This is a genomic window from Agrobacterium cavarae (assembly GCF_004310285.1).
GTDB classification, from domain to species: Bacteria; Pseudomonadota; Alphaproteobacteria; order Rhizobiales; family Rhizobiaceae; genus Agrobacterium; species Agrobacterium cavarae.
This window is the reverse complement of sequence record NZ_SISF01000029.1, coordinates 39,412-154,754: the sequence shown is the minus strand read 5'-3', so window position 1 is coordinate 154,754 and position 115,343 is coordinate 39,412. Positions and strand designations below refer to the sequence as shown.

At 58.3% G+C, this 115,343-nt stretch carries 105 protein-coding genes (1 of these 105 running past the window's edge); 62 read left to right on the top strand and 43 right to left on the bottom strand.

Features of this window, described 5'->3' with window-relative positions:
• The 6 genes from EYC79_RS10820 to EYC79_RS10795 all read left to right on the top strand — a co-directional run.
• Positions 1-413, top strand: the 3' portion of a protein-coding gene (locus tag EYC79_RS10820; RefSeq protein WP_062442305.1) for a response regulator transcription factor. 250 nt of this gene lie to the left of the window's left edge; only the last 413 of its 663 coding nucleotides appear in the window; the start codon falls outside the window, past its left edge; it ends in the stop codon at positions 411-413.
• Entirely contained in the window at positions 410-1,780 is a 1,371-nt protein-coding gene (locus tag EYC79_RS10815) for a sensor histidine kinase (RefSeq protein WP_130977976.1), read from the top strand. The genes EYC79_RS10820 and EYC79_RS10815 overlap by 4 nt, the downstream gene beginning before the upstream one ends.
• Positions 1,781-2,112: 332 nt before the next feature.
• Positions 2,113-4,542 carry a glucan 1,4-alpha-glucosidase gene (locus EYC79_RS10810; RefSeq protein ID WP_130978089.1) on the top strand — a complete coding sequence of 810 codons (2,430 nt, stop codon included), beginning with the start codon at positions 2,113-2,115 and terminating at the stop codon, positions 4,540-4,542.
• A 1-nt stretch (position 4,543) separates the two neighbouring features.
• Positions 4,544-5,548 carry a phosphogluconate dehydrogenase (NAD(+)-dependent, decarboxylating) gene (gene gnd / locus EYC79_RS10805; protein ID WP_112359790.1) on the top strand — a complete coding sequence of 335 codons (1,005 nt, stop codon included), beginning with the start codon at positions 4,544-4,546 and terminating at the stop codon, positions 5,546-5,548.
• A gap of 17 nt (positions 5,549-5,565) precedes the next feature.
• Positions 5,566-6,936, top strand: a complete 1,371-nt coding sequence (gene zwf, locus EYC79_RS10800; RefSeq protein WP_130977975.1) for a glucose-6-phosphate dehydrogenase — start codon at positions 5,566-5,568, stop codon at positions 6,934-6,936.
• A gap of 18 nt (positions 6,937-6,954) precedes the next feature.
• Positions 6,955-7,650 (top strand): ROK family protein, encoded by a 696-nt coding sequence (locus EYC79_RS10795; RefSeq protein ID WP_130977974.1) that lies wholly within the window; start codon positions 6,955-6,957, stop codon positions 7,648-7,650.
• A 227-nt stretch (positions 7,651-7,877) separates the two neighbouring features.
• On the opposite strand, the gene rhaI is transcribed toward EYC79_RS10795, so the two are convergent.
• Together rhaI and EYC79_RS10785 are read right to left on the bottom strand one after the other, a co-directional pair.
• A complete protein-coding gene (gene rhaI, locus EYC79_RS10790; RefSeq protein ID WP_130977973.1) occupies positions 7,878-9,170 on the bottom strand; it encodes an L-rhamnose catabolism isomerase in 1,293 nt (430 codons plus the stop codon).
• 157 nt (positions 9,171-9,327) lie between these two features.
• Positions 9,328-11,421: a bifunctional rhamnulose-1-phosphate aldolase/short-chain dehydrogenase gene (locus tag EYC79_RS10785; protein WP_130977972.1), complete on the bottom strand. Its 2,094-nt coding sequence runs from the start codon at positions 11,419-11,421 to the stop codon at positions 9,328-9,330.
• 199 nt (positions 11,422-11,620) lie between these two features.
• Here EYC79_RS10785 and EYC79_RS10780 point away from each other — a divergent pair, with 199 nt between their 5' ends.
• The 7 genes from EYC79_RS10780 (at position 11,621) to EYC79_RS10750 (ending at position 18,953) form a co-directional block, all read left to right on the top strand.
• On the top strand, positions 11,621-12,451 hold the full coding sequence (locus EYC79_RS10780) for a DeoR/GlpR family DNA-binding transcription regulator (RefSeq protein ID WP_062426724.1): 831 nt from the start codon (positions 11,621-11,623) through the stop codon (positions 12,449-12,451).
• 39 nt (positions 12,452-12,490) lie between these two features.
• Positions 12,491-13,501, top strand: a complete 1,011-nt coding sequence (rhaS, locus tag EYC79_RS10775) for a rhamnose ABC transporter substrate-binding protein (RefSeq protein ID WP_062442274.1) — start codon at positions 12,491-12,493, stop codon at positions 13,499-13,501.
• A gap of 210 nt (positions 13,502-13,711) precedes the next feature.
• On the top strand, positions 13,712-15,241 hold the full coding sequence (locus tag EYC79_RS10770; RefSeq protein WP_130978088.1) for a sugar ABC transporter ATP-binding protein: 1,530 nt from the start codon (positions 13,712-13,714) through the stop codon (positions 15,239-15,241).
• Between the two features lie 12 nt (positions 15,242-15,253).
• A complete protein-coding gene (locus tag EYC79_RS10765) occupies positions 15,254-16,255 on the top strand; it encodes an ABC transporter permease (RefSeq protein ID WP_112956894.1) in 1,002 nt (333 codons plus the stop codon).
• A complete protein-coding gene (locus tag EYC79_RS10760) occupies positions 16,252-17,262 on the top strand; it encodes an ABC transporter permease (RefSeq protein WP_112956834.1) in 1,011 nt (336 codons plus the stop codon). Before EYC79_RS10765 ends, EYC79_RS10760 begins: the two co-directional genes overlap by 4 nt.
• Before the next feature lie 3 nt (positions 17,263-17,265).
• The gene (rhaM, locus tag EYC79_RS10755; protein WP_112956835.1) at positions 17,266-17,589 is read left to right on the top strand and encodes an L-rhamnose mutarotase; all 324 of its coding nucleotides are present in this window, start codon (positions 17,266-17,268) and stop codon (positions 17,587-17,589) included.
• The gene (locus EYC79_RS10750; protein WP_112956836.1) at positions 17,586-18,953 is read left to right on the top strand and encodes an FGGY-family carbohydrate kinase; all 1,368 of its coding nucleotides are present in this window, start codon (positions 17,586-17,588) and stop codon (positions 18,951-18,953) included. The genes rhaM and EYC79_RS10750 overlap by 4 nt, the downstream gene beginning before the upstream one ends.
• 30 nt (positions 18,954-18,983) lie before the next feature.
• Here the strand turns inward: EYC79_RS10750 and EYC79_RS10745 are convergent, their stop codons facing one another.
• The 3 genes from EYC79_RS10745 to EYC79_RS10735 are packed head-to-tail and all read right to left on the bottom strand — an operon-like array spanning position 18,984 to position 22,156.
• Positions 18,984-20,210 (bottom strand): metal-dependent hydrolase family protein, encoded by a 1,227-nt coding sequence (locus tag EYC79_RS10745; RefSeq protein ID WP_112956837.1) that lies wholly within the window; start codon positions 20,208-20,210, stop codon positions 18,984-18,986.
• A 44-nt stretch (positions 20,211-20,254) separates the two neighbouring features.
• Positions 20,255-20,731: a GAF domain-containing protein gene (locus EYC79_RS10740; protein ID WP_112956838.1), complete on the bottom strand. Its 477-nt coding sequence runs from the start codon at positions 20,729-20,731 to the stop codon at positions 20,255-20,257.
• 60 nt (positions 20,732-20,791) lie between these two features.
• A complete protein-coding gene (locus tag EYC79_RS10735) occupies positions 20,792-22,156 on the bottom strand; it encodes an MFS transporter (RefSeq protein ID WP_112520389.1) in 1,365 nt (454 codons plus the stop codon).
• Positions 22,157-22,255: 99 nt separating this feature from the next.
• On the opposite strand from EYC79_RS10735, the gene EYC79_RS10730 reads away from it, so the two are divergent.
• Positions 22,256-23,179, top strand: coding sequence for a MurR/RpiR family transcriptional regulator (locus tag EYC79_RS10730; RefSeq protein ID WP_062597977.1), 924 nt, complete (start codon positions 22,256-22,258; stop codon positions 23,177-23,179).
• A gap of 20 nt (positions 23,180-23,199) precedes the next feature.
• On the opposite strand, the gene EYC79_RS10725 is transcribed toward EYC79_RS10730, so the two are convergent.
• Together EYC79_RS10725 and EYC79_RS10720 are read right to left on the bottom strand one after the other, a co-directional pair.
• On the bottom strand, positions 23,200-23,970 hold the full coding sequence (locus EYC79_RS10725; RefSeq protein ID WP_130977971.1) for an SDR family oxidoreductase: 771 nt from the start codon (positions 23,968-23,970) through the stop codon (positions 23,200-23,202).
• A 10-nt stretch (positions 23,971-23,980) separates the two neighbouring features.
• Positions 23,981-25,183, bottom strand: coding sequence for a mandelate racemase/muconate lactonizing enzyme family protein (locus EYC79_RS10720; protein ID WP_130977970.1), 1,203 nt, complete (start codon positions 25,181-25,183; stop codon positions 23,981-23,983).
• Between the two features lie 162 nt (positions 25,184-25,345).
• Here EYC79_RS10720 and EYC79_RS10715 point away from each other — a divergent pair, with 162 nt between their 5' ends.
• Positions 25,346-26,098 carry a GntR family transcriptional regulator gene (locus EYC79_RS10715; RefSeq protein WP_130977969.1) on the top strand — a complete coding sequence of 251 codons (753 nt, stop codon included), beginning with the start codon at positions 25,346-25,348 and terminating at the stop codon, positions 26,096-26,098.
• 254 nt (positions 26,099-26,352) lie between these two features.
• Here EYC79_RS10715 and EYC79_RS10710 read toward each other — a convergent pair whose 3' ends face one another.
• The 5 genes from EYC79_RS10710 to EYC79_RS10690 form a co-directional block, all read right to left on the bottom strand.
• Positions 26,353-27,435 carry an ABC transporter ATP-binding protein gene (locus tag EYC79_RS10710; protein ID WP_130977968.1) on the bottom strand — a complete coding sequence of 361 codons (1,083 nt, stop codon included), beginning with the start codon at positions 27,433-27,435 and terminating at the stop codon, positions 26,353-26,355.
• Between the two features lie 12 nt (positions 27,436-27,447).
• Positions 27,448-28,293 (bottom strand): carbohydrate ABC transporter permease, encoded by an 846-nt coding sequence (locus EYC79_RS10705; protein ID WP_130977967.1) that lies wholly within the window; start codon positions 28,291-28,293, stop codon positions 27,448-27,450.
• A 3-nt stretch (positions 28,294-28,296) separates the two neighbouring features.
• Positions 28,297-29,214, bottom strand: a complete 918-nt coding sequence (locus tag EYC79_RS10700; protein WP_130977966.1) for a carbohydrate ABC transporter permease — start codon at positions 29,212-29,214, stop codon at positions 28,297-28,299.
• A gap of 69 nt (positions 29,215-29,283) precedes the next feature.
• A complete protein-coding gene (locus EYC79_RS10695; protein ID WP_130977965.1) occupies positions 29,284-30,522 on the bottom strand; it encodes an ABC transporter substrate-binding protein in 1,239 nt (412 codons plus the stop codon).
• 114 nt (positions 30,523-30,636) lie between these two features.
• Positions 30,637-31,302, bottom strand: coding sequence for a GntR family transcriptional regulator (locus EYC79_RS10690; protein ID WP_245495257.1), 666 nt, complete (start codon positions 31,300-31,302; stop codon positions 30,637-30,639).
• Between the two features lie 95 nt (positions 31,303-31,397).
• Between EYC79_RS10690 and EYC79_RS10685 the strand changes: the two genes are divergently transcribed.
• Complete coding sequence (locus EYC79_RS10685; RefSeq protein ID WP_130977964.1) at positions 31,398-32,549, top strand: mandelate racemase/muconate lactonizing enzyme family protein; 1,152 nt, start codon at positions 31,398-31,400, stop codon at positions 32,547-32,549.
• A gap of 193 nt (positions 32,550-32,742) precedes the next feature.
• On the top strand, positions 32,743-32,937 hold the full coding sequence (locus EYC79_RS10680) for a hypothetical protein (RefSeq protein WP_130977963.1): 195 nt from the start codon (positions 32,743-32,745) through the stop codon (positions 32,935-32,937).
• A gap of 9 nt (positions 32,938-32,946) precedes the next feature.
• On the opposite strand, the gene EYC79_RS10675 is transcribed toward EYC79_RS10680, so the two are convergent.
• From EYC79_RS10675 to EYC79_RS10665, 3 genes are read right to left on the bottom strand one after another with little or no spacing between them, the layout of a single operon-like run.
• Positions 32,947-33,477 (bottom strand): flavin reductase family protein, encoded by a 531-nt coding sequence (locus EYC79_RS10675; protein WP_130977962.1) that lies wholly within the window; start codon positions 33,475-33,477, stop codon positions 32,947-32,949.
• Complete coding sequence (locus tag EYC79_RS10670) at positions 33,477-34,367, bottom strand: aldo/keto reductase (RefSeq protein WP_130977961.1); 891 nt, start codon at positions 34,365-34,367, stop codon at positions 33,477-33,479. Before EYC79_RS10670 ends, EYC79_RS10675 begins: the two co-directional genes overlap by 1 nt.
• Positions 34,367-35,524, bottom strand: a complete 1,158-nt coding sequence (locus EYC79_RS10665) for an LLM class flavin-dependent oxidoreductase (protein ID WP_130977960.1) — start codon at positions 35,522-35,524, stop codon at positions 34,367-34,369. The genes EYC79_RS10670 and EYC79_RS10665 overlap by 1 nt, the downstream gene beginning before the upstream one ends.
• 102 nt (positions 35,525-35,626) lie before the next feature.
• Here EYC79_RS10665 and EYC79_RS10660 point away from each other — a divergent pair, with 102 nt between their 5' ends.
• From EYC79_RS10660 to EYC79_RS10625, 8 genes are all read left to right on the top strand, one after another.
• Positions 35,627-36,331, top strand: coding sequence for a GntR family transcriptional regulator (locus EYC79_RS10660; protein WP_130978086.1), 705 nt, complete (start codon positions 35,627-35,629; stop codon positions 36,329-36,331).
• Positions 36,332-36,496: 165 nt separating this feature from the next.
• The gene (locus tag EYC79_RS10655) at positions 36,497-38,503 is read left to right on the top strand and encodes an alpha-glucosidase (protein ID WP_280956460.1); all 2,007 of its coding nucleotides are present in this window, start codon (positions 36,497-36,499) and stop codon (positions 38,501-38,503) included.
• Between the two features lie 477 nt (positions 38,504-38,980).
• On the top strand, positions 38,981-39,268 hold the full coding sequence (locus tag EYC79_RS10650; RefSeq protein ID WP_130977958.1) for a DUF2218 domain-containing protein: 288 nt from the start codon (positions 38,981-38,983) through the stop codon (positions 39,266-39,268).
• Between the two features lie 60 nt (positions 39,269-39,328).
• Entirely contained in the window at positions 39,329-41,596 is a 2,268-nt protein-coding gene (locus EYC79_RS10645) for a TonB-dependent receptor (RefSeq protein WP_245495256.1), read from the top strand.
• Between the two features lie 57 nt (positions 41,597-41,653).
• Positions 41,654-42,553: a siderophore ABC transporter substrate-binding protein gene (locus EYC79_RS10640; RefSeq protein WP_130977957.1), complete on the top strand. Its 900-nt coding sequence runs from the start codon at positions 41,654-41,656 to the stop codon at positions 42,551-42,553.
• The gene (locus EYC79_RS10635; RefSeq protein WP_130977956.1) at positions 42,550-43,500 is read left to right on the top strand and encodes an ABC transporter permease; all 951 of its coding nucleotides are present in this window, start codon (positions 42,550-42,552) and stop codon (positions 43,498-43,500) included. The genes EYC79_RS10640 and EYC79_RS10635 overlap by 4 nt, the downstream gene beginning before the upstream one ends.
• On the top strand, positions 43,493-44,434 hold the full coding sequence (locus EYC79_RS10630) for an iron chelate uptake ABC transporter family permease subunit (RefSeq protein ID WP_130977955.1): 942 nt from the start codon (positions 43,493-43,495) through the stop codon (positions 44,432-44,434). Before EYC79_RS10635 ends, EYC79_RS10630 begins: the two co-directional genes overlap by 8 nt.
• Positions 44,431-45,189, top strand: coding sequence for an iron ABC transporter ATP-binding protein (locus tag EYC79_RS10625; protein ID WP_130977954.1), 759 nt, complete (start codon positions 44,431-44,433; stop codon positions 45,187-45,189). The genes EYC79_RS10630 and EYC79_RS10625 overlap by 4 nt, the downstream gene beginning before the upstream one ends.
• A 120-nt stretch (positions 45,190-45,309) precedes the next feature.
• On the opposite strand, the gene EYC79_RS10620 is transcribed toward EYC79_RS10625, so the two are convergent.
• The 4 genes from EYC79_RS10620 to EYC79_RS10605 form a co-directional block, all read right to left on the bottom strand.
• Positions 45,310-46,440 (bottom strand): NAD(P)/FAD-dependent oxidoreductase, encoded by a 1,131-nt coding sequence (locus tag EYC79_RS10620; protein WP_130977953.1) that lies wholly within the window; start codon positions 46,438-46,440, stop codon positions 45,310-45,312.
• A gap of 45 nt (positions 46,441-46,485) precedes the next feature.
• Entirely contained in the window at positions 46,486-47,493 is a 1,008-nt protein-coding gene (locus tag EYC79_RS10615; RefSeq protein WP_130977952.1) for a Gfo/Idh/MocA family protein, read from the bottom strand.
• A 19-nt stretch (positions 47,494-47,512) separates the two neighbouring features.
• Entirely contained in the window at positions 47,513-49,021 is a 1,509-nt protein-coding gene (locus EYC79_RS23915) for an amino acid ABC transporter permease/ATP-binding protein (RefSeq protein ID WP_130977951.1), read from the bottom strand.
• Between the two features lie 163 nt (positions 49,022-49,184).
• A complete protein-coding gene (locus EYC79_RS10605) occupies positions 49,185-50,012 on the bottom strand; it encodes an ABC transporter substrate-binding protein (RefSeq protein WP_113261301.1) in 828 nt (275 codons plus the stop codon).
• Positions 50,013-50,241: 229 nt separating this feature from the next.
• On the opposite strand from EYC79_RS10605, the gene EYC79_RS10600 reads away from it, so the two are divergent.
• Positions 50,242-51,309, top strand: coding sequence for a LacI family DNA-binding transcriptional regulator (locus tag EYC79_RS10600; protein WP_130977950.1), 1,068 nt, complete (start codon positions 50,242-50,244; stop codon positions 51,307-51,309).
• Positions 51,310-51,404: 95 nt separating this feature from the next.
• On the opposite strand, the gene EYC79_RS10595 is transcribed toward EYC79_RS10600, so the two are convergent.
• Complete coding sequence (locus EYC79_RS10595; RefSeq protein WP_130977949.1) at positions 51,405-53,558, bottom strand: catalase; 2,154 nt, start codon at positions 53,556-53,558, stop codon at positions 51,405-51,407.
• A gap of 794 nt (positions 53,559-54,352) precedes the next feature.
• Between EYC79_RS10595 and EYC79_RS10590 the strand changes: the two genes are divergently transcribed.
• The 9 genes from EYC79_RS10590 to EYC79_RS10550 all read left to right on the top strand — a co-directional run bounded on the left by EYC79_RS10590 (position 54,353) and on the right by EYC79_RS10550 (position 63,893).
• Complete coding sequence (locus EYC79_RS10590; protein WP_130977948.1) at positions 54,353-54,799, top strand: DUF805 domain-containing protein; 447 nt, start codon at positions 54,353-54,355, stop codon at positions 54,797-54,799.
• A gap of 68 nt (positions 54,800-54,867) precedes the next feature.
• Complete coding sequence (locus EYC79_RS10585; RefSeq protein ID WP_130977947.1) at positions 54,868-55,509, top strand: hypothetical protein; 642 nt, start codon at positions 54,868-54,870, stop codon at positions 55,507-55,509.
• Between the two features lie 25 nt (positions 55,510-55,534).
• Positions 55,535-56,722, top strand: a complete 1,188-nt coding sequence (locus tag EYC79_RS10580; RefSeq protein WP_418122547.1) for a hypothetical protein — start codon at positions 55,535-55,537, stop codon at positions 56,720-56,722.
• Entirely contained in the window at positions 56,709-57,665 is a 957-nt protein-coding gene (locus EYC79_RS10575; RefSeq protein ID WP_130977945.1) for an AAA family ATPase, read from the top strand. Before EYC79_RS10580 ends, EYC79_RS10575 begins: the two co-directional genes overlap by 14 nt.
• Entirely contained in the window at positions 57,666-58,982 is a 1,317-nt protein-coding gene (locus EYC79_RS10570) for a DUF58 domain-containing protein (RefSeq protein WP_130977944.1), read from the top strand.
• A gap of 29 nt (positions 58,983-59,011) precedes the next feature.
• Positions 59,012-60,058 (top strand): stage II sporulation protein M, encoded by a 1,047-nt coding sequence (locus tag EYC79_RS10565; RefSeq protein ID WP_130978084.1) that lies wholly within the window; start codon positions 59,012-59,014, stop codon positions 60,056-60,058.
• Positions 60,055-60,942 carry an RDD family protein gene (locus EYC79_RS10560; protein ID WP_130977943.1) on the top strand — a complete coding sequence of 296 codons (888 nt, stop codon included), beginning with the start codon at positions 60,055-60,057 and terminating at the stop codon, positions 60,940-60,942. The genes EYC79_RS10565 and EYC79_RS10560 overlap by 4 nt, the downstream gene beginning before the upstream one ends.
• A 161-nt stretch (positions 60,943-61,103) precedes the next feature.
• The gene (locus EYC79_RS10555; RefSeq protein WP_245495255.1) at positions 61,104-62,258 is read left to right on the top strand and encodes an HlyD family secretion protein; all 1,155 of its coding nucleotides are present in this window, start codon (positions 61,104-61,106) and stop codon (positions 62,256-62,258) included.
• Positions 62,259-62,285: 27 nt separating this feature from the next.
• Entirely contained in the window at positions 62,286-63,893 is a 1,608-nt protein-coding gene (locus tag EYC79_RS10550) for a DHA2 family efflux MFS transporter permease subunit (protein WP_130977942.1), read from the top strand.
• 30 nt (positions 63,894-63,923) lie between these two features.
• On the opposite strand, the gene EYC79_RS10545 is transcribed toward EYC79_RS10550, so the two are convergent.
• Positions 63,924-64,817 (bottom strand): choline sulfate utilization transcriptional regulator, encoded by an 894-nt coding sequence (locus EYC79_RS10545; RefSeq protein WP_130977941.1) that lies wholly within the window; start codon positions 64,815-64,817, stop codon positions 63,924-63,926.
• 93 nt (positions 64,818-64,910) lie between these two features.
• Between EYC79_RS10545 and EYC79_RS10540 the strand changes: the two genes are divergently transcribed.
• Both EYC79_RS10540 and betC read left to right on the top strand, forming a co-directional pair.
• Positions 64,911-65,864, top strand: a complete 954-nt coding sequence (locus EYC79_RS10540) for a choline ABC transporter substrate-binding protein (protein WP_130977940.1) — start codon at positions 64,911-64,913, stop codon at positions 65,862-65,864.
• 16 nt (positions 65,865-65,880) lie between these two features.
• A complete protein-coding gene (gene betC, locus EYC79_RS10535; protein ID WP_130977939.1) occupies positions 65,881-67,395 on the top strand; it encodes a choline-sulfatase in 1,515 nt (504 codons plus the stop codon).
• A 51-nt stretch (positions 67,396-67,446) separates the two neighbouring features.
• On the opposite strand, the gene mmsB is transcribed toward betC, so the two are convergent.
• From mmsB to EYC79_RS10500, 7 genes are read right to left on the bottom strand one after another with little or no spacing between them, the layout of a single operon-like run.
• Positions 67,447-68,349, bottom strand: coding sequence for a 3-hydroxyisobutyrate dehydrogenase (gene mmsB / locus EYC79_RS10530; RefSeq protein WP_130977938.1), 903 nt, complete (start codon positions 68,347-68,349; stop codon positions 67,447-67,449).
• 16 nt (positions 68,350-68,365) lie between these two features.
• Entirely contained in the window at positions 68,366-69,442 is a 1,077-nt protein-coding gene (locus EYC79_RS10525; RefSeq protein WP_335625465.1) for an enoyl-CoA hydratase/isomerase family protein, read from the bottom strand.
• A gap of 1 nt (position 69,443) precedes the next feature.
• Positions 69,444-70,217, bottom strand: coding sequence for an enoyl-CoA hydratase-related protein (locus tag EYC79_RS10520; protein ID WP_130977937.1), 774 nt, complete (start codon positions 70,215-70,217; stop codon positions 69,444-69,446).
• Positions 70,218-70,260: 43 nt separating this feature from the next.
• Positions 70,261-71,388 carry an acyl-CoA dehydrogenase family protein gene (locus tag EYC79_RS10515; protein WP_130977936.1) on the bottom strand — a complete coding sequence of 376 codons (1,128 nt, stop codon included), beginning with the start codon at positions 71,386-71,388 and terminating at the stop codon, positions 70,261-70,263.
• A complete protein-coding gene (locus EYC79_RS10510) occupies positions 71,388-72,578 on the bottom strand; it encodes an acetyl-CoA C-acyltransferase (RefSeq protein ID WP_130977935.1) in 1,191 nt (396 codons plus the stop codon). The genes EYC79_RS10515 and EYC79_RS10510 overlap by 1 nt, the downstream gene beginning before the upstream one ends.
• A gap of 24 nt (positions 72,579-72,602) precedes the next feature.
• Complete coding sequence (locus EYC79_RS10505) at positions 72,603-73,370, bottom strand: SDR family NAD(P)-dependent oxidoreductase (protein ID WP_130977934.1); 768 nt, start codon at positions 73,368-73,370, stop codon at positions 72,603-72,605.
• Positions 73,367-75,055: an acyl-CoA synthetase gene (locus tag EYC79_RS10500; RefSeq protein WP_130977933.1), complete on the bottom strand. Its 1,689-nt coding sequence runs from the start codon at positions 75,053-75,055 to the stop codon at positions 73,367-73,369. Before EYC79_RS10500 ends, EYC79_RS10505 begins: the two co-directional genes overlap by 4 nt.
• Positions 75,056-75,148: 93 nt before the next feature.
• Here EYC79_RS10500 and EYC79_RS10495 point away from each other — a divergent pair, with 93 nt between their 5' ends.
• The gene (locus EYC79_RS10495; protein WP_245495264.1) at positions 75,149-76,216 is read left to right on the top strand and encodes an AraC family transcriptional regulator; all 1,068 of its coding nucleotides are present in this window, start codon (positions 75,149-75,151) and stop codon (positions 76,214-76,216) included.
• An 11-nt stretch (positions 76,217-76,227) separates the two neighbouring features.
• Here the strand turns inward: EYC79_RS10495 and EYC79_RS10490 are convergent, their stop codons facing one another.
• Positions 76,228-76,689: an Lrp/AsnC family transcriptional regulator gene (locus EYC79_RS10490; RefSeq protein ID WP_130977932.1), complete on the bottom strand. Its 462-nt coding sequence runs from the start codon at positions 76,687-76,689 to the stop codon at positions 76,228-76,230.
• A gap of 128 nt (positions 76,690-76,817) precedes the next feature.
• On the opposite strand from EYC79_RS10490, the gene EYC79_RS10485 reads away from it, so the two are divergent.
• Genes EYC79_RS10485 through lpdA form a run of 4 tightly spaced genes read left to right on the top strand, consistent with a single transcriptional unit; the run spans position 76,818 to position 81,794 of the window.
• Positions 76,818-78,110 carry a thiamine pyrophosphate-dependent dehydrogenase E1 component subunit alpha gene (locus tag EYC79_RS10485; RefSeq protein ID WP_130977931.1) on the top strand — a complete coding sequence of 431 codons (1,293 nt, stop codon included), beginning with the start codon at positions 76,818-76,820 and terminating at the stop codon, positions 78,108-78,110.
• Position 78,111: 1 nt separating this feature from the next.
• Complete coding sequence (locus EYC79_RS10480) at positions 78,112-79,125, top strand: alpha-ketoacid dehydrogenase subunit beta (protein WP_130977930.1); 1,014 nt, start codon at positions 78,112-78,114, stop codon at positions 79,123-79,125.
• Positions 79,126-80,421 (top strand): dihydrolipoamide acetyltransferase family protein, encoded by a 1,296-nt coding sequence (locus tag EYC79_RS10475; RefSeq protein WP_130977929.1) that lies wholly within the window; start codon positions 79,126-79,128, stop codon positions 80,419-80,421. It abuts the gene before it with no gap.
• Positions 80,418-81,794, top strand: coding sequence for a dihydrolipoyl dehydrogenase (gene lpdA, locus EYC79_RS10470; protein ID WP_130977928.1), 1,377 nt, complete (start codon positions 80,418-80,420; stop codon positions 81,792-81,794). Before EYC79_RS10475 ends, lpdA begins: the two co-directional genes overlap by 4 nt.
• 104 nt (positions 81,795-81,898) lie before the next feature.
• On the opposite strand, the gene EYC79_RS10465 is transcribed toward lpdA, so the two are convergent.
• Together EYC79_RS10465 and EYC79_RS10460 are read right to left on the bottom strand one after the other, a co-directional pair.
• Positions 81,899-82,735 carry an alpha/beta fold hydrolase gene (locus EYC79_RS10465; protein ID WP_165457010.1) on the bottom strand — a complete coding sequence of 279 codons (837 nt, stop codon included), beginning with the start codon at positions 82,733-82,735 and terminating at the stop codon, positions 81,899-81,901.
• 67 nt (positions 82,736-82,802) lie between these two features.
• Positions 82,803-83,558, bottom strand: coding sequence for an SDR family NAD(P)-dependent oxidoreductase (locus EYC79_RS10460; RefSeq protein WP_165457009.1), 756 nt, complete (start codon positions 83,556-83,558; stop codon positions 82,803-82,805).
• Between the two features lie 117 nt (positions 83,559-83,675).
• Here EYC79_RS10460 and EYC79_RS10455 point away from each other — a divergent pair, with 117 nt between their 5' ends.
• Positions 83,676-84,584 carry a LysR family transcriptional regulator gene (locus EYC79_RS10455; RefSeq protein ID WP_130977925.1) on the top strand — a complete coding sequence of 303 codons (909 nt, stop codon included), beginning with the start codon at positions 83,676-83,678 and terminating at the stop codon, positions 84,582-84,584.
• A gap of 569 nt (positions 84,585-85,153) precedes the next feature.
• The gene (locus tag EYC79_RS10450) at positions 85,154-86,944 is read left to right on the top strand and encodes an ABC transporter ATP-binding protein (RefSeq protein ID WP_130977924.1); all 1,791 of its coding nucleotides are present in this window, start codon (positions 85,154-85,156) and stop codon (positions 86,942-86,944) included.
• A 135-nt stretch (positions 86,945-87,079) separates the two neighbouring features.
• Here EYC79_RS10450 and EYC79_RS10445 read toward each other — a convergent pair whose 3' ends face one another.
• From EYC79_RS10445 to EYC79_RS10430, 4 genes are read right to left on the bottom strand one after another with little or no spacing between them, the layout of a single operon-like run.
• A complete protein-coding gene (locus EYC79_RS10445) occupies positions 87,080-88,003 on the bottom strand; it encodes an ABC transporter substrate-binding protein (protein WP_130977923.1) in 924 nt (307 codons plus the stop codon).
• The gene (locus EYC79_RS10440) at positions 88,000-88,848 is read right to left on the bottom strand and encodes an ABC transporter ATP-binding protein (RefSeq protein ID WP_130977922.1); all 849 of its coding nucleotides are present in this window, start codon (positions 88,846-88,848) and stop codon (positions 88,000-88,002) included. Before EYC79_RS10440 ends, EYC79_RS10445 begins: the two co-directional genes overlap by 4 nt.
• Positions 88,845-89,891 (bottom strand): FecCD family ABC transporter permease, encoded by a 1,047-nt coding sequence (locus tag EYC79_RS10435; protein WP_205654363.1) that lies wholly within the window; start codon positions 89,889-89,891, stop codon positions 88,845-88,847. Before EYC79_RS10435 ends, EYC79_RS10440 begins: the two co-directional genes overlap by 4 nt.
• The gene (locus tag EYC79_RS10430) at positions 89,888-90,922 is read right to left on the bottom strand and encodes a FecCD family ABC transporter permease (RefSeq protein ID WP_165457008.1); all 1,035 of its coding nucleotides are present in this window, start codon (positions 90,920-90,922) and stop codon (positions 89,888-89,890) included. Before EYC79_RS10430 ends, EYC79_RS10435 begins: the two co-directional genes overlap by 4 nt.
• A gap of 221 nt (positions 90,923-91,143) precedes the next feature.
• Here EYC79_RS10430 and EYC79_RS10425 point away from each other — a divergent pair, with 221 nt between their 5' ends.
• The 5 genes from EYC79_RS10425 (at position 91,144) to EYC79_RS10405 (ending at position 96,948) form a co-directional block, all read left to right on the top strand.
• Positions 91,144-92,811, top strand: coding sequence for a sensor histidine kinase (locus tag EYC79_RS10425; RefSeq protein WP_130977920.1), 1,668 nt, complete (start codon positions 91,144-91,146; stop codon positions 92,809-92,811).
• On the top strand, positions 92,808-94,151 hold the full coding sequence (locus tag EYC79_RS10420; protein WP_130977919.1) for a sigma-54-dependent transcriptional regulator: 1,344 nt from the start codon (positions 92,808-92,810) through the stop codon (positions 94,149-94,151). The genes EYC79_RS10425 and EYC79_RS10420 overlap by 4 nt, the downstream gene beginning before the upstream one ends.
• 159 nt (positions 94,152-94,310) lie before the next feature.
• Entirely contained in the window at positions 94,311-95,099 is a 789-nt protein-coding gene (locus tag EYC79_RS10415; protein ID WP_113261323.1) for an alpha/beta fold hydrolase, read from the top strand.
• Positions 95,099-96,316, top strand: coding sequence for a PAS domain-containing sensor histidine kinase (locus EYC79_RS10410; protein WP_280956470.1), 1,218 nt, complete (start codon positions 95,099-95,101; stop codon positions 96,314-96,316). Before EYC79_RS10415 ends, EYC79_RS10410 begins: the two co-directional genes overlap by 1 nt.
• A 215-nt stretch (positions 96,317-96,531) precedes the next feature.
• Complete coding sequence (locus tag EYC79_RS10405; RefSeq protein ID WP_112956883.1) at positions 96,532-96,948, top strand: DUF4174 domain-containing protein; 417 nt, start codon at positions 96,532-96,534, stop codon at positions 96,946-96,948.
• 323 nt (positions 96,949-97,271) lie between these two features.
• On the opposite strand, the gene EYC79_RS10400 is transcribed toward EYC79_RS10405, so the two are convergent.
• Positions 97,272-97,649: a hypothetical protein gene (locus EYC79_RS10400; RefSeq protein ID WP_113227403.1), complete on the bottom strand. Its 378-nt coding sequence runs from the start codon at positions 97,647-97,649 to the stop codon at positions 97,272-97,274.
• 270 nt (positions 97,650-97,919) lie between these two features.
• Between EYC79_RS10400 and EYC79_RS23790 the strand changes: the two genes are divergently transcribed.
• Positions 97,920-98,720 (top strand): MFS transporter, encoded by an 801-nt coding sequence (locus tag EYC79_RS23790; RefSeq protein WP_245495253.1) that lies wholly within the window; start codon positions 97,920-97,922, stop codon positions 98,718-98,720.
• Positions 98,656-99,123, top strand: a complete 468-nt coding sequence (locus EYC79_RS23785; protein ID WP_335625468.1) for an MFS transporter — start codon at positions 98,656-98,658, stop codon at positions 99,121-99,123. The genes EYC79_RS23790 and EYC79_RS23785 overlap by 65 nt, the downstream gene beginning before the upstream one ends.
• A 149-nt stretch (positions 99,124-99,272) precedes the next feature.
• Here the strand turns inward: EYC79_RS23785 and EYC79_RS10390 are convergent, their stop codons facing one another.
• Both EYC79_RS10390 and EYC79_RS10385 read right to left on the bottom strand, forming a co-directional pair.
• A complete protein-coding gene (locus tag EYC79_RS10390; RefSeq protein WP_245495251.1) occupies positions 99,273-99,827 on the bottom strand; it encodes an NUDIX domain-containing protein in 555 nt (184 codons plus the stop codon).
• A 155-nt stretch (positions 99,828-99,982) separates the two neighbouring features.
• Entirely contained in the window at positions 99,983-100,885 is a 903-nt protein-coding gene (locus tag EYC79_RS10385; protein ID WP_130977918.1) for a LysR family transcriptional regulator, read from the bottom strand.
• Between the two features lie 107 nt (positions 100,886-100,992).
• Here EYC79_RS10385 and EYC79_RS10380 point away from each other — a divergent pair, with 107 nt between their 5' ends.
• From EYC79_RS10380 to EYC79_RS10365, 4 genes are all read left to right on the top strand, one after another.
• Positions 100,993-101,715: an SDR family oxidoreductase gene (locus tag EYC79_RS10380; RefSeq protein WP_130977917.1), complete on the top strand. Its 723-nt coding sequence runs from the start codon at positions 100,993-100,995 to the stop codon at positions 101,713-101,715.
• 47 nt (positions 101,716-101,762) lie between these two features.
• Positions 101,763-102,110: an Atu4866 domain-containing protein gene (locus tag EYC79_RS10375; RefSeq protein WP_130978078.1), complete on the top strand. Its 348-nt coding sequence runs from the start codon at positions 101,763-101,765 to the stop codon at positions 102,108-102,110.
• A 285-nt stretch (positions 102,111-102,395) separates the two neighbouring features.
• Positions 102,396-102,827, top strand: coding sequence for a DUF4112 domain-containing protein (locus EYC79_RS10370; RefSeq protein WP_113261329.1), 432 nt, complete (start codon positions 102,396-102,398; stop codon positions 102,825-102,827).
• Positions 102,828-102,932: 105 nt separating this feature from the next.
• Positions 102,933-103,361 (top strand): DUF1810 domain-containing protein, encoded by a 429-nt coding sequence (locus EYC79_RS10365; protein WP_130977916.1) that lies wholly within the window; start codon positions 102,933-102,935, stop codon positions 103,359-103,361.
• A gap of 7 nt (positions 103,362-103,368) precedes the next feature.
• On the opposite strand, the gene EYC79_RS10360 is transcribed toward EYC79_RS10365, so the two are convergent.
• Both EYC79_RS10360 and EYC79_RS10355 read right to left on the bottom strand, forming a co-directional pair.
• Positions 103,369-105,318, bottom strand: coding sequence for an ABC transporter ATP-binding protein/permease (locus EYC79_RS10360; RefSeq protein ID WP_130977915.1), 1,950 nt, complete (start codon positions 105,316-105,318; stop codon positions 103,369-103,371).
• A gap of 365 nt (positions 105,319-105,683) precedes the next feature.
• Positions 105,684-107,063 (bottom strand): enoyl ACP reductase FabMG family protein, encoded by a 1,380-nt coding sequence (locus EYC79_RS10355; RefSeq protein WP_130977914.1) that lies wholly within the window; start codon positions 107,061-107,063, stop codon positions 105,684-105,686.
• A gap of 411 nt (positions 107,064-107,474) precedes the next feature.
• On the opposite strand from EYC79_RS10355, the gene EYC79_RS10350 reads away from it, so the two are divergent.
• Positions 107,475-107,660 (top strand): hypothetical protein, encoded by a 186-nt coding sequence (locus tag EYC79_RS10350; RefSeq protein WP_130977913.1) that lies wholly within the window; start codon positions 107,475-107,477, stop codon positions 107,658-107,660.
• Between the two features lie 274 nt (positions 107,661-107,934).
• Here the strand turns inward: EYC79_RS10350 and EYC79_RS10345 are convergent, their stop codons facing one another.
• Positions 107,935-108,915, bottom strand: coding sequence for a 3'-5' exonuclease (locus tag EYC79_RS10345; protein WP_130977912.1), 981 nt, complete (start codon positions 108,913-108,915; stop codon positions 107,935-107,937).
• 215 nt (positions 108,916-109,130) lie between these two features.
• Between EYC79_RS10345 and EYC79_RS10340 the strand changes: the two genes are divergently transcribed.
• Positions 109,131-109,736 carry a J domain-containing protein gene (locus tag EYC79_RS10340; protein WP_113179109.1) on the top strand — a complete coding sequence of 202 codons (606 nt, stop codon included), beginning with the start codon at positions 109,131-109,133 and terminating at the stop codon, positions 109,734-109,736.
• Positions 109,737-109,895: 159 nt separating this feature from the next.
• Here the strand turns inward: EYC79_RS10340 and EYC79_RS10335 are convergent, their stop codons facing one another.
• Complete coding sequence (locus EYC79_RS10335; protein ID WP_130977911.1) at positions 109,896-110,825, bottom strand: LysR family transcriptional regulator; 930 nt, start codon at positions 110,823-110,825, stop codon at positions 109,896-109,898.
• Positions 110,826-110,931: 106 nt separating this feature from the next.
• Here EYC79_RS10335 and EYC79_RS10330 point away from each other — a divergent pair, with 106 nt between their 5' ends.
• Genes EYC79_RS10330 through speB form a run of 5 tightly spaced genes read left to right on the top strand, consistent with a single transcriptional unit; the run spans position 110,932 to position 114,854 of the window.
• The gene (locus tag EYC79_RS10330; protein WP_205654361.1) at positions 110,932-111,774 is read left to right on the top strand and encodes a transporter substrate-binding domain-containing protein; all 843 of its coding nucleotides are present in this window, start codon (positions 110,932-110,934) and stop codon (positions 111,772-111,774) included.
• 17 nt (positions 111,775-111,791) lie between these two features.
• Complete coding sequence (locus EYC79_RS10325) at positions 111,792-112,442, top strand: amino acid ABC transporter permease (RefSeq protein WP_130977910.1); 651 nt, start codon at positions 111,792-111,794, stop codon at positions 112,440-112,442.
• Positions 112,442-113,089 carry an amino acid ABC transporter permease gene (locus EYC79_RS10320; protein ID WP_245495250.1) on the top strand — a complete coding sequence of 216 codons (648 nt, stop codon included), beginning with the start codon at positions 112,442-112,444 and terminating at the stop codon, positions 113,087-113,089. The genes EYC79_RS10325 and EYC79_RS10320 overlap by 1 nt, the downstream gene beginning before the upstream one ends.
• Position 113,090: 1 nt before the next feature.
• A complete protein-coding gene (locus EYC79_RS10315; protein ID WP_130977908.1) occupies positions 113,091-113,870 on the top strand; it encodes an amino acid ABC transporter ATP-binding protein in 780 nt (259 codons plus the stop codon).
• An 18-nt stretch (positions 113,871-113,888) separates the two neighbouring features.
• Positions 113,889-114,854, top strand: coding sequence for an agmatinase (gene speB / locus EYC79_RS10310; protein ID WP_130977907.1), 966 nt, complete (start codon positions 113,889-113,891; stop codon positions 114,852-114,854).
• A gap of 151 nt (positions 114,855-115,005) precedes the next feature.
• Here speB and EYC79_RS10305 read toward each other — a convergent pair whose 3' ends face one another.
• Positions 115,006-115,191 (bottom strand): hypothetical protein, encoded by a 186-nt coding sequence (locus EYC79_RS10305; RefSeq protein ID WP_130977906.1) that lies wholly within the window; start codon positions 115,189-115,191, stop codon positions 115,006-115,008.
• Positions 115,192-115,343: the final 152 nt, after the last annotated feature.

Here is a 115,343-nt window from a genome sequence, read left to right as displayed (position 1 = left end):
GGCCAGACAAGGTGGCGAGCTTCAAGGCGGGAGCCGATGACTTTCTCACCAAACCCTTCAAGGTCGAGGAACTGGTGTTGCGACTGCGCGCGCTAGTTCGGCGCGCCAACAACCATGCCAGCGCGACTGTGACCTGTGGATCGATTACCTTCAACGCCCAGCTTGGAACATTCGAGAAGGACGGCGTTCCCTTGAAGCTCACCGCACTGGAGTGGCGTGTGCTCTCCTGCCTGATCTTGCGCAAGGAGATCATCGTGGACCGGAGCGAGTTGATGGAGCGCGTCTATGATGGCGACGCCGAAGTGGATTCCAACTCCATCGAAGTCATCGTCGCTAGGCTGCGCCGGAAGATCGGCGCCGAATATATCGAGACCGTGCGTGGCAGGGGTTACATGATGACGGCTGCATCATGAGATGGCCGCGCCTTTCCCGCCCCACCTCGATTGCCGGACGCCTGACAGCGTTCTCCGCCGCCTTCGTGGCGGGTGCTATTCTCGTCGCATCCGTTATTCTCTGGTTCATCGTTGCCGGGGTCGTCCGCGAGCAGATTGACCAGCGGCTGGATACCCAGATCGAAGGTGCGCGCAGCAGCTTGACCGTTAGCGAAAACGGCCAGTTGATGATGGCTTCTCAACTGGACGGACCGCCCTTTGATCGACCGAATTCCGGATGGTACTGGCAGGTGAGATCAGAGACATCGACGCTCTCGTCCCGTTCTCTGGAGCGTCGCGCCCTCAAACCCGGCGGTCGCCAGGCGGACTGGCGCGATCTTACGTCGGCCCGACCACGGCCAGGTGAGACGGAAGACGGCAATGGACGCGGGCTTTACACGCGCACCCTGTCGACACGCATCGACGGCCAGCTGGTGCAGATCACGGCGTCTGCGCCTGAGGCTGCGTTGACCGATCCGGCGTTCCGGTCCCTCATGTGGCTCGTGCCGGCCATGGCGCTGCTCGGTATAACTCTCCTCATCGGAACGTATCTACAGGTGCGGTTCGGCCTCAAGCCGCTCAAGCGCTTGACGACCGATATCGCAGAGGTATCAGCCGGCAATCGCTCAACTCTCCCCGAGGGAGAAGTCGAAGAGTTGAAGCCCGTCGCGACGGAGATCAACCGGCTGATCGCGTTGAACGAAAGGCGACTTGAGGAGGCGCGGATCCATTTTGCCAATATGGCCCACGGGCTGAAAACACCCGTCGCCAGCCTGACGCTTGGATTGAACGACGACAACGATGCGAGTGGCGGATTGAGAGATCTCGTCCTGCGTATCGATCGTCGAATCCGGCATCATCTTGCCGACGCGCGAAAGTCCACGGCAGGGCAGCCTTCCGATCGGCACGTCTTGCTTCGCCCCCGTCTCGACGACCTCATCCTCGTTCTCTCGAACATTTATCGCGACAAGGCTTTGTCGGTTCGTTGCGAAGTCGAGGACCGCGCCGGCATTCGCTGCGATCCGGAGGACGTGGACGAAATTCTTGGCAACCTGCTGGACAATGCGTTCAAATGGGCTTCTACCGCAGTGACAGTCACTTCCACGCGAACAGGCGGCCTTGTCGCGATCACGATTACCGACGACGGCCCGGGCATTGCCGAAGACAGGATCAACGAGGCTTTCCAGCCGGGTATGCGGCTGGATGAGAGTGTACAGGGCAGTGGCTTCGGTTTGGGGATATCGAAGGAAATTGTCGAACTCTATGGCGGTACCGTTACGCTCCAGAACAGCAAAAACGGTTTTCAGGCCATTGTAACGCTTCCGGTCTCCCGAACTGGATCGTCATAAGAAATTTTTCACTGGTGCAACCGAAAGCCGGTCAATCTCGTTGTTCGCATGGATTTGAAAGGCTTCGACGACAACGGCGCTGGGTAAGGCGATAGAAGCATCGAAGTTTGTTTAAGAATTACGAAAATGTAAGTTGCCAAGTACCATTGTGGTATCTGAGTATGAACTGAAATATTCCGGGTGGGGTGACAGCCGATCCTCTCTTGTTTTGAACTTAAGCTATTCATTTTGCAGCGCATCAAGGCATTCTTGAAATGACGAGTTCCCTTCCTGAACCTTCCATCCCGACAACGAAAAGCGAGTCAGATACCGGCACACCTCATTTGAGCAAAATGGTGGACGCTGCTCCTGGAGCGCCCGGCATCGACGCGCGCTGGACATCGAGTGCTAAAAACGGCATTGGCACCGCACTCTCCAAACATTCGCGTGTCTGGTTCACCTTGAGCCACGGCGTTCTCAACGAAATTTACTATCCCCGCGTCGACAGCGCCTGCACACGCGATTTCGGTTTCGTCGTCACCGGCAATGACGGTTACTTTTCCGAGGAAAAGCGCGATTGCGAAACGGAAACCAGGACAATCGCCCCTGGGATTCCTGCCTTCTCCATCATCAACACCGCGCGAGATGGGCGCTATAGGATCGAGAAGCAGGTGGTGACAGATCCGTCTCGCGCCTGCGTGATGCAGCGTGTCCGCTTCACGGCACTCAAGGGTGAGGTGAATGACTACAGGGTCACCGCCCTGCTCGCTCCCCATCTGGTCAATGCCGGACAACTGAACTCGGCCTGGATTAGTGAGTTCGAGGACAAGACCGTGCTGTTCGCAACCGGCCGCTCACGTTATCTGGCGCTCATCTCCGACACGCCATGGCGCGCTGTCAGCGCGGGTTTTGTCGGCGTTTCGGATGGCTGGCGGCAGTTGAAACAACATGGGCGCATTGCCGAACAATACCAGCGAGCCGATGACGGCAACGTGGCCCTGGCAGGTGAGTTCGATTTCACCGGTGCGTGCCAGGAAGCGACAATGGCCATCGGTTTCGGTCAAACGGAATTCGAGGCAGCCGCCGCAGCAGCGGGCAGCCTCAAGGACGGGTTTGAAAAGGCACAACAACACTATGTCGCCAACTGGCAGGCCTGGCAGCAAAAGCTCGTCCCGCTGGATCGCCAGGAGCAGGCCGGCGTGAATGCCTACCGGGTATCAACCGCCGTTCTCGCCTCGCACAGGGCAGCCGATCGGGCGGGCGCCGTGGTTGCCAGCCTCTCCATTCCCTGGGGCTTCTCCAAAGGCGATGACGACCTTGGCGGCTATCACCTCGTCTGGCCCCGCGACCTGGTGGAGACGGCTGGCGGATTTTTGGCCGCAGGTGATGCGGAGGAAGCAATCGCCATCCTCGACTATCTGCGCCATGTTCAACAGCCTTCCGGTCGCTGGCCGCAGAATCTCTGGCTTGATGGGAAACCCTATTGGCCAGGCATTCAGATGGATGAGTGCGCCTTTCCTATCCTGCTCACCGACATGCTGCGACGGCTGGGGCATCTTGATGCGAAGGCACAGAAGCGCTTCATGCCAATGGTACGAAGCGCGGCGAACTACATCCTGACAAACGGCCCCACAACCTGCGAGGATCGTTGGGAAGAGGATGCAGGCTATAGTCCCTTCACGCTTGCCGTTGAGATCGCCGCGCTGCTTGCAGCGGCCGATTTGCTCTCGCTTGACGGCGACGATGTGGCTGCCAATCATCTGCGCGAAACCGCGGACTGCTGGAACGAACAGATCGAACAATGGACCTTTGCCGGCGAGAAGAATTTCTGCGAAGCGCTTGGAATCTCAGGTCATTATGTCCGCATCGCGCCGCTTGGCACGACGGATGAGGCAAGAGCCTCAGGCAACACGGAAATCCGCAATCAGACGCCCGACCGGGCACTGTTGCCGACAGCCGACGTGCTCAGTCCGGATGCCTTGGCTCTCGTCCGTTTCGGCCTGCGCGCGCCCGACGATCCGCATATTCTCGACACCATCCAAGCCATCGATCACAGCCTGCGCGCCGATCTGCCACAGGGATCGCTCTGGTATCGCTACACCGGCGATGGCTATGGCGAGCATGAAGATGGCGCCCCCTTCGATGGTACGGGCAAGGGTCGGCCTTGGCCGCTATTGGCTGGCGAACGCGCGCATTACGAACTTGCTGCCGGCCGGAGTGAAGCTGCCGAAGCGCTTCTGGGAACGCTGGAGAAATCGGCGGGCTATGGCGGGCTTTTCCCGGAGCAGGTTTGGGATGGACCGGATCTGCCGGAGAAGGAGCTGTTTCTCGGTCGCCCTTCGGGCAGCGCCATGCCACTCGTCTGGGCCCATTCCGAGCATATCAAGCTTCTGCGATCGCTGAAGGATGGCACCGTGTTCGATATGCCACCGCAGGGCGTCGAGCGCTACATCAAGAACAAGACAGGGTCTCAGTTGCGCATCTGGCGTTTCAACAACCGCCTGTCATCGATCCCCGTTGGCAAGATGCTTCGACTGGAAACCGAGACGAACGCGGTGGTGCATTGGAGCGCGGACGGCTGGGTCAGCACTTCCGATACGCCAATGGTACCATCGGGACTTGGCACCTATTACGCCGACCTGCCTGTCCAGCATGAAGACGCAGGAAAAACGATCGTCTTCACCTTCTATTGGCCAGACAGCGGAACGTGGGAAAACACCAACTTTACCGTTCACGTCGTGGATGAAACAAGTGATTCAGCCCGCATCGAAAATGGAGAATGAGATGCAAATTGCAATGGTAGGCCTCGGCCGTATGGGCGCCAACATGGTTCGCCGCCTCCTCAAACAGGGTCATGACTGCGTCGTCTTCGACGTCAATGCGGACAATGTCGCCGCCTTGGTGAAGGAAGGTGCAAAGGGCGCATCCTCGCCTGCCGACCTCATCTCCAAACTTGAAAAGCCGCGCGCCGTCTGGCTGATGCTGCCCGCTGCGATTACGCCGAAAATCGCGCGGGAGTTTGCCTCTCAGCTCGACAATGGCGACGCCATCATCGATGGCGGCAACTCGCTTTATCATGAGGCGATCAATCTCTCCGCGGAGTTCGCACCGTTGGGCATCGACTTCATCGACGTCGGGACATCGGGTGGCGTCTGGGGCCTGGAGCGTGGTTACTCGCTGATGATCGGGGGCCCGAAGGCCGCCGTACAGCGTCTCGATCCGATCTTTGCTTCTCTCGCACCGGGTGCCGGGCAGAACATTGCGGAGGATCCGGAAACCGGCACAGCTCCAAGAGGCTATCTCCATTGCGGTCCGGCCGGCGCCGGCCACTTCGTCAAGATGGTGCATAACGGCATCGAATATGGAGTCATGGCAGCTTATGCCGAAGGCTTGAACATACTGAAAGCCGCCAACGCCGGGAATAGCGAGCGCGAGGTCGATGCAGAAACGGCGCCGCTCGCCAATCCGCAGTATTATCGTTTCGATGTCGATCTGCCCGCTGTGACAGAAGTTTGGAGACACGGTTCTGTCATTGGTTCATGGCTGCTGGATCTGACCGCAGAGGCGCTGAAGCAGGACCCACACCTCGAACACTACGACGGCCGCGTATCGGATTCCGGCGAAGGCCGTTGGACGTTGCAGGCCGCCGTGGAAACGGGTGTACCCGCCCCGGTTCTCGCCTCGGCGCTCTTCGAACGCTTTTCCTCGCGCGGTGAGGCACAGTTTGCTGGCAAGGTGCTATCGGCCATGCGCCACGCCTTTGGCGGCCATCTGGAAAAAGCCAAGTAAGGCGGGAGAAAAAAGCCATGGCACAGGAACAGTCCGACGTATTGGTGGTGTTCGGTGCCACCGGTGATCTCGCGCACAAGATGATCTTTCCCTCGCTCTATGCGATGGTGAAGCGTGGCGCGCTCAACACGCCCATCATCGGTGTGGCCTTCGACGACTGGACGCGCGATCAGCTAATCGCGCGTGCCAAAGACGCCGTGTCGAAACACGTTGACACCATCGATGAGGCTGCTTTCTCAAAGATGGCGGAGAAGTTGTCCTACGTCTCCGGCGATTACCGCAGCCAGTCGACATTTGACAAACTGAAGCAGGCGCTGGCAGGACATCAAAACCCGCTATACTATCTCGCAATTCCACCGTCCCTGTTCGAGACAGTCGCCGATGGTCTTGATCAGGCCGGCATCGCCAAGAACGCCCGGCTGATGGTGGAAAAGCCGTTTGGGCGCGACCTTGCTTCGGCCAAGAAGCTGAACGACGTGCTGCACAAGGTGTTCGAGGAAGATGCAATCTTTCGCATCGACCACTTCCTTGGCAAGGAAGCCATTCAGAACCTTCTGTATTTTCGCTTTGCCAACAGCTTCCTTGAGCCGGTGTGGAATCGAGATCATGTGGAGAGCGTGCAGATCACCATGGCCGAGGATTTCGGCATCAAAGGGCGAGGCAAATTTTATGACGAAGTGGGCTGCATCCGCGATGTGATCCAGAACCATCTCGTCAACGTCCTCCTGCTCCTCACCATGGAGCCGCCAGCTTCGGGTGCCTCCGACGATCTCGTGGACGAGAAGGTGCAGGTGCTGAAAGCCATGCCGCCGCTGTCCAAAGAAGACGTGGTGCGCGGCCAGTTCGAAGGTTACACTGACGAACCCGGCGTGGCCCCGTCATCGCCGACGGAAACCTTCGCTGCCGTTCGCTTCCGGGTTGCGACGTGGCGTTGGAATGGGGTGCCGTTCTTCATCCGCGCCGGTAAGAACCTGCCCGCCCACGCCACCGAAGTGGTCGTCCGCTTCAAGCGCCCTCCCGTGGCACTCTTCGATGACGTTACTGATACACCGGCCAACTACATCCGCTTCCGCCTTGGTCCGGATATCTCCATCGGCGTCGGCGCGCGCCGCAAGGCGGCCGGCGAAAAAATGAAGGGTGAGGCGGTCGAACTCACGGCGCTTGATGACGGCATCGGCGATATGGCGCCCTATGAGCGGTTGATCGGCGACGCCATGGCCGGTTATCGGCAACTGTTCACCCGGCAGGATGCCGCGGAATTGGCGTGGAAGATTGTCGAGCCGATCCTGGACAACAAGACCATTCCGCCGACCTACAAGCCGGGGACATGGGGACCAACCGAGATGGACAAATCCGCGCCGCCTGGAGGCTGGGTAGACCCCGCCTGACCATTGGAGAAAATATATATGACTCAAGATATTTCAGAGACCAAAGATCGCGTTGTCCTGTCCATCGATATCGGCGGCAGCCACGTCAAAATCCTTTCCAGCGCAGGTGGTGAGGAAAAGAAGGCGGAAAGCGGAAAGACCATGACCGCCTCCGACATGGTCGAGGCCGTGAAGGCCATGGCGAAGGGCATGAAATACGACGTCATCTCGATGGGTTATCCAGGCCCCGTTGTTCATAACAAGCCGCTTCGCGACCCTGCGAACCTTGGCGAGGGCTGGGTTGGGTTCGATTACGAGGCCGCCTTCGGCCATCCCGTTCGCATCGTCAACGACGCCATGATGCAGGCGATCGGCTCCTATAAAGGCGGCCGCATGCTGTTTCTTGGCCTCGGCACCGGGCTTGGAGCGGCGATGATCGTGGAAAACGTCGCGCAGCCGATGGAGATCGCCCACCTTCCCTATCGCAAGCGCAAGAGCTACGAGCATTACGTCAGCGAAGCCTACCGTGAAAAGAAAGGCCACAAGAAGTGGCAGAAGCGGGTCTTCGACGTGGTCGAAGCTCTGACTGACGCCCTTGAGCCGGACTATGTGGTCATCGGTGGCGGCAATGTGGAGAAACTCGATTCACTTCCCCCAAACTGCCGCAAGGGCGACAACACTCTGGCCTTTGAGGGCGGTTTCCGCCTTTGGCGAGACAACAAGCTTATTGCGTGATGGATTGGTGCGCGCACCAGAGAAAGGTGCGCAACACGCCCTCAGCGCAAACTTCCGAGTAGCTGTGGTACGACGGACCGGAAAAGGGCACCGGTTCGCTCAGTAGTGCGTCCTCCCTGAATGGCAGTGGTCGAGCCAAGCTCGCATAGTCCGGTTTCGACAGGAGCGGCGCGGACAGCCAGGCCAAAGTCCGGCTTGCTTGACATCTCACGCTCTCTCGCCGGTTTTCAGACGATCCCGCCCGAGCCGCCACGCTGTGAAGGGCGCTCACCTGCCACCTGCTTGCGATAGCCGCTGGCTCGGTAAGTTGCGATTGGATCTATTGCCGCACCAGCCTTTTTGCGGGCTTGCGCAAGAATGGCCTCGACATCCGTGCGATAGGCGCGCTTCAGCGTGTCGGACGCCATGAGTGCATCGTTTTCCTGCTGGAAATTTTCAAGAGCGGAGCGATCGACAAGCAATGCTTGTGCGTAGGCCCGGCGGATTTCGTTGGCGCTGGAGATGAGGCTTTCGATCGGGTCGGTCACATTGTGAGACTGGTCGATCATATGCGCTGGATGGAACTGCTTCACGCCGCGGTGCTCTGCATCCACCAATTCGTTGAACACGAGGAAAAGGCGATATGGCTCGATAGCGCCGGCATCAAGATCGTCATCGCCATATTTGCTGTCGTTGAAGTGGAAGCCGCCGAGCTTGCCGAACTGGATCAGGCGAGCAACGATCATTTCGATGTTGGTGTTGGGTGCGTGATGACCAAGATCGACGAGGCAGAAAGCCTTCTCACCGAGCGTATTGGCGATCAGGTAATTGGTGCCCCAGTCCTGTACGACGGTGGAGTAGAAAGCCGGCTCGTACATCTTGTGTTCGGAGAACAGCCGCCAATCATCCGGCAGTGCCTTGTAGATGTCCGCCATACCGGCGAGGTAGCGCTCGAAGCTTTTGGTGAAGTTGCTCTGTCCAGGGAAGTTGGAGCCATCGCCGATCCAGACCGTCAAGGCTTTGGAGCCGAGTGCCTTTCCGATCTCGATGCATTCGATGTTGTGCTCGACCGCCTGTTGGCGCGTTGCAGCATCCGTATGGCTCAAGGAGCCGTATTTGTAGGAGTGCTGCTGATCTGCAGCGTCCGAAAAGGTGTTGGAATTCATCGCGTCGAAGCCGAGGTCGAGCGCGTCGGCGTGTGCCTTAAGTCTTGCAGGATCTTCCTTATCCCACGGAATATGAAGAGAGACAGTGGGCGTGGCAGCCGTTAGCTGGTTGATGACAGCGCAGTCATCCAGCTTGTCGAAAATACCGCGTGGCTCGCCGAGGCCCGGAAAGCGGGCAAAGCGTGTGCCGCCGGTTCCAACACCCCAGGATGGGACGGCCACATGGAACGCGGCAACCTTGGCCGTGATCGCATCGATATCGACGTTGCGGCGTGACAGATGTTCACCGAGGGCCGCATAGTCTGCTTCATGCGCCTTCGCGCGCTTCTCGTTCTCGCGATCGACCAGATCCGCCGCAATTCTCAATTCCGTCATGTCATCCTCCCTCTGCACCACGTCCTCTTCAAGCCGTTCTGTAGCCAACTCATCGTGAGCGGAGGAAGGGCTTGATCGTGGCGATCTTTCTCATTTTGCAATCACCAGCACCTGACCTGCAAACCGCCCACGGCTGAACGCACGGGCGGTTCGTGCCTCAGCGCGTGAAGCTCTGCGCGTTGCCGGCGTCGACGTTGATGATATTCCCCGTCGACTTGGCAGATGCGTCTGACGCCAGGAAGAAGATTGCTTCGGCAATATCTTCCGGAAAGACGTTCAGCTTCAGCATGGAACGCTTGCGGTAATGTTCTTCGAGATCGTCCACCTCGATCTTGGAGGATGCCGCGCGCTGTTCGCGCCACTCGCCGTTCCATATCTTGGAGCCGCGCAGAACCGCATCGGGATTGACGGTGTTGACGCGAATACCGGCATCGGCACCTTCAAGGGCCAGGCAACGAGCGAGATGGATTTCAGCAGCCTTCGCAGTGCAATAGGCAGATGCGTTGGGTGAAGACGCCAGGCCGTTTTTGGATGCGACGAAGACGACATTGCCGCCGAGCTTCTGACGTCGGAACAGGCGGAAGGCTTCCCGCGACACGAGGAAATAGCCCGTTGCCAGAATGTCGATATTCTTGTTCCACATGGCAAGCGTGGTGTCTTCGACCGGTGCAGATGACGCAATGCCCGCATTGGAAACGAGGATATCGATACCGCCAAACGCGACGCTCGCCTCGGCGAACGCGGCAAGAACGGCATCTTCCTGGGTGACATCGAGCTTCACAGTACAAACAGCATCAGCGCTGAACCTCTTTTCGAAATCACCCTTTGTGTTTTCGAGTGCGGCCTCATCAATATCGGCAAGCACGACGCAGGCGCCCTCGCTTGCCAGCCGCTCCGCCGTAGACCGTCCAATACCTCCCGCACCACCGGTAATGAATGCAACCCTCCCGGCAAGGCTCTTGGGCTTCGGCATGCGCTGAAGCTTCGCTTCTTCCAGCAGCCAATATTCGATGTCGAAGGCCTCCTGTTCCGGCAGACCTTGATACTCCGACACTGCCGATGCACCGCGCATCACATTGATGGCGTTGACGTAAAACTCACCTGCAATACGCGCGGTTGCCTTGTCCTTGGCGAAGGAGAACATGCCGACGCCGGGAATGAGGAAGATGACCGGATTAGGATCGCGCATCTTCGGCGAATTGGCGTGCTTGCAGCTCTCGTAGTATCGGGTGTAATCGGCGCGGTAGTCTTCAAGCGCCTGGTCGAGGCCCGCAAGCAATGCGTCAACATCCGGTTTCGACGTATCCAAATTTAGGATCAGGGGGCGGATCTTGGTGCGCAGAAAGTGGTCAGGGCAGGATGTGCCAAGCGCGCCGAGCGGCTTCAATTCCTTCGAGTTGACGAACTCCAACACGGCATCCTGATCGTCGAAATGACCAAGCTTGCGCTCGTCTTTCCCGATGCGTCCGCGAATTTCGGGCATCAGCCGGGCAGCGATTGCCCGGCGATCTTCCCTGGGCAGGGTATTGGCGACAGCACCACCGAAAATAGTCTTGCCTTCAGTTTTGGCAGCGAACCACTCGATCGCCTTGTTGATGATCGCAAGCGTCAGCTCGTAACAGGCCTTGGCATCGTTATCCCAGGTGAAGAGACCATGGCTTTCCAACACAACGCCCTTGGCATCGGGGTTTGCCTTGACGAAGGCTTCAAGGTCGAGACCGAGCTGGAAGCCCGGGCGTCGCCAAGGCAGCCAGCCGATCTCACTTCCAAAAACTTCCTTCGTCAGTTCCCGTGAATTCTTCGAAGCGGCAATGGCAATGATTGCGTCCGGATGCATGTGATCGACATGATCGAAGGGCACGAAACCATGCAGTGGCGTGTCGATGGAGGCCGCGCGCGGGTTGAGATTGAACGTGCAATGGGGAAGAAAACCGACCATGCGGTCTTCGTCTTCCACGCCGCGGTAAATGCCCTTGAGCGCTCCAAGCTTTTCCATGTAGAGGGTGGCGAAGCCGTCAAGCTTGATCGTGCCGACATCGCCGCCAGATCCCTTGACCCACATGACGCGAACCTTATTGCCGGTGAGCGGGTCGGTTTCCCAGACTTTGGCAGAGGTATTGCCACCACCGTAATTGGTGATCCGTTTGTCAGCGCCCAGAAGGTTGGAGCGATAGAGCAGCTTTCCCGGCTCATCCAGCGTTGCTGCATAAGCGTCGTCCCAACGATTTTCGAGAAGACGGGATTGTCCCATCGCAGTATCCTCCCACGGCAATTATTGCGAGTCCCAGGTGAACTCGCCTCCCATTGAGAGCAGATATCGCGCATCTAAAAGCACCATGTCAATCACAAACGATCATAAATTTTCATTGTGCGCCGCAACATTGATATTTTTGATCGAACTTGATTGACAACAATCGAAGTTTACGAAAGATTGCGGTCAGGAGGACCCCATGTACGAGAGCGAACGCCATCGCATCATCTTGAGCGCCATTCAGGAAAAGCCTGTGGTGACGGTGCAGGACATTGCCGAACTGACCGATGCGTCCGAGGCAACGATCAGGCGTGATATCGCATCTCTTCACGTCCAGGGAAAACTGCGCCGTGTGCGCGGCGGAGCCGAGGCGGTGCATCCGCCACAGCTCGGCAACCTGGCCGCACGTCCCTTTCGCGTCTCGGAATCTGTCAATATCGATAAGAAACGCGCAATTGCACGCAAGGCCGTCGATTTGTGCGAGGAAGGTGACGCCATCATTATCAATGGCGGTACGACCACCTTCCAGATGGTGCATTTCATGTCGGCCCGGCGTCTGCAGGTAATGACCAACTCTTTCGCCATTGCTGAGCATCTGGTGAAGCACTCGAAATGCAATGTCAGCGTACCCGGTGGCGCGATCTATCGCGACCAGAGCCTCATCCTGTCTCCCTTCGAAAATGACGCGATCCGCAATTTCTATGCGCGGCGCATCTTCATCGGAGCACAGGGAGTGGGCGCGCTTGGCATCATGGAATCCGACGCAATGGTGATCCAGAGCGAACAGAAGCTGATGCGGCAGGCAGAGGAGCTGATCGTCATGGTCGACTCCTCCAAGTTTCGCAAACGCTCCAGCCTTATCCTGACACCCCTGGATACGGTTTCGACGATCATCACCGACGAAGACATTTCAGACGAGGCCGCACGCATGGTGGAGGCCGCGGGAGTGACGCTGGTCATCGCCGGAGCGGCGGCCGCGCAGGCGGAGGACAAACCGCCGACAGAGGAGGATTCCGCTTCGGTTGCTTGAGGAGCGCCGAAGGGAAGGTTTTAACGGGAGGAAAAGGGAATGAAACTTACACGCAGAAAACTCACCCGCGCGCTTGCGCTCGGTGTAGCGCTTGGTGTTGCCGGTATCGGCAGCGTCGCCCAGGCGAAAGACATGAAAATCGCGCTCGTGGTCAAGTCGCTCGGCAATGGCTTCTTCGAGGCTGCCAACAAGGGTGCGCAGGAAGCAGCCAAGGAACTTGGCGGCGTCGAGATCATCTATACCGGCCCGACAACGACAACCGCAGAAGGCCAGATCGAAGTCATCAATTCGCTGATCGCCCAAGGCGTCGATGCGATTGCGATCTCGGCAAACGATCCGGACGCCGTGGTTCCGGCACTCAAGAAGGCCGCGCAGCGCGGCATCAAGGTTATTTCCTGGGATTCGGGTGTCGCACCGGAAGGCCGCATTCTGCAGCTCAACCCCTCCTCCAACGCGCTGATCGGCAAAATGTGCCTGCAGCTTGCCGCTGATCATCTCGAAGGCGGCAAGGGTGACTTCGCCATCCTTTCGGCCACAACCACCTCCACTAACCAGAACATCTGGATCGAGGAGATGAAGAAGCAGCTGAAGGATTTCCCCGGCCTCAATCTGGTCACCACCGTCTACGGCGACGACTTGGCCGACAAGAGCTATCGTGAAGCGCAAGGTCTCCTGACCTCCCAGCCGAACGTCAAGGTGATCGTTGCCCCGACGACAGTTGGCGTCCTGGCGGCGTCTCAGGCTGTCAAGGATGCTGGCAAGATCGGCCAGGTCTATGTCACGGGCCTTGGCCTTCCGTCCGAGATGGCCGGCGCCATCAAGTCGGGTGCGACGAAGGAATTCGCCATCTGGAACCCAATCGACCTAGGCTATTCTGCGACCCAGATCGCCTACCACCTTGTCAAGGGTGATGCCGACGGCAAGCCTGGCTCTGAAATCGAAGCCGGCCGCATGGGCAAGATCAAGGTCGGCGAAAACAGTGAAGCCGCAATGGCCGATCCGTTCGTCTATGACGCGAAGAACATCGATCAGTTCTCCAAGATTTTCTGATCTTTGACTTCATCTCCCGGCGACAACATCCGCCGGGAGATGTTTCCAACATTCCCTCAGTCGACGTCATCCTCGAGCTTGAACCAAGCATCGATCATGCTTGCCGGATGTTTCATCGGCAAATGCATCAGGATGCCGTCGAGTGAAGGCTTTCCTTCTTCTGCTCGATAAAGAGCACGCAGGTTCGTAAGAAAAATGGCGGTAGAGACAATGACCGAAACGGCGGCGCTTTACGCAAGGCAAGAGGACCGCTTGAACCCCGTTCTGGAAATGCGCGGCATCAGTCAGATTTTTCCAGGCGTGAAGGCACTGGATAATGTCGACATCCAGCTCTATTCCGGCCAGGTGACGGCCCTCATCGGGGAAAATGGCGCGGGTAAATCCACGCTGGTAAAAATCCTGACCGGTATCTATCGCCCCAATGAGGGTGAAATCCTGCTGGACGGCACACCGGTTCATTTTCAAAGCGCGCAGGATGCAATCGATGCAGGCGTCACCGCCATTTATCAGGAAACCGTTCTGTTCGATGAGCTTTCGGTTGGCGAGAACATCTTTCTCGGGCATGCGCCGAAGGGTCGCTTCGGGCTGATCGATTGGAAGACGATCAACGAGAAATCCCGCGCCCTGTTGGAGCGGCTGGAAAGCAAGATAGACCCCACAATTCGGCTGAAGGATCTCTCCATTGCACAGCGCCATCTGGTCGCGATTGCCCGTGCACTTTCGGTCGAGGCGCGCATCGTCATCATGGACGAGCCGACGGCAGCCTTATCACGCAAGGAAATCGACGATCTTTTCCGCATCGTCGAAAACCTGAAGCGGCAGGGCAAGGCGATCCTGTTCATCAGCCACAAGTTCGACGAAGTCTATGAAATTGCGGAGAATTATGCCGTCTTTCGCGACGGACGCATGGTCGGCGCGGGCAAGCTGACTGCGACGCCCCAGGACGAGATTGTCCGGTTGATGGTTGGCCGCGATGTGAAGGACGCGTTCCCCAAGCAGGCCGTGAACATTGGCGGCACCGTGCTGTCGGTGCAGGATTACTGCCACGAGACGGAGTTTCGCGGCATCTCCTTCGATTTGCGACAGGGCGAAATTCTTGGGCTCTATGGTCTGATCGGCGCCGGACGGTCGGAGTTTTGCCAGTCCCTCTTCGGCATGACCCGTCCCGCATCCGGAACACTGACGCTGAACGGCAAAGCGGTAACGATCCGTTCACCGGAAGACGCAATTCGGGCCGGGATCGCCTATGTGCCGGAAGAGCGGGGGCGTCATGGTCTGGCGCTGGAAATGCCCATCTACCAGAACATGTCCCTGCCCTCTCTCTCCCACACATCGCGCAAGGGTTTCCTGAAAGCCGCCAACGAATTCGCATTGGCGCGCACATATGCAACGCGCCTTGATCTTCGTGCGGCGGCACTTTCCGTGCCCGTTGGAACGCTGTCTGGCGGCAACCAGCAGAAGGTCGTGATCGGTAAGTGGCTGGCGACAAAGCCGCGGGTTATCATTCTGGACGAGCCGACAAAGGGTATCGATATCGGCTCGAAAGCCGCGGTCCATGGTTTCATCAGTGAACTGGCGGCGGAAGGTCTGTCCATCATCATGATCTCATCCGAACTGCCGGAAATTCTCGGCATGTCCGACCGCGCGATCGTGATGCGCGAAGGGTTGGTGGCAGGCCGGTTCGAGCGGGCGGAGTTCTCGCCGGAAAAGCTGGTGCGCGCCGCCACCGGAAATGCGTGAGAGGAAATGCGCATGAAGACACTTCTGAAAAACCGCGAATGGCTGCTGGCTGGCATCATCATTCTTCTCATCATCGGCTTCTCGTTACGCTCGCCGGGCTTTGAGCGCCCTGCCAATCTCGTGAACATCTTCAATGATACGTCGATCCTGATCATTCTGGCGCTGGGACAGATGACGGTCATCCTCACCAAGTCGATCGACCTCTCGGTCGCAGCCAATCTCGCCTTTACCGGAATGGCAGTAGCAATGACCAATGCCGCGTTCCCCGGCGTGCCGCTTCCCCTCCTCGTCGCAATGGCAGTTGGAATTGGTGCGCTGCTCGGTTCGATCAACGGTATTCTCGTGTGGTGGCTTGGGCTTCCCTCAATCGTGGTGACACTCGGTACGCTCACCATCTATCGCGGCATGGCCTTCGTTCTGTCGGGCGGCGCTTGGGTCAACGCGCACCAGATGTCTCCGACATTTCTCAACGTGCCCCGCACGTCCATCCTCGGCATGCCGGTTCTGTCCTGGGTGGCGGTCCTTGTCATCGTCGCTGCATGGATCATTCTCAAGCGAACCGCCTTTGGTCGTTCGGCCTATGCTTCCGGCGGCAACCCGAGTGCTGCGATCTATGCCGGCATCGATGTCGGCCACACGCGCTTCCTCGCCTTCGTCCTCTCCGGCGCGCTTGCCGGTCTTGCAAGCTATCTATGGGTGTCGCGTTACGCCGTCGCCTATGTGGATATCGCTCAAGGGTTCGAGCTGGATAGTGTCGCGGCAAATGTCATCGGCGGCATCTCGATTGCGGGAGGCATCGGATCGGTGCTCGGCGCCGTCCTTGGCGCGATCTTCCTCGGCGTCATCAAGAACGCGCTTCCGGTGATCGGGATCTCTCCATTCGCGCAGATGGCGATCTCCGGCATCGTCATCGTATTGGCCGTCGTCTTCAACGCGCGAGCAGAAGCGCGCAAAGGGCGCATCATCCTGCGTGACAGAGCCGCCACAGAACAGAGCAAGGAGGCTGCGGCATGAGCATCGATCAAACCCAACCGCTGGCGTCACCTCGCATCATTCCGGACAAGCTCGGCACGCCTTTCCGCCGCGTCATGGCAAGCTGGGAAGTGCTGCTGCTTGGCGTCGCAATCCTGATCTTCATCGCCAACTCGCTGGCCTCACCCTACTTTCTCGACGCCTGGAACCTCTCTGACGCCAGCTTCAACTTCACCGAAAAGGCGATGATCGCCTTTGCCATGGCGCTTCTGATCATCGCCGGTGAAATCGACCTTTCGGTTGCAGCCATCATCGCGCTCGCCTCGACCGCCATGGGTTACGCGGTGCAGATGGGGGTGGGAACGCCCGGACTTGTGGCGATCGGTATTAGCGTCGGTCTTGCCTGCGGCGCTTTCAACGGCTTTCTCGTCGCAGGGCTGAAGCTCCCTTCCATTGTCGTCACGATCGGCACGATGAGCCTGTTTCGCGGTATTTCCTATATGGTGCTGGGCGACCAGGCCTATGGCAAATATCCGGCGGACTTCGCCTATTTCGGCCAGGGCTATGTCTTCTGGGTGATCTCCTTCGAATTCGTTCTCTTCGTGATGATGGCGATCGTCTTCGCGATTCTGCTGCATGCGACGAATTTTGGACGACAGGTCTATGTCATCGGCAACAATCCATTTGCCGCCCGTTTTTCGGGCGTGCCCGTGGAGCGCGTGAAGTTCATCCTGTTCCTCCTCACGGGCCTGATGAGCGGCATCGCCGCCGTATGCCTCACCTCGCGGCTCGGCTCCACGCGCCCGTCGATCGCTCAAGGGTGGGAGCTGGAGGTCGTGACCATGGTCGTTCTCGGCGGTGTGTCGATCCTGGGCGGCTCGGGCACGATCGGCGGCGTGGTGATTGCCGCTTTCGTCATGGGGCTCGTCACTTTCGGTCTTGGTCTTCTCAACGTTCCGGGCATCGTCATGTCGATCTTTGTCGGCCTTCTGCTGATCATCACCATTGCCATTCCAATCGTCGTGCGCCGCCTGAAAGCGATGAGGTAAATCATGCCAGAGCTTGAAAAACACGCTTTCAAAATGAAGCTCTTTGCGGGCAAGCAAGCGGAGTACAAGAAGCGCCACGACGAGATTTGGCCGGAGCTCGTCGACCTGCTGCACGAGGCCGGCGTGACCGACTACTCGATCCACCTCGATCCTGAGACCAACACACTCTTCGGCGTCCTCACGCGTCCGAAAGATCACGGCATGGCGGCGCTGCCCGATCATCCCGTGATGAAGAAATGGTGGACGCATATGGCCGATATCATGGAGAGCAACCCGGATCATTCCCCCGTGGCAACCGATCTCATCACCGTCTTTCATCTCCCATGAGCAAGCCGATCCGGACCGTTGCCGTCATCGATATCGGCAAGACACATGCCAAACTGATCGTTGTCGATGCTGAGAGCGGCAACGAATTGGCCTCACGCAAGATTGCCAACAGGGTCGTAAGCGGCGCACCCTATCCGCATTATGATACGGATGCGCTGTGGCGGTTCATTCAGGAAGGGCTTGCCGGGCTCAACAATGGGCCGGGCTATCAGGCAATCTCGATCACCACACATGGCGCAAGTGCAGCACTCCTGAATGCGTCGGGCGAGTTGGCGATGCCTGTTCTCGATTACGAGTTCACATTCCCGGATCAGATCATCGACGCCTACGAGGCAATGCGCCCGGAGTTTGCAGAGACTTTTTCGCCACGCCTGACGGGTGGACTTAATCTCGGTGCGCAACTCCATTATCAGCGTGCGTGCTTTCCCGAGGCGTTCGCCTCCGTCTCGACCATCCTGACCTACCCGCAATATTGGGCGCACCGCTTAACCGGTATCGCCGCGAATGAGGCCACCTCTCTCGGCTGCCACACGGATCTGTGGCGCCCCTTTGAAGGCGACTATTCAAGCCTGGTTGCGCGTCTCGGTATCGCCGATCTCATGGCGCCCATCCGCTCTGCCTTCGACGTTCTGGGACAAACGACACCGACCATCACGCGGCAACTCGGCCTCGCTGCACCCGTTCCTGTCTATTGCGGGATCCATGATTCCAATGCGTCATTGCTCCCGCACCTCGTCGGCTTTGGCCTTCCTTGCACGGTCGTATCGACCGGCACGTGGGTCGTGTGCTTTGCCGCAGGCGGACAGGCGGACGATCTTGATGAGAACCGCGACACCTTGGTCAATGTCGACGCATTCGGCAAACCCGTGCCTTCCGCCCGTTACATGGGCGGCCGAGAATGGGAAATCATTACCAAGGGTCTGGAGCAGGTAGCGCCGGACCCGGAATGGATCGCGGTAGAAGATGTCATAGCCAAAGGCCAGATGCTGCTGCCAAGCGTCGTCAGCGGCACTGGCCCGTTTCCCGGCGCCACGGGCGGCTGGCGCAACGAGCCGCAAACGGATGAAGGCCGGCGCGCGGCTGCCAGCCTCTACCAGGCCTTGATGACCATGACCTGCCTCGACCTGATCGGATCACGCGGGCCGATCGTGGTGGAAGGCCCGTTTGCCGCCAATAAAGTCTTCCGGGCAGCGCTCTCCACCCTGTCCGGTAGAGACGTGTATGCCTCCGCCTCTCATACAGGCACATCGCTTGGCGCCAGCTTTCTGACCGGCACGAAATCGAATGTTCCTGTCGAGCTGGTGACCGAAAGGATTGCGGATCTGGACACCTACGCCAAAAGGTGGCGGGAAACGGCGGAGTGAAACCTAACACACCCCGCCCCTCTTCCAGCTTCAGCTCTGCTTGACGAATTCACCGCCCTTGATGATGTAAGGCATGTGCTTGCCCTGCCCCGTCAAAACCGAGAGATCCTCGAGAGGATTGCCGTCCACGACGATCAGATCGGCATAAGCCCCCGGGGCCACGGTTCCCAGTTTGCCTTCAAAGCCAAATGCCTTGGCCGCATCCAGCGTTGCGGAACGGATCACATCTGCGGCCGGTAGATGCTGCCCGCGAAGAACGAATTCCTCCGACTGGTGCTCATGCATCTCACCCAGCAAATCCGTACCATAAACCATGGTCACGCCTGCCTTGTGGAGCACTTTCAGCGCCTCGAAACCGGCGCTGCGCACGTCCTCGATCTTGGCGACAGAGACTGGCGGCAGGCCGAGCGAAGCGCCGTCCTTTGCCAGGCGGCCATAGACGATGTTGGTCGGCACGACGAAGGCACCGCGTTCCTTGGCAAGCTGCGCGGTTGCCGGCGTGATCAGGTTGCCATGCTCGATCGACTTGACGCCGCACTCGATCGCGCGGCGGATGGCGGCATCGGTATAAAGATGCGCGGCCACGTAAGTCTGCGCATTTTCCGCTTCTTCGACGGCTGCGAGCACCTCTTCTCTCGAAAAGCCGAGATTGGCAATCGGATCGGTCGGCGACGATACGCCACCATTGGCCATGAGCTTGATGAACTGCGCGCCGCCCTTGACCTCCTCACGACATGCCTGGCGAACGGCGTCGACGCCATCACAAATTCGACCGAGCGCACCCAGTTGATCGGGATAATGCTCGACGGAACGGCGATTGAACCGGCCACGGTAATCGGTATGGCCACCGGTTTGCGACAGCGCCTTGCCACAGATGATCAACCGCGGGCCGATAATCGTCCCTTCCTGAAGCGCTTCGACCAGACCGTGATCGGCACCGCCAAGGTCACGGACCGTGGTGAAGCCGCGCATCAGCATTGCCTTCATGATGTTGGCTGAGCGGAGCGCCACAAGAGAGTTGGGCAGATCGGCATTCGCCCCCAGATCGAGCTTGGTGGCGATGACATGCACATGCCCATCAATCAGTCCTGGCATCAGGATCTTGCCATCCAGATCAACCACCCTGTCGGCAGTCTCCGAGATCGACTTGCCCACGTCAACGATCAGATCGTCACGGATGAGCACATCCGTTGGAGCGGTCGGTTCGCCCTGCGATCCATCAACGATGCGGGCGTTTTTGAGAAGAATTGAACTCATGGCATTCACTTTCAGTCGATGTTTTTAAAGGCGCACGCCAAGATTCAACTTTGTTTGGCGGCAAGCAGGAAGTAAGGCACCAACCACGGTGCCAAAGCCTCGGCGCGGCCGAGATGGCGTTCGTCATAAACACCGGCGCGATGGGTGAGATTGATCGTTCCGATGCAGGCCCCGTCGAAGACGACGGGCACATTGATCTGCGTGCCGCCACCAAGACTTGCGATGAGCTCATGATCGAAGAAGGCCCATTTGATGCCGTCCATATCCTTGGCGAGAAAGCTTTTATGTTGACCAATGACATGGCGGCCCCAGGGCGTGTCGGTCATAGGCTTGCGGCCGGACACCGGATAATGCTCGGGGTCTGAGGAGTAGATGCGAACGACCTCCCCCCCATCGACCGCCAACAGGGTAAAGAGGACGTGCCCGATCTCGCGCTGCAACAGCTGATCGAGAGCCTGGAAGAAGGGTGCCGGCTGATCGGGCTGCTTCATGGCTTCGTAAAGGCTGATCTCATTGTGCATGTGTCGATCCTTTTTGCTGATAAGGGAGCAGCAGTTGCCGCTCCCTGATGGGCCTGGATGTCAGCGCGCGGCAAATTCTTCCGCTTCGATCTCCTCGAGCGACCGGTTCTTTGTCGGAATGCCGAGGAAGAGAACGGACGTGGCGCCGATGAACAGGATGACGGTCGTCATGCCGAACACACCAGCGAAACCGCCGATCGGATAGACAGCACCCACGAGGATCGGTGCGGCAATCCCGCCGATGCGGCCAATTGCCGAGGCCGTACCGACGCCGGTCGCACGAATGCGTGTCGGGAAAACCTCCGGCGTATAGGCGTATTCTCCGGCTGCAACGCCATTGATGAAAAAGGAGAGCGTCATGGCAAGTGCGATAACCTGCGTGTCACCGGTAGCGAAAGCAAGCGAGAGAGCCGAAACAGCTGCGAGCGCCATATAGAGCACGATGGTATAGGGACGGCCAATCTTCTCGCAGAACCAGGCGGCTGTGAAGTAACCTGGGATTTGCGCCGCATAGATCAGGATCGAGAAAGAGAAGCTTTTCGTCATGGTCATGCCGCGCTCGACAAGCAGGCTCGGGATCCATGTCATGAAGGCGTAAATACTGAAGGTCACCGACACCCAGAGGAGCCAGGTCATGATGGTGATGCGCAGAAAGCGCGGCGACAGCAGCGTTTTAAAATTTGCCATCAGCGAGGTATTCGGCGTTGCAGAGACCTGCGCAGTCGGTTCCGGCGCGGGCAGAACGACGCCGCGGGCCTCGTATTGCTTTTCGATGCCGGTGACGATGTCATTTGCTTCCTGATGGCGACCCTGGCTCTCCAGCCAACGCGGAGATTCCGTCAAGCCACGGCGCCACCACAAAACCACCACGACGGGCATGGCGGTGACGATCAACGCATAACGCCATCCGTCGTCGGAGGCAGGCACAAGCAGATATCCGAGAACCGCGGAGATGACGAAACCGAAGGAGAAGAAGGCTGCGAGCGAGGCCGTGAAGCGGCCACGATACTTTGCGCCGACAAATTCCGAAAGGAACGGCGCGATGATCGCTGCTTCGGCCCCCATGCCGATACCACCAACGACACGCAGCGCGAAGAACTGGTGCCAGTCATTGACGGCAGCGCCACCGAGACTCGCCAGGCAGAAGAGCACGAGTGCCCAGAGCATGACGTTCTTGCGGCCATAACGGTCGCCGATCGCCCCGGCAATGAGCGCGCCGATGAGGAAGCCGACATAGGTGCTGCTGGCGAGATAGCCGACCTGAAGGCTGGTCAGTTGCCACTGCGCCCGAAGCGCGGGAAGCAGAAACGCGATGATGCCCGCGTCCCAGGCCTCGAACATGTAGCCCAGCCCGCCCATCATCAGCAGCTTGTATTGAAAGCGCCCGACGGGCAGCCTCTCCAGTCTTGCAGCAGTATTATACATTCGCAGTCCCCATCATTATAGTGTGTCACCTCCGCCGCTTTGCGGATGGTGTGCGCGTCGTTTCGTCGCGCAACATTTTTTGCACAGGAAGATTTGTGAATGCAATATGCAAAAAACGCTGCAGGTGATTTTGCAGGCACGCTTGAAGACTGGCTGCGTCATCTCGATGAGAAATTTTCTCTGACGCCAGCCGCGCATGAAGTCGTGCAAGCCGTCATCAACGATCCACGGCACGCCTCTTTTGCATCCGCTGCCGAACTCGCGCAAAAGGCCGACGTCAACGTCGCGACGATCACCAGAACCGCGCAAAGCCTTGGTTTTTCAGGATGGCCTGAGCTGCGGCAGGAAATCCGTACACGCTTCATGAGCAAGCTTTCGGCACCTGAGGTCAGCGTCGTCCATCAGCAGGAGACCGGCAATGAGCGCCCGTTCGACGCGGCCATGAATCGGCAGATGGAGCAACTGACGGCTCTACGCCGGCGTACCGACCGCAACTCCGTCAAGGAGATTGCAAAACTTATTGCAGGGGCAAAACGCCGAATCGTTCTTGGATCGGGCAGTTTCGCATCGATTGCCAACATCCTCGCACACCACGCCACGCTCTGCGGCTATCGCATGGAACTGGCAACCGACGGGGTGATGATCGCCAATGCTTTGGGCGATGTGAAGGAAAACGATGTCGTCATCATCTTCACCTTTTGGCGCCTCTATAATTCCGCGATCAGGGCTGCCGCTCAGGCCAAGGCCAAGGGCGCAACCACCTGCGTGATCACCGACGCAGCCGTGGACGCACTGGCAAAAAATGCCGATTATCTGCTGCTGGCACCGGCAGAGAGCACGTCTTTCTACGCAACCGTCGTTCCGGGCATCGGGCTTGCGGAGGCCATCTCTGCAGAATTGGGCGCGCTCAACCCGGAGATGAGCGCGCGTTCCATCGCCGATTTCGAGGAGCAATGGCAACACCAGGATCTGCTCTTTACCAAAACAGCACCCATGGCTGGAAAGCCTTTTGATCAGCTATAGACCGTGAGCACTTTCATTCGCTACAGCACAGCCAGCATGCCGCCATCGACATAGATGATCTGACCGTTGACGTAGTCCGAGGCTGCGGAGGACAGGAAGACTGCCGTGCCGATCAGTTCCTCCGGCTTGCCCCAGCGCTTCGATGGCGTGCGACCCTTCACCCAGGCGTCGAATTCGGGATTATCGATCAGCGCCTGATTCATGTCGGTCAGCATGTAGCCGGGACCGATGGCATTGGCCTGAATGCCATGCTGCGCCCACTCCGCTGCCATGGCCCGCGTCAGCATCTTGATGCCACCCTTGGCCACTGTGTAGGGCGCAACAGTCGCACGGGCGAGTTCGCTGGTCAGCGAGCCGATATTGACAATCTTGCCATATCCGCGCCCGATCATACGCTTTGCTGCTTCGCGACCGATGACGAAGGCGCTTGTGAGGTTGGTGTCGATCACCCGCTGCCAATCGGCGGTGTCCAGCTCAACCATTGGCTTGCGATATTGGATGCCGGCATTGTTGATGAGAATATCGACGGCTGTCCCCGCCGCGTCCAGATTTTCGAAGGCCGCTTTCACCTCTTCTTCAGACGTCACGTTGAAGGACACAGCCTCTGCTTCATGGCCTGCGCTCCGCAACTCCGCGACAGTCTCTGCCACGCGAGACGGGTTCGTTCCGTTGATGAGGATGCGGGCGCCGGCAACGGCCAGACCCTCCGCCATGGCGCGACCAAGGCCCCGCGACGAGCCGGTCACGAGAGCGGTGCGACCGGTCAGATCGAACATGGAATGGTTGCTCATCGTTTCCTCCTCAAAGCGTGCTTCGGCGAACCGTAAGGTCCGAGCGTTCGTAAACCTGCGGCAGCAGGTCTGTGCCGAGGCCCGGCCCCTCCATGGGCAGTACAAAGCCGTTTTCGATCACAGGGACGTGGGTGACAAGCTCTTTATACCAACCAGTATAAAATGCGCGGACCGATTCCTGGATCATCGTGTTTGTCTGCGAGAAGGACGAGTGAACGGCGGCCGCATAGGCCACTGGCCCCGTGCAGTCATGCGGAGCGTAAGGGCGGTGGTAGGTATCCGCGAGTGAGGCTATCTTGCGGCCTTCGGTCAGACCGCCGGTCCAGACCAGATCGGTCATGACAATGCCGATGGCGCCTGACTCCAGCATATCCTTGTACGGAAAGCGCGAACCGAGTGTTTCGGAAGCGCAGATCGGAACGCTCGTCGACGCCGCAAGCTCCGAGAGTGCCGAGACCGAATTCATCCGGATCGGATCTTCGTACCACGTCGGGTCGAAGGCTTCCAGTTCACGGGCGATCTTCTTGATGGTCGGCAGGTTCCACAGACTATGAAACTCCACCATGATCTGCATCCGGTCGCCGACCTGCTTGCGGATCTGCTCGAATGGCTTGATGGCGGCGCGTAACTGCTCGGCCGTAATATAGCGTCCGTCATTCTCGATCGCGGCTGGATCGAAAGGCCAGATCTTCATCGCCGAAATACCCTGCTCCAGCAGATTTTCTGCGAGCGCCCCCGCATTCGTCATGAAGCCCTTGAGGTCTTCATACGGACCCTCTGAATTGTCGCGGAAATTCCAGGTATCGACCGGCTTGATCTTGTTGGAACGAACATAGCCGTAACCCGCGCAGGTATTGTAGACAGGGACGCGATCATGGCAGAGGCCACCCAACATCTGGTGGACCGGCTGGTCGCAGAGCTTCCCGAAGATATCCCAAAGCGCAAGGTCGATCGCCGAGGCAGCACGATACTCCGCACCGGTTGACGCCTGCGCCATCGGCAGATTCACGAGCTCGCGCGCGTGGGCCTCGATCCGCAGTGGGTCACGCCCCAACAGCCGGCCTGCAAGCACGTCGTGAATATGCGCCTCGACCGAGCCCGCGCCGTAAAAGGTTTCGCCGAGACCGATCAGTCCGGCATCGGTATGGACGCGGACCCAAAGAACATTGGCAAACTCTTCCGTTCGTAGTGTCTCGATAGACGTAATCTTCATGCATTCCTCCCGACGACATCGTTCCACGATCATCAGCAGGATGCCGTGGCGAACCTCCAAGCCGCCTCTCGCCAACATTTGCAATGCCACTGGTAAAATATCACAACATGTTTAAAGCCAAAGAGTATAAGATATTCATCGCCTCGGCTGGAGGAAACGAAAATGGCACAGAAGAAAACAAAGCCCTCTCTCGTCACGGAAGACACGAAGCCGAAGCGGGCCAACCGGATTAATTTCTTCGAACTGGCCTATGAGAGAATCGAGGCGCTGCTGATCAATTGCGAATTGAGGCCAGGCCAGCAACTCACATTGCAGGAATTGCAGATTTCGACCGGTTTGGGACGAACGCCCGTTCACAACGCTGTCAGTCGATTGGCAACCGATACGCTTCTGACGGTCCTGCCCCGTCACGGTCTCAGGGTAACACCCATCGATCTTGCGCGGGAACGCCTGCTTCTAAAGCTGCGTCGCGACATGGAACGCTTCGTTGTAACGCTGGCTATCGACCGTGCCAGTCTCTCCCACCGTAACCAGATGCTCCATATCGAACATGCTTTGCGCGAACGCCGCGATAAGATCACGCTTACCGATTTCAACATGCTGGACCGCCGGATCGATCAGCTATTACTCGCTGCCGCCAATGAACCGTTTCTTGAGCACACGCTGCGACCGCTTCACACGCTCTATCGCCGCATCGGTTTTATTCATCACACCGTCACGGGCGGAAGGGCCGATCTTTCAACCACCATCGACTGTCATCTATCGGTACTGAATGCAGTCGCCAATCGACATCTTGAGGCGGCTCTTTCTGCCACCGACACGCTGATCGGTTTCGTCGATTCCATGTTCGCCGAGATGGAGACCGGCATCGACCCGCGGCTTCTGGATTGCAGCATCGAACCGATATTTAGGTGAAATAATAGTGCAGAGAGGCGCCCCATTCTCTCAAACGACTATTATTCTTGCCGCCCCAGCGCTCGCAATAGCGTGGCAAATCCTGGCTGTCGGAACGCTGTAGTGCAATGATGGCATACTATCAGAGCCCCGACACAAACAGCGTGACCCACGTTTCATTGAGTTGCTGCTTCAATTCCGAGCAGTTTTTTCAACTCCTCCAACAAGCGGTTCGGCCAGCTACCGAATAGCTGTAAACCGTTGTGACAGTGCCATCATCGCCAATCCAGTCTCAGCTGTGTCTGCGGATCGAAAAGATTGACACTTGCAACGTCAACGGCAAAGCGAATGCCGTCTCCTCGCTTCCCTGAAAAGCGGGGCTCTACACGCGCAACAACCGTCTGATCACCAATCAGGGCGGTCAGCATCGTATCCGGTCCAGTCGGTTCCACCACATCGATCCTGCCGGAAAATGGTGCCGTCTCATCGCCGCGCGCAATCTTGAACTCTTCGGGTCGCACACCGAGAATGACGTCTTTCTCAGACCAATGGCTATCGGTGGGACCCAAATCAAGCGCAACGCCTTGCGCCTCGAACCGCCAGCCTGAGCCATGCTTTACCAGGCGACCATTGATGAAGTTCATGGCTGGCGAGCCAATGAACCCAGCAACGAACATATTGGCAGGCCGCTCATAGATCGCCCGCGGATCTGCCAGTTGCTGGATATGTCCACCTTTCATGACCGCCACTTTTGTCGCGAGCGTCATGGCTTCGATCTGGTCGTGGGTCACGTAGACGATGCTCGTTCCCAATCGCTCATGGAGCCGTTTGATTTCGGTTCTCATCTCGACCCTAAGCTTCGCGTCGAGGTTGGAGAGCGGCTCGTCGAACAGGAACAAATCCGGATCGCGGACGATGGCGCGGCCCATTGCTACACGTTGGCGCTGGCCGCCTGAGAGATTGGCGGGCTTGCGGTCTAGGAGGTGGCTGACCTGCAGCATCTCTGCCGCACGTGTCACCGCTTCACGTCGCTGATCTGCCGGTGTTCCGCGCATCTCCAGACCAAAGCCGATATTCCGCTCCACCGACATGGTGGGATAGAGCGCATAGGACTGAAAGACCATAGCGATGTTACGGTCCTTGGGCGGCAGGTCGGAGACCGATTGCCCGCCTATGGCGATGTCACCGCTGGAGGTTTCGTCAAGTCCGGCAATGATGTTGAGCAAGGTGGATTTGCCGCAGCCGGACGGGCCAAGAAGCACCAGAAATCCACCATCCTCCAGCTCGATATCTATGCCATGCAGAACTTCGAGTGCACCGTAGGATTTGCGGACGTTGTTGAGGGAAAGTGTTGCCATGAAACTGTTCCTTTAGCCCTTGATGGCCCCGGCCGTCAGGCCTTGAACCATTGCGCGCTGAACGATTGCAAAGAGGAGCATGACGGGAAGAATGCTGAGAATGCCGCCCGCGGCCAGAACGCCCCAGGGCAATTGGAATTCCCCAACCATCAATTGAAGGCCGACAGGCCAGGTTCGAGACCCCTGGCCCGTGGTCAGCATCAACGCGAAGATGAATTCATTCCACGCGGCGATGGCGATGAAGACCGAACTTGCGACAAGGCCGTTTCGCGCCAGCGGCAGAACGATGCGGACCATGGCGCCAAGACGGGTCGAACCATCGATACGTGCTGCGCTTTCAAGCTCCTTGGGCGCGGCATCGAAGAAGCCTTTCAGCATCCAGACAAACAGCGGCAGCAGGAAGCTCGTATAGGCCAGCGCCAGGCCAAACCTGCTATCGACCAACCCCACCGTCCTCATCATGACGTAAAGCGGAATAATCATCATGACTGCGGGAAACATGCGGACCAGCAGATATCCCAGCATGATGTTGTTGCGCCCGCGGAAGGTGAGGCGCGCGAAGGCATAGGCCGCGAGCGTTCCCGCCACGACACAGATCGCGACCGTAATGGTGGTGACGATCAAGCTGTTGGTAATCAGCACTGGAAAATTCGACTGGGTCCAGATCGCCACGTAGTTTTCGAATGTGACGTGCCGAGGAATATACTGCATCTCAGAGGTAACGATATCGGCCTCCGGCTTCAAAGACGTCAGGAACATCCAGACCATCGGCCCAAGGCAAAACCCTGCCAGGGTAAACAAAACGACATAGGTCAGAATGTCGCCCGCCACGCGCCGTTGGCGTTTGCTTTTAAACATCGCTCATTCCTTCGTAATGCGCGCCAGGCGGATGTAAATCATTGCGAAGACCATGAGGATGAAGAACATCACCACGGACAGAGCACCCGCATAGCCAAAATTGAAGTCGCGATACGCTGTCTGGAAAGCGTAGAGCGAAAGGACTTGCGTGGAGTTGCCAGGACCTCCTCCGGTCAGAACCAGCAGAAGATCAGGCGAGTTCACGAGGCTGATAACACGCAGGATCACGGCAGCTGTGATGACCGTCTTCAACATCGGCACTGTGATCAATCTGAACTTGGTAAAAGCGCCTGCGCCGTCCACGGCGGCCGCCTTGTACAAGTCTTCCGGAATACCTTTGAGGCCGGCGAGAAAGAGAAGCGCGAAGAACGGGAAACCGTGCCAGGCCTCGACGAGGATCGTTGCGGCCAATGCGGTATTTGGATCTGCAAACCACGCCTTATAGGTGCTCAAAATACCGAGCCGGACCAGAATATCGTTGATGACACCAAGACGCGGGTCGAGAAGCAGCGCCCACATATGTCCGGCAACAACATTGGGAAGAAAATAGGGGAGAAGAATGAGGATGCCGAAAATCTTCGTTCCCGGCAGGTTGCGGTTCAACGCGAGGGCTGCAACGAAGCCCAGAGCCATTTCGATTGTCACCGCTGCGACCACCCAGATCGCCGTATTCTTCAGCGAAATCCAGAAAACGCGGTCCGACATCATCGCAACATAGTGCTTCATCCCCACCCAGCCGTTAAGGCCTGGTCGTGTCAGACGCATCTCGCGCACACTGATGAAGAAGCCATAAATCGTCGGATAGGCGACGACGAGAAAGAGTAACAGAAGGCTCGGGAGCAAAAGAAGATACACCCAGTATCGCGTCTCCGAGATTTCTCCGAGGCCGCTGAGAAACGGGCGTTTGGATTGTGGGGTCATGAACATGCGGCTTGGACGCCGTCCCTGCTTGGCGCGCGGTACGCTTGGACGTCCCGCGCCTGAAGGCGATTAGCGAAGGGCGGCTTCAAGCCCTTCTATCATGCGATCGACAGCCTCACCTGGCTCCAGTTGCCCCGTCAGAACCGCCTGGAAGGTGGGATTGACGACGTTCTCAGACCATCCCGCAGCACCCACGAAACCGTTCGGCAGGCGGCCGAAATCAAGCGTCTGTGTTGCTGCGCCATAGATCGGATTGCCTGTTATTCGCTCATCCTTCAGCGCTGCTGTGGATGCGGGAAAATAGCCGGTGGCTTCAAGAAGGGCGATTGCCGCGTCGGTCTGACCCCAGAAACTGATCCACTTCCACGCGGCCTCGATATTGTCTTCCTTGAAGATGCCGTTGCCCGCATAGGCTACGCGCGCTATGTGCGCCTTCGGCCCCGATGGCATGGGCGCCGTGCTGAACTGAACGCCGGGCTTAAGAGCGGTCGAAATCTCGATCAGCGAGCCCGTATGATGCCAGATCATCGCCGTCTGACCGGTTCTAAAACCTTCCATGATCTGGCGGTAGCTATCGTTCGGCGCACTTGGCGGCGCGACTTTTTCCTTACGGAACAGATCGGCATAGAAGGTGATTGCCTCCACGGCCGCCGGCTTGTCAATGGCCGCCTGACCGTTCTTGACGATAGGCGAGCCGAAGGCCTCCATCACGTCGATGACGTATTTGAAGGCACCCGCACCACCGCGCATACCGAATGCATAGCGGTTCTTGGAAGGGTCCGTCAGCTTGCGGCTAACCGTCAGAAATTCCTCGAAGGTCTTCGGAGGACCGGCAATGCCCGCCTCCTCAAAATAGTCCTTGCGGTAATACATCCAGTCAACAAATGCATAGGCCGGAACCGCGTAAATTGCGCCATCATGCGACATGCCCGCCCAGCGGTTGTCTGGGAGATTGGCTTTACCATCCCACGTATTGACGCGCTCGGAAATATCGACGAGGGCGTCCATCGCCGTCAAATCGGCAATACGTTCGGCGATCACCATGCCGGTGTCCGGTCGGCCGCCGGCAACAACCGCCGAAGACACTTTCGCCATGTATTCGGAATTGGGGATGTTCTCCTGCGTGACCGACACATCCGGATGTGCTGATGCAAAGAGTTGAATGATTTTGGCCAGCCCTGCCATCTCCGACTGACTGGCGAAATGATGCCAGTAGCTGATGGACGTGGCGGCGTTGGCGTTACGCAGGCCTGCGGCCAGAGCCAGCGCCGCGCTCGCGGCCAAGAATTCGCGTTTGCTAAGTTGCATGAAAACCTCCCAAAAGATCAGACTCCCTTTCTGATCTATCAGTCGAACCTAGCACCCTTCTTTGAGGTAAGCAACACGGGACAGTTCCCACCGCCCTTATTTCGCGATGGCAAATCAGACCAAGCCGAGGTTACGCTGCATGGCTGCCTGGAAATGGGCATAAAGAGCCTTCTCCGCAGCGTCGGGATTTCTCGTGCCGCAAGCCTCGAGAATATCGAGATGCTCCTTGAGCGTTCGGGTCATGATGGGTGGCGTGACCTTTCGCTCCAGACGCAGCAATCTGAGATAATTGTGCATGCGTCGATACGCGCTCTCGATCAACGGATTGCGCAACGCCTGGATGATTTGGCCATGCAATTCCATTTCCAGCGCATCCATCTCCTGAATCTGCTCCGGCCCTATTCCGTCGCGTTCGACACGGCGCAAAAGCCTGGAATGCCGGACTTCCAGGGCGTTTGTGACATTTTCATCCCCCTCCTCGGCAAAGACCCGTACGGCGGCGCGCTCTACGATTGATCGGAATTGATAGGTGGAGCGTGTCAATTCAAGTCCAGGCCGGATGAACTGGATGCCAGACCGGGGATGGATTGTCAGAATGCCTTCCGTCTCCAGCACCCGCAGCGCGTCACGCAGCGGGGCGACCGGCACATCAACGATCGCACATAGTTCATTTTGCGAAATGAACGCCCCTACCGGCACCCTTCGTTCGAACAGGCTTTCGAGGATACGCTCATAAGCGACATCGCTCAGGCGCGGAGCACCCGACGCCGCTACGTTCAAACTCGCACTTCTTCGCTCCGGCATGTTTTTCATGATGACAAAAGTTTTCCTTCTGATAGATCAGTGTATGTCATTAAACGATCAAAGAGCGCATCATGTCTATTTCTCAATTCCGTATAACGCGATTTCAGTTTGCCCGCGACAGAGTAATTGGCGATAGTCAGGTTCGCATCGACGATACCAATGTCGCCGCTCTGGAACTGGTCTCCGAAAGCGGTGAGGTCGGACTGGGGTTCATTCAGTCGTTGTTTTATCCCCTGCCCGATCAGGCAGAGATTGAGACGGTTTTCGAAACCGAAGTTTGGCCGATGATTAAGGGGCAAAAGGCCATAGGTCTCGTGCATCGCGTCAATAGACCTCGTGGCGGAAATCAGCGCGCCTTTTCCTTACCATTCCACGAGGCGTTGCAGGTTGCTCTTTGGGACCTTGCAGCAAAAGAAGCGGGCCTACCGCTTCACCAGCTTCTTGGAAGCAGACGAGACCGCGTTCGCGCCTATGCAAGCGGACTTGATTTTCACCTCAGCGACGAAGCCTTCCGCGCTCTATTCTCCTATGCGGCCAGCATTGGATACACAGCCTTCAAGATCAAGGTCGGCCACCCGGACTTTCAGCGGGACTTGAGACGACTGGAGCTTTTGCGGGAATCGGTGCCGGCCGGGTCGCTGGTCATGATCGATCCCAACGAAGCCTGGAATTCAAAAGAGGCGCTGGTCAAATTGACAGCCATTCGAGATGCGGGCCACGATCTTCTTTGGGTCGAAGACCCGATTTTGCGTCATGACTTTGAGGGGCTGCGGACGTTACGCCACGCCGTCAACTGGACTCAAATCAACAGCGGCGAGTATCTCGACATGCCGGGAAAGCGCATCCTTCTGGAGAACCACGGTACCGACCTTCTGAATGTTCATGGCCAGGTCACGGATGTCATGCGTATCGGCTGGCTCGCCGCCGAAATGGGCATACCCGTCAGCCTTGGCAACACGTTCCTGGAAGTCGGCATTCATATGGCGGCAGCTCTGCCTGAAGTGGAATGGCTGGAATACTCCTTCCAGAACTACGACCATCTGGTGGAAACGCCGATCGAAATTCGCGATGGCTATGCTTACGCGCCCAATCGCCCCGGCCACGGCCTCGTTCTCTCGGAAGACGCGCGGCGGGAATGGGCAAGGCCCGTGCGCCTACCAACGTCAAAGCTCGGACCTGCGCCGAAAAACGACCGTCTTCCCATTCCTCAAGACCTGTTCTAGGCCACGAATAGGCAAGGTGAGTGGCGCCGCAAGCGCCGCTTACCATCCGACAAGCGTATGGTTTTCATGCACCAGTTTGTGCATCGACAACAAAGAGGGGCGCGCCTCAGAGATCTTCGATTTGTCGGTCCATCTTGTGATCCAGACCGAGCCTTTGGTAGTATAGATATGAATACGATGCGAGGGAAACGGCATGTATCGTGATGTGGAAGGCTACTATCGACAGCAACCCGAACCGCCTCCGCGGAAACCGGAGTATCGGCAGCTTTCCGAGCGCGAGCAGAAAGTTCTGATTTGGGTATTGGCCTTCAACGCCGTGTTGGCGCTCGTCGCGCCGATTGGCGGCGCGACGGTGATCTCGGCGGTTTTGGCGCTGTTTCAGGGCTGAGCGCGTAAGTTATTGTGCGTTGACGGTGAAACGTCCGAAGGCGCCGCGTGCGAAGCACAAGGGGTCGCCTTCACGGTGGGCGGCACGAAGGACGCGACCGATGATGATGGAGTGGTCGCCCGCATCGTGAACTGACGCCTGGGCACATTCGAAGCGGCTCAATGTCCCCGGAATGATCGGCACGCCTTCTGAATTTCGCTCCCAGTCCAGTTCCTCAAAGCCACGGCCGCCGCGGGTAAAGCGCGAGCAAAGAGCGTCCTGTTCGGCGTCCAAAACATGGATGGCGAAGTTTGTCGCGCCGATGAAAAAGTCGTGGCGGGTTGAGGTCTTTGCTGGAGACCAGAGCACCAGTGGCGGGTCCAGTGACACGGACGAGAAGCTGTTGACCGTCATGCCAAGCGGCCCGTTGGCCGTATCGGCCGTCACCACCGTCACACCCGTTGGAAAGTTTCCAAGCGCATTGCGAAAGCTTCGCGCGGTCGTCGCGTCCGGAACGAAGAGATGCTCGTTCTGCGTGTTCACACTGCTCATCGATGTCATCAGGGCACCTCACGACCGTTTGCCAGCGTATAGAGTTCGAACCATGTCTGGCGGTCCATTTCGACCTTTTCGGCATCCGAAATGGAAGCGATACGGGCCAGATTGTTGGTTCCCATCACCGGCAGGATCTTCGCCGGATGGGCCAGAAGCCAGGCGACGACAACGGCGGCCGCATCGACATTATTCTCCTGGGCGATACGCTCCAGCGCGTCGGACAATGGACCATCCTTGCCCATCAGCGACCCACCGCCCAGAGGAGACCAGGCCATGACAGGAAGGGCGCGCTCCTGCAGATAGGCGAGATCGCCATTGATGAAGGCAGAGGTTTCAGCAAGGCTGATCTCGATCTGGTTGGTGACCAGCTCTTCCGTCATGTTGGATTGCAATAGCGAAAAATCCCAAGGTCGGAAGTTTGATACGCCGACACTCCTGACCTTGCCGGAGGCCACCAGCGAATCCAGCGTCTCACCAGTCTCTTCCGGATCCATCATCGGATCCGGACGGTGGATCAGGAGCAGATCGATACGATCTGTATTCATGTCGCGCAGCGAGGCTTCGACGGACGCATTGATGTGCTTCGCACCCGTATCGTAATGCTTGACGCGGGCAGCCGCATGGCGGCCGGCGGGAGCAACGATGCCGCATTTCGTCACGATTTCGATTTTGTCGCGCAGCGATGGCGCCTCTCTAAGCCCATTGCCCAGAATGGCTTCCGCTGTATAGCCGCCATAAATATCGGCCTGATCCATGGTGGTGATGCCCTGTTCCAGGCAGGCCTCGATCTTCGCCTGCACGTGGCGCGGCGAGGTGTCGGCATCATCGCCGATCCGCCACATGCCGTAAACGATGCGGCTGAAGGAAAGCCCGGATGTGATATCGATGCGTTGCATTAGTGGCGCTCTCCATTGCCAAGAGGTGTTGCAGGGGTTTGTGCCGGAACGCGTCCACGTACATGCGGCAACGAGCAGGTCTTCATTTGCGGTAGAACCTTACGGCCAAAATGCTCGGCCTCGTCAAGATGCGGATAACCGGAGAAGATGAAGGCGCGAATGCCCATCTTCTGATATTCCTCAAGCTTCGTCAGGACCTGATCGGTGGAACCGACAAGTGCCGCACCACATCCCGAACGGGCGCGCCCGACACCGGTCCAAAGATTGGGCTCGGTGTAGCCGAACTGGTCAGCCTGTTCGCGCGCCTTTGCCTGATGGGCAACGCCGAGCGAGATGCTGTCATGCGCGCGGGCACGGATCTGACGTCCATATTCGTCATCGAGCTTCGAGACGAGATGTTCGGCGTATTCCTGTGCTTCGGCTTCCGTGTCGCGGACGATCATATGAACGCGCAGACCGTAATCCAGCGTGCGGCCATGGGCTTCGGCACGTGCATGCACGGCGCGCATGCGCTCGGCCAGTTGTTCCTTCACCTCAGGCCACATCAGGTAAACGTCGCATTGGGCACCGCAGAGTTCCAGTGCATCCGGCGAATAGCCCCCGAAATAGAGCAGCGGTCCACCATTCTGCTGATAAGGGCGCGCGGGCTCGGTCGTGACATTCTTGAACTGGTAGACTTCGCCATCGTGATTGATTTCATCACGCGTCCAAGCCTGACGCAGGATTTCGACCACCTCGTGGCTGCGCTTGTAGCGATAGGCACTGTCGGCGACTTCGCCTGGAAAATCCGAACTGATGACGTTCAGCGTCAAGCGACCTTTCAGCATGTGATCAAGCGTCGCGACGGTGCGCGCCAGCATGATGGGCTGCATCTCGCCACAGCGGATTGCGGCGAGGAAGTTGATCTCCTCAGTGATCGGCGCACAACCGGCAACGAAACTCAGCGTATCCTGGCCTACCTGATAAGAAGACGGGCAAAGAATGTTGCGAAAGCCAAGCTCTTCGGCCTTTTTGACGATGGAAGAGCAATGATCCCAGCTGGAGCGCAGGCGGCCATCTGGCACGCCAAGAAACTCATAGTCATCGGAGCAGAGCGCCGAAAACCAGGAGACCTCGGCAGCATCGAGGTCAGCTGAGGTTATGGGCACAACGGTCATAAAAATCCTCCCAAAACGTCCAATTCCTATTTGAATATCATTCGCCATGATGTAAATCAATGATGTATCAATTTTTATGCCGCGGGAGGAAGGGCATTGAAAATGAAGAGCGCCAAGGGAAGTCTGCCCGTTTATCTCCAGATCGCCGAGACGTTGGTGCGTGATGTCGCGGCGGGCCGATTGATCGATGGCGAGAAACTGCCTCCTGAGAGAGACATGGCAAAAAATCTCGGTATTGCTGTCGGCACGCTGCGCAAAACGCTGGGCGAACTGGAAAGCCGCGGGCTGCTGGAGCGCATTCAGGGCTCGGGAAACTACATCCGGGCTATCAACGATCCTCAGAGCGTCTACGCTCTGTTCCGGTTGGAGCTGATCGAAGGTGGCGGCCTGCCGACGGCGGAGATTCTGAGTGTCAGCCGCGAAACGAAAGATCCGACCCTTCCCTCCTTCGGCACGTCGTTGGAGGGTCACCGCATTCGCCGACTGCGTCGGATCGGGGGCAAGGTTGCTGCCATCGAGGAGATTTGGCTCGATGGCGCCTATGTCGATTCGATCGTGGCCGAGGATTTGTCCGAGTCGCTTTACCTATACTACCGCACAAAACTGAATCTCTGGATCGCCAAGGCAGAGGACTACATCGATCTGGGCCGGGTTCCGGACTGGAAACCCGCCGCCTTCGGTCCCGCCACCGGCGATCTCCTGCCCCACATCCTGCGCATCAGTCACTCCCATGACGGACAGAAGGCCGAGGTATCGCACACCTGGTATGACCATACCGTTGCTCGATATGTCAGCCGATTGCGATAGTGAGCAGAGATGCAGCGCGCTTGGCGATCCCCACACGCAGACACAGGCGGACACAAAGCGCCATCCGCGGTTCTGAACAAACGCCGGGCCTTGGTCACCCATTCAGATCATCCCCAGAAGGCGCCACCTGCGATGGGCGTCGTCAAGCACATCGGCGCGTCACAAATGAGAAAGTTTGCCATGCATTTCCAAAAAACAGCCAATGGCTTCGAACTGGCCATCAACGGAAGCACCGTTCTGCACCATTCGGCCGATGCTCCATGCTTCTTTGTCGGCAAGGGCGAAGAGCGTATGGATATGTATCGCGGCAATTTCGATATCGAAGATTACGTGGTGGAGCGCGTCGCACTGACTCACGCAGAATTGGAAGGCGACCGCATCACGCTGTCCACTGCGAAAGGCCAGCCGCCGAGGCTTCGCTTAAGCGTCGTAGACAACAGCGTCGAGATCGAAGCACTCGATCCATCCATTAACCGCTTCTGGTTGCGAGTCGTCGCCGAAAAGGACGAATGCGTCTGGGGCGGTGGCGAGCAGATGTCCTACTTCAATATGCGTGGACGAAAGTTCCCACTCTGGACGTCAGAACCTGGCGTCGGCCGCGACAAGAGCACAGAACTGACGTTCAAGGCAGACGTCACCAGCAAGGCGGGCGGAGACTACTACCACACCAACTACCCGCAGCCGACTTACGTCTCATCGCGTCGCTACGCGCTGCATGTGGAAACGACCGCCTATTCCGTCTTTGACTTTCGCCGTGACGGCTTCCACGAGATCGAGGCCTGGGCCGTACCGGAACGCCTGGAGTTTTTCGCAGCAGACAGCTTCAAAGCACTGGTTGGAGAGCTTTCGCTACGTTTTGGCCGCCAGCCCGAACTGCCGGAATGGGTCTATAACGGCGCGATCATCGGTCTTAAGGACGGCGAGCAGTCTTTTGCGCGGCTTGAGAAAATCCGCGCGGCGGGTGTGAAAGTCTCCGGGCTGTGGTGCGAAGACTGGGTTGGCCTGCGCCACACCTCTTTCGGCGCGCGGCTTTTTTGGGACTGGAAGGCCAACGAGGAACGCTATCCAGCACTCCGCCAGAAGATCGCCGAGCTTGCCGATAACGACATCCGTTTCCTCGGCTATGTGAACCCCTATCTTTGCGCCGATGGCTCCTTCTTCCCGGAGGCCGAAGCGAAGGGTTACTTTGCCAAGAACGACGACGGTGAAACGGCGCTGGTCGATTTTGGCGAGTTCGATTGCGGCGTGGTGGATTTTACCAACCCGGAAGCGATGGACTGGTTTGCCGAAACGATCATTGGCCAGAACATGCTCGATTATGGCCTCTCCGGTTGGATGGCGGATTTCGGCGAATATCTCCCTATCGACATCCATCTCTCCAACGGCGTGGATGCCAAGCTGATGCACAATGCGTGGCCGACGATCTGGGCAGAGGTAAACGCGAAGGCAGTCGCAAGCCGGGGCAAGACCGGCGAGGCACTATTTTTCATGCGCGCAGGGTTCACCGGGGTCCAGGCGCATTGCCCGTTGCTGTGGGGCGGAGACCAGTCGGTGGATTTCACAAGGCATGACGGCCTTGTCACAGTCATCTCCGGCGCGCTGTCCTCAGGCCTGCTGGGCAACGCCTACCACCACTCCGATATCGGCGGCTATACCAGCCTCTTCGGTAATGTTCGCACAGCAGAACTCCTGATGCGCTGGGCCGAAATGGCCGCCTTCACCCCCGTCATGCGCACCCACGAGGGCAATCGCCCGCGGGACAATCTACAGATCGACCAGGACGAAACTGTGCTCGCGCACTTTGCCCGCATGACAGCGGTCTATGTTCACCTGGCCCCCTACCTGAAGTCTCTCTCCAGACAAGCGGCCGAAACCGGCCTGCCCGTGCAACGCCCGCTTTTCCTGCATCACGAGGACGACCGCAGAACATATGACATTCAGGACGCCTATCTTTACGGAGAAGACCTTCTGATCGCGCCGGTCTGGCAGGCGGGGCAAAGCGAGCGCACCGTCTACCTGCCGCGAGACGCTGAGTGGGTGCATGTGTGGACCGGCTCGACGCATGATGGCGGTCAGGAAGTCACGGTCGCAGCCCCAATCGGGAAACCGCCGGTATTCTATCGCACAGCCTCGAAGAACACTGAACTCTTCGCTGGGCTTCGGGATATCTGAAAGCAGAACGTCGAGACGGCAGGTGCCCGCTTACATGTAAGCTGATCTTCCCTTACGCGACCTATCGAGAGCGACTTTTCACCCAGTGGGCGTCGTGATGGGGTGCTCGTGCCATCTTGCCGCGCGCCAGCAGTCTGGGGAGCACCATAGCGACCGTAACGCCTTTGGTGCCACAACTGGATATCGCCTTCCCTGCGTCGATCCATCGCGCCCCGGGGTCAGGGATCGTTCCGCGGCAACATTCGGCCTACCAGTACCCCACCTGGAGACGCTCTAAGCGAGTATTCGACGAATGCTGCATCCACTGGTTACTACCATAGATTTAAATCGACTGAGAAGATCGTCATACTGTGGGGATATTCGACCTTGAGTATGCATCAAGACTTGACTCTATTACTCATCTTTGAGATTGCGGACATGCGTTGGTAGTTGCTCTCTGGGACGGAGCGGCACGGCGCTCTCAAGGAGTATGCATGTATGTCCAGCAGTAGAGTTGAAGTCGAAACCCAGCACGCGAGCCGCTATCTGCAGCAACTGTCGAAGCATTGGGCACACAAATTCGAGACGGAGTTCACACCGCTTTCATCGAAGATCGCTTTGCCGCTTGGTGAGGCGCGCCTCAGCGCAAACGATACAGAATTGGTCATCGAGCTCACGGCGCACAAAAGCGAAGACCTGACGGTTCTACAAGATGTTGTCCAGCGTCACATCGAACGCTTCGCGTTCAAGGAGTCGCTCGCGTTTGTGTGGCGACCGCTCGCCTGATGTCGGCTGCTCCAACGACGAATAGTTAAAGATTTTTGGATTGAGGGGACTGGGGACAACATGTCTGTTCTTAATTATGGCGTTCGAATGAACAGCTATGGCTTCGCTATACTTGCAAGTGTATCGCTCCTTGCACTGGAGCCGGCATTGGCACAGGGTCAGGATGCAGGGCCTGTTCAAAACAGGTCGACGAGCCCAACGGTGCTGAAGCCGATCGTCATTCGAGGCGCGCGCGACGGCAAGCCGGCCACGGCGACCATCGGACAGCCAGCGGCTGACTTCAGTGGCGGTCAGGTATCGACCGAAGCCCGGCTCGGCGCACTCGGCAACCGCCCGATCAAGGATACGCCTTTCAGCATCACCGCATACACGGCGAAATTGATCCGCGATCAACAAGCACGGACCGTTGCAGACATCACGCTCAATGATCCTTCTGTTCGGGCGGATGCGCCTCCCTTCAGTGAGCGTGACTCGTTCCTGATCCGTGGCTTTCCCGTCGTCAATCTGGACATTTTCTATGACGGGCTTCCCTATATCGCCAACCCGCGCCGACATTTCCTTGAGGGCATCGAACAGGTTCAGGTGCTGAAAGGACCGAGCAATTTCGTCAATGGCGGCATCGGCCGTGTCGGCGGGACCATCAATCTCATTCCAAAGCGCGCGGCAGATGAGCCGTTGACGCGGCTGACGACGGGATATCGCAGCGATTCACAACTCTGGACCCATGCTGATGTCGGCCGCCGCTTTGGAGAAGGCGATGAGTGGGGCATCCGTGCCAATGGCTCTTTCCGGGGCGGTGAGACGACGCTCGATCATAATGATACACGGATCGGTGTGGCGTCTCTCGGGATAGACTATCACGGAGAAGATTTCCGTGCCTCGCTCGATCTCAGTCACTCGACCCAGAAGCTGGATTCGCCGACGTCTCTATTTAATACCGCTGCTGTCGACACGATTTTACCTACAATCCCAAACGCGCCAAGTGGCAGGATCAATACCGGCGCTCCGTTCGAGTACCACGACAGTTCTTACAACATGGCTGCGGGTAGAATTGAATATGACATCTTGGAAAGTACGACACTCTACGCTGCGGCCGGGGCAAGCCTTTATCGAGAGGATTTCCTTACCTCTTCGTATGAAATCACAAATTCAAACGGCGACGCTAAACTTAACTTCGGGTACAACCCACAGGAGATAGTTAGCTACGTCGGCGAAACGGGTATTCGCTCAAAGTTCGAAACCGGCGAGATTGACCATTCCTTAAGTATTTCTGCTCAGACAGCATACACGGAAAATAATCGTGCTCACATAAATCCACGTCCCGCTGCGCTGAGATTTCCGCCAGATATACCTACGAATATTTACAACCCCACATATATTTCCAGTACGTTAGTCAATACGGCGGGACTTCCTCGTTCCGGAGATGTGCATCGTTTCTCGCAGCTAAGCGCAACAAGCTTCTCAATTGCCGACACCTTGTCGTTCTTTGACGAAACACTTGAGGTCACGTTGGGAGGGAGATATCAAAATGTCCGGCAACAGGGCTTTAACCAACGCCCTGGTAATCCCCTAGCGCCGGTCGGAGCACGAAACTATGTGTACGACAAATCGCGCTTTAGTCCTGCAGTCGCGGCGAATTTCAAACTCTCCGGAGATCTTTCGGCATATGCAAATTACGTAGAAGCGTTGACAGAGGGAGCTATCGCCCCCGCCGCCGCGATCAACAACGCTGGCCAAGTATTCCCGCCATTCGTTAATAAACAGAAAGAGATCGGTCTGAAGTATGACGTCGGCTCGATGATATTAACGGCCGCTCTGTTCGAAATCAGGCAAGCGAGCGGCTTCACTAAAGATAACACATTTGACGTAAATGGCCTGCAGATAAACCGTGGTCTCGAGTTAACCGCTTACGGCGAACCTACAGATGGTCTCCGGCTGCTCGGCGGCGTCACATTTATGGATGCGGAACTTGCCAAGACAGCAGGAGGAACATTTGATGGTAAGGACGCGCCTGGCGTTCCGAAAGCCTCAATCAGCCTATACGGCGAATACGATCTCCCCTGGCTTGAAGATGTAACTCTCAATGGCCGTGTCGTTTACAGTGGTAGTACATACTACAATCAGAACAATACCCAAAAGGTTGATGGGTGGACGCGTGTTGATCTTGGCGCGCGGTACAAGTTCGAGCGCGAAAACGGCAAAGCTGTTGAACTGCGGGCCAATGTTGAAAACGTCTTCAACGAAAACTATTGGGCATCGTCCGCTCGCGGCTTCCTCGCAGCGGGTGCTGCTCGCACCTTCATGGTTTCGGCGTCGTTCGATTTTTAATCGCTCGTCTTTGCCCTCCGATCACGGCTACATGCAACTCGTCTTTGAGGTAACCACATGAAATCGCTCTTGCTCTCGGCGCTCTTTGCCATCGCCTCCTCCGTCTCATACGCGCAAGCAACGGAGGTCCAAACCGCAAGAGGGATGGTGTCTATTGCTAAGAAGCCTGAGCGGGTGGCCGTGTTCGACATGGCTGCGCTCGATACGCTTGCGAGTATCGGCGTGAAACCGGCCGGTGTTCCGGAGAAACTTTACCTCGAAATGCTTGAGCCATTGAAGCAGGGTGCCGAGGTCGTCGGAAACATTTTCGAACCTGACCTCGAAGCCTTAAGTTCTCTTGATCCAGACCTCATCATTCTCGGTGGACGGTCATCTACCAAGGTCGATCAGACAGCAGCCATCGCGCCGACAATCGATATGACCATGCTGGGAGACGACCTCGTCGCTCAAGCCAAGGAGCGTCTGGCGACCTATGGCGCTTTGTTTGGCAAAGAGGAGGAGGCGCAGAAGGTTTCAGCAGATCTCGATGAACTTGTCCGTGCTGCCCAACAGGCGGTCAAGGGCAAGGGAAAAGCTCTGATCGTCATGACGAATGGGCCGAAGGTCACGGCCTATGGTCCGGGCTCGCGGTTCGGCTGGGTTCACGCAACATTGAATCTCGAGGCAGCCGTGCCGGACATCAAGGCCGCCAATCACGGCGAGGCGGTCTCCTTTGAGTTCATCAACAAGGCGAATCCGGATTGGCTCCTGGTGCTGGACCGCGGCTCGGCGATCGGATCGGGCGAACAGGGAGCAAAGACAACCCTCGACAATGAGCTTGTCGCTCAGACGACGGCTTGGAAAAAAGGACAGGTGATCTATCTCCCCGCTCCCGAATTCTACATTGCTGCGGGAGGCGTTCAATCGACGGATAAGGTTCTTCAGGTGATCACCGACGCCTTCAACGCCGCGAAATGATCGATACGGGCCATAGGGCGTTGTGGCGGCCGACGCTTATCTGTGGAGGTGTTCTCTGCGCGTTAGCGGTGGCCAGCCTTTTTATAGGCGTCTCAGACAATGGAACCATGGAACTTCTCATGGTCAGCAGGTTGCCAAGAACGCTGGCAGCCATCCTTGTCGGCGCGAGCCTCGCTCTCGCCGGCTTGGTCATGCAGACGCTTGCTCGCAACAATTATGTCGAACCTTCAACGACAGGAACATCGCAAAGTGCCGAGCTTGGCGTGCTTGCCGTGACGCTGTTGTGGCCATCAGCAAGCCTGCTTCTGAAGAGCGTTGTTGCGACCGCTACGGCTCTCGCCGGGACTGCAGTCTTTCTCATGACAGCCCATCGCCTGCCGCCGACGCAGCCCTTCCTCGTGCCGTTGTTCGGCATCGTTTATGGTGGTGTGATTGGCGCAGCGGTGACATTCGTTGCGTGGCAGGCAGACCTTCTTCAGTATCTCGCAATATGGACAAATGGTGAATTCTCCGGCGTGCTGCGTGGCCGGTACGAGCTCTTATGGATCAGTGGCGCAATGCTGGTCATCGCCTGGCTTGTTGCAGATCGCTTGACGATCATGGCTCTCGGTCGGGACACAAGCGTCGGCCTGGGGATCGATTACGCACGGATGCTTCAGCTTGGGCTGGTGATTGTTGCCGTGATTTCGGCGCTCTGTACCGTCATCGTCGGCGGCATCCCCTTCGTCGGCCTCGTTGTGCCGAATATCGTCTCACGCCTGGTTGGGGACAACCTCCGCGGCACCATGCCCGTTGTTGCGATGCTGGGCTCAACCCTGGTTTTGGGCTGCGACATTCTCGGGCGAACCATCAATTTCCCCTATGAAGTTCCCGTTGGAACTGTGCTGGGATGCGTCGGCGCCCTCATCTTCCTCTATCTTCTCATTCATCGGCCGAAACATGCGTGATCGAAAGCTGCTGTTCCTGGCTTTCCTCGCCACGGCCACCATGATTGCCTATCTGACCATTGGCCTCAAAGGAAACATTGGCTTCGTCATCGGGCTGCGCGCTACCAAGCTCATCGCTCTCATCGAGGTGAGCATCGCGATCGCCGTCTCCACCGTGATCTTCCAGACCGTAACCAACAATCGGATCCTGACCCCGTCGATCATGGGGCTCGATGCCCTTTACGGGTTTGGTCAGATGCTGCTCGTCTTCGTCTTCGGCGGTCTCGGCTACGCGTCCCTGTCTCCTCACCTGAAATTTGGTGGAGAGGTCATTCTGTTGATGGCCTTCGCCAGCGCCGTCCTCCTGCCGATGCTCTTGCGACCGATCTATATGAGTTTGATGCTGCTCGTTGGGATCGTCATCGGTATTCTGTTTCGCAGCCTCCAGTCGCTGCTTGCCCGGCTGATAGACCCGAATGAATTCGCCGTCGCTCAGACCGCCGGCTTTGCGAACTTCAACGGTGTGCGCACCGATCTCCTGACTGTTGCAACGATCTTGACCACAATGGCCCTCGTTATCGCATGGCGGTCGAGACATGTGCTCGACATCGTCGCTCTCGGACCGGACAGCGCTACAGGTCTTGGTATTTCGTGGACAAAAACAACAGCAGCTTTGCTGGTTCTGGTCGCAGCGCTCGTGGCAGTGTCCACAGCCCTGGTGGGACCTGTGGCGTTTTTCGGTCTGCTGGTGGTCGCGCTTGCCGAACGCTTCGTCAACACCAGGCGGCACGCGATACTGCTGCCTGCCGCCGCCCTCGTTGCTGTCATCGTTCTTGTTGGCGGCCAGACCTTGCTGCAGCACACCCTCGGGAACAGTTCGACACTAAGCGTGGTGATCGAGTTTGTCGGCGGCATCGTGTTTCTTCTGCTTGTCATCGCAGGAAGTCGCAAATGATCACTATCGAAAACGTGTCGGTCAGCCATTCGGGAGCGACCATTCTTAAGAATGTCTCGCTGACGATCCCCAAACACGGCGTGACGGCGCTGATCGGCCCAAATGGGGCGGGCAAATCGACCCTTCTTTCTCTGATTGCACGCCTGCAACCGCTTCAATCGGGAAAGATCACTATCGATGGCCACCGATTGGGTGGAACCAACGATCGGGAATTGGCAAAAATCATCGCCATCCTCCGACAAGATTCAGTCGTCACGAGCAGGTTACGGGTAAGGGAGCTCGTCAGCTTCGGACGTTTTCCCCATAGTCGCGGTAGGCTGACGGACATGGATCGGGACATTGTCGCGAAGTCCCTTACTCGTTTTGCTCTCAGCGATCTCGCAGACCGTTTCATCGACACGCTGTCGGGCGGACAACGGCAACGCGCGCTGGTAGCCATGACATTCGCGCAGGAGACGGATTACATTCTCCTTGATGAGCCGCTGAACAATCTGGATATGTATTTCGCGCGCGAATTGATGCTGCATTTGCGTGCGCTCGCCGATGAAGAAAACAAGAGCATCATCATCGTTCTGCACGACATCAACCAGGCTGCAGCCCATGCAGACAGGATCATCGCCATGAAGAACGGCGGCGTGGTTGCGGATGGCCCTCCCCGGGAGATTATCAAACCCTCCGCGCTCGGCGAAATATACGGCTTCGACATGCGCGTCGAGGAGATCGACGGCACGCCGGTCGTTTTGCATTTCAAGTAAGACGCCACCAACGTCTTCGCGCGGGTCCGGTTTCCCGAACCAACCCTCGGGATGAAGAAACAAAGGAAAAAGCCCGCCACATCTTGGCAGGCTGATTATCTCAACAGCGCCAATCCATGCTCAGACGAGCTTAAACCTCTCAGGCCGGAAGGTCGCCAGCATTGGATGTTCGGCACCGCTCGCGACCTCATAGGCCAGCAACTCGCCAACGATGAGACCGAGGGTCGCGCCGCTGTGGCTGAAGGCGACATAGTAGCCGGGTATGTCTTTCATCGCCCCGATTACCGGCTCGCCATCGCCAGGGATCGGCTTTCCGCCGACGCCGACGGAAGCGACCTCGAGTTGAGGGTTACCCTCCATCACTTTGGCAGCTTCGGCAAGCAACTCGGCAATCACACTCTCGTGGATCTGGTAGCTACCGTCTGGGCTAACGCTCACACCCTCATCGGCCGCCCAGTCTGCATCGAGCGAGAATGTGCCGCCAGGCGCTGGACGAACAGCAACACGCGGTGTGTTCAGCACGGCACGCAAGGGATGAGCCAGCGGCTTGGTCTGAACGAGAAGGGCGATAGGTGTGTCGTCGCCGATGGTCTGGCCGTTCTCAGCAGCCATTTTCGGCACCGCCGGACCGGTCGCGAGAACAACGGCGTCCGCGCGATGTAGATCGCCCTTGGCGGTTTGCGCCCCGATTGCGCGCCCACCTTCGATCACCACCTTGGCAGCACCTTGATCCGTGACGACAACGCCGCCGAGTTCCGAAAACTCGTTCAGCAGCAAACCGATCAGCGTCGGCAGATCGACCCAGCCTTCGCCGGGATTGAAGATCGCGCCTTGCGGGGCAATGCCGCTGTTGTCGAGACCGGGCACGACGCGGGAGACGTCCTGTGCCGAAAGCCGCTGTGCGTCATAGCCAATTGAAACCTCGTGGCGATAGGCAGCCTCGATTTCGTTTCGCTCGTCATCGGCATCCCAGGTCAGTCCACCGTCAAAGCGCAGCCAGTCTGCGTCCGGGTTCCTTGCGGCAAGCGTGCGATAGCGATCGATGCCCGCCACGCGCAACCGGTGATACGGCTCGGAGCGCATGCGCGCCGAATTCAACCAGGAGAGCGAGCGGCCGGAGGCGCCGTTGGCAGGTGGGCCGTCATTGAGAATCGTCACATTGACGCCGCGGCGCGCCAGCTGGACAGCAGTGGAAACGCCAAAGATACCGGCGCCGATGATGACGGCTGTCGAGATGATATTGTCAGTCATGGGATTGGCTTTCATTCGATTGTGATGATGGGTGGAAGAACCGCCTCACGCGTCTTCCCAACGACCGCTGGTCGCGGATCGGAAGAGCGCATCGATCGCCTTCATGTTTGCGATCGCATCGTCGAGTCCCGTCTCGAGTGGCGTGCCGGAGAGCACCGCTTCGGCAAAGGCATCGACCTGTTCACGGTACTGATCGACATGCTCAATCACGATCTCCTGGCGACCGCCGCCTGCGAGGTCCCGCCCGTCGTCGAAGATCAGCATGGTTTGTTGATCGGCCGGGGCATTGAAGGGGATGGGGATTTCCAGACGACCGCGCGTTCCAAGGACCGTCACCTTTTGCGTGAGCGACAATTGCGTGGAGCAAGTGAAGGCAAGCTGCCTTCCTTCCGGAAATGCCAGTAATCCGCTGGTCAACCGATCCGTGCCGAAAACGGGATCGTTCTCCATCAGCGCAATGGCCCGCAGCGGCTCGGCGTCAAACAGGAAGCGCGCCGTGTTGATGGCGTAACAACCGACGTCGAACAGGCCGCCGCCGCCAATATCGGCTTGGTTGCGGACATTCTTCGGGTCGTCGAGATAATAGGCAAAGATCGTCTGGATGGCCCTGACATCGCCAAGGCGTCCTTCCGCAACCATCGCCCTCGCCTTCTTCCATTGGGGATGGTGACGAACCATGAAGGCTTCTGCGACCGGTAGGTTGGCGGCCTTTTGCGCCTCCGCCAGTTCGCTCGCCTGCGCTGCATTGAGCGCGATCGGCTTCTCGCACAGCACCGGCTTGCCATGCTCCAACGCCTTGATGGTCATGGGAACGTGGAGATGATTGGGCAAAGGGTTGTAAATGGCGTCAATGTCCGGATCGGAAAGCAGATCCTCATAGCTGCCATAGGATTTTTCGATGCCGAAGCGCGTCGCCATTGCGCTTGCCTTTTCGGCATCCCGCGAGGCAATGGCTGCAACGCGCCCTAAACGGCTGGACTGGATGGCGGGAATAACAGCCTTGGCAGCGATTCCTGCGCAGCCCAGCACGCCCCATTTGAGTGTTCGTGTCATCTCTATCGTCTCCTGTTGGTCAGAGCACTTCCGCCAGGAAGCGCTGAAGGCGCGGGCTCTGCGGGTTGTCGAATATTGCCTCCGGCGTGCCCGCCTCTACCACACGTCCCTCATCCATGAAGACAACCTGATCAGCGACACGGCGGGCAAAACCCATCTCGTGTGTCACCACGACCATGGTCATGCCGCGCGTGCCGAGATCTGCCATGAGATTGAGCACGCCCTTGACCAGTTCCGGATCAAGCGCACTCGTCACCTCATCAAAAAGGATGACTTCAGGCTCCATGGCCAGCGCACGAGCAATGGCGACGCGCTGCTGCTGCCCACCGGACAGACCGCCCGGGCGGTGATGCTGGCGGCTCGCAAGCCCGACCTCGGCGAGCTTCGCCTTGGCGATACGCTCGGCCTCGGCGGCGGGCAGACCCTTGATCTTCGTCAGAGACAACATGACGTTTTCGAGCGCCGTGTGATCGGGAAAAAGATTGAAGTGCTGGAAGACCATGCCGACCCGACGGCGCAGCCTCTCCGGCTTCATGCCCAGAATGCTTTCTCCGTCGAGGAGAATATCGCCGCTCTTCGGCTCGACGAGCCGGTTGATCCCACGCAACAGGGTGGATTTCCCTGAGCCAGAGGGACCGATGATGCAAGTGACGCTGCCCGGCTTTACCGAAAGATCGACGCCCTTCAGCACATCGAGATCGCCATACGCCATCCCAAGATTGCGCACATCAAGGCCACCGCCCTTGAAGACGGTGCCGGTGGCGCGGGACGCACCATCGAGCTCGCTCACTTCCTCAAGGCCACTGGTGATGGTCGAAGGGCGCTGCTTGCCAAGCCGCAGCCGATTATCGATCATATTGACGACGTGGGTAAGGGGTACGGTTACGATCAGGTAGAACACACCGGCCAGCAGCAAGGGGGAAAGATTGCCAGTCACCACCGCTTGGTCCTGTCCGACACGAAAAATCTCGCGTTCGGAGGCCAGGAGGCCGAGAAAGTAGACGAGGCTCGAATCCTTGACGTTGCCGATGAACTGATTGACGAGTGCCGGCAGCACGCGGCGAACACCCTGCGGCACGACGATGATGCGCATGCCCTGGCCATAGCTCATCGAAAGGGCGCGGCACGCTTCCATCTGGCCGCGATCGACGCTCTGAATACCGGAGCGGAAAATCTCGCCGATATAGGCGCCGGCGATCAGGCTGAGCGCCAGGATGCCGAGCGGATAAGGGGATGGGCCGAAAAGTTCGCGGCCGATGCGGGCAAAGCCCTGCCCGATCAACAGGATGGTAACGATTGCCGGAAGGCCACGAAAGATGTCGGTGTAGAGCCGGGCGGGAATTCGCAGCCAAGGCGAGCGGGAAATGCCCATGATGGCAAGCATCATGCCAATGACCACCCCAAGCACCGTCGAGGTCGCAGCAAGGATCAGCGTATTTTTCAAACCAACCGTGATCATGGTTGGCAGCACTTCGGCCATGGCGTTCCAGTCAAGGAAGCTGCGGCGCAGGTTTTCAAGCCAGTTCATCAGAAATCCCTAGAGCATGTCGCTCAAAAGTGGCCACCGGTTTTGCGGTAACGACATGCGACAGAAGAAGGACCTAAAGCGGAAGGAGCGAATTCAAATGATCGCCACACACTTTAGAAAGAAAGGCCGGTTCGACCGGTAAAGGCCGAACCGGAAGGTGGCATTACTGCTTGGGAAGATATGTCGCAGGCATGGGCGTTCCTGGGAACCACTTTTCGTGGAGCTTCTTCCAGGTTCCGTCCTGCATCGCCTCTTTCAGCGCCTTGTTGATCGCCTCGCGCAGGGCGTCATTACCCTTGCGGATGACAAAGCCGGCAGGCGCATCGAAGCTTGGAATGTTGACGGCGATCTTCAGTGCCGGATAGCGGGTGGAATAATCCTTTGCCGCCTCGAAATCGAGGAAATGGGCATCGACCGTGCCGTTATTCAGGGCCGAAACGGCGGAGTTGTTGTCCGGGAATTTCACGAGATCGGTGCCGGCGAAGTTCTTCTCGGCATAGATTTCCTGAAGCGTGCCCTGGACGACGCCGAGGCGCTTGCCCTTGAGACCCGCAGCATCCTTGATATCCTCGGAGGTCAGGACGCTGAGGAAGCCGGCAAGATAACCGTCAGAGAAATCAACGGTCTCCTTGCGCTTGGCGGTTGTACCGATCGCGGCTGCAGCGACGTCGAAGCGGCCGTTCGCCACTGACGGCATCAATGCCGAGAATTCCTGACCCGTGAAGATCACCTGGTCCTTTTTGAAGCCCATGCGCTCGGCAATATTGAGAAACAGTTCGATGTCGAAACCAGTGAAATTGCCGGCTGCCGTAGTGAAAGCGTAGGGCTTGGCGTCGCCCATGGTCCCGACGCTGATGGTATTTTGGTCGATAAGGCCTAGCGGATTATCGGCAAGCGCTGGTGTTGCGGCGGCGATCAAACCGAAGGTGAGCGCGACGGCCGCGGCACGCATCTTGGTCAGTGGAGATGTAAAAGCTTCAGTCAGTCGCATTGGCGTCGTGTCCTCTGGAGTTGTTGTTTGCGATGTCGTCAAGGCGCGTGGGTCCCATCCGGAAGACGGCGCGAAGCCACCAATCCCGGCCCATGCAGTTTCGCATGCTGAAAGTCTTTTTATTGGATTGATACCGGTCTCATTTAAAAAGAGACCGGTCTCTTTCATTCTTAGCAATTGTTAGCTTCGCATTTGCCAGTCGTCAAGTTCTCTTGTAAGGCTGTCATTTATGGACAAAAGCCCGCCTAAGAACTCTTCCGTCACTGTGGCCGACGTCGCGCGCAAAGCCGGCGTCTCGAAGGCAACGGCCGCGCGTGTTCTGGGGGACTACGGAACCGTTAGCGACCGCGTGCGTGAGGTCGTCACGGCGGCAGCCCGCGCCCTTGGTTATCGAACGAACGAGCTTGCCCGCAGCATGACCACCGGCCGCTCGGGTTCGATTGGTGTCGTGGTCGGCGATATCGAAAACCCGTTTTTCAGCCTTGCCGTTCGCGGTATCACCGACGTCGCACGGCAGGCTGGCTTTACGGTCATTCTCAGCAACTCCGGTGAGGACATCGACGCGGAGAAGGCAGCCATTCGCACCTTGCTTTCCAAGCGGGTGGATGGCCTCATCGTTTCGCCAGCCAAGGATGATGACGTCGAGCATCTGCACGAGGCTGTGCGTTCGGGGTTGCCGCTGGTGCTGCTCGACCGTGGGAGCGATACTCTTGCTGTTGACACCGTGATTGCCGATGACCGGCATGCTGCAGAGAGCATTACGCGGCAACTTGTTTCACTCGGCCACCGCCGCATTGCCTATGTCACCGCCTGCGACACACCAGACCATACCTTCCGCACGCTTCAGGATATCAGCACCGCTTCCGTGCGGCGGCGCATAGAAGGATATCTCCGTGTCTGCGAAGAGTCCGGCCTGAGCGATATGGGGAAATGGGTGCGCGTTGGTGCCGTGACACCGGACCAGACCCGGCGGATCGTCACCGACATGCTTCAATCGCCGCAACGCCCAACGGCCATTATTGCCTCGGATAGCATGATCGCGCTCGAAGCGTTCAAAGTCCACCGCCAGTTGGGTCTTACAATTCCGGACGACGTGTCGCTCGTCTCCTTCCACGATGCGGACTGGACATCGGTGACGTCGCCGCCAGTGACGGTCGTGCGCCAGCCTGTCTACGATCTCGGCGCGACAGCGGCGGAACTTCTCGTCAAGCGCTTGAATGGGGCAACGGAAACCGCACGTAAGGTTGTCCTGAAAACCGAGATCGTTGAACGCGCCTCTGTGCGAGCGGCACTTTAAGTTGTTCGTCTACTGGACGACTTGCCCGAAAGATAAAAGAGCGAAAAAGTGTTAGAGGGGTGGCGTAAAGCAACGCCACCCCTCTTATGCATTTGTCAGGGAAGATCGCGCACCAGCGGCTCACGATCCCAGTGGCGCTTGGCGCCGACCTTCAAAAAATCCTCGACTGGGACGACACCTTCATCCATTTCGACATTTGCTTTGTCGAGCAGTGCCTTGGTGGCAGGGCAGTAGCCGATCGTCTTGCAGTGAGCATAGGCATCCATGAACCACTGGATTGCCGCAGCCTCTTTCGTCAGCTTTTGCGCAGCCTCCGGAGCGAGGATGGAAACGACCGCGTCGAACAGGAAGGAAGGCGATCCTGCAAGCTGACCATCGGCGGGCATCGTACCGCCATTGAGTTTGACGCCGCCGACTTTCCTGGCAACAACAAAGGGGGTTCCACCTTGCTGCTTGATCTCGTTCAGGAGTTTATCGACCGCGCTCTTGTTGGAGCCATCATCGATCAGCACCCCAATCTTTCGCCCTTCCAGGGTCTCCAGAGCGTTTTTCTGGATCGACAAGGCGTCTGAGACCGGCATGTCAATCGGCTCTTTTTTCGGCGAGGACTTTGCGGGAAGATCGATGCCCAGACCATCCGCGACCCGGCGCGCCAAGTCTTCCTCGATGTTACGCAGGTTCGACACGACGTTTTGCCGGACATGCGCGAGCTGCACTTTCGAGAGTTCGAACACGATCGCGGAGACGATGTGCGTTCTTTCGCTCTCCGTCTGCGACCGGAAGAACATGCGGGCCTGGCTGTAGTGATCGGCAAAAAGTTCGTCACGCTGGCGAAGCTTCTGGGCCGGATTGTTTCGCTCGTCGTTGGTCTCGAAGGTCGAGAAGCCGGTCGCGACAGACGCGCGTGGTCCGCTGTCTTCGCCAGCCTGGCTCAGGCTGTTCGGCTCGTAGTTGGCCCTGCCCTTGGGAACCAGCGTCTGCATCATGCCGTCGCGCTGGAAGTTATGGAAAGGGCACTTCGGCGCGTTGACAGGGATTTGATGGAAGTTCGTCGTGCCGAGCCGGGACTTCTGCGTGTCGAGATAGGAGAACAGTCGGCCCTGAAGCAGTGGATCGTTGCTGAAGTCGATACCAGGAATGATATTGCTTGGCAGAAACGCGACCTGCTCGGTCTCGGCAAAGAAGTTGTCGACGTTTCTGTTGAGCGTCATCCGACCGATGATCTCGACAGGAATGTCCTCTTCCGGAATAAGTTTGGTGGCGTCCAGCACGTCATAGGGCTGCTTCTGAGCCCATTCTTCATCAAACACCTGGATCCCGAGATCCCACGAAGGGAAATCGCCCTGGTCGATGGATTCGAAAAGATCGCGGCGTTGGAAATCCGGGTCGGCACCGGCAATCTTTACGGCTTCGTCCCAGGTGGTAGACGCCAGGCCAAGATTGGGCTTCCAGTGAAACTTAACGAACTTGCTTTCGCCTTCAGCGTTCACCAGACGGAAGGTGTGAACGCCGAAGCCCTCGATGTGGCGGAAGGACCGCGGGATCGTGCGATCCGACATTGCCCACATGATCATGTGCATCGATTCCGGCATCAGGCTGACGAAATCCCAGAACGTATCATGAGCCGAAGCCGCTTGAGGGTAACCCCGGTCCGCTTCCATTTTGACGCTGTGGATGAGATCCGGAAACTTGATGGCATCCTGGATAAAGAAGACCGGAATGTTGTTGCCCACCAGATCCCAATTGCCGCTTTCGGTGTAGAGCTTTACAGCGAAGCCTCTGACATCACGTGGCGTGTCTACAGAGCCGGCACCACCGGCGACCGTCGAAAAACGCACGAAAACAGGACAGCTCTTCCCTTCCTCCTGGAAGATGGACGCCTTGGTCAGGTGGGGGATGGCCTTGGTGCATTCGAACACGCCATGCGCGCCCGACCCTCTGGCATGCACGATCCGCTCAGGGATCCGCTCGTGGTCGAAATGAAAGATCTTTTCGCGAAGGACAAAATCCTCCAGCAGGGTGGGACCTCGACTCCCCGCCTTGAGGCTATTCTGATTGTCCGAAATACGGTGGCCGAAATTGTCGGTCAGATAGGCTGCGCCTTCCCCAACATCCGCACCAATCGTCTGCTGCAGTTCGTCGCCTTTGCCACGCTGCTCTTCAAAGCTTGCCTGGCCGGAGCCGGGCGCGAGCTCGTGAAGAGAATTGTCAGTGCTCGGCGAATGGTTCCCTTGCTTACGCTCGGTCATAGCCAAATCCTTTGTGGTTTGATGAATGGAAGAACTGCACGCGTGCGCGCTGCAGAGGCGTTGGCGAAGCCAAGCTCAAAGCTACAATGGACCCAGCGAAAGTCGGTTCCACCTCATCAACCATGATATTCGCTATCAGGCGCTTTCGTACCCTTTCGAACCAATGGAAGGTCGCGGCAGGTGGTACAGATATTACGGTGGATGAAGGCTCAGCGAACCATGCAAATCCGTCTCAAAACTTTGGGAGGCAAATATAAATAATTTAACAAAAGTTGGCGCATGGTAATACAGGCAAACAATTCAATTCTTCGATTCCGACCTTTATTGATATCAACCCGAAATTGATAATCTTTGACGATTTTATTCTTCGGAGATGACCGCTATTGCGCAAAAATCTCTAAATATTACATTTATATTTCGCGCAGCTAATCCTGTGTTTTCATTGGAAAATAAAACATCTCCCTGTTGAAGTATCACGATTTTGCACTAATGATTGAAGACACGCCGGGCAGGCAAACCATCTGGCAATAAACCGTAATGCGGAATGATCGAAGTGTCTTCAATACAATCTGAGCGTGTTTTGACGTGCAGCCCTCTAAGATCGGAGCAGAGGTCGGTTTCGTTCGTCACGGGGTTTGAAGAAGTAGATCAAGCTTGCGGCCTACATGTGCTCTGCGGCACTCGATGAGGACAAGCGCAGACTGAGTTAGAGGCTTCGGCATGGTACAGGAGCGTCAAACACTGAACTCTTGAAAGATCACAGATAATCAGCATGGGGCAGAACGGGGTGTAAAATGGGTTTTAAAGAAGCGGTTCGGACGGTTCTCAAGGAGAAATATGCGACCTTCTCTGGCAGAGCCAGCCGATCTGAATTTTGGTGGTTTCAGGTTTTCATATACTTGGTATCATTCGGCTGGTCGTTTGTTGTTGGATTTCTCTCCGTAGGTCGCGAGCCCGGACAAGATCTCCCACCATGGGTCATCGTTATAGGGATCGTTTCGACGTTAATAACTCTCGGAATGTTTCTACCGACGATATCTGTGGCCGTTCGCCGCTTCCATGACCGCAACATTTCCGGTTGGTGGTTTCTCGGCCTTTCGGTTGTGACCTTCGTGCCCATTGTTGGCTTACTAGCACCTATTGCAATGCTCGTGATCTTTATCCTTCCCGGAACAAAAGGTCCCAACAAGTTTGGCCTGGACCCTCTGAGCCCGCAGTCCTCCGCAGAGGTGTTTGCCTGAAACGCCAGTTGAAGCCCTTGTTGTGGCTGGCTGTCTTATGGTCGGTTGCGACCGCTCCGGTGGGAGCGGTGGCTCAAGAGCCGTTGGGGAGCGCCGACAATTACAAGGCACAGTGCCTCCAAAATGGAGTGCGCTGCACGCTGACCTATCCCGAGGGGCCGACCCAGGCAAAGCCGGAGGCCCCTAAGCCTTCCGAGGTGGCACCGGCGGTGTCGAGCCCGCCCGCCTTCGGTGGCTTTCTGGGTGTGCTCATCGTCCTCATCGTCCTCGTTGCCATCATCGTCCTGTGGATGTTTTTCGGCAGCGGCGGTGTCTTGTTGTCGCGCGCACCGATGGCGACGCAGCCGAACCGAAGCGAGAAACCGGAAAACTGGCAAAGCACCACACGTGACGCCAACGAAAAGCCGCGCGATTTCCTGGCACACATCGCCGCCATGCCGGATCGAAGGGAGGCGCTTGTGCAATTGCTGAGGCAATGCCTGCTTCAATCGGCCAAGCGGACGGGAACGCATGTCTTACGTTCGGATACCGAACGGACGGTGTTTGTTAGACTCCCCAAGAAGATGGAGCATCGGGACGAGTTGCGGCGTCTGCTTTTACAGACTGAACTCGCCCATTATGGTGGGAAGGTCCCTGCGGAAAGCGATTTTTCGGAACTGTTGCAGGTAGCACAGCCTCTGCTTTTCAGTGGAGGTTCGGCTCGTGTTTAGGTCCCGCTTGATCCTCCTTTTGGTCGTGCTGTTCAGCACACTGACGCATGCCGGCGCAGGATTGGCTCAGGAGAACGCAGATTTTGATCGCTCCCCCACCGGCTACATGGGACTGGAAGTCTGGCTGCGGTCCTCGGGCATCCAGGTTGCGCGCACCGACCCGTCGACCAACTCGCCAGTCTCGCGCGCCTCGCTCCGCATCGTGCCGCTGCCTTGGTCCAGAGCCGGTCGGATAATAGGCGATGGCGACAGAAGTATGCATTCAGCGGTCTTCGGCGACAAACCCAGCATCACCCCAACCCTGATCGTATTACCAAAATGGCGAGCCGATCGTCTTGAGCAGGGCGTTGCGCGTGAAGACGCTCTGATACCGTCATCCGACATCGACGACGCCCTCGCCCGGATCGGTATCCCCAATCTTCACATCAAAAGGACGGGACCGCGTTTCAGGCAGGCGCAACAATCCATTCTAAGACACCGTGTCGAGACGATTAGGATCTATCAAGCACAGGTCTTTTCCCGCGACCAAACCCCCTCGAACTGCGTGGAAATGGCTGGACTTCAAGCGGGCGCGCTGCTGCTAAAATGTACTTTCGATTTTGACTTCTATGTTATTTCTGATCCCGATCTCCTCAATAATCATGGGCTGGCGCTCGGCGAAAATGCCGATTTTGCCATCTCCATGATCGACGAGTTGCGCGGCCTTTTCGGCAGGCGCCCAGTCTATCTTGCGACAGCTGACGCAGTTGCGTCCAACGCCGCTGATCCCGATCGTTTTCTCGCATTTCACTTATGGTTCATCTGGGGTGCCATCATCCTCCTGGCTGCGGTCTGTTTCTGGCGCGGCGCGGTCCGTTTCGGCAAACCGCTGACGAACGAGGCGACATCCGATCTGTCAAAAGCTGCGGCTACAGAAGCGACCGCCCGGCTTCTGCGCCTGTCCGGCAATGACGGACGCATGACCGCGCAATTTGTTCACAACCTGCTGGCCGACAAAGCTGGCCTCTTGTTTGGACCCCATGCAGCCAACGATGCCGGTATCGAACGGATGTTTCGCCATCTTGCCTTGCGCGACCGTTCCAGTGCCGAGGCTTTCGAAGCGATATCGAAAGAGCTTATGAACCGAGGCAAATCCATGACCCAGTCCGATCTGCATCGGCATCTTGAAACATTTAAAAAACGACTAGGGAGCATCAAGCTTGAATCTAGATGAGTTTCGCAATCTGGTTGTCGCGATACGCGGCGAGATCGCCAAGACCGTGCAGGGGCAGGACGCCCTCATTGATATGATCCTGATCTCGATCTTTGCGCGCGGCCACTGCCTTCTCGAAGGACCACCCGGCACCGCCAAGACCTTGCTTGCGCGTTCGGTCTCGGCCATCATGGACCTGCAGTACCGGCGCATTCAATTCACGCCGGACCTGATGCCGAGCGATGTTCTGGGCGTGAACCTCTTCAACTTCCAGACCAGTCAATTCCATCTGACCAAAGGCCCGGTCTTCACCAACATCCTGCTTGCCGATGAAATCAACCGAGCGCCCCCAAAGACCCAATCCGCCCTTTTGCAGGCCATGAATGAGCGCATGGTGACGATCGACGGTACCGATTATCCGCTTGGCCTGGACTTCTTCGTGCTCGCCACCCAGAACCCCATCGAGCAGCATGGCACCTACCCCCTGCCAGAAGCGCAGCTTGATCGCTTTCTCTTCAAACTCGTCATCGATTTTCCCGATCGTGAGACAGAAATCGCCATCCTGAAACGTCATGCGGATCAACCGATCCAGACGAAATTGAACGAAGTGGGCATTCGGCCGCTCGTCACCAGCTCCATTCTTGCCGAGGGCCGGGCGCTGATCGACAGCATTCATCTCGACGACAGCATCCTCACCTACATCGTCGATCTCGTCCGGGCGACACGCTCCGATCCGGAGATACTCCAAGGTGCCTCGACACGCGCAGCCGACGCGCTATCGGCAGCGGTGCGCGTGCGGGCAGCTTTCGGAGGACGTCAATACGGCCTACCGGACGACGTTCAGGCACTGATGGTGCCAGCCTTGCGCCATCGCATCATCCTCTCTCCCGCAGCGGAAATCGATGGCCGGACGACCGAAGACGTGCTTCGCACCATCCTGAACCGTATGGATGCACCGCGATAAATGCGCCCCTCTTCTTCCCTCATTGCTCTCGTTCTGATCATGACCGCGCTGACGGTGCTGACGGCCGTGTGGTGGCCCGGTGTCGATATCGTGATCATGGGTCTTTGGGGCATCGTGGGAATAGCGGTCTTGCTCGATATTGCGCTCTCGGTTTGGTCGAAGCGGATCGAGATCGCCTTTGATCTGCCGAGCCGAGGTTTCGTCGGCCACAATGTGCAATTGTCGGTGGAGCTTTCGCCGCATCGCGGCGCCTTGCCCTTGAAGATGGAAGCCCGGCTTGATCTGCCGCCCGAGCTTGTGGCCCAGGACGTCACCACTTTCGATCACGAAGCCAACCGAAAAGCGACGACCACATCGTCCATGGATATCCGCCTGACGCGCCGCGGGGTGTTCAAGGTCGAGACGATCTGGCTGAAATGGACTTCGCGGCTAAAGCTACTTGAAGTCGTTGTTCGCGCACCCATCGCCCGCAAGATCACCGTCGCGCCCGACATTTCGCCCGTGCTGTCCGGAGCGATCAACACACAGATCCTGCCGCTTGAGGCTGGCAGCAAAGACATGAGGCTGAGCGGACAGGGATCTGAGTTTCACCAGCTGCGCGAATTTGCAGTTGGCATGGACACGCGCAGCATCGACTGGAAGCGCTCCGCGCGCATGCGCAGCCTCGTCGTGCGGGACCTGACGGCCGAGCGCAATCAGCAAATCATTCTATGCGTCGATTCCGGGCGCCTGATGGCCGAAAAAATTGCCGGTATCGCAAAGCTCGACCGCGCCATCAATTCCGCACTCGCAACGTGTTGGGCAGCTGGACAGGCCGGTGATCTGGTCGGCTTCTACAATTTCGACAGCCGGCCCCGCCTGTTCCTGCCCGCCACGCCTGGGCGTGCCGCTTTCACCAGGGTGCAATCAGCCTGTGCTACATTGCGCTACGAGGCGCACGAAACCAACCATACGCTCGGCCTTACCTATCTCGCCGGTCAATTGAAGCGGCGCTCGCTCATCATCATCTTTTCCGACTTCGTGGACAGTACGACGGCCGAACTGATGGTAGAAACGATCCGCACCTTGGCGAAGCAGCATTTCATCGTCTACATCGCGCTAAGTGACCCCAGTATCAAGACACTGATCGAACCCGACATCTTGACGCTGGACAGTGTCGCACGATCGGTTGCCGCCCGCCAGATTTCGCAGGAGCGTCGAACCGTCCTGGAAACGCTTTCCCGTCTCGGCGTGATGTGCCTCGACAGCACGCCTGAAGCGCTCACATCCGATCTGATTGGCCGCTACATCGAAATCAAATCTCGCGAGATGCTATGACCGGGCCAAATGTCGATCTTAATGTAGCCATGCCAAGCGCGCCGACGCAGCCACCAGCGCCGTTGGACATGCTGCGCTCGGCCCGGTTTCGAGCCGAGCGGGAGGCACAATGGCGGGTGCTCGACCAGCTTGTGACACGGGTCGAAAAGCGCGGCGTGGCCACACTCAACTATGATGAGGTGCGCACGCTCACCTCTGGCTACAGGCAAGCGATGAATTCGCTCAGCGTCGCGCGCGACATATCGCTGGACAAGGCGCTGATATCCTATCTCGAGAGCCTGTGCGCCCGCGCCTATCTCGTGGTCTATGCACCGCAGGAAAGCGTGAGTGGCTTGATAAGCCGGCTGTTGATCCGTGGTATCCCGCAGGCCGTACGACGGTCCTACCTCCCCTTGTTCATCGGCTTTTTCGCACTGATCCTCGGGGCCGCCGTTGGGTACAAACTCTATATCGACGATCACAGCTGGTTTTATGCGCTTGTGCCGACCGATCTGGCGGGCGATCGCACGCCCTCCGCCTCGGCGGACCTGCTTCGATCGACGATCTACGGAAATGAGGGGCACGCCACCGACGAGTTGGCGGCCTTTATGGCTTACCTTTTTTCCCACAACACGACGATTGCCGTTTTGATTTTCACCCTTGGCATCTTCGCCGCCATTCCAAGCTTCGCACTGACCTTTTACAATGGCATGATACTGGGCGTATTTTTCGCCATGTTCTCCCAACATGGCCTGGGCTACGACGTGTTCGCCTGGCTTTCCATCCACGGCGTCACGGAACTCGCGGCAATTGCCATTGCTTGCGCGGGTGGCGCGCGTCTCGGGCTCGCCGTCCTCCTGCCCGGCGCGTTGCGCCGCAAAGATGCCTTGCGGCAACAGGCCCACGATGCCGTCAAGCTCGCCTTCCTTGCAGCCATCATGCTCATTGCTGCCGCTTTTCTGGAAGGTTTCTTGCGCCAGACCATTCAAGACCCATTGTGGCGGATCGCGATCGGGTGGGGTGTGGGGGCTCTGTGGGTAGCTTGGCTGACCTTGTCGGGCCGCGACAGGACGCCATCGAAAGAGACCGAGCGATGAGCCTGATCTTTCGCGACGGCAAGCGTGTCGAAGAACTGATGCCGCCGGAAGGCGTTGCGCTTCACCTTGACATCGCGTCTGTCGCATCGCGGCTGGGCGCGCAATTCATCGACTTCGTGATGACCTTCGTCATCGCGCTCATCTGCATCATTGTGCTTTCGCTGAGTGGCGCATTGGAGGAAAGCGCCAGAGCAACGGCGATTGCGCTTTTGGGATTCCTGTTGCGGACGCCCTATTACATTTTGTCAGAACTGATTTGGAATGGCCGCACGCTGGGAAAACGGATCGCCGGTATCCGTGTTGTGAATGTCGAAGGCCGCCGCCTGACGCCGCATCAGATTGCCACGCGAAATCTCATGAAGGAGGTGGAGATATTCACGCCTTTAGGCCTGATATTTTCAGAGTCACCCGTCTGGTTGACATGGACAACCCTCTTCTGGCTCGTCATCGTGGTGGCCGTCACTTTATCCAGCAATCGGCGGCAACGGCTCGGCGATCTCATGGCTGGGACGCTCGTCATTGAAAATCCCCGCTCAGTCCTCCTGCCCGATCTTGCAGCCGCCACATCCACCATCAAGGCGACCCAGGCGGGGTTCGAGTTCAGACCGGAACAGCTGGATATTTACGGAAGCTATGAGTTGCAGACCCTGGAAGGCCTGCTCAGAGATCCAAACACGCGTCTGCGCGACAAGCAGGCCACTGAGATTGCCCAGGCGATCATCAAAAAGATCGGTTACCCCGAAGCTGTGACGCCAGGCAAGGAACTGGAGTTTTTGAATGCCTTCTACGTCGCGCAGCGCGAGCATCTTGAAACGTTGCGGCTCTTCGGCAAACGCCGCGAGAACAAGTTTCACAACGCCGGCAAGGACACCACCAGCCCGTGAAACCTCAGTGCGTTTCTGACCACGCAAACGTCATCTGAGAGGACGTCGCGTCAAAGAAAACGAGGCACTCTCAGGATTTTTTTGCGGTGCAACTTTGCCCGGAACTTTTAAGTTTGTCTTGCGTTGAGGTCGAATATTCAGCTTATTTTTAGAGGCATATCGTGGTTCAAGCTCAGCGCGCCGTTTCCGAAAACGAAGCGAAGCAAAACGGCGATCCGCAGGATCGCGAGCTTCAGACAAAGACCGACGGTCAACAACCAAAGCAGGAAGACAAGAAGCCATCAGTGATACGCCGACATCCCTATTGGACGGCGCTCATCATTGCTGGTCTTATTGGGCTCGGGATTGCTACTTATTTCGTCTGGCTCGTCTATTTCTATCCTTACGAGACGACGGACGACGCCTTTGTCGATGCGCGCAGTTTTGCGCTCGCGACGAAGGTCTCCGGTTATCTGGAAGATGTCGCCGTTACCGACAACGCCCATGTCGCGGCTGGCGCCGTGATCGCCAAAATAGCCCCGCGCGATTATCAGATCGCCGTGGATCAGGCCGAGGCGCAGGTGGAAGCGGCCAAGGCATCGATTATCAATGCAACGGCACAGATAGATGTCGCGTCGGCTGCGATCGATGAAGCAAAGGCGCGCGAGGCCTCATCGGGCGCCGCTCTGCAGTTTGCGAAAGACGAGGCCAACCGGCAGCGCCAATTGCAGCAGGGCGGCGCCGGCAGCCTGCAGACATCCCAGCAGGCAGAATCTAACCTGCGCCAGGCTCAGGCGGCATATGCGGAAGCCCAGGCCAACATCAGTTCGGCAATGAAGAACAAGGTCGCCGCGGAAGCACAGCGCACCAACGCCGAGGCGAGCCTGAAGCAAGCAGAGGCCCAGAAGGAAAGCGCCGACCAGAATCTCGACTACACGACGCTCACCGCTGCACAGCCCGGTCGCGTGGTGAAGATCAGTGGTGCAAAGGGGCAATTTGTCCAGGCGGGCCAGGCCATCGCCATGTTCGTGCCCGATGAGATTTGGGTCACAGCCAATTTCAAGGAAACGCAACTGGCCGATATGCGCCCCGGCCAGCCGGTGGACCTCACGATTGACGCCTATCCGGATCACCTTCTGCACGGCAAGGTCGACTCCGTGCAGCCGGGTTCCGGCACCGCCTTCTCGCTGCTCCCGGCAGAGAACGCTACAGGCAACTATGTGAAGGTCACCCAGCGCGTGCCGGTGAAGATTACGGTTGATAATTGGCCGAAGGATGTCTCCATCGGTCCGGGTATGTCGGTCGAACCCACCGTGACCGTTCGCCCTAGAGGCTAATCCAGACATCAGGATCGAGGACCGGATATGGCAACCGCGACAGCGACAGGCGGAACCGGCGCAATGGCGAGTCGCCGCACCACCAATCCGTGGTTGGTGGCGGTCGTTGTGGCGCTCGCCGTGTTCATGGAGGTGCTCGACACCACCATCGCCAACGTCGCTCTGCGCTATATTTCCGGCGGCTTGGCCGTTAGTTCCGACGAGGCGTCCTGGGTCGTCACCACCTATCTCGTCTCCAACGCCATAGCGCTAATCGCTTCCAGCTTCATTGCCCAGCGTTATGGTCGCAAGCGGTTCTACCTCGTCTGCCTTGCCATGTTCACGGTCGCCTCTGTCATGTGCGGTCTGGCATGGGATCTGCCGTCACTTCTCGTCTTTCGCATGATCCAGGGCTTTGCAGGCGGCGGCATGGTGCCAGTGTCGCAATCGATCCTCACCGACGCTTTTCCTCCGGCAAAACGCGGCCAGGCCTTTGCGATTTTCGGCATCGCCGTGGTGGTCGCACCCGTCGTCGGCCCGACACTTGGCGGCTGGCTGTCCGACAATCTCTCCTGGCATTGGTGTTTCCTGATCAACGGGCCTGTCGGCATTTTTGCTTTCCTGCTCGTCTATTTCCTGGTCAACGATTCCGACGACCAGAAAAAAAAGCGCGAAGAGATGCGCCTACGCGGCATTCGTTTCGATATTATCGGTTTCTTGCTGGTCGCGACGTTCCTCGGATCGCTTGAACTCATGCTCGATCGCGGCCAGATCGAGGATTGGTTCGACTCGACCTTCATCATCGTCACAGCGGTCATCTGCTTTGCCGCACTGGCGGCATCGATTCCCTGGCTGCTGACAGCGAAGAACCCGGTACTCGATGTGCGTCTCATCGCAACCCGACAGTTCGGTTCGTGCATGATCGTGATGCTCGCAATCGGCGCCATCCTCATCGCCACCACCCAGTTCGTGCCGCAGGTGCTGCAGGAAAATTATGGCTATACCGCCACCTGGGCGGGCCTGGCGCTATCCCCAGGCGGTCTGGTGACCATGTTCATGATGTTCATGGCCGGCCAGTTGACGTCCCGCATCCAGCCAAAATACCTGATCGCCGTTGGCGCGACCATGGTTGCCCTCTCCATGTACGACCTGACGCGCCTCAGCCCCGATGCGGATTTCAGCTTCTTCGTATGGTCCCGCTGCATTCTCGGTCTCGGCCTGCCGCTGATCTTCATCCCGATAACCGCCGCCTCCTACGACGGTCTGCGACCCGACCAGACAGACCAGGCGTCCGCCCTCATCAACGCAGCCCGCAACACCGGCGGCTCGATCGGCGTCTCAATCGCCTCCAACGTACTGGCCCATCGCGAGCAGTGGCATCAGAGCAGGTTGGTCGAACACGTTAATCCCGCGGATCCGGCCTATCATCAAACCATGCAGAACCTGCAGGGCTTCTTCGCGGAGCGTGGCTCCTCTGTGGTGGACGCACAAAACCAGGCCATGGCGCTCATCGGCCAGCAGGTCGGCGCTCAGGCGAGCTACCTTGCCTATATCGACGTGTTTTTTGTCCTGGCGGTGATTTCCATACTCGCGGTTCCGCTGGCATTGATCCTGCGCAACGTCGATACGAAGGCTGGCGGTGGCGGGATGCATTGAGCCTCTCTGATACAAGCCTCGTCAGAGATTTTAGTGCCGCTCGCCAATAAGCCACTCTGTCAGCTTACCCACCGCCACGTCTTTGCTCTTGGGTCGCATCAACCAGTAGCCGCGGTTCGGTGCATCAAGGCTCGGACCAGCGGTTACCAGCACACCCGCCTCCAGCAGAGGATCGATCAATCCCGCCCAGCCGAGCGCGAAACCCTGTTCGCAGATGCTTGCCTGCACGACCATCGCGTAGTTGTTGAAGCTGATGTCGCCGCCGCTGTGTTCAGGTGCTCGCTCCACGCCGAGTTGAGTGAGGTAGTCGGCCCAGTCGTACCAGTGCGTCTGAGAATTATTTTCGAGATGAATGAGTTTACGTCTGGAGAAATCTGCGATGCTCGTAGGAGCCGATCCCGCCAGCATGGCGGGCGCACACACCGGAGTGACTTTTTCAGAAAGCAGCAGGACTGCTCCCTCGCCTGCATCCTGCTTTGTCCCGAAGATCACCATCACGTCGCTGTCGTGCTTACCCTGCCCCAGCGGGTCCTGTGTCGCGACGATCTGGATATTGATATCGGGATTGAGGACACGAAAGCCGTGCATGCGCGGGATCAACCACAGTGACGAAAACGCATAGTCCGTGTGTAGGCGGATCGTCTGACGCTCGTCCGTTTTGCGCAGTTGGCCCGCCACAAGATCGATGGCGTCGACACTGCGCGACGCGACCTCGAAGAGCCGCTGCCCTTCTGCGGTGAGTTCTATCCCACGATGTTTGCGGCGGATCAGGGCAACACCAAGTTCATCCTCGAGCCTGCGGATCTGGTAGCTGACAGCCGGCTGGGTCAGTCTGAGCGATGCAGCCGCTGCCGTCAGGCTGCCGCGACGAGCCACCTCGGTGAAAATGCGCATCCAGCCAAGATCGAGCGGTCGCTCTGACATTAAAATTCCTTATGCCAACTATCGAAAAATACCTGCTTTACAGGCAAAAACAATGCTGCGTTCAATAAACGAAACTAATAAAGGGGAACCACAATGAAAATCGATTATCGCCTGCATCGCATAGCCGCTGGTCTGTTTTTATCGGTGGCAGCCTTCTCAACTCCACTTCAGGCCGCCGACGACGCGGCCTGCAAGACGGTCCGCCTGAGTGATCCGGGCTGGACCGACATCACCGCCACGAATGGTGTGGCGTCCGTTCTGCTCGATTCGCTGGGCTATGAGGCAGACGTGAAAACCCTCTCGGTTCCGATCGGCTATCAGGCGATGAAAAACAGCGAGATCGACGTCTTCCTTGGCAACTGGATGCCAGCGCAGAAATCCTTTGTCGATGACATGAAGGCCGCCAAGGCCGCCGAAGTTATGACGAAAAATCTTGAAGGCGCCAAGTTCACGCTGGCGGTGCCAGCCTATATGGCGGAGAAGGGCGTGAAGGATTTCGCCGATCTCTCCAAGCATGCAGACGAGTTCGAAAGCAAGATCTACGGGATCGAGCCGGGCGCGCCTGCGAACCAGAACATTCAGAAAATCATCGATGCCAACGACTTCGGCCTCAAAGGCTGGCAATTGGTGGAATCCGGCGAGCAGGCCATGCTGGCGCAGGTGGAGCGGGCAGGTCGCGACAAGAAGGCGGTGGTCTTCCTCGCCTGGGCTCCGCATCCGATGAACAAGAAGATCGACATCACCTATCTTTCCGGCGGCGACGCCTATTTCGGTCCCAATTTCGGCGGCGCGGAAGTCTACACGCTGGCGCGCACCGGCTGGCCTCAGCAGTGCCCGAATGCGGCGAAGCTGTTCAAAAACCTGACGTTCAACATCGACATGGAAAACAGCTTGATGGGCTTAATTCTCGGTGGCGAGGACTCCAAAGCGGCGGCCACGGCTTGGCTGAAGGCGGACCCGAAAGCAATTGACGGTTGGCTGCAAGGGGTGACGACATTGGACGGCAAACCGGGTGATGCCGCCGTCAAGGCAAAGCTTGGGCTCTGAAGCCGGAAATTTCGACATGGCCCGTCCCAATATCCTGATCCTGATGGCCGACCAGTTCAACGGGACGTTTTTCCCCGACGGACCTGCGGATTTCCTGCACGCGCCCCATCTGAAAGCATTGGCAGAGCGGTCCGTCCGCTTTGCCAATACCTACACGGCAAGCCCGCTTTGCGCGCCGGCGCGTGCCTCCTTCATGTCCGGTCAATTGCCCAGTCGAACAAGGGTCTATGACAACGCCGCCGAATTCGCATCCGACATACCGACCTATGCCCATCATCTGCGGGCGGGCGGCTATTACACGGGCCTTTCAGGAAAAATGCACTTCGTCGGGCCCGACCAACTGCACGGCTTTGAGGAACGCCTGACGACGGATATCTATCCGGCGGATTTCGGCTGGACGCCTGATTACACCAAGCCCGGCGAACGTATCGACTGGTGGTATCACAATCTCGGTTCCGTCACCGGTGCGGGCGTTGCCGAGATCACCAACCAGATGGAGTATGACGACGAGGTGGCCTACAACGCCACGCGCAAACTCTATGATCTGTCACGCCGCCTCGATGAACGGCCCTGGTGCCTCACAGTCAGCTTTACTCATCCGCACGATCCTTATGTGGCCCGAAGGAAGTTTTGGGACCTCTACGAGGAGTGTGCGGCACTCGATCCGCGGTCGGAAACGATCGCCTTTGAGGATCAGGATCCGCATTCGAAACGCCTGCTGGAAGCGTGCGATCACAAGGCGTTCGACATCACGCCGGAGCAAATCAGGCGCGCACGACGCGGCTACTTCGCCAACATCTCCTACATCGACGAGAAGATCGGCGAGATCCTGCAAGTCCTGAAAGCCACCCGGATGGAGGAGGACACCATCATCCTGTTTTTGTCCGACCATGGCGATATGCTCGGCGAACGCGGGCTGTGGTTCAAGATGTGCTTCTTCGAAGGCTCCGCGCGCGTGCCGTTGATGATCGCAGCGCCGGGCTGGATGCCTGCAAGGATCGACGCACCTGTGTCGACCCTCGATGTCACACCCACGCTGTGCGGATTGGCTGGGCTCGACATCACCTCGTTGAAGCGCTGGACGGATGGCGAGGACCTGGCACCCCTAGCCGCAGGGACCGGCACACGTGGTCCTGTGCCGATGGAATATGCGGCCGAAGGCTCTATTGCGCCACTCGTCGCTCTTCGTGACGGGCGCTACAAGCTTTCGGTCTGCGACGCTGATCCACCACTGCTTTACGATCTGGAGACAGACCCCGAAGAGCGTACCAACCTTGCCGGCGATCCCGCCTTTCGCGACGTGCTTTCGGCGCTGTCTGCAGAGATCGACCGACGCTGGAAGCTGCCCGCCTTCGACGAGGCCGTGCGCGAGAGCCAGGCACGGCGCTGGGTGGTCTACAAGGCGCTGCGCAACGGCGCCTATTATCCTTGGGACTACCAGCCTCTGCAAAAGGCGTCGGAGCGATATATGCGCAATCACATGGACCTCAATGTGCTTGAGGAAAACCAGCGCTATCCACGCGGAGAGTAAGAAACGCCCAGGCGTCAATCTTACCCCGAAGAGCCGGCAAGCTTGCCGTCGTCAGTCGATCCCCCCATCATCGACTGACTTGGCGGCCCTCAAAAGCGCGATAATCGCCGAGAAATCCTCGTGGGCGTGACCTGACGCAACGAAAGCCTCATAGAGTTTTAGGGCGTGCGCACCCAGTGGTGTCATCGCCATGGAGTCCGTTGCTGCCTGGTTTGCCAGGCGCAGATCCTTGAGCATCAACGCGCTCGCAAATCCGGGGGCATAATCACGGTTCGCCGGCGAGGTCGGAACGGGACCCGGCACCGGGCAGTAGGTGTTGACCGACCAGCATTGACCGGATGAGGTGGATATCACATCAAAGAGTGCCTGATGGTCCAGACCTAGTTTCTCTCCAAGCACGAAGGCTTCAGCCGCGCCAATCATCGAAATGCCGAGCAGCATGTTGTTGCAGAGCTTTGCTGCCTGGCCCGCACCTGCCGCTCCACAAGGGATGATGCGTCCAGCCATCGGTTCCAGAACCGGACGCGCGGCCTCGATTGCAGCAGCGTCTCCACCCAGCATGAAGCTCAGCGTTCCGGCTTCGGCGCCGCCCGTTCCACCAGAAACCGGCGCGTCGATCGTCAAGCATTCGGGCAGCAATCCATGCGCGGCCCGAGCGCCTTCCACATCGATCGTCGAACTGTCGATCACGAGCGTTCCGGGTGAAAGAATGCCGACAAGCTGCCTCCAGACGTCCAGCACCAGTTCGCCATTAGGAAGCATGGTAATGACGGTATCCGCGCCGCCGACCGCCCCACCGATGGTTTCAACCACCCGAACGCCTCGCTCCGTCGCGTTTTTGCGCGCAGCCTCAGCGACATCGAAGCCGGTAACGGTGTAACCCGCCTTGACCAGATTACCGGCCATCGGCGCACCCATGTTGCCAAGACCGATAAAGGCGATCGACTGGACCATATCTATTCTCCTTGCCTCAAAGATCGTCCGCAGTTGCCGTTGAAAACAGCGAAGGGAGCGGGTTGATGGCGGAAACGAGCCCCTCTTGATCAACCTCTCCCAGTCGTGCGGGCGACCAGATGGGATTGCGATCCTTGTCGATGACGGCCGCTCGCACGCCCTCGTAGAAATCGTGGCCATCGAGGATCAATGCGTCGGCGGCGTATTCCCGGTCGAGGCAGGTTTCGAGTGAGGCTGAGCTCTGCGCTGCGCGCAGCAAATGCAAGGTCAAGACCAGGCTGGTAGGGGATTTCGCCTCGAGCAGTGCCAGGGTGCTTTTTGCGAAGTCTGACCCGTTCGCCTGCAGGGCGGCAAAAATTTCCTCCATGTCGCCCGAAGCGAACACGCTGTCGATCAGGACCGCATTATCTTTCAGCATCGAAACACCGGGATCGCCGGCATGCGCCTTGATCGCACTTTCCAACGCCTGTCCCGATGCGATGTCAGCCAAAAGAGTCGGGAGGGCTTCGGACGGGACCATGGCGTCGGCAAGACCAGCAGCAATCGTATCTGCAGCGCCGATCGTCGCGCCGGTAAGACCGATCCAGAAACCGAGGTGTTGCGGCGCGCGCGACAGTGCCCATGTGCCGCCGACATCGGGGAAATAGCCGATACCGGTTTCCGGCATCGCAAAGCGCGTTTTCTCCGTGACGATACGATGGCTGCCATGAACCGACAAGCCAACGCCACCGCCCATGCAGATGCCGTCCATAACAGCCAGCCAGGGCTTGCGCAGGTGGCTGATCCTGGCGTTCAGGCGATATTCCTCAGCCCAGAACGCGAGAGCCTCTTGCGGAGCGGTTCGACCCACTTGCCAAATCATCTTGATGTCGCCGCCTGCGCACAGGGCCCGTCCCTCACCGGTCAGGGCGATCGCGCGAACCGCGGGATTGTCCTCCAGCGCGTCAATCCCGTCTGAGATTTTACGGACTATATCGAGGTTGAGGCTGTTGAGCGCTTCGGGACGGTTGAGATGGATGCGCCCCAACGCGCCTTCCAGACTGACGACAACCGTCTCATCGGATGTGATGCCCGTTGGGGTCATTCCGGACATGCTATTGCTCCCTTTGAAAATTGGGTTTGCGCTTCTCGACAAATGCGGCCATGCCTTCGCGCTGATCAGGCGTACCGAACAGGCGATGAAACATGGCGCGCTCGTAAAGAATGCCCTCATGCAGCGATAGCTCGTCGGCCTTCATCACGGTCTCTCTTACAAGACGCACCGCAGAACGCGAATAGTCCGCGATCTGTGTCGCAGCCGCCATGGCAGTCGGCACCACATCGGCGTCGGGGACGACGCGCGCAATGAGACCAGCACGCAGGGCCTCTTCCGCTCCCATCATGCGTCCGGTCAAATGCAGATCCATCGACAAGGCCCGGCCGATCGGTTTCGTCATGCGCTGCGTTCCACCCATGCCTGCGATGACGCCGAGCTTGATTTCGGGTTGGCCGAACTTCGCGCTTTCGCCCGCGATGGCAAAATCGCACATCATCATCAACTCACATCCGCCACCCAACGCATAACCGTTTACGGCGGCAATCTTCGGCAACCGACTACGCGCGAAGCGATACCAGATCGCAAAGAAATCCTCCTCGATCATCTGCTGTGCGCTCTTGTCCGCCATTTCGGCGATGTCTGCTCCCGCCGCGAACGCTCTGTCCGAGCCGGTGACGACCAGTGCCCCGACGTCCTTGTCGGATTCGAGATCTTCCACTGCGCAAACCATGTCGCGTGCAAGCTGCGAGTTCAACGCGTTGAGCTGCGCCGGACGATTGAGCCTGATCAGAGCAACACGGCCCTCCCGGCTGATCTCGATACATTCTGACATAGCGCTCTCCCTGTTCATGCAGGCGTACCGATCTCAGAGGCTCTTAGAGCTGTCTTGCGATGACCAGCCGCTGCACCTCGCTGGTGCCTTCGTAAATCTGGCAAATACGCACATCTCGGTAAATCCTCTCGACAGGATAGTCTGCAAGATAGCCATAACCGCCATGCACCTGAATTGCGTCGGAACAGACCTTCTCTGCCATTTCCGACGCAAACAACTTGGCCATGGAGGCCTCCGTCAGGCATGGCCGTCCCGCGTCCCGCAGGCTGGCCGCGTGCAGCACGAGCTGGCGCGCCGCCTCGATCTGCGTTGCCATGTCCGCCAGGCTGAAGCCCACAGCCTGATGCTCAATGATTGGTTTGCCAAAACTCTGGCGCTCCTTGGCATAGGCCGTCGCGGCCTCAAACGCCGCACGCGCCATGCCGACCGCCTGCGCCGCAATCCCAATGCGCCCACCCTCAAGATTGGCGAGCGCAATCCGATAGCCATCGCCCTCGCCACCCAAACGGTTTTCGACCGGGACACGCATTCCATCGAATGCCAGCGCACAGGTATCGGAACCATGGAGGCCCATCTTGTGCTCGACGGAAACGACATTGTAGCCCGGTGTGTCGGTCGGCACGATGAAGGCAGATATGCCCTTCTTGCCGGCCTCCGGATCGGTGACCGCGAACACGATGATGACGTTGCCGTTTTTGCCGGAAGTGATGAATTGTTTCGAACCGTCGATAACGTAATGATCGCCATCAAGCCGCGCGCGGCTGCGCAATGCGGACGCATCTGATCCGGCATGCGCTTCCGTCAGGGCGAAGCCGCCGATCCACGCGCCGGATGCCATTTTCGGAAGAAAGCGAGACTTCTGCTCCTCCGTGCCAAAACGTAAGATCGGCACGCAGCCGACAGAGGAGTGAACAGACAGGATCGTCGAGCACGCTCCATCTGCCGCGGCAATTTCTTCCAATGCCAGCGCATAGGCGACCGTTCCGGTTTGCGAGCCGCCATAATCTTCCGTCACGAGCATGCCGAGAAATCCAAGTTCTCCCATCTCCGTCAGCTCTTGCCGGGGGAAAGTATGATCGCGATCCCGTGCGGCAGCGCCAGGGGCCAGTCGATTGACGGCGAACTCGCGTGCCGTCTCGCGGATCTGTTCCTGTACGTCGTCGAGCAACATCAGTTTATCCTCTCGATTGCGATGGCGGTGGCCTCACCTCCGCCAATGCAGACGGATGCCATGCCGCGATCGAGCCGCTTATCCTCCAGTGCTGCAAGAAGCGTGACGATAACCCGCGCACCCGAAGCGCCAATGGGATGGCCGAGCGCACAGGCGCCCCCATTGATGTTGACCTTATCATGCGGCAGATCGAGGTCGCGCATGGCGGCCATGGCCACCACCGCGAATGCCTCGTTGATCTCAAAGAGATCGACACCGGACAACGCCCAACCCGTCCGCTCCGAGAGCCGACGCAGCGCGCCGATGGGGGCGGTTGCAAAGAGCGAAGGCTCGTTGGCGTAGCTGGCGTGACCGACAATGCGCGCCCTTGGCGCCAGACCACGCCGCTCGGCTTCAGATGCCCGCATCAGGACGAGCGCTGCTGCGCCATCCGAAATGGATGATGCATTGGCGGCGGTGACGGTACCGCCTTCCCGGAATGCTGGGCGAAGCTTCGGTATCTTTTCCGGCTGCGCCTTTCCCGGCTGCTCATCGATCGAAACGCGTGTCTCACTCTTTCCCGCCGAAACCAGCACCGGCGCAATCTCCGACACGAAACGGCCTTCGGTCGTTGCCCGCCTGGCTCGCTCCAACGACGCCAGTGCGAAGGCGTCCTGGGCGTCGCGCGTAAACTGGTAGGCCTCGGCACAATCCTCCGCGAACGTGCCCATCAGGCGACCTTTCTCATAGGCATCCTCCAAGCCGTCTAGAAACATGTGGTCGAGAACCTGTCCATGTCCCATGCGATGACCCGTGCGCGCCTTCGGCAAGAGATAAGGTGCATTCGACATGCTCTCCATGCCGCCGGCAACGACGACATCCGAAGAGCCCGCGTGAATGAGATCATGGGCCAGCATCACGGCCTTCATGCCGGACCCGCACATCTTGTTCAGGGTCGTAGCACCAGCTGAAAGCGGCAGACCGGCGGCAATCGCCGCTTGCCGCGCAGGCGCCTGACCCTGCCCTGCGGAGAGCACGCAGCCCATGAGAATTTCCTGGACAGCATCCTTTGCCAATCCTGCGCGCGAAAGCGAAGCTTCGATGGCGGTTGCGCCGAGTGTCGCGGCAGGAACGCCGGCAAAATCCCCCTGGAAACCGCCCATGGGTGTTCTGGCGGAGCCGACGATCACGATTGGGTCTCGTTCAGTCATCTGTTTTCTCCTCCTGATTCTGCTTCATCGCGGCGGCATTCTCAGCGCGCCATCCAGACGGATGACTTCGCCGTTCAGCATCGGGTTTTCGACAATGTGGCGCACCAACGCGGCGTATTCCGAAGGTCGCCCAAGCCGTGGCGGAAAGGGAACGGAAGCGCCGAGAGCATCCTGAACGTCTTGCGGCATGCCAGCCATCATCGGCGTCTCGAATATCCCAGGTGCAATGGCCATGACCCTGATTGCATGACGAGCCAGTTCTCTAGCTGCGGGCAAGGTCAGCGCTGCCACGCCGCCCTTGGACGCCGCGTATCCCGCCTGTCCGATCTGCCCCTCGAAGGCCGCGACCGACGCGGTGTTGACGATGACGCCACGCTCGCCGGTTTGACCGGGCTGTTGCTTGGCCATGGCATCGGCTGCAAGCCGCACCATGTTGAACGTACCGACAAGGTTGACTGTGACTGTTCTGGCAAAGCTCTCCAGGCTGTGCGGCCCTTCGCGGCCGATGATCTTCTCACCGGGCGCGATGCCTGCGCAATTGACGAGAACATCGATACGGCCGAACGCGTCGAGAGCCGTGCTTACTGCCCTCTCACCGTCCTCGGGGTTAGCCACGTCGGTGAGAATAAAGCGGGCAGCATTACCCAATTGAGCCGCCAGCGCCTCCCCGCGGTCGGCGTTGACATCCAGCAGTACCGCGCACGCACCGGCCTCCACCGCCATGGCGGCTACGGCGGCGCCGAGCCCGGAGCCAGCCCCGCTGATCAGGAAAACGCTGTCTTCAAGCTTCATGCCGAATGATCCTGCTTTTGATGTGCATTGATTTTTTCGATCTCCGCCTTGCGCAGCAAGAACCGCTGGATCTTGCCGCTTGGCGTCTTGGGCAGTTCAGAGACGAAATCCACCAGGCGCGGATAAGCGTGGGCAGACAGCCGCCTCTTGACGTATTGCGCCAGTTCCTCGGCAAGATCGGGCGTCGCCTCTACATTTTTGCCGAGCACGACGAACGCTTTGACGATTTCCGTCCGCTCCGGATCGGGCACCCCAATCACCGCCGCCTCGACCACGGCACTGTGCTCGATCAAGGCGCTTTCGACATCGAAAGGCCCGATGCGGTACCCGGACGAGGTTATCAGATCGTCTTCACGGCCGATGAAGCTGATCGAGCCGTCAGCTTCCGCTTCTACCGTATCGCCTGTTCGATAGAAACCACCGGAAATAGCCGGTGTGTCCTGTTGAAAATAGCCCTTGAACCACATCAACGGAGAATTGGCGATGTCCACCGCAAGCACGCCCGGTTGATTGGGACCAAGTTCGCGACCCGCGTCGTCAAGCACGGCAACACGATAGCCCGGCATGGCGAAACCCGCTGAACCGGGGCGTACGGCATGGTCCAGCCCGTGGTGATTATTGACCACCATTCCCGTCTCGGTCTGCCCGTAATGATCGTAAATGGGTGCGGCCAAGTGTGTCTCGAACCAGCGGATGATCTCCGGGTTCAGGGGTTCGCCAGCGCTGCTGACCACACGCAACTGCCCTTTCGCAGAAGTTGCGGCTTCCTCGCCCGCCGCAATGAGGAGACGGAACGCGGTTGGCGATCCCGCTAGGCTTGTGACGCCGAGCCGGTTGATGATGCTGTAGGTGCTCTCTGCGGTAAAACCGCCCTCGTACAATATCGTCGCGCACCCCAACATCAACGGCCCGGCAACGGCATAGTACATGCCGTAGGCCCAGCCTGGATCGGCGATATTCCAGAAGACATCGTCCTCGCGCAGATCGATGGCATAGCGCATATAGGCGGAGAAGGAGGCAAGGGCGCGCATCGAAACAGGAACACCCTTGGGAAGCCCCGTCGTGCCGGACGTCGACATCATCATGAAAAGATCGTCGCCACGTCCGATCACAGGATCGAAAGTGGAACTGCAGGCTGCCAGAGCACCCCGAAAATCAATCGTGCCGTCGATACTCGGCTCCTCCTTATCCCGCACGATCGCAAGGAGAGGATGGTTCGGTATCTCGGAAAACTTCAAAGCGTTGGCCGGATTGGTCGCCACCAGCCGGGCATTGCTCATCTTCAAACGGTGTTCGATTGCCTTCGGTCCGAAGGCCGTGAAGAGCGGCTGGTAGACGGCACCCATGCGCCATGCGCCAAGGATAACGGTGATCAAATCAACGGTGCGCGGCAGCATGCCGGCGAGCACATCTCCTTTTCTCAGCCCTTGGGAAACGAAGAAATTCGCTGCGCGCGCGGACATATCGCGCAATTGCTCGAAAGTATATTCGCTGAGCACACCCTTGGTCGAGACGCAGCGAAGCGCGATCCTGTCGCTGCCAACATGCCTGTCACAGCACTCCACGCAGGCGTTGATAGCAGTCTCGATATCCCCGGCTAATCGCCCGGTGGCCTCGCTTAGCTGAAACGCCGATGTCTCGGCAGCATAGCTGCGCTTCGTCTTATCGCCATGTGACTGCAGCACGGCATCCTCCTCCTTTATCAACCCGCCGCATGAAGCGTCTCCTCCGGGTAAAGGAAAAATCTAGCAAATCGAGACTTGCAAACAATGGCAGTCATGAACATCATGAATGATCGAAAATACAATGGTGGCATGTCAATGCTTGAGCGCCGCATGATCTCGTCAGGCTTCGTCGAAGATGCCCTCGACTGCTTGCGGCAGCGAAACATCGACCCATCCCCCGCCCTGGCACTGGCGAATGTTTCACTCGACCACGCCGCCGATGTGTCGAATGAGCAATATGGCACGCTGTGGCTGGAGGTCGCGGCTCTGTGTCAGGACGAGTTTTTTGGTCTGGGCGCTCGGCCCATGCGGCCTGGCAGCTTCAAGCTCCTATGTCATGCTGTTTTGCATGCGGGGACGCTGGAGCATGCTCTCAAGCGCGCGCTGATGTTTCTCAACATCGTGCTTGATCACCCGACCGGTGAACTTCGCAATCAGGACGGGCAAGCGGAAATCATTGTCGTGAGCGATGATGCACCACGTCCTGCATTCGCCTATCGAACCTACTGGCTTATCCTGCTCGGCGTTCTTTGCTGGCTGATCGGGCGACGGATCCCGCTACGGCGTGTGGATTTCGCCTGCGCTGCCCCTGTAAACCGTCGTGACTATCTCCAGTTCTTCGGCGCGCCGGTGCATTTTGACACGTCGGTGACACGGCTCGTCTTCAATGCAAGCTACCTTGCGCTGCCGACGATCCGGGATGAAAAGTCACTGAGGAGCTTCTTGCGCGGGGCGCCTGCCAATATCCTGCTGCGATATCGTCACGACCAAGGCCTCGCCACACGATTGCGGACGCGCTTTGAAATGTCGAGTACCGAGGACTGGCCCGACTTCGATACCTTCGCCCGTGAGATGAAGCTGTCACCCGTAACTATGCGACGAAGGCTGAAAAGCGAGGGGCAAGGCTTCCTCGCCATTCGTGACGATATTCGTTACAAGCGTGCGCGCGATCTGATGGGTCTTCAGACCTTGAGTGTGGCTGAGACTGCAGCTCGGCTGGGCTATGCGGAACCGAGCGCCTTCCACCGCGCCTTTATAAAGTGGTCCGGGATGACGCCCGCTGCTTTTCGGAAGTCTGCATTGGGAGGGCCCAACGACGAGATCGACCGCGATGGGCGCTGAAAAGCCGACGATTAGATGGGAAGAACGTCTTCGTTCTTCACCACCTCGATGATCACAGAGCTCTGCATCTCCCTGACACCGGGCAGACTGACGAGCTTGCTCTGCATCAGATGCTGATAGTGCTCGATGTCACGCACAACCACCCGCAGCAGAAAGTCGAAGTCTCCCAAGACAAGGAGCGCGATCTGAATCTCCGGGATGGCGCGCACCGCCCGCTTGAATGCCTCCAGCGCTTGCGGTTCATGCGCCTGTAGTTTGATCCTTACGATCACGAGCGTATCGAAGCCGAGGCTTTTGGGATCGAGGATCGTCCTCTTGCCCTTGATCACACCGGCCTCTTCCAGCGCCGCTATCCGCCTTGAGCAAGGCGACTGGGAAAGGCCCGCGCGTTCGGCGACTTCCGTGACCGTGAGATTGCCGTCCGTTTGGATCGCCCGCAGGATTCTAAAATCAGTTTCATCGATTTTCGGCATGAAAAGCCCTCAAAACCCAAGACAATTAGCTAGTTCAGCCAATATTGAAGCCGAAGTGAGGTCAGAAAGCAAACGCCATCTCCTGAATCCCGGTTAGGCTGGAACAATGGCTTAGGGAGGAAACGGCCATGCCTGACATCTCGACGACAACCGACGGTGAACATCCCGTTGTGCCTGCTCAGGACGCAGCCAGGCGCAGCCGGCTTCAGTTCCCGCATCCACCTGCACGGCCAGACCAGCCTGCGGATTTTTCGGCGATCGTCGTTCCGCGGGCGGGCATCTTGCCGGTGCCGCCTCTGGATATCAGCGCCAGTGGCTGTCGCGATCTCGCTCTCGGAATGGTCCGTATCCTTGACGAGAACAATAGGCCTGTCGGCCCATGGGCCGACTATCTTGGCGAGGTTTCTGCCGACAGGCTGCGGCAGGGTTTGCGCGACATGCTCAAGATGCGCGCGATCGACAAGCGGATGCTCAACGCGCAGCGACAGGGTAAGACGTCCTTCTATGTGCAATGCACTGGCGAGGAAGCTATCGGATGCTGCTTCCAGCGGGCACTTTCCCAAGGCGACATGAATTTTCCGACCTACCGCCTGCAGACGCTTCTTGTCGCAGCGGAGTACCCGCTGGAGCAACTTATGGGCCAGCTTTATTCCAATCCCCTGGATCCGCTGAAAGGTCGGCAATTGCCGGTCATGCACTCTGCCAGGGATTATGGCTTCTTCTCGATCTCAGGCAATCTTGGCACGCAATATGTTCAAGCCGTCGGCTGGGCGATGGCCGCGGCGCTGACCGGAACGGGCAAGATCGCCGCGGCGTGGATTGGCGATGGCGCTACCGCCTCCAACGACTTTCACAGCGCGCTGCTCACGGCCTCTGTCTATCTGCCGCCCATCGTCCTCAACGTCGTCAATAACCAATGGGCAATCTCCACCTTCACCGGCGTGGCTGCCGGCAAAAGCGAGACATATGCCGCCCGCGCACTAGGTTACGGCATTCCAGCACTTCGCGTCGATGGCAACGATTACCTGGCGGTGATGGCGGTCTCGCGTTGGGCAATCGAACGAGCGCGCCAGGGACATGGACCGGTCCTCGTTGAGTGGTTCACATACCGCGTGGGGGCCCATTCGACGTCCGATGATCCGAGCGCCTACCGCCCGCGCGACGAGGCGCGCGCCTGGCCGCTCGGAGACCCTATCGACCGTCTGAAGACGTATCTGATATCGCGCGGCGACTGGTCGGAGGAGCGTCATGTGCAGGCAGAAGCCGAAATCCTGGATGAGGTGATTGCCGTTCAAAAGGCGGTCGAAGCGCACGGCACATTCGTCGATCCGCAGCCGATTTCCCCGTCCGAGATTTTCCTGAACGTCTACGCGGACATGCCGGAGCACCTGCGACGACAGCGCAAAGAGATGGGGTACTGACATGGCCCGCATGACGATGATCGAGGCGCTCAGGAGCGCCATGGATGTGAAACTGGCCGGCGATCCCTCCGTCATCCTGTTCGGCGAGGATGTCGGCTATTTCGGCGGCGTGTTTCGCTGCACCTCCGGGCTTCAGGCTCGTTACGGCGAAGAGCGCGTGTTCGATACGCCGATCAACGAAAGTGCCATTGTCGGTCTTGCGGTGGGGATGGCGGCACAAGGAATGCGCCCCTGCGTCGAAATCCAGTTCGCCGACTATATGTATCCCGCCTACGACCAGATTACCCAGGAGGCCGCACGCCTGAGACACCGCTCCAACGGGCAATTCACCTGTCCACTCGTGGTGCGGATGCCGACAGGCGGCGGTATTTTCGGTGGCCAGACTCATAGCCAAAGTCCGGAAGCCCTTTTCACCCATGTGGCAGGGCTAAAAGTCGTCATCCCCTCAAATCCCTACGACGCCAAGGGCCTTTTGATCGCAGCCATCGAAGACCCGGATCCGGTAATCTTCCTGGAACCGAAGCGCATCTATAATGGTCCCTTTTCCGGTAATCCGCATGCCAAGTCGATGTCTTGGGCGGCGCATCCGGCGGGCGAAGTGCCGGAAGATCATTACAGCGTTCCCCTCGGCAAGGCCGCCATCTGCCGGCACGGTTCGGATGTCACCGTGCTGGCCTATGGAACCATGGTCCATGTGGCGCAAGCCACCGTCGATCAGACTGGCATCGACGCGGAAATCATCGACCTGCGCACGCTTCTGCCACTCGATCTCGCCACCGTGCGTGCATCCGTCGAAAAGACCGGCCGCTGCGTCGTCATCCACGAAGCGACCCGGACCAGCGGCTTTGGTGCAGAACTGATCGCCGAAGTTCAGGAGGCCTGCTTCTGGCACCTGCGCGCGCCTGTGCTGCGCGTCGCCGGTTGGGATGCACCTTACCCGCATGCGCTGGAATGGGATTATTTTCCCGGTCCTGAGCGGATCGCGCGCGCGTTGAAACAGGTCATGGAGGCATAGATGACGATCAGCAGCATCAAGGTGCCGGATGTTGGCGAGGGCGTCGCGGAAGTCGAAATCGTCGTTTGGCACGTCAAGCCAGGCGACCTCGTCCGTGAGGACGATCTTCTCGCTGATGTGATGACGGACAAGGCAACCGTGGAAATCCCCAGCCTCTTTGCCGGAACTGTGGTCGATCTCGGCGGAGCGGTGGGCGAAACTCTGGCTGTGGGCGGCGTTCTTTGCCGGATAGAACACGCGGGCACGGGTGTTGAGCCCGAAGTCAGAAACGCCGCACCTGCTGGAGAGAGCGCCGAAGCCGCCTCGGAGCCAAGCCTCGTAAAGCCCAAGCAGGAACCCACGCCGGACATCGCGTCAGCCGAACCACCCACCGTCCAAAAAACTGCAGCCGGAATACCGAGCGCCCCACGCCCGGAAGGCCAAGCACCCCTCGCCTCGCCCGCGGTGCGCGATCGAGCCCGCCGCGCCGGCATCGATCTGCGGACGGTGCCGGGCAGCGGCCCAGCAGGCCGGATCACGGATGCCGATCTCGACGCCGTCTTTGCCGCGCGCTCAACGCCGCCATCCTCTGCTTCCCCGCGGCAGCGGAAGGAGGGCACGGAGCGCATTCACGTGATCGGTCTTCGGCGCAAGATCGCCGACCGCATGGCTTTGGCCAATGCCCGCATTCCCCATATTACCGTGATCGAAGAGGTTGACGTCAGTGCGCTGGAGGATCTGCGCGCAACGATGAACGATGAGCGGGGCGAGCGACCAAAGCTGACCCTGCTTCCCTTCCTGGCCGCGGCGTTGAAGCGCGCCTTCATCGATCACCCGGAGATGAACGCGCATTTTCTCGATGATGAAGGCATCATCGAACGACACAACGCCATTCATCTCGGCATTGCGACGATGACGCCGAACGGGCTCGTCGTGCCGGTGCTGCGCAACGCAGAAACATATGGCCTTTTCGGCGCAGCAGGTGAAATCGCCCGACTGGCAGACGCTGCGCGCCAGGGCAAGGCGACGCGCGAGGAACTGTCCGGCTCCACCTTCACGATCACCTCTCTGGGGCCGCTTGGCGCCCTCGCCACGACGCCGATCATCAACCATCCGGAAGTCGCGATCCTCGGGGTCAACCGGATGGCGGTCCGGCCGATGTGGGACGGCACGCAATTCGTGCCTCGGCGGATGATGAACATTTCGGCAAGCTTCGATCATCGGGTCATCGATGGCTGGAATGCCGCAACTTTCATCCAGCGGCTTCGTGCCTTGCTGCAGACGCCGGCGCTGATCTTCATGGAGGATGAGGCATGACAGCGAGAGCCTGCAAGGTGCTCATCATTGGCGGCGGGCCTGGCGGCTATGTTGCAGCCATCCGCGCCGGTCAACTGGGTTTCGATACGGTTCTCGTCGAGGAAGGTGCCGTTGGCGGTACATGCCTGAATGTAGGGTGCATTCCCTCCAAGGCACTCATCCACACCGCTGAGGTGTTTTCCGATGCAAGCGCGCTGGCATTCGACAACCCGTTCGGTATTACCTCCGCCGCGCCTCAAATAGATCTCGCCCGGGCAGTCGCCTGGAAGGACGGGATCGTTTCGCGCCTTACGGGCGGCGTTGCGACACTCCTTCGCAAGGCGAGGGTCAATGTCTTGCAGGGCCGCGCCCAGATCATGGACGGCAAGACCGTCGAGGTGATGGCAACGGACGGCACCGTCGAAACGCTCCGCTGCGAAAACCTCGTGATCGCCACAGGCGCGCGCGCCCAGACCATACCCACTCTGCCCTTCGGCGGCGACATCCTGTCCTCGACCGAGGTGCTGGCGCTCGAAACGGTTCCGAAGCGCCTTTGCGTGGTGGGTGGCGGCTATATCGGGTTGGAAATCGGTACAGCCATGGCCAAGCTTGGCGCGCAGGTGACGATTGTCGAGGCGGCCCCGCAACTTCTGCCGCTTTATGACGGCGATCTCATCAAGCCTGTCGCCAGGCGGCTGGCTGCGCTCAATGTCCAAGTTCTCACCGCGGCACGCGCACAAAACTACGCCGACGGGCAGCTTGAAGTGATGGTGGGAGAGACGCGCGAGCTCATTGCTGCAGACAAGGTTCTCGTCACGGTCGGCCGCGGACCGAACATCGATGGCTTCGGGCTGGAAACGCTGGGGCTCGACCGCAACGGACGATATCTCGCTGTCGACGGACACTGCCGCACCTCGATGCGCGGCGTTTATGCGGTTGGCGATGTCACTGGCGAACCGATGCTCGCACATCGGGCGATGGCGCAGGGGGATCTTGTGGCGCGCGTCATTGCAGGAGAACCGGTCGTCTGGGACAAGCGTGCCATGCCGGCTGTTTGCTTTACCGATCCGGAGATCGTCGTCGTCGGTCAGTTGCCCACGCAGGCAGGCAATGCAGATGTTGCAGTCTTTCCCTTCGCGGGCAATGGCCGCGCAATGACGCGGGACCGGGATGATGGCTTCCTCCGCATCGTTTTCACCCGGGAAAGCGGACTGGTTCTGGGGATCCACGCAGTTGGGGCTGGCGTCTCGGAAATGGCCGGACAGTTTGCGTTGGCGCTCGAAATGGGCGCGACACTCACCGATATTGCCGCGACCATCCAGGCCCATCCCACCCAGTCGGAGGCGGTACAGGAGGCGGCGCTCAAGGGGTTGGGCATGGCGCTGCACATCTGAGAACGCAGTGGCTAGAGCATTATTGGTGCGAGATGGATTCCTATCCCGCACCTGATGTCGGCGAAGCTGAGAGGCTGCTCTCGATCGTCCAACAGGCGATGCGCCTATTGCTCCGCAAGAAAGCCGGCAAGAACCTCGTTGAACCGCACCGGTGCCTCGATGAAGGAAAAATGGGCTCCCCCGTCCGCTTCTTCGAAGATCACAAGTTGAGACCCTTTGATCTGCGCGTGAATCCATTCCTGTGAGCGGGGATTGACGTGGCTGACGCGCCCGCCAATCACCAGCGTGGGCCGGTCGATGCGCGTGAAGATGTCGCTCCAGTCGATCGAACAATGGTCGACGAAGAGATCTGCGATGTGAACGGCGTTGACGCGAAGGTTCTCCTGCAGCAGCCAGGCTTTCAGATCCTCCGGGATGCCCTTGGTGATCATGCCGTCCAGGAAGGCGCCGCGCGCCGCGGCACCTTCAGCACCCTTGATCTGCTCTGCAATGGCGATCATCGTGGCTGCGTCGAACAGGGCGCCGGCATTCAGGATATCCTCATCGCTCATGCCGGCCTGCCGCATAACGGTTGCTGGCTCGTCAACGAGGATCAGCTTGTTGATGAAGGACGTACCAAAGATATCTATCATCGCCCAGAGGACGGAGGCACCCATCGACCAGCCAAGCATCGTGGCGGTTTCGATCTTCTCGTGCTTCATCAGTTCCATGATATCCGCTGCGAAGCGGAAGATGCGAAAGCCGCGTGCGGCATCCGGCGACCTCCCATGGCCACGAAAATCCACCGCGACCACGCGGTGCGTTGCCGAGAAGTGTTCGACCTGGTGCCGAAACATGGCGGCCGATTGCGACCAGCCCGGCAGCATGACAAGCGCTGGCCCTTGACCCACATCCGTGTAGGCCAGGACGGCGCCGTCGCTGGTTGTGAAATTCTTCTGCATGTCTGCTCCTCCCCCTGTTGTTTTTCGTGGCCGGCCTCCCTGACCCGCCTGTTGTTGATCCACTTTTTCAATAGCGCATGAAGCCGCCATCCACATTCAATGTGACGCCGGTAATGAAACTCGCCTCATCCGAGGCCAAGAAGCCAACCGCTCCCGCAATGTCGTGTGGCTCGCCAGGTCTTCCGACGGGTATCGTCGAGATGATCTGCTCTCTCTGCGCATCGGTCAGCGTTGAGGTTAGCGCAGTATCGGTGAGACCGGGACAGATGGTGTTGCAGGTCACGCCGGAGCGGCCGGCCTCTCGCGCAATCCCCTTGCTGAAGGCGATGACACCTCCCTTTGCCGCGGCATAGCAGCTATTGCCGAACATGCCGCCGCCCTGTTGGCCAGCGATGGAGGCAATGTTAATGATGCGGCCCCAACCGGATGCGGTCATGTCCGGTAAAAAAGCCTTCGTCAGCAAAAAGACCGCCGTGAGATCGATGGTCACGAGCCGCTGGAATTCCTCAAGCTCTACGGTCTCGACCGGACCCGTAGACACGACACCGGCATTGTTCACCAGAATGTCGATGCGTGAATGCTCACGCCTCACATCCTCGGCCAAGCGTAGGACATCGCTTGGCTGGCCGAGATCGACCGCAGCGAAGCTCGCCGAACCGCCCGTTCCGCCAATCCGTGCGACGCCATGCTCCCCGGCAACGAGGTCGATGTCCGAAATGATGACATGGGCACCCTGCCCCGCAAGCCTCTCAGCAATGGCAAAGCCTATGCCCCGTGCAGCACCGGTTATCAGTGCCACGCGCCCATTCAGTTCTCGTTGCATGCTCCCTCCGGCAGCGATACCATCGCCAAGCCCAGTCTCCTCGAGACAATGATTAGGATTGAGACGAACGGCGGGCAAACGACTTCTGGTTTCTCGGCCGTTAAGCGGAGCTTCACAATGACACGTCTCAGCGTTCCCTTGAGCGCCCTCGAAATTTTCGCTGAGGCGGGCCAGACATGCTCGTTCCGAATTGCCGCTGAACATCTGGCCCTGTCGACGAGCGCGGTCAGCCAGGCGGTTCGAAAACTTGAAGAGCGCCTGGCTTGTCCACTGTTTCGGCGCGTCGGAAACGGGCTGCAACTGACTGTGGAAGGCGAAAACCTGCTGAAGCATGTGGTGAAGGGTTTCGATGAAATGCGTCTTGGACTGCAGTCACTCACCGACGCGCGGGATATGCCCATTTCGATCTCCAGCCCGCCGGGACTGGCAAGCCAACTTCTCCCCGTCGTCGTACAATCGCTTCTGGCCGAGAAAATCCGCGACATCAGGATCGTGGCGGACGAGGCGCCGGACTTCAAACGTTACCGGGATTTCGACGTTGCCATCCTCTATGGGGAGCCAGCATCTAAAATCCACGATCTGGAGTCATTAGGGCCGGATGTCTTCACCCCTGTTTGCGCTCCAAGCCTCAAGGCGCGCCTGCAAAGCGCCAGCGATCTGGCCGATTGCGCATTGATCGTCAACGAGACAAACGCTGTCACATGGAACGACTGGCTTGAACTCAATGGCATCGCGGCGGCCAAGGTGAACTGGCTGAGATTCAATCGCGCCTCTCAGATCATACCGGCGGCCCTCTCCGGCTTCGGCATCGCACTGGAGTCGCTCCGCGTCCTCGCGCCGCAGTTGGAAACCGGTGAACTCGTCCGCTGCGATCTGCCCGGCACAAGGGCCATCGCGCGCGACCTGACATTCCTGCATGTCACCAAGCGGCAGGATCGGGTCGATCGGGTCCAGAAGGTGGCGGACCTTATCCGAGCCGAATGCATGACGAACAATGATGGCTCGCGACGTGCCTTCTCGGGGTAATCTGCGGAGCCTCGAAAGACAATGCGATCCGATCATGGGAGTGGGTTGACCACTCGCAAGCGTCGCAAAGCTCGTGATGTGTGGCAAATCCCAACACCGTCTTCATTACTAAACGTTACCTCAGCATGACCGGCAAAACGTCTAGACAGACGGGTGTTGAGGTCCGTCATGCTGGTTGCGGTTGTCGCACGAGGCGGTCGAGGCGCACCATAGTCATCGACTAAGTCTGCTGTTTGCAGCTACGGATTGTGTCCTTAGAGCATCATCATCCACAAACTGTCGCGGAGGCGGTTGGCAGCGGAAGATTTCTCCGCTACAAAATCGGCACCGCTGCAGATCGAAAAAGGGAGGCGTTGCATGACATATACATCCATCGAAACCTTCCCGTGCGGAATGATCCGACGTTAGGTCATTTCAATTCGCGGCCCGCTTAAGGGTACGCGGCAGGCGGCTTCAACAAGCCCTTTACAAAGCCACCGATCTGCCGGGACTAGTTCGTGTCCTGTTCCGGCTTCATCTTTCAACTGTCTTTTATGGAGCCGGCTTCATCTGATGGCCGGACTGTTTCAATGGCTCGCAAGAAGCTCGACTTCCGCGCCGATGCTTATCGCAACGTGCTCGGCTTTGTATTTCGTCAATGGACGCACCGTCCTGCCCTGGTCGGTGGCATCATTGTGCTGGTTGTTGCCAGCACACTGGCAGAGGTTCTCGTTCCGGTCTTCTCCGGCCGGATCGTCGATGCCATCGCCGGTGGCAATGCAGCCGATGGTGCTCTTCGCGCCTTCGTCGTCGTCACGGCTCTCGGTCTCACCAGCGTCGTGCTGCGCTGGTTCATCTACAATGGCATCATCCGGCTGACGCTGCGTATCATGATTGATGTGGCCAATAGCGGTTTTCACAAGGTGCAGCGCTTTTCCACCGACTGGCATGCCAATAGCTTCGCCGGCTCGACGGTGCGCAAGATCACGCGTGGCATGTGGGCGCTCGATTCTCTGAACGATGTGCTGCTCATCGCACTGCTGCCATCGATCGTCATGCTTATTGGCGCCAGCATCGTGCTTGGCAGCTACTGGCCCGTCATGGGGCTGATCGTGGCCGCGGGCTCGCTGATCTATATCGGCGTCACAGTCGTGCTTTCGATGGGCTACGTGTCGCCTGCCGCCAAGCTCGCCAATGCCTGGGATACCAAGCTCGGTGGGGCACTTGCCGATGCCATCAGTTGCAACTCCGTGGTCAAAGCCTTCGGTGCGGAAGATCGCGAAGAAACGCGGCTGAGCCATGTTCTGGCCAAATGGGACAGTCGCACCCGGCGCACATGGCGCCGAGGCACCGTAAACGGCACCATTCAGGGCTTTATGATGGTTTCGATGCAGGCGGGCATCCTCGGCACCGGCCTCATCATGTGGCAGCGCGGACTGGCGTCCGCGGGCGACATCACCTTCGTGCTGGCGATGTTCTTCGTATTACAGGGATACCTGCGTTCGGTTGGACAGGACATCCGCAACCTGCAGCGTGCGGTCAACGATATGGAAGAACTGGTCTTGCTCGACAAGACACCGCTTGGCATCGAGGACAGGCCGGGCGCAAAGCCGATCGCGATCGGCAATGGCGAGATTATCTTCGACCGCGTTACCTTCCAATATGGCGCCCACCCCACCCCGCTCTACGACACGTTTTCCGTCGCAATCAAGCCCGGCGAACGGGTTGGCCTGGTCGGTCATTCCGGCTCAGGCAAGACGACCTTCGTCAAGCTCATCCAGCGGCTTTACGACGTCAATTCCGGTGCCATTCGGATCGACGGGCAGAATATCGCAGAGGTGACGCAGGCGAGCCTGCGCGGCCAGATCGCCATTGTCCAGCAGGAGCCGATCCTCTTCCACCGGACGCTGGCCGAAAACATCGCCTATGGCAGACCGAACGCATCGCGACGCGAGATCGTCAACGCGGCAAAACAGGCAAGCGCGCATGATTTCATCATGAGCCTGCCCAAGGGCTACGAGACGATGGTGGGAGAGCGCGGTGTCAAGCTGTCAGGTGGGGAACGTCAGCGGGTCGCCATTGCTCGCGCCTTCCTGGCGGATGCACCCGTGCTGATCCTGGATGAGGCAACCTCGAGCCTCGACAGCGAGAGCGAAATGCAGATCCAGCAGGCGATGGAGCGCCTGATGGAGGGCCGCACAACGCTTGTCATCGCCCACCGCCTGTCCACGGTCCGCGCCCTCGACCGCCTTCTGGTGTTCGACAAGGGCAAGATCGTCGAGGAAGGTGATCACACGTCGCTCGTCCGCCTGAAGAACGGCATCTACCGCCGCCTCTTCGAGCGGCAGGCGCTGGAACTCACCAAGGGACTGGCGATATAATCGAGGTGCGTGGTCATTTCTTAAAAGCGTGCTCGGTCTGGGCTCGTTTCACAGGCCACTGCTTTTCTAGATTGCGAAAGAAAGAACCCGGAGCCGCCTCCGCCAAAGCGGCTCCGGTATTTTGTCGCGCAAGACTTAGCTTTTCTTGTAATGCGCCTCGATAAGGTCGAGAAGCTCCAGCGCCGTGAGAACATTGCCGAACAGATATTCCGATGTGGAGAGCGTAAGGCGATTGCCGGACAATGCCTTATAGGCCGGCAGTTCGGACACTTTTTCGACCATACCCCCTGCTCCCTTCGCACCCGGATCTTCAAGAACGAGGATCAGGTCGGCGTCAAGAACGTCAATCGATTCCAGATTGAGGCGCACGAAAGGTACGTCTCCCGTTTTCTGCTGCTTTTCGGGGGCGTGAAAACCGAGCGACTTGAGAACATCCCAGATGAAGGATTTGTCCTGCAACATGTAGCGAACATGGTCCGGGCGGATGCGCGGAACGGATGCTGTGCCGGCGCGCTCACCAATCACGGCGCGGACCTCTTTCACCCGTGTCTCGTAACGCGCCAGCAACTCCTCCGCTTGCGCAGAACGGCTGGTGGCGGCACCGATATCACGTAGCGTCTGTTTCCAGACGAGCTGTTCGCGGTTGATCAGCACCGTCGGGGCGATCGCGGAGAAGCGCTCATACATGCCCTTCTGGTCCGGCACGTCGTCGTTCGACATCAAGATGAGATCAGGCTCCATCGCCAGAATGTCTTCGAAGCTCGGATTGCGCTGTTCACCGATATATTTCATGTCTGGAGAGATCCGCTCCGCAACCACGGATGAATACTCCCCGGTTCCGCTTGGGCGGGAAGCGCCGATCGGCTTGAGGCCCAAGGCGACCGTCGGCTGCAGAATGAAATCGCCGTCGCTCACGACGATCCGCTTCGGATCGACCGGCACCTCGACCGTCCCGATCAGATCCTTGATCGGCCGGGTCTCCTGCGCAATAGCCTGCTGGCCAATCGCGCTCAGCGTAGCCGCCAGCCCCAATGCTATGATGGCAATCCGTTTTTTCATGCTTTCTCTCCGTTTTTGGGAAGTGTGTCCCGCAAGCCGCCCCGCGGCACGACCATCGGCGTGCGCGAAACCGGGTCGGATGCGATGATGGCGTGTAGGCTGAAGACATCGGCCACCAGTTCCTCTGTCATGATGGCGCCAGGTTCTCCCTCGGCCACGATCCGGCCGTCGCGCATGGCAATCATATGGGTGGCAAAGCGGCATGCCTGGTTGAGATCGTGCAGAACGGCGACGATCGTGCGTCCACTCTCGCGGTTCAGGTTTTCGAGCAGCGTCATCAGTTCGATCTGGTGGGCAATGTCGAGAAAACTTGTCGGCTCATCGAGGAAAATGATCGGCGTTTCCTGCGCTAGCACCATCGCGATCCAGGCGCGCTGTCGTTGCCCTCCGGACAACTCGTTGACGTTGCGGGTCGCAATCTCGCGCATGCCGGTCAGGTCCAGGGCGCGGGCGACAGCCTCTTCATCGGCACGCGACCATTGCCTCAGTGCGTTCTGATAGGGGAACCGCCCACAGGCCACGAGTTCGGAAACCGTGATCCCGTCCGGCGCTGTGGCGGTCTGAGGCATGAGGCCCACGATACGGGCGAATTCTTTCGGACGCATCTCCGATATTGACGCTCCATCCAGCTTCACCTCACCGGCCTTTGGTGTCAGCAGGCGCGCCAGCGTCATCAGCAGCGTGGACTTGCCGCAACCATTGGCGCCGACGATAGCCGTGAAAGACGCATCGGGAATAGTGACGCTGAGGTTGTGAAGAATGCCGGTCGTGCCGCGGCTGACGTGAATGGCATCAGCCTTGATTCTAGCCTCGGCAAGATGATGATTACACGTATGGATGTTCATCGACGTGCCTCCTTCAAAAGAAGCCAGAGGAAATAGCCGCCGCCTAGCGACAGGGTTGCCAGGCCCACCGGGATCTGTTCGGGCGCAATAATCCTCTGGGCGAGAAAATCGGCAGAGATCAGCAAAAATGCTCCCGTTGCGGCAGAGGCGCTGAGCGTCGTTCCGGCTGAGCGCGTCATCGCCCGGGCAATCTGCGGAGCCGCCAGCGCGATGAACGGGATTGGCCCGGCGATCGAAACACTCACTGCCGTCACCAGAATAGCGACGATTGCCAGGGCAAGGCGAAGAAGCTCTACGCGGATACCCAAAGACTGCGCCCGCTCGTCTCCCATCTCCGTAATACGCATGCGCCGAGACAGGATGAAGGCGACGATCATCAACGGCGCGGCTGCAAAAGTAGCCGCGATCGCCTGCTCAGCCGTCACCCTCGCGAGCGACCCCATGGCCCATGCCCCGGCTGCCACCGCCTGACCAAGCGGGAGCCTCAGCAACATCCACTGATTCAGCGCCGTCAGCATCGCCCCAAGCGCAATCCCGATAACGATCAGTTGGAAGCCGGAAACGCCACGCCGCCATGCCAGCACGTAGACGGCAGCACCCGCCAGGAGCCCTCCAGCGACGGATGACAGTGCAAGGCCGATCCAGCCCGCCATACCGCAGGAAATGGCAATCAGCGCACCGGTGAATGCGCCGGCATCGAAGCCGACGATGTCGGGACTGCCGAGCGGATTGCGGCTGATAGACTGGAACACCGCGCCGCCAAGGCCCAGTAGGGCGCCGATCACCAGTGCCGCCGCCGCCCGCGGCAGGCGCCACTCCAGGATCACCAGCCGCGCCCGCGTTGGGCCGCCGCCGGTCAGAACATCCAGCACCTGAAGCGGTGAAAAGGCCATGCGCCCGGTGGAAAGCGTTAGCAGTGCGACGACGCAGCACAATCCAAGCAGGATGAGCGTGACCGCGAGTATTTTTCGGTCCAGCACCATCGAGACAGCATCGTTCTGGCTGCGCCAGGTGGATTTGCGCGCGGGAAAAAACTCGGTCACAGGGCTGCCACTTTCCTGCTACGAACGATCCAGATGAGGACGGGTGCGCCGATTGCGGCTGCGACGATTCCGACATCGATATCTGCCGGGCGCGTGGCCACTCTGCCCACCACGTCTGCAAGAAGCAGGATCGTGGGGGCGATGAACAGCGTCAGCAGGAAGATGTGGCGCTGGTTAACCCCACAAAACGCCCGCGCCAACTGAGGCGCCATCAGGCCGAGAAAGCCGACAGGACCGATCATCGCGGTGGCCGATCCGGTCAGCAGCATGACGGCGGCGATCGTCACGACACGAACCTGAAGAATGGATGTGCCAAGAGACTGCGCCGTTTCGTCGCCAAGTCCGATAATGTTCAACGTCGGCGCGACGGCCATCGCCATCGCGACACCCAGGAGAATGAAGGGTAGAGCCACCAAAATCTTCTCGTAGCCGATCAGGGCAAGCGTGCCGACATCCCAGCTCACCATCCGATCGAAGAGCTCCGGGTCCGTCAGCACATAAGCGGCGGTAAGGCCGCGAAGGATCGACCCGATGGCGACACCCGCAAGAACAAGGCGCAGCGGCGTCGCCCCGATCCGCCCTGTGGACGCGACGCTGTAGACAGCAAGGGTCGCAAGCCCGGCGCCCGCAAAGGCGAACCAGACGAGCACGAAGTGCGACGTGACATGCAGCAGGCCTACACCGACGACCATCGCAAGTGCAGCACCGGCGTTAATGCCTAGAACTCCGGGATCGGCCAAGGGATTGCGCGTCAAGGCCTGCATCATCGCCCCGGCCAGTCCCAAGGCTATGCCTGCCAACAGGCCCGCAACCGTGCGCGGAAGACGTAACGTCGTGATCGTCGAATGCGCAGCACTCCCATCATTGCTGAAAAGTGCGGTCAAAACGTCGCCGAGCCAGATTGTCTGCGCCCCAACGGCGAGGCTGAGAAGAACGACGAACAGCAGCGCGAGCGCGGCAATGGTCAGCAAACGACCCGAAAGTCGGCTGAAGGCCGCTCCTTCGCCGGTAGCACTGCATACAGGTGTCAAACTCAGTTCTCCGTTTGGACGACAGGCGTCCGGCCGCTCAAACGACCGTCCGGTGCTCGTGTTTGCTATGATGATGGCTGTACCCGGCGCGGGCAAAGAAATCGGCTGAAAGACCAAGCGCTTAATTTTGTTCGGGATTTTCCGAGGTAGGGCGTCGCGACTGTTTACATATCTATACAGTTTCAGTAAGGATTTTTCCGAAAATCTATACTGAGAGGTTCATGATTAAGTCGCAGACCGCAAAACCACGCGGCGTTATCTTCGCTGCCGTTCATCCGGGCCTTTGGGCTGGGCTATGCGTCGCGGCCGGCCTCTTCTTGTCATTTTACCTGGGGTGGTCGCTCACCCGCGACCGCCTGTTGGGGCAGGCCGAAGACAACGCCCAGATGCGCGTGCTCGCGCTCGAGGGCATGCTGACCACGCAAAGGGCCGTCGCGACGGTCATCTCCAGCGATACAGAGGTTACCAAGGCTCTTCTCGACCCGGCGATTAGGCCCGACGTCTCTCGAAAGCTGGAGCGGTTGCGGGTGGAGACGGGCAGCGCCGTCATCTATCTGCTCGACGCAAGTGGCACCGCGGTTGCCGCCTCGAACTGGGATGGCCAAGAATCCTTCATCGGACGCGGATATGCCTTCCGTGATTACTTCAATCTCGCGGTGAAAGACGGCACCGGCTACCAGTTCACCAGCGGCGTGGTCACCAAACGCCCCGGACTGCATCTTTCCAACCGCGTCGAGAAGGATGGAGTGACGCTCGGCGTCGTCGTGGTGAAAATCGAGTTCGCGCCGTTGCAGGCGGCTTGGGCGGCGGCTTCCGACGAAACGGTTGTGACTGCCAACGACGGACAGATCGTGCTTTCCTCCGATCCTTCTTCCCTGGGGCAACGGGAAAGCTTATCCGACGTCTTCGAGGTGTCGAAACCGATCCAGGAGATGAAGGGGTGGACGCTGCGGGTCGGTGCATCGAGAGCCATGGCGGTCTATGCAGGCTTGGCAAGCGCGACCGTCTTCCTGTCCCTGTCGGCCGCGATCGGCCTGATTATCTTACGCATCGTGCAAAGGCGCCGACGAGATGCCGAACGCCTTTCGGAGGGGATGCGCCATCGGCAAGCCCTTGAACGCGCCGTCAGCGAACGCACTGCGGCGTTGACCGCCGAAATTGAAGAGCGCACCCTGGCCGAACGCCGCTTGGCGGAATTGCAGGTGAACCTCATTCAGGCCAACAAGCTCGCCACGCTTGGACAAGTGACAGCGGGCGTTGCGCACGAGGTGAACCAACCGCTTGCTGCCATTCGGCTGCTTGCGGATACCTCGCTTGCTCTTGCTGGCGACGGCAGTCCCGGGCTTGAAAAAAACCTGTCGAAAATCATTGGCATGACGCAGCGCATCGAGAAGATTACCTCCAGCCTCAGGCGCTTTGCCCGCAAGAGTGGCGGACACGTCGTGCCACTGCGCCTGATGGAGGCGCTCGACAATAGCCTCCTGCTGACCTCGACCAGCCCGCAAGCAAAGGCGGTGCGGGTGATTATCGAGCCTTTCGATCGCGATCTCACCGTTCTTGCCGAAGCCGTGCCGCTGGAGCAGATACTCGTGAACCTGATAACCAACGGATATGAGGCGCTGGCATCCACTAAGGACGGCGAGATTCGTATCTCGGTCGTGATCGAGACAAATGTCGTGGATGTGTTCGTGGCCGACAATGGGCCGGGTCTCGCACCGACGATTGAGAAGACGCTTTTCCAGCCCTTCGCAACCAGCAAGGCTGGCGGCGTCGGACTGGGACTGGTCATCGCACGCGATATCGCCCGCAATATGGGCGGCGATCTGGATTACGTCCAGAAACTCGGCACGGGTGGTGCATGCTTTCAGCTGAGGCTTCGCAGACCATGAAAGATGGCAACCTTGTTCGCCTGATCGATAACGATCCAGACCTGCTCGAGACGCTTGAGCAATCTCTCCGCATCAGTGGCTTTGCACCGGAGCCCTTTGCCAGCGGAGCCGACGCGCTCAACGGACTGGGCCCGGACTATCCCGGCGTGATCCTGTCGGACGTGCGTATGCCTGAGATCGACGGCATGCAGCTTCTCGGCAAAATCCGCAATATCGATCCCGATCTTCCGGTCATTCTGATGACGGGCCATGGCGATATCGATATGGCCGTGTCTGCAATGCGCAACGGTGCATGGGATTTCATCACCAAGCCAGTCGGCTTGGATATGCTGGTTGCCGCCCTACGCCGCGCCAGCCAGTCACGGGCGCTGGTGATGGAAAATCGTCAGCTCCGCAGGGTCGCCGACCACGTTGAAAATGACGTCCTTCTGCTGGGGGAGAGCGACGTGACAGCCGCCTTGCGCCAGAGTGTCCTTCGTATTGCGGAAGCTGGAGTGGATGTGCTGATCGAAGGCCCCACCGGTATCGGTAAGGAATATGTGGCACGTGCGATTCATCGTGCAGGTCCACGCCGGTCTCGCAGCTTCATGCATGTTGCCTGCGACGTCCTGGAAGAAAGCCGGTTCGCACTCGATTTCCTGGGCTCCGACGCCGGGCATGGCGGCGCCAGCCGTCAGACGCGGTTGCCTGGGCGGCTTGAAACGGCCCATCGCGGGACGCTGTTTCTCGATCGGGTCGATCTGCTGCCCCTTCCTCTGCAAGCGCAGTTTCTGCGGCTCATCGAAGCGAGGGAATATTGGTCGCTCGGCGCCGTCTCTGCGCGCCCACTTCATCTCCACGTGCTGGCCTCGACCCGCACGGATCTTGCACAGATGGTCGAAGCGGGAACCTTCCGCGAGGATCTCTACTATCGCCTCTCTTCTGCCCGGATCAACCTTCCTCCACTACAGAAGCGACGTGAGGATATCCTGCCCTATTTCCGCTCATTCCTGCGTCAGGCCAGCGTCAATATCGGCAAGCCGGTACCCGTCCTCACTCCAGCAGCCCATGCGAAGCTCACGACCTATGACTGGCCTGGAAACCTGCGCGAGCTCCAGCGTTTCGCAGAACTTCAACTGCTGGATCACGAGGAATCTCCGGAGTCGGATGGGCCAGCGGCTTCAAAAAGTCTAGCGTCGCTGATCACAAGTTACGAAGCCCGCATCATTGCCGAAACATTGACAGCAACGGGCGGCAACGCCACCCAGGCGATGAAACGGCTTCAGATTTCCAGAAAGACGCTTTACGATAAGGTGAATAAGCACAAGTTGCAGATCGTAAAGTTTCGTCTGAAGGGGTGAAGACGCACGGCGCTCCACTTGGGATCGCGCGGGACACGCTGGAATGACCATTGTCAAGAATTTAAGCGACAAGCCTCTTCCGGCGTCGTATGGTGCTTCGCACCCAACGGATCGTCGCCATTTTGCAGACTGATCGCGGTCAGCAGTCGAGGTTTCCGTGTGTCAGCTATTTTGAAGAACAACGTAAAGCAGTCGGGCAACGGACGGCGGCCAATGATATTTGCTCATGGCTATGGATGCGACCAGCAGATGTGGCGACTGGTCGCGCCAGCTTTCGAGGATCGTTTCAATGTCGTCACGTTCGACCATGTCGGCGCTGGAGGCTCCGATCTATCGTTCTATAATCGCCAGAGATACTCAAGCATTGTCGCTTACGCCGACGACGTTGTCGATATCGGCCGCGAACTCGACTTCAACGATGCCATCATCGTCGGTCACTCTGTGAGCGCGATGATTGGAGCACTGGCCTCCATCAAAGCGCCGGAGATGTTCTCCAGCGTCGTGATGGTCGGCCCTTCGCCGCGCTACATCAACGACGGATCCTATATCGGCGGTTTTGAACAAGAAGACATCGACGAACTGCTTGCATCGCTTGCCGAAAATCATATTGCCTGGTCCAATGCGATGGCGCCCACAATCATGGGCAATAGCGACCGTCCAGAGCTTGCCAGCGAACTTGCCGACAGCTTCTGTCGGATGGACCCTGAGATTGCCCGAACCTTCGCCCGGGTAACGTTTACCTCCGACAACAGGGCGGATTTGCCCAAGGTGACGGCGCAGGTGCTTGTCTTGCAGTGCCGTGACGATATCATCGCCTCAGAGAATGTGGGCCGCTACGTCGCGGACGCAATCCCGCATGCGCAGTTCGTCATGCTTGATGCCACGGGGCACTGCCCGAACCTCAGCGCGCCGCAGGCCGTTATATCCGCCATAAAGGGTTTTGTGTAATCGACGCGTCGCTACCCCCTGCCCCTGCCCTGGATTATCCCGACGATCTGTTCGAGAGAGCGCCGTGCGGCTATGTGGTGCTGAACTCCCAAGGCATGATGGCGAGGGTCAATCAGACGCTCGCGGAGTGGATCGGCCAGGAAAAAGAAGAGCTGCTGGGCAAACGGATGACGGTCTTGCTGACTGTGGCGGGCAACGTCTTCTACGAGACGAATTTTGAGCCGACCCTGCGCTTGCAGGGATTTTGCGAAGAGATCGCCTTCGATCTCAAGACGAAGAGCGGCAAGCGGCTCCCCGTGACGGTGAGTGCAAGGGGCAGGCTTGGCGGCGACGAGGCAGGTGTGACGCTCGTCACGGTCTTTCGCTCCGTCAAGCGTCGCCAGCTGGAACGAGACCTTCTGCAAGCCAGGCAGGCTGCTGAAAACGCAAAGGAAGCGTTGGCGAACACCAATGCGTCGCTGCGCACCAACATCCGCCGGGCGGTGGGCAAGAAACGTGAAGCGCAACGCGTGCTTCTTGCTGAGCAAGAGACGGGCGAACTGCGCGAGCAATTCGTTGCCGTCCTCGGCCACGATCTTCGCAACCCACTTGCTTCCATCTCAGCTGCCGGACGTGTTCTGGCCCCGGAAGTCACCAGCGAACGCGGCAAGCGAGTTCTTCAACTGATGGCCGGCAGCGTGTCGCGCATGTCGGGACTGATCGACAACGTGCTGGATTTTGCCCGTGGCCGGCTGGGCGGCGGTATCCATCTGATGAGAGATCCAACGTCTCCCATCGCTCCGGTAATCGAACAGGTGATCGAAGAACTGCGCAGCAGTGCTCCCGGTCGCGACATTCTTTCGACCTTGCTGATACCGCACCCGGTCAATGCCGATCATGCCCGGCTTGGCCAACTCGTGTCGAACCTCCTCGGCAACGCCATCAGCCACGGTGATACCAAACACCCGATCTTCATCGATGCGAGACTTGCGGACGACGGAACCTTCACTTTGTCTGTGACCAACAAAGGGAAAGAGATTTCGCCAGACAGGATGGAGCGATTGTTCGAGCCCTTCGTTCGTGGAGACACGCGAAATGACAAGGGATTGGGACTGGGATTACACATCGCATCGCAGATCGCGAGAGCCCATGGTGGTACACTCTCGGCGACATCCCAGAATGGTGAGACGCGCTTCACCTTTATCATGCCGCCTTTCTCTTCCGACGACGACGGTTGATCGGGCTTTCCTTCGGGCATTGATTTAAAGCGGCCTCTCACTCAAGGCTGGTGAACCCTAACGCTCATCCCATGCTTCCATCTACACCACGGCTCGCGCTGAACGCATTTGTCTGGGCTTACCGCGATCGATGTCGCCTGAGCCATCGCGACGTATAGCGCGTTGAACTATCCGGCATCGGCCACGTTTACGAACGCAACAATGGAGACCTTGCAATGACAAGATTGCTCGTCGCCCTGATCTTCGTTCTCGTATCGTCGCAGGTATTTGCCATGAACAGCCTATCCGACCTGACCTGGAAGAAGCGCGTTATCATCGTGTTCGCAGATGCTGGCGACAAGCGACTGGAACGGCAGGTGAAAATCCTCACCGATCGACGCCCTGAGCTTGAGGAGCGAGACCTTGTCGTGATCAGCGTCACCAATGACGAGGCGTCCACCGCTTTTGGAAACGTGGCAAAGCCTGATGCGGCAGCATTGCGAGATGAGGCCGGTGTCAAGAAAGGCAGCTTTCAGGTCATCTTGGTTGGAAAAGACGGGGGCATCAAGTTGCGGAGCGACACCGTCGTTCCCGACGTGGAGCTCTTTGACGTCATAGACCGAATGCCGATGCGGCAGGCGGAACGTGGCTGACCGCAGGCAACGCTCTCCTGAAAGCTCCTATAACACGAGACGCATACCTCGTACTTTGCCGATCAACAACGAATCTGGCATGAGGTCCAGCTGAACGCTGCAATATTGACCCGAAAACCGGACTCGATTTTCGGAAAGCACGATGCATCAGATTCAAAAGCCGAAGCGCCGTGCGTCCAATAGGCCGCACGGCGCTTTGAGGTGATTTACAACTCGGCATAACGCCACGACGACGACCGCGATCACTCACCTCAGCAGGAAAACCGCAAAAAGGGGAGCGCTGGCATCGTCCGCGCTCCCCTCTCCTCCCTGGCAATCAGACGTTAGTTGGCCGGGCAATTCGTGTTGCCGCTCATCGAACCCTGGCTGCTGGTGGTGCCAGCCGGGCAGTTGGTGTTGTTGGTGTCACCGTTCGGCGTCTGGGAATTGGTGCCGCTCGTGTTGCCTGAGCCGGGTGTCGTCGTGCCGGGCGCTGTGGTGGTGCCAGAACCGGACGTACCAGAGCCGGAGCCACTGCCTAACGTACCGCCAGTCCCGGTACCGGTACCTGTACCCGTCCCAGTGCCGCCCGAACTGGAGCCGGCGCCCGCACCGCCCGTGCCCGAACCTCCGCTGCCGCCAGATCCGCTACCAGCACCCTGCGCCATCGCCAAAGATGCAAAACTTAAAGCGAAGACCGCTCCCATAAGAATCTTTTTCATCTGCTTTCCTCCAAGCGTCGTTGTTGTTGCCCCGGTCCAACAACACGGCGGTAAGCCAGTTCCCAAATATATCTTTTGCATGGGAAGGAACAAAGCCGCGCGCCTGGACCCGGCGATATCTATCGGAAAATGATATCGACGCTCCGGCGGATGGGCTGGGAGGCCATCAAATCGCTTGTTATCGCTGGCGGAATGTCCATAAGCTGGGAAACACCCTTCCCACCGTGCATTTCGTTGCTTGGCAAGTGCGCGGTCTTAGAGAATGATCCTGTGCTCCACTCCTTGCGCAACATCCGCGCCCATCCGCAATTGCTGCTTCTGACCTTGATGATTTTCCTTCAGGGCTCCGCCTATGGCTCAACACTGCCCTATCTTTCGATTACAGCAATCCAAGAATTAGGGATGAGCGACCAAGCCTACTCGCTTCTGGTCTTCGTGACATCATTGTGTGCGGTAACGATCAGCGTTTCGCTGGGAATTCTCTCCGACCTGATGGGCGACCGGAGGACAATCATCATGGTGATGACGGTGATGGGTGCCATCGGTTACGGGGCGATTTTTCTTTTCCCGTCGATCCCAATATTCATTGCGGCAACCGCAATCATTATCCCGTTTTTCCAGTCGGTGAGCTCGCTCATTTTTGTGAGTGTTCGCGCCGAAACGGCCGGGCTCCCAAGCCGGGACAGCGCCGCGATCAACGCCACTGTCCGGGCTTTCGTATCCGCCGCCTGGGTGGTGATGCCGGCGGCCGTGGGGTTTGCGTTTGCCAGTTCCGCAAGCATGATGGGCGCTTGGGGCGTGGCAGCGCTTTGTGCTCTCCTCATATCGTTCTCGTCTGCATTTCTGCCCGCAAGACCCGCGCCTGATCGGACTGCTGGAACATCGCGCGCAGGGTTCTTCTCTGCGCTCAGCGAGCTTGCCACGCCGTTGATGTTGGCGCGCGCAGTTTCCATGGCGCTGCTGACCGGAACAATCAGGCTTGCCAGCACAGTCTGGCCGTTGATCCATCTCCGACCTTGGCGGCAAGACCGGAGATGTCGGTATCGTCGCCGGGCTGATAGCCTTATTTGAGATACCCTTCATGCTCATCTGGGCCAGTCTGCTGAAGCGACTGAACATCCTCGTCATTCTGGCGATAGGCGGCCTGCTCTATGCCGCGTTCATGGCCACGCTGACTTTGGCAACCTCTCCCTGGCACCTCTATGCCCTGACCATTCCGGCAGCGGCCGGCGCCGCTGCCCTGCTCTCCATGCCGCTCACCTATTTTCAGGATCTCTTTCCAGGAAGACCAGGCCTTGGAACCTCCTTCAACCCCATCAATTCCTTCCTCGGAAACGGCTTGACGGCGATCGTCTTCGGTACAGGAGCACATCTTTTCGGTTACTCCGGCACGGCATGGCTCGGTGTCGCCATGGCCCTTGCCGGCATCTTCGGCCTTGTGATCCTCGAGAAACGACGACCGACTGTCGCTTGATTTGCAAGCGAGGGTCATTTTGAAAACGCTATCGGCTGCAGGAAGGATACTTGCCGGCGAAGGATGCTCGTCCGATGAGCAGACTCGCTGGATGAGTCCGGGATGGCTACGATCGCGTTTGAGTGTCAGCAAGCGCATTTCTGGCGCCTCTAACCGATCAATCCCCGCAGCTTCGCAATCGATAAGGCGGCGACCGTTCCGGCATCCCGCAATTCCCCAGAAAGGACCATCGCTTCGACCTGATCGACGGAGAATGATCCGACAATCAAATCCTGCTCCTCAGTCGAGAGCTGGGACGGTCCTTGCGACAAGCCGGTGGCGAAGAAAATTCGATACGATTGGTTCGTCGTGCCGTAGAGGGGAAAGAGTTGTCCTATTTGTTCGACGTGATCTGCAGTCAACCCTGTCTCCTCAACAAGTTCACCGCGGGCAAGCTCTTCTGGATGAGCATCAAGAACGTCTTCCCAGGATCCCTGCGGCAATTCCCATTGTCGCTGACCGACGGGATACCGATACTGCTGAACGAGATAGAGACGTTCTCCGTCGAAAGGGATGATGACCGCAAAGTCGGGCTTGTCAACGAAACCATAGATTCCGACACTACCATCCAGTCGGCGGATCTTATCTTCCTTCACCTTCATCCAGCGGTTCTCATAAACCACCTTGGATGCGATCGTCTCGATATCCGGCTTCGTGTTGCTCATTGCTTCCCCCTATCCGACAAGATTTCAGGTTACACAGCCAATCTCTTTTGCCCAGTGCGAAACGCTAGGCTGCTGTCGCGGCGGTGCCGGCGTCCATCCCCAAGGACGATGCGCAATCGAAACATTTCGACCCTCAGCCGATACCGATAGCAGCGTTATAGGGCTTGCTTCCGATAATCTTGCAGGTGGTCCACCAGTGCTCGGAGCTTCGGCGCCATATTGCGGCGGCTGGGATAATAGAGATAAAAACCGGGAAAGTGCGGACAGAATTCTTCCAGCACTGGCACGAGTTCACCGCGCGCTATCGCCGGTTTGAAGCTCTCTTCCATTCCAAAGCTGATCCCTGCTCCCGCAACGGCCAGCTTGATCATCAGCCCCATGTCTGTCGTCGTGACAGTGTCGGCCACAGTCACAAAAAATTCCCGGCCATTCTCCGCAAATTCCCATCGGTACGGTGCGACATGCGCCGATATCTGCCAGCCGATGCAGCGGCGGTTTGCAAGCTCGCTTGGATGCGAAGGTATCCCGTACTTTTTGAGATACGCTGGCGAGGCGACAGCAATTTGGCGCTGCTCAGCCGACACCGGCACTGCGATCATGTCCTGAGCAATCACTTCCCCCAATCTTACGCCGGCATCGTATCCATGCGCGACGATATCGAACTCATCGTCCGTGACGGTCACATGAAGTTTCACATCAGGATTGGCGTCCAAAAAGGACGCGAGCATGGGACCGGAAAGAAAGCTCTCGGCAATTGATGATACGGCAAGCGTCAATCGCCCTTGCGGATGGCCGGTAAGATTGGCGGCTGCCTCCCACGCAGCTTGCATCTCGATCAGTGCTGGCTGTGCGTCGAAATAGAGCCGCGCACCGGCTTCGGTTAGGGCAACGCTGCGCGTCGTGCGGCTGACCAGAGCGATGCCGAGCGCTTCTTCAAGCTTGCGAATGGTCTGGCTCACTGCTGAACGCGTCACGCCCAGACGATCTGCTGCAGCTCTGAAGCTCTTCTCCTGTGCGACAAGAGCAAAGACAGCGAGTGCATTAAAGTCCGATTGCATTGGTTAGCTCCGCTTACCTTTAAGGTCATATTTCTCCAGCTTATCACGACAATACGCCGTGCGTATCTTTGACGCATCGACAAAAGCGAAAGCAACAGGAGAAAGTCATGGAAAAAGTTGTTCTCATCACTGGCGCATCCAGCGGCATCGGAGTCGGCATCGCCCGCGAATTGGCAGAGGCCGGTAATAGGGTAATGCTCGGGGCAAGACGCACCGATCGCCTCGAAGCTGTCGCAGACGAGCTTCGTTCGGCTGGCGGAAAGGTCAAGACCTGCCAACTCGACGTCACGAACCTTGGAAGTGTTACTGCCTTCGTTGAGAAAGCCCAAAGGGAATTCGGCCGCGTCGATGTGATCGTTAACAATGCCGGCGTGATGCCACTGTCACCCATGGCATCGCTCAAGATCGACGAATGGGAGCAGATGATCGACGTCAACATCAAGGGCGTCCTCTATGGCATCGCTGCGGTGCTTCCGCATATGAACGAGCGCGGCTCCGGCCACATCATCAATATCGCGTCGATCGGTGCCCTTCAGGTCGTGCCAACAGCCGCGGTTTACTGTGCAACAAAATACGCTGTGCGGGCGATCTCTGAGGGCCTTCGCCAGGAGAACGAAAAGCTCCGTGTGACCTGCATCCACCCAGGGGTCGTCGAGAGCGATCTTGCGAGCACCATCACAGATCCTGTCGCAGCAGAAGCCATGGCGACTTACCGCGCCATCGCGCTCAAGCCCGACGCCATCGGTCGCGCCGTTCGTTTTGCTATCGAACAACCGGACGATGTGGACGTCAACGAGATCGTCGTTCGCCCCGTACGCACGACAATCTGATGACGACGTCCCAAACTCCGCGCAAGCGCCATCAGGGGCGTATCCTGATGGCTCTCTTGCTTATCATCATCCAATCCTCGCCAATTCTAGCGGCAGAACATCAGAAGGCAGAAGCAATGCGACAATCCGAGATTGGCCAGACCCGGCCACAGGACCATCCTTATGTTGGCATGTGGGTCACCGCTGACGGCGCAATCCGTCACAAACTTCTGCCCAACGGTCGCTACGACGAGGCACGCGGCAACCGCCAAAGCGCTTATCAGGGTCGTCATGAAGTCAACGGCGATCATATCGACTACTGGGACGATACTGGGTTCACAGCCGATGGCACCTTTGTCGACAGGGACACGCTTCATCACGGAGGCATGGTCCTGTACCGGCGAATCTCGGAGTGAACGGAGTAAGCGTATAGTTGCCGTCACGATACGCGTTTCGGATCGATGAGCGGACAATCAGGCCACCATTGCCAGACTGAAGCTATTGACCTAGGCGGCGTTGGCTATGGGTTCATACGTGCTTTTGCGTGCTGAACAGGAGGTGACACGTGACCAACGTCGACCCGAACGACCTAATAGAGATGCCCTTCGAGGGCTTGGAGAGGTAGGGGGGTGCCTCGACTTGAAATTCGGCACCACTTCCCCATTTCTCTCTTGCCGGGTTTACCGGTTTTGGAGGTTACTATGGCAGCACGAGCTTGGAATGCGGGTGGTTTTGGTGCGAATGCTTCGAGCGCTACGCCTGACTTCGAACAGCGTATGCAGAAAATCCGCAGGCTGTCGGGCATATCACGCCTGATGGATACGGCAGTCGGCATCCCTGGCACGCGCCTGCGCTTCGGTGCCGACTCCGTGCTTGGCCTCGTTCCGGTCCTTGGTGACGGGGCTGGCGCTCTTGTTGGGCTCTATATCGTCAATGAAGCGCGTCGCATGGGCCTTCCGAGGGAAAAACTCGCAAAGATGATTGGCAATGTGGCGATGGATTCCGTCGTCGGCAGCGTGCCGCTCTTCGGCGATCTTTTCGATGTTTACTTCAAATCGCATCGCCGCAACGTGCAGATCATCATCGATCATTTCGGTGTGGAGCCAGAAGAATTGCGGCGCAAGCGTAAATGAAGAAATGAGGATGCGGTGTACCGCTTCGCGACACATTTCGTTAGGCGGACGCCGCGATTCGTAAAGGTCAATCGGCAAAACCTCGCCACACTGGAAAGCTGAGCGATGTCTTTCGATCTTGAGCGCTTCGTGAAGGCGCAGCAAAATACGTATGACAGGGCACTGAACGAATTGTTCGACGGCAGGAAGCAGTCCCATTGGATGTGGTTTATCTTCCCGCAGATCCAAGGCCTTGGCCGTTCTGACACCGCGCGCTTTTACGCAATTTCAGGCCGTCCGGAAGCAGAGGCATATTTGGCGCATCCCGTTCTCGGACCGCGTCTCGAAGAGTGTACGCGCGCCATGCTGGACCATTCTAACTTGACCGCCCATGACATTCTCGGATCGCCGGATGATCTTAAATTTCGGTCCAGCATGACCTTGTTTGCCGCAGTCACCGATCAAAACGCGTTGTTTCAAACTGCTCTCCGGCAATTTTACAACGGCGCGCACGATCGCGAGACGCTTTCGGTCATATCCGGCTTGGAACAATAAGCGATGATCACTTCCGCTTCACTATTCGCCGAAGCACAGAGCCTCTCCTCGATTTACGCGGGATAAGCTCGATATCGCTAACCAGCTTTGCGCCACCTTCCCGCCGCTCCAATGTAATCTTGCGGCTGTGAAATGCTTCCAGCTCGGCACGATGCGCCACGCTGATGATGGTGGCGTCGGGTAGCTCATCAATCACTGTCTGCATCATTTTGTCCTGGCTTTTTTCGTCCAGCGCTGCGGTCGCCTCATCCATGACGATGATATCGGGAGCGTTAAGCAGCAAGCGTGCAAAGGTGAGCCGTTGTTTTTCACCGCCGGACAATGTCTGATCCCAGGGCGCCTCGTCCTCGATCTTGTCCTTGAGTTGACCGAGACCGACCTTGTCGAGAGCAGCGCCGATCTCTTCCGCCGTCCAGCTTTCAGCGGGTTGAGGATAAGACACCGCGCGGCGAAGCGTGCCAGCTGGGATGTATGGCCGCTGCGGCAGCATGAACAACTGGCTGTCTGCGCGAAAATTCACGCTGCCCCCGCCCCAGGGCCAGAGGCCGGAAATGGCACGTATCAGCGTGCTTTTGCCCGATCCGGATTCTCCCGATACCAGCACTCTTTCACCCGCTCCGATTTCGACATCCGTCTCTTTCACGACGGCTGTTCCATCACCGAGAGATACGGACACATCCTTGAGGCTAAGCATGGTGTCACCTTCGGTCTCGCCGCGAATGATGCGTCCGAAAGTCTCGCTTCTCTCCGCGCGCTCAAGACCATCAAGCGACATCATCAGGGAGGCGACGCGCCGCGCGCAGGCGTTCCAGTCGGCAAGCCGCGGATAGTTGTCGACCAGCCAGCCAAAGGCGGACTGAACGATGGTGAAAGCAGATGCCGCCTGCATGACCTCGCCGAGCGACATGCTGCCATCAAGAAACTTCGGTGCACAGAGCAGAAGTGGCACGACGGGCGCAATCAGCACCGAGCCGTTAGAGACGACGGTGGTGCGCATATATTGCTGCGCCATGAGCCGCCATTGCCGCCGAACATTGCCGAACCTTTTATCGAGATCGCTACGCTCCTCCTCTTCCCCGCCAAGCAAAGCGATGCTCTCGCCATTTTCCCTGACGCGCGTCAGCGTGTAGCGATACTCCGCTTCCACCTGGTTTTTGACTTCGGAGACCTTCACGAAGTTTCGCGCAATGAACGCGATGGACGTTGAGGTGACTGCCGCGTAAATGATGGCCGCGATCACGAGGAAGCCGGGAATGGTGACCCAGGTGCCGCCAATCGACAGTGTCAGCGCTCCACCAATGGTCCACAGAACAACGATGAAGGTGGAAGCGGATACGAAGGCCGCGATGACGCCGGAGACGAAATCGACCGGCGCTTCAGTGGCAATGCGCATATCCTCCGAGAGCCTCGCTTCCGGGTTCTTGTGGTCGCCATCGATCAGGTTCAGCTGGTAGTAGCGGCCATTAGCAATCCATCTGCCCACCATTATCTTGGTCAACCAGGAGCGCCAGCGCCGCTGAATGCGCATTCGTACATAGACCTGCGAGGTGACAATGAAGACGCTTCCTAGAACTAGAAATGGAAATATCGACGCGAGGGAATAGACAGTCGACGCATCCCGTTTTTCGATCGCGTCGAAAATCCCGCGGTTCCAGACGTTGACCCCGTATTGTATGGCGACATTGATACCGATCATCGCCAGCAGGCCAATCGTGAACGGCCATGCCAGCTTGTCGCCCCGGCGGCTCCAAAAGCCGCGCGCGCTGATCCAGAAGCGTTTCAGAAGATATTTGCGCCGTGCTTCCTCAGCCTCTTCCGGTGTCAAGCCCGCAGCAGGTTCCACCTCTTCCGGGGGAAGTTCTTCAACATCATCCTGAACATCTGGAGAGGATTTGACTTCGGAGGCAGTTTCGTCGGCGCCAGCCACCGGTTTAGGTTCTACGTCATTGTTTTTCATGGGCGCTGAACGGCCAGTGATCGGAAAGGTTTCACGACTTAGTGAAGGGGCGCGAAAATAAACTCAAGGATAGTTGCAGTGACCGAAGGAGAAGGAGGTCGCGGAAGTACTAGAAAGTGCGCATCAGCGTCAGCGCGTCTCCGAGAACCCGGAGAATTCATCTTGTGCACAGCCGCAACTGTCAACATTCCAAGCTGTGACACTCAGATAGTCTTTTCAGCGCTTGACGCATCGAGCCAAGGCCGTGATGAACTTTTCAGGAAAGAACCAGAACGGCGTTCTCTCCAAAATCAAAGCGAATACCGGCTGGCGGGTTCAAAGCTCGACGGACGGAAGCAGACCCTTCCCAAGCGCAAACCTGGGCCTCAGGCCACCTCAAGATGGGAGGCATCCGATACCCCAACCGTGACCGGCTCAAACGAGGCAGGACGCGCATGCGAAGCGTTAAGCCGACGAGCGACGATGTCATGGTTGAGCCACAGCACCGGACCGGACGGTTCAGACGCCTCGCCGAAAATCAACTGACCGGTTGATTTCACGACAAGAGCGCTCAGGAGGTCGCTCATCATCACCTTGCTATCACGATGCATCCGGGTGATCTCATTGGAGGTGCCGATGGTCAAATCCGCCTGTGCCTGGCTGTTTGGCATGGGCCACGCTGAGAAGTCGTAGAAGGGACGCATGACTTCGCTTTCCTGCATTGCATGGATCTTCTGGAAAACATCGTCCATCGTCAGGCCGTCATCCAGAAGCTGCTCGCAAGCCCGCCACTGTTCATCAGCCCACGTCCCACCATTCTCTTTCTTCAAAGCCAGCAGCAGTGGTATCAGTGGAAGCTCAATGCCGGTGAAGACATCAGACGAATTGGTCCGGATTTCGGGGCAGTTATAGACGGTCGCTTTTATTCCCGCCGCCCACGCTTCCTGCGCAATGCCTTCCAGGCGCATTTTCGCATAACCCTGGGTGTAGTTGGTGTAGGTCTGCCAACGGTAGTTGCCATCAATCAGAACCGCTGATCCGTGGTAACCATAGGCCGTATATCGGACCTGGCCGCCGGAGGCTTCAACCCGCTCACGGATCGCCGCGCTGAAATCGATCAGATGGCGGAACGTGTTTGCGGAAACCTCATCGAAATTCTGCAGAATGAGTTTCCCCAGGTCACTTTCGATCAGCCTCTGCGATGACATGTGGCGGGACCCGGTCCCCTTGTAGATGCGATTGGCAACGACGAGGAATACCTTCGCCTTCGGAATGCCGCCTGCCATCGTGTGGGCGAAGAACACGTTGCGACCATCGGCGATCATTCCGTCCAGAACGGACATGACCTGTGAAAGCGCCTCGGTAAACCGCGCCGTGGCAATATCGCGGCATTGCGCGATATAGTCCCAATCGAGTTTGTCGTGCTCCCAGCTCTCAAGCGTCATGTCAGCGAGAAGATCGGTCGGGGTCGGGCCGCCCGCCGGAGCATCCAGATCGAAGCCGGCCATCAGAGGGATGTTGATGATCCTGCCGCCCAGCTGGGCCTCGGCAGCAGACAGTTCTTCTGCGTTCAGGGGCCGCAACGCGCCGTGTTCGTCGCGCCGCCCGACCGTGATCCCGACAATCTCCATGCCCGCCCGCTTGGCTTCGTCAAGCAGGCCGGTCGCATAGCCGCGACCGAACAGTTCGCCAAAAAGGACAAAAACATCGCCTCGACGGAAGGTCGTGTTCTCGGAAAGACGATTGAGTGCGACCGGATTTTTCATGCTGTCAGCTCTTTACTTCGCGAATCGTCGAGCGATGGCCCATACGAACTTTCACAAACACATGCCCGCGATGGCACAAAATGAAAACTCATTTTCCGTGACCGTTCATTTCAAAACGTGAACTCGGTCTCGTCACAGCATGCCAGATGATGGCAGGCCCACTTGCTTTGGGTCAATCTTGGTCAACCTGTAACCGTCGGGGTCACTGAATTGCTTGCGAAAAGCGGCTGCTCGAACGACATCGTTTGGAACGAAGAATTCCTCGTCGTCCTAATGCGCTCAGCTCTGCTCCCTCCAACAAATGTGCCGCAATAAAACTCAGTGATCGCGCGTATATGCGTATCGTGGCGAAGAAGGCGTCTTCTTGGCCCTCGCCAACGTGTGGCGAGCAATGTCCTCTTGACGCAGGACATGACGAATTTCGCCAAGTATCTCGGCCCGACGAACGGCTTTGTCTGCGAGCCGGAGGGCGATTTCCTCTTCTGTCGCGTTCGCACCAACGTTGCTCGTGGTTTCATTCTCTACTATATCGCGAAGAATGTTCATCAGTACGAGGTTCTTCTCGTGCATCTGCATCACCATTTTCGTCATTTCTAAACGCTGAGACATGGTCGTCATTCCTGCTCAAAATTGCCTTCTGGCTGCTAACTGAGCGAAGGCAGAAATGGTCGCACGCTGCATTTGATATTCGCCGTTTCGGTCAGCTTCGCGCAAGCCTCGAGCCAACACGTCTCTGGATAAGCAGGCCAAACATGGGACCGGCATCGAGGCGGCAAGCGATTTGACGGCAATCGGGGGCTAGGCGCAAAGGCCGTGAGGCCAATGTGCTAGAAGAGATGCCTCGCGCTCTGGGTGCGGCGACCGAGGTGCGCTACGCCCGGAACCGATCGAAGGCGGTGAGACGTCTGATCGGGGGATCGACGTCAGGATATCTGTATATCTCCGCCCTGAGATACTGAAGTTCATCATCGAGACCGTCTTCACCGACCTCGATCCACCAGCATTTCGGGCGACTGTCACTTCCGTCGGACCAGCGATAGCCTCGTCCTTTCAAGTGATCCTTCATATCGAAGGGGCTGTTCTCGGCAAAAATCCTCACCCGTGACCTCTGGCTCGCCTCATAAAGTTCGGCAAAAGCAATGGAAGCCGATCCGTCCACCTGTCGGGCCAGGACCTCCAAGAGTGCATAGCAGTCATCGACCGCACGATGTCCTTCATGAAAATATCCAGCCTGTCCGAGCAGATATCCAAGCTTCGTGCCTTCATATCCCCGCGACGACCAATCGACCTCAGAGTGAGAGCAAGCCCATGCCTTGCCGGAGAAAATCCCCGAAAACACCTCGCAGAAAGGCCGATCGAAGCCGGCATTGTGGGCAATCAGCAAGTCGGCAGGCTCGATCAGCGCCTCAAGTGCCGTCATATCGATCGCCTGCCCGGTCACCATATCGTCTGTGATCCCCGTGAGCTTGGTGATCTCAGCCGGAATGGAGTCGCCCGGCTCTCGCAGTCCGCCACAAACGCCGGTCACATCGCCAATCTGACCCATGGCGTTGAAGGTGAAGGCGACCGCCCCAATCTCGATGATCTCATGCTTTCGAGCATCAAGGCCTGTGGTCTCCGTATCAAGGATGACGCCGCGAAGAGGGTATCCAGGCCGAGGAACGGGTGTGATCGCACGGGGCACCAGTTTCGTCAGGATGCGATATCGCCCAGTCTCGAACAGAGAACGGACCATCTCCTCTTCCGTCAGGGATGGGGCTTGCCGATCAGATTTGCCGGATTTCGACGGTCGATGCAACGCTACCTTGGCGCGCGAATCCCGATCCGGAAACATGTCAAACTGTTCTGTCATCCCTGCAGTCAAACCCCTATGCGATTTTCGTTCTTCAGAACACAGCGGCACCGGCAGATCAACCTTGTTGGCCAGACGACCCGCTCGTTTTGGTGAGGTGCGACTTACAGACGCCGGGGTCCGGTCACAGGCATGCTTTCACGACGAGCGACGAAGTGAGATTGCAAAAGACTTCCGGAGTTGCCCAAAGGGCCCGCCGCGTCCATATAGTCTCAATGACGCATGATTCGAAAATATTCGTAGGTCTTCGGTCCACTCGCAAACGCTCGCCAGCGGCAAGCGAGCCCAAGGGACCAAAGTGCCAGTGGGATGGGTGTGAAAAGATTGGAACGCACCGCGCCCCGGTTGGCCCAGGTGCTGAAGGTCTCTACCTGCTCTTCTGCCTTGAGCATGTGGCTGCCTACAATAAGGGATACAGTTTCACCGCGGCACCATCGAGTCCCGACGTCGCCCGCTATCAAAAGGAAGCGACAATGGGTGCGCGGCCGACTTTGGGAAAGCGCGTGAACGAGCCAACCGAAGCTCCGCTACCATCGTCTGTTCGTTCAGGCTCGGCAAAAACCCTCAATGCTCGCAAAGGCGTGAGACAAGGGCAAACGACGACCGGTGGCCAACAAAGAAAGCTCAAGACGCTCGAAGCCAAGGCTTTCGACACTCTGGGCCTCAGTCACCAAGCAACATCGGAAGAGATCAAGAGCCGCTACAAGGAAAGGCTCAAAATGCACCACCCCGACGCCAATCAAGGAGATCGCAATTCTGAGGATGCGCTTCGAGCCTCGATTGAAGCGTACAGAATCCTTAAACTGAACGGCTTTTGCTGAGCCTCTTCAACGAGAGGCTCACAGTGGCGCTCTTGAAAGAATGAGGACCAGCGGCCCACTCCTTCGCTGCGTCAGGGATTTAAATTCCCATCTGAGGTTCAAGCGGCCGGCGCGACAGAGCAAGCAGAACCAACGTTGGTCTGGATCGGGACCATCTCATCATTTTCCGATGAGCGGCTTTTTCCGATGCAGGGTCTCCGATGCAAGTCCCGCCAGTTCGCGAATGAAGAAGTCCAGGATTGTCGATGGCCTCTCGCCCAGACGAGTGGCGATGATGAAGGGAGAATTGATCCGGCCTTCTTTCGGCAGAAGGGCGCGCAAGATGCCTTTCTGTACCCAATCGGCCGCGTAATGATCCGGCAAATAGCCGAGATATCGGCCTGACATCACGAACATCGCCTGCGCCTCCATGTTCGAGGCGGAGGCCTTGGCACGCGCTCCAGGAAAATACTGCAACTCGCGCATATTGGCATAGGGCCTGACGACGAAGTCGAAGCCTTCCACGCGCTGCACGGAAATGTCCGCCTCATCTGCAGTGAAAAGTGGATGTCCTTTGGCGCAATAGAGGGAATGCATCTCATCGCGCAGGCGCGACAGTTTGAGGCCCTGGTAGGGTTCCGTTTCCGGAAGGATGGCAATGTCGAGACCGCCATTGGCGATTTCTGCGAGCAATGCGTCCGGTGAATCGATGACCAGTTCAAGGCGTGCTTCCGGCGCCTTGTCGCTGATGCGGGCAATGATGCGGTGAATGGGCAAGTCCGCATCGGTAATGGTGTTGTCCACCAACCCCAGCCTGAGTGTTCCGGTAATCCTGTTTTTCAACGTGCCGATTTCGCTTTCGAAGGCGTTGAGTGCCAGAAACAACGCTTTCGATTTCGCATGAACGATCGCACCGCGATCTGTCAATTCAAAGCCCGCGCGCCCGCGGCGGCAAAGCTTGTAGCCAAGCCTGTCTTCTAAGGCCTTGATGTGGAAGCTGACAGCGGACTGGCTGAGGCCAAGCGTGATCTGCGCGCCGAGAAAGCTCTTATGCTCCACCACTGCGCGAAACACGGTGAGAGCCCGGAGATCTGACTGGGCAAATTGCATGAGACGACCTTACATCATCTTTTCTAATGTGAACTCCACATCTTTCCTATTTTTTTGCGCTGATGTCCATGGTTCGTTGGCAGAATAAACAACCGGGGAACAAACCATGATGCCATCGTCCATTTCCAGAGCTTTGCTTTTCGGCGCAGCGCTCGTCACTATCCTGTCGTCGACCGCCGCGAACGCTGCAGATCTTCTCGACAAAATCAAAGCGGACAAAGTCTTTACCGTTGCCACAGAAGCCCGCTTTGCGCCTTTCGAGTTCGTCGAAGACGACAAGATCGTCGGATACTCCGCCGACATCATGGTTGAAATCATGAAGGCTCTGCCGGGCGTCGAACTCAAGCGTCTGGACCTGCCGTGGCAGGGCATTCTGCCGGGCCTTGCGGCTGGCCGCTTCGATTATGTCGTCACCTCCGTGACCGTCACGCCGGAACGCATGAAGGCCTACCATCTCTCGGCTCCGATCGCCGATGCAACCATGGCGCTACTGAAGCGCAAGGGCGATGCAACCATCACCAAGCCGGAAGATATCGCCGGCAAGGCGGTCGGTTCTCAGGCCGGCTCCGCGCAGCTCGCCGCGCTTGAGACCTTTGCCGCAACGCTGAAGGACAAAGGCGGTCCGGTGACCGTCTCCACCTATACGGACTTTTCCGAAGCCTACGCCGATCTCGGCGCTGGCCGTATCCAGGCTGTCGTCAATTCCCTTCCCAATCTTCTGGAAGCCGCCCGCCAGCGGCCCGACGTCTTCGAAGTCGTTCTGCCGACCTTCGGGCCGAAGACCTATTTTTCCTGGGCAGGCCGCAATGATGCCGACAGCGCATCGCTGAATGCGCTGATGGACACCGAACTGGTCAAGCTCAACACATCCGGCAAGCTTGCGGAGCTCCAGAAAAAGTGGTTCGGCGCCCCGATGGAACTTCCAGAGACTCTCCCTGCCGCTGAATAAGATAGGACGGGTCGGCCATGGACAGGACAGTCGCACATATCTGGCCCGCGCTTCTCGATGGCCTCACCACCACAATGACGATCAGTCTGACGGCGCTTCTCTTCGGCGCGCCGTTGGCTCTTCTGTTGGCCGCCTGCGCGCGTGGCAGACGGTGGACGCGCGTCCCGGCAGCGCTTTATCTTTCCTTCTGGCGCGGAACACCGATCCTCGTACAGCTTTTGATCACCTTCTACATTCTTCCATTCCTCGGGCTTGAGCTTGAGCCGATCGTTGCCGCCACCTTGGCCTTGGCGCTCAACACGGCGGCGTTCCAATCGGAAATCTATCGGGCGGGGCTTCAGGCTGTGCCGAAAGGCGAAATCGAGGCGGCAAGAATGCTGGGTCTCTCTCCCTCCGCGATCTTTATCAACATCGAGGTCCCCCAGGCTGTACGGGCTATGTTGCCAGCGCTGGTGGGAGAAATGCAGGCTCTGGTCAAGAACTCCTCGCTCGTCTCGGTCATCGCCGTGACGGATTTGACCCGCCGCGCCCAACAGGTCGCGTCCTCGACGTTTCGCCCCCTGGAAGCCTATGCCTCAGCCCTCATTCTCTATGTTGCAGTCGGCATCCTGATCGCCGCTCTGGGATTAATGCTTGAGAGACGCCTGTCACGCAGAGGGCAAAATTGATGACCGGCTTTATCACTGACCTGCCGCTCTATCTTGCCGGACTGCTCACGACGATCACAGTCTCGGCAAGCGGCGTCACTATTGCTGCCCTGCTTGGCATCGTACTCGCCACTGGTTTACGCAGCAGCTTTCGCCCCCTTGCACTCTTGACCAGGGCCTATGTCGAGTTTGCCAGGGGCGCGCCTCTCGCCCTCCTGCTTTTCATTCTCTACTACGGCGGACCGCAGATCGGGCTGTTGCTCAGTCCCTATGTGGCCGGCACCTTCGGACTTGGCATCTATGGTGCAGGTCCTTTCGCGGAGATTTTTCGCGCAGGCCTCAACACCGTTCCCAAGGGAGAGCGCGAAGCCGCAGAAATGCTGGGCCTCACACGCGGGCAGCGCTTTCTGCACGTAGAGCTTCCGCAAGCCCTTCGCCTGACGCTGCCGCCCTGCGTGGGTCAAGCCATCGCGCTTTTGAAAGAGTCGGCTGTTCTCTCTGTGATCACTGTTGGAGAGTTGACGAAGGTAGCCGGAACGATCAGCTCGATCAGCTTCAGCGTCGTGACGCCCTACCTAACCATCGCCCTGCTCTACTGGGCCCTTGTTGAAATTCTGTCGAAGTCGGGACGCGCTCTGGAGCGCCACTTCGCCCTGAGAGGTTCCTGAGATGACGAGACCGGCAGCCATTTCCGTTCGCGGACTTGAGAAGCGATTTGGCGACAAGACCGTATTGCAGGGCATTGATCTTGATATTCAAGATGGCGATGTCACCTGCATTATCGGGCCTTCCGGATCTGGGAAGAGCACCCTGCTCCGCTCGCTTGCCTTTCTCGACGCCTATGATGCGGGCGAGGTTCACATCTTTGGCAAGATGCTGGGATGGCGCGAGACACCCCTTGGACGCGAAAAGGCGGGCTATAAGGAATTGACCGATACCCGTCGCCCGATAGGAATGGTCTTCCAGCATTTCCACCTATGGCCGCATTTGAACGTGCTGGACAATGTGACGCTCGCATTGCGGTTGGTCCATGGCTTCTCACGCGCAAGGGGAGAAGATATCGGCCGCGAAATGCTGAGTAAGGTCGGACTGCTATCCTTTGCCGACCGCTGGCCCGAAGGCCTCTCCGGTGGACAAAAGCAACGTGTCGCGATCGCCAGAGCTTTGGCCGTGAAGCCGAAGGTGATGCTGTTCGACGAACCAACCTCGGCACTGGACCCCGAACTGGTCGGCGAAGTCCTCTCCGTGATGAAATCGCTCGCTTCGGAAGGAATGACGATGGTGATCGTGACCCACGAAATGGGTTTTGCCGCACATGTCGCCAATCGCGTCGTCTTCATGGATGCCGGCAGGATTGTCGAAGAAGGCGCACCGAATGTGCTTTTCGCAACGCCAAAGAGCGACCGTCTCTCTCAATTTCTGGAAACCTGGCGCGAACGCGCGATTTGATGCCCGAAAGGAATAAGCATGACAGCCCACGGCTACGCCAATGGACGGTTAAACCTACCCTTCGTTGGCATTTCCACCTTTGCCAAAAGTCCCTACGTGGAGAACTGGGACAAGATCGACGCCGATGTCGCTGTCCTCGGCGCACCCTTCGATTTTGGAACCCAGTGGCGCGCCGGCGCACGCTTCGGGCCGCGCAGCATCCGCGAAGCCTCGACGCTTTTCGCCTTCGGTCACGCTGGCGCTTACGATCATGAAGATGACGTCACTTATTTGGAAGGCGTTCGCATCGTGGATCTCGGCGACGCGGATATCGTCCACACGGACACAATGAAAAGCCATGCCAACATAGAGTTCGGCGTTCGCAAGATTCTTGCGGCGGGAGCGCTGCCTGTCGTGCTCGGCGGCGATCATTCGATCAATATTCCATGCATCAATGCTTTCAGCGAGCAGGAACCGATCCATGTCGTGCAGTTCGACGCGCATCTCGATTTCGTTGATGAGCGCCACGGCGTTCGCTTCGGCCATGGCAGCCCGCTGCGCCGCGCCTCGGAGAAGCCTTGGGTCACCGGCATGACACAACTTGGTATCCGCAACGTATCCTCGACGGCCAAGGAGGGTTACGATTACGCCCGCGCTCAGGGCTCCGATATTCTCTCGGTCCGCCAAATCCGAAAGCTTGGCATCGATGCCGTTTTGGATCGTATTCCGACTGGAAAGAGATATTACCTAACAATCGATATCGACGGCTTCGATCCCTCAATCGCACCAGGAACCGGTACACCGAGCCATGGCGGCTTCATCTATTATGAAGCGCTGGAACTGATTGCAGGCCTTGCCAAACAAGGATCGATCGTCGGCGTCGATCTGGTGGAAGTGGCACCCGATTACGATCATACCGGTTCGACCGCGATCCTGGCCGCCCAACTGCTGCTCAACACAATCGGGCGCGTATTTGCCAAAACCGACAGTAGAGATGAGGTGTAGGACTTTCGAGAGGCATTTGCCGTGATGTCATATCGACGTTTCACTACGCCGGAAGCTGAACGGGCTTGTTAGCTGCGCTCACCTTCCGTGATGATCGCGTGTTGCTGGTCAAACTTCTTGGCGGCTTCGGCAGACATCTTCTCGGTCTTAATCAATCCCGCTGCCAGCCTGCGCCCAAAAGAAGATACCAATTTTTAGCAAAGGCTTTCGCCTGCTCAAGCCCCATCTCCTTGGCGTCGGTGCGATACGAGGCCGTCGAGAGATGCGGAGCAACGCCAGGCGAGGTCACCCGCCGGTAGGCGTTGACTTGCCCACCATGGATTTCATGACTCGCCATGCCTGCCTCCGTTTACTTTCCCGTTGTTTCAACAGGATGGAATCGCGGTATCGGGGAGGTGTCAAAATGAGAGGCGAGTCTTTGTGCTAAGGATAAATACGACTTCGGCCTCCACTTGGGAGGCCGATAAAATCTCGATAGTCTTGAATTAT

Coding starts and splice junctions, on each gene's coding strand:
- EYC79_RS10465 (WP_165457010.1), bottom strand. CDS start 82,735: ATGCAGAAGAATTTCACAACCAGCGACGGCGCCGTCCTGGCCTACACG.
- EYC79_RS10735 (WP_112520389.1), bottom strand. CDS start 22,156: ATGTATAATACTGCTGCAAGACTGGAGAGGCTGCCCGTCGGGCGCTTT.
- EYC79_RS10740 (WP_112956838.1), bottom strand. CDS start 20,731: ATGCACAATGAGATCAGCCTTTACGAAGCCATGAAGCAGCCCGATCAG.
- EYC79_RS10660 (WP_130978086.1), top strand. CDS start 35,627: ATGAAGAGCGCCAAGGGAAGTCTGCCCGTTTATCTCCAGATCGCCGAG.
- EYC79_RS10390 (WP_245495251.1), bottom strand. CDS start 99,827: ATGAGCAACACGAAGCCGGATATCGAGACGATCGCATCCAAGGTGGTT.
- EYC79_RS10685 (WP_130977964.1), top strand. CDS start 31,398: ATGTCTATTTCTCAATTCCGTATAACGCGATTTCAGTTTGCCCGCGAC.
- EYC79_RS10380 (WP_130977917.1), top strand. CDS start 100,993: ATGGAAAAAGTTGTTCTCATCACTGGCGCATCCAGCGGCATCGGAGTC.
- EYC79_RS10485 (WP_130977931.1), top strand. CDS start 76,818: ATGCCTGACATCTCGACGACAACCGACGGTGAACATCCCGTTGTGCCT.
- EYC79_RS10785 (WP_130977972.1), bottom strand. CDS start 11,421: ATGGGACAATCCCGTCTTCTCGAAAATCGTTGGGACGACGCTTATGCA.
- EYC79_RS10770 (WP_130978088.1), top strand. CDS start 13,712: ATGACCGAAACGGCGGCGCTTTACGCAAGGCAAGAGGACCGCTTGAAC.
- betC (WP_130977939.1), top strand. CDS start 65,881: ATGGCCCGTCCCAATATCCTGATCCTGATGGCCGACCAGTTCAACGGG.
- EYC79_RS10780 (WP_062426724.1), top strand. CDS start 11,621: ATGTACGAGAGCGAACGCCATCGCATCATCTTGAGCGCCATTCAGGAA.
- EYC79_RS10715 (WP_130977969.1), top strand. CDS start 25,346: ATGGCACAGAAGAAAACAAAGCCCTCTCTCGTCACGGAAGACACGAAG.
- EYC79_RS10330 (WP_205654361.1), top strand. CDS start 110,932: ATGATGCCATCGTCCATTTCCAGAGCTTTGCTTTTCGGCGCAGCGCTC.
- EYC79_RS10795 (WP_130977974.1), top strand. CDS start 6,955: ATGACTCAAGATATTTCAGAGACCAAAGATCGCGTTGTCCTGTCCATC.
- EYC79_RS10490 (WP_130977932.1), bottom strand. CDS start 76,689: ATGCCGAAAATCGATGAAACTGATTTTAGAATCCTGCGGGCGATCCAA.
- EYC79_RS10640 (WP_130977957.1), top strand. CDS start 41,654: ATGAAATCGCTCTTGCTCTCGGCGCTCTTTGCCATCGCCTCCTCCGTC.
- EYC79_RS10725 (WP_130977971.1), bottom strand. CDS start 23,970: ATGAGCAACCATTCCATGTTCGATCTGACCGGTCGCACCGCTCTCGTG.
- EYC79_RS10325 (WP_130977910.1), top strand. CDS start 111,792: ATGGACAGGACAGTCGCACATATCTGGCCCGCGCTTCTCGATGGCCTC.
- EYC79_RS10815 (WP_130977976.1), top strand. CDS start 410: ATGAGATGGCCGCGCCTTTCCCGCCCCACCTCGATTGCCGGACGCCTG.
- EYC79_RS10630 (WP_130977955.1), top strand. CDS start 43,493: ATGCGTGATCGAAAGCTGCTGTTCCTGGCTTTCCTCGCCACGGCCACC.
- EYC79_RS10365 (WP_130977916.1), top strand. CDS start 102,933: ATGTCTTTCGATCTTGAGCGCTTCGTGAAGGCGCAGCAAAATACGTAT.
- EYC79_RS10550 (WP_130977942.1), top strand. CDS start 62,286: ATGGCAACCGCGACAGCGACAGGCGGAACCGGCGCAATGGCGAGTCGC.
- EYC79_RS10745 (WP_112956837.1), bottom strand. CDS start 20,210: ATGAGTTCAATTCTTCTCAAAAACGCCCGCATCGTTGATGGATCGCAG.
- EYC79_RS10695 (WP_130977965.1), bottom strand. CDS start 30,522: ATGCAACTTAGCAAACGCGAATTCTTGGCCGCGAGCGCGGCGCTGGCT.
- EYC79_RS10510 (WP_130977935.1), bottom strand. CDS start 72,578: ATGACTGAACGAGACCCAATCGTGATCGTCGGCTCCGCCAGAACACCC.
- rhaM (WP_112956835.1), top strand. CDS start 17,266: ATGCCAGAGCTTGAAAAACACGCTTTCAAAATGAAGCTCTTTGCGGGC.
- mmsB (WP_130977938.1), bottom strand. CDS start 68,349: ATGGTCCAGTCGATCGCCTTTATCGGTCTTGGCAACATGGGTGCGCCG.
- EYC79_RS10515 (WP_130977936.1), bottom strand. CDS start 71,388: ATGTTGCTCGACGACGTACAGGAACAGATCCGCGAGACGGCACGCGAG.
- EYC79_RS10460 (WP_165457009.1), bottom strand. CDS start 83,558: ATGCAACGAGAACTGAATGGGCGCGTGGCACTGATAACCGGTGCTGCA.
- EYC79_RS10505 (WP_130977934.1), bottom strand. CDS start 73,370: ATGAAGCTTGAAGACAGCGTTTTCCTGATCAGCGGGGCTGGCTCCGGG.
- EYC79_RS10810 (WP_130978089.1), top strand. CDS start 2,113: ATGGTGGACGCTGCTCCTGGAGCGCCCGGCATCGACGCGCGCTGGACA.
- EYC79_RS10305 (WP_130977906.1), bottom strand. CDS start 115,191: ATGGCGAGTCATGAAATCCATGGTGGGCAAGTCAACGCCTACCGGCGG.
- EYC79_RS10620 (WP_130977953.1), bottom strand. CDS start 46,440: ATGACTGACAATATCATCTCGACAGCCGTCATCATCGGCGCCGGTATC.
- EYC79_RS10680 (WP_130977963.1), top strand. CDS start 32,743: ATGTATCGTGATGTGGAAGGCTACTATCGACAGCAACCCGAACCGCCT.
- EYC79_RS10750 (WP_112956836.1), top strand. CDS start 17,586: ATGAGCAAGCCGATCCGGACCGTTGCCGTCATCGATATCGGCAAGACA.
- EYC79_RS10520 (WP_130977937.1), bottom strand. CDS start 70,217: ATGTCAGAATGTATCGAGATCAGCCGGGAGGGCCGTGTTGCTCTGATC.
- EYC79_RS10710 (WP_130977968.1), bottom strand. CDS start 27,435: ATGGCAACACTTTCCCTCAACAACGTCCGCAAATCCTACGGTGCACTC.
- EYC79_RS10605 (WP_113261301.1), bottom strand. CDS start 50,012: ATGCGACTGACTGAAGCTTTTACATCTCCACTGACCAAGATGCGTGCC.
- EYC79_RS10650 (WP_130977958.1), top strand. CDS start 38,981: ATGTCCAGCAGTAGAGTTGAAGTCGAAACCCAGCACGCGAGCCGCTAT.
- EYC79_RS10565 (WP_130978084.1), top strand. CDS start 59,012: ATGCCAAGCGCGCCGACGCAGCCACCAGCGCCGTTGGACATGCTGCGC.
- EYC79_RS10645 (WP_245495256.1), top strand. CDS start 39,329: ATGTCTGTTCTTAATTATGGCGTTCGAATGAACAGCTATGGCTTCGCT.
- EYC79_RS10440 (WP_130977922.1), bottom strand. CDS start 88,848: ATGAACATCCATACGTGTAATCATCATCTTGCCGAGGCTAGAATCAAG.
- EYC79_RS10385 (WP_130977918.1), bottom strand. CDS start 100,885: ATGCAATCGGACTTTAATGCACTCGCTGTCTTTGCTCTTGTCGCACAG.
- EYC79_RS10400 (WP_113227403.1), bottom strand. CDS start 97,649: ATGAAAAAGATTCTTATGGGAGCGGTCTTCGCTTTAAGTTTTGCATCT.
- EYC79_RS10560 (WP_130977943.1), top strand. CDS start 60,055: ATGAGCCTGATCTTTCGCGACGGCAAGCGTGTCGAAGAACTGATGCCG.
- EYC79_RS10625 (WP_130977954.1), top strand. CDS start 44,431: ATGATCACTATCGAAAACGTGTCGGTCAGCCATTCGGGAGCGACCATT.
- EYC79_RS10315 (WP_130977908.1), top strand. CDS start 113,091: ATGACGAGACCGGCAGCCATTTCCGTTCGCGGACTTGAGAAGCGATTT.
- lpdA (WP_130977928.1), top strand. CDS start 80,418: ATGACAGCGAGAGCCTGCAAGGTGCTCATCATTGGCGGCGGGCCTGGC.
- EYC79_RS10355 (WP_130977914.1), bottom strand. CDS start 107,063: ATGAAAAATCCGGTCGCACTCAATCGTCTTTCCGAGAACACGACCTTC.
- EYC79_RS10670 (WP_130977961.1), bottom strand. CDS start 34,367: ATGCAACGCATCGATATCACATCCGGGCTTTCCTTCAGCCGCATCGTT.
- EYC79_RS10570 (WP_130977944.1), top strand. CDS start 57,666: ATGCGCCCCTCTTCTTCCCTCATTGCTCTCGTTCTGATCATGACCGCG.
- EYC79_RS10545 (WP_130977941.1), bottom strand. CDS start 64,817: ATGTCAGAGCGACCGCTCGATCTTGGCTGGATGCGCATTTTCACCGAG.
- EYC79_RS10405 (WP_112956883.1), top strand. CDS start 96,532: ATGACAAGATTGCTCGTCGCCCTGATCTTCGTTCTCGTATCGTCGCAG.
- EYC79_RS10700 (WP_130977966.1), bottom strand. CDS start 29,214: ATGACCCCACAATCCAAACGCCCGTTTCTCAGCGGCCTCGGAGAAATC.
- EYC79_RS23915 (WP_130977951.1), bottom strand. CDS start 49,021: ATGAACTGGCTTGAAAACCTGCGCCGCAGCTTCCTTGACTGGAACGCC.
- EYC79_RS10595 (WP_130977949.1), bottom strand. CDS start 53,558: ATGACCGAGCGTAAGCAAGGGAACCATTCGCCGAGCACTGACAATTCT.
- gnd (WP_112359790.1), top strand. CDS start 4,544: ATGCAAATTGCAATGGTAGGCCTCGGCCGTATGGGCGCCAACATGGTT.
- EYC79_RS10370 (WP_113261329.1), top strand. CDS start 102,396: ATGGCAGCACGAGCTTGGAATGCGGGTGGTTTTGGTGCGAATGCTTCG.
- EYC79_RS10375 (WP_130978078.1), top strand. CDS start 101,763: ATGGCTCTCTTGCTTATCATCATCCAATCCTCGCCAATTCTAGCGGCA.
- rhaS (WP_062442274.1), top strand. CDS start 12,491: ATGAAACTTACACGCAGAAAACTCACCCGCGCGCTTGCGCTCGGTGTA.
- EYC79_RS10760 (WP_112956834.1), top strand. CDS start 16,252: ATGAGCATCGATCAAACCCAACCGCTGGCGTCACCTCGCATCATTCCG.
- EYC79_RS10425 (WP_130977920.1), top strand. CDS start 91,144: ATGATTAAGTCGCAGACCGCAAAACCACGCGGCGTTATCTTCGCTGCC.
- EYC79_RS10635 (WP_130977956.1), top strand. CDS start 42,550: ATGATCGATACGGGCCATAGGGCGTTGTGGCGGCCGACGCTTATCTGT.
- EYC79_RS10345 (WP_130977912.1), bottom strand. CDS start 108,915: ATGACAGAACAGTTTGACATGTTTCCGGATCGGGATTCGCGCGCCAAG.
- speB (WP_130977907.1), top strand. CDS start 113,889: ATGACAGCCCACGGCTACGCCAATGGACGGTTAAACCTACCCTTCGTT.
- EYC79_RS10350 (WP_130977913.1), top strand. CDS start 107,475: ATGACGAATTTCGCCAAGTATCTCGGCCCGACGAACGGCTTTGTCTGC.
- EYC79_RS10765 (WP_112956894.1), top strand. CDS start 15,254: ATGAAGACACTTCTGAAAAACCGCGAATGGCTGCTGGCTGGCATCATC.
- zwf (WP_130977975.1), top strand. CDS start 5,566: ATGGCACAGGAACAGTCCGACGTATTGGTGGTGTTCGGTGCCACCGGT.
- EYC79_RS10475 (WP_130977929.1), top strand. CDS start 79,126: ATGACGATCAGCAGCATCAAGGTGCCGGATGTTGGCGAGGGCGTCGCG.
- EYC79_RS10455 (WP_130977925.1), top strand. CDS start 83,676: ATGACACGTCTCAGCGTTCCCTTGAGCGCCCTCGAAATTTTCGCTGAG.
- EYC79_RS10730 (WP_062597977.1), top strand. CDS start 22,256: ATGCAATATGCAAAAAACGCTGCAGGTGATTTTGCAGGCACGCTTGAA.
- EYC79_RS10655 (WP_280956460.1), top strand. CDS start 36,497: ATGAGAAAGTTTGCCATGCATTTCCAAAAAACAGCCAATGGCTTCGAA.
- EYC79_RS10445 (WP_130977923.1), bottom strand. CDS start 88,003: ATGAAAAAACGGATTGCCATCATAGCATTGGGGCTGGCGGCTACGCTG.
- EYC79_RS10360 (WP_130977915.1), bottom strand. CDS start 105,318: ATGAAAAACAATGACGTAGAACCTAAACCGGTGGCTGGCGCCGACGAA.
- EYC79_RS10665 (WP_130977960.1), bottom strand. CDS start 35,524: ATGACCGTTGTGCCCATAACCTCAGCTGACCTCGATGCTGCCGAGGTC.
- EYC79_RS10615 (WP_130977952.1), bottom strand. CDS start 47,493: ATGACACGAACACTCAAATGGGGCGTGCTGGGCTGCGCAGGAATCGCT.
- EYC79_RS10705 (WP_130977967.1), bottom strand. CDS start 28,293: ATGTTTAAAAGCAAACGCCAACGGCGCGTGGCGGGCGACATTCTGACC.
- EYC79_RS10340 (WP_113179109.1), top strand. CDS start 109,131: ATGACGCATGATTCGAAAATATTCGTAGGTCTTCGGTCCACTCGCAAA.
- EYC79_RS10525 (WP_335625465.1), bottom strand. CDS start 69,442: ATGTCCGGAATGACCCCAACGGGCATCACATCCGATGAGACGGTTGTC.
- EYC79_RS10600 (WP_130977950.1), top strand. CDS start 50,242: ATGGACAAAAGCCCGCCTAAGAACTCTTCCGTCACTGTGGCCGACGTC.
- EYC79_RS10450 (WP_130977924.1), top strand. CDS start 85,154: ATGGCTCGCAAGAAGCTCGACTTCCGCGCCGATGCTTATCGCAACGTG.
- EYC79_RS10420 (WP_130977919.1), top strand. CDS start 92,808: ATGAAAGATGGCAACCTTGTTCGCCTGATCGATAACGATCCAGACCTG.
- EYC79_RS10335 (WP_130977911.1), bottom strand. CDS start 110,825: ATGCAATTTGCCCAGTCAGATCTCCGGGCTCTCACCGTGTTTCGCGCA.
- EYC79_RS10320 (WP_245495250.1), top strand. CDS start 112,442: ATGACCGGCTTTATCACTGACCTGCCGCTCTATCTTGCCGGACTGCTC.
- EYC79_RS10495 (WP_245495264.1), top strand. CDS start 75,149: ATGAACATCATGAATGATCGAAAATACAATGGTGGCATGTCAATGCTT.
- EYC79_RS10540 (WP_130977940.1), top strand. CDS start 64,911: ATGAAAATCGATTATCGCCTGCATCGCATAGCCGCTGGTCTGTTTTTA.
- EYC79_RS10720 (WP_130977970.1), bottom strand. CDS start 25,183: ATGAAGATTACGTCTATCGAGACACTACGAACGGAAGAGTTTGCCAAT.
- EYC79_RS10675 (WP_130977962.1), bottom strand. CDS start 33,477: ATGACATCGATGAGCAGTGTGAACACGCAGAACGAGCATCTCTTCGTT.
- EYC79_RS10590 (WP_130977948.1), top strand. CDS start 54,353: ATGGGTTTTAAAGAAGCGGTTCGGACGGTTCTCAAGGAGAAATATGCG.
- rhaI (WP_130977973.1), bottom strand. CDS start 9,170: ATGACGGAATTGAGAATTGCGGCGGATCTGGTCGATCGCGAGAACGAG.
- EYC79_RS10480 (WP_130977930.1), top strand. CDS start 78,112: ATGGCCCGCATGACGATGATCGAGGCGCTCAGGAGCGCCATGGATGTG.